Below are 115,343 nucleotides of genomic sequence, written 5' to 3' on the forward strand. Positions count from 1 at the left end.
CAGCAGGCTTTTTATCTTTAACTGAAATTGCATTGGCTGGTGCCAGAAAAGTAAAGTTAAAAATTTTAGCCGAAGCTGGCGAAGAACGTGCCCAACAAGTACTTGATCTACAAGAACAATCTGCCGATTTTTTTGCAGCTTCTCAAATTGGCCTAAATGCAGTTGCAATTTTAGGCGGTATTTTGGGTGAAGCTGCTTTTCGTCCCTTTTTTGTCACTTTAGTTGACCGCTTTTATGAAGGTCCTTGGACACAAACTATCGGTTTTGCCCTCTCCTTCACTTTAGTAACTTCTCTATTTATTTTATTTGCCGATCTCATGCCAAAACGCTTGGCAATGATTGCACCTGAAAAAATTGCAATTAGCGTTATTAACCCGATTCAAGTTTTTATTAAGGTGTGTAAACCCTTAGCTTGGGGAATTAATGCTATTGCGAATCTGTTATTTCGCTTGTTTAAAGTCAATACAACACGCGAAGATAACATTACTTTTGATGATATCTCAGCAGTCATGGATGCAGGTGCTCAAGCTGGCGTACTTCAAAAACAAGAACACCACTTTATTGAGAATGTTTTTGAACTAGAAGAACGTACTGTACCTTCAAGCATGACGACACGCGAAAACGTCGTTTACTTCACCTTAAATGAACATGAAGATAGTATTCGTCAAAAATTAGCAGAATATCCTTACTCGAAATTTTTAGTGTGTAATGAAAATATTGATCAGGTTATTGGTTATGTTGATGCTAAAGATTTCTTAGTACGCATTTTAAATAATCAATCACCAACTCAATTGAATGAGTCTACTATTCGTACTGTACTCATGATTCCCGACACTCTCACACTCTCTGAACTACTTGACCGTTTTCGTTCTACAAAAGAGAAATTTGCTGTCGTTATCAATGAATATGCACTTGTTGTCGGAGTGATTACATTAAGCGATATCATGATCACAGTTATGGGTGATTGGGTTACTCCTATTGAAGAAGAACAGCAAATCATTAAACGTGATAATAACTCATGGTTAATTGATGGCAGTACACCAATTGATGATCTAAGACATGCTCTTGAAATTGATGAAATGCCTGATGAAGAAAACTATGAGACGCTTGCAGGTTTCATGATGTACCGTTTACGCAAAATTCCCCGTCCAGCAGATTTTGTGGAATTTGGTGGATATAAATTTGAAGTTGTCGATGTCGACCATTTTAAAATTGACCAACTTCTTGTAACTCGGATTTTAGAACAAACCGAAACACACTCATCAATTGATGAAAACTAATCGTTATTAATTTAAATGCCCCACAATTTAGCTGGGGTATTTTTTTAAAACTAAATAACTTTTTTAAATATATGTAATAATTATTTTAGATTCATTTATTCAATTTGCTCTTTTAATCTAAAAGTATTATTATTTTATTTAACAACTCTATTAAAGCTTAAATACTGAAAATTAATAAAATAATCTATATCTCTTAACTGCTTATAAAGTGATTAAGCCCCATTTACATTGCAAACAAACTTATGTAGCTTAGCTCAAAGTAAGCCCCTAAATGCTTCTTCTTCTCATTTCACTCATCAAAATATATATAATTAAAAAAAATGCCATATAATTTTTATTTTTATAATACCTTTATATTATTTTATAATAGCATTCATTTATTATAAAACCATTATAATCTTAATATATATGTTCAGTATTTCATCTAAATATACCCATCCAAACGAATATATATTAACCAAATAAACTAAATATATTATTTGTCTTTTTAATAAAAATTAATAAGAATAACCAAGGTCAGAGTTTTGAATAAACTTGTTCAGTAAAACTATAGGCAAAGGATTGATTGTATGCTGACATTACTTGGTGTTGGCATGATTTTGTGCTTCATGTACTTAATCATGTCCAAACGTTTAAGCCCTATTATTGCTTTAATTCTCATCCCGTTTATTTTTTCTCTCATTGCTTGGGGCCTAGGTCATTACTTTGAAAGTTTAAGTCACATTGAACTTAAAGGTCTCAGTGAGATGATGCTGGATGGCATCAAAAAATTAGCGCCAACTGGCGTAATGCTTTTATTCGCAATTTTGTATTTTGCCTTAATGATCGATGCAGGTCTTTTCGACCCCCCGGTTAAATGGATTTTGAAAAAAGTTAAAGGCGATCCTTTAAAAATTACTCTAGGAACTGTCTTTTTAACCACTCTCGTTTCTTTAGATGGTGATGGCTCAACCACCTATATGATCTGTGTGGCTGCAATGTTGCCACTTTATCAACGTCTAGGAATGAACACACTCATCATGACTGCGCTTATGCTGTTATGTAGTGGTGTAATGAACCTAACGCCATGGGGTGGCCCTACTGCTCGTGCTGCAAGTGCGTTACAAGTTGATCCAAGCCATATTTTCGTACCAATGATCCTTCCAATGATCATTAGTATTGGTTGGTTATTCTTCTTGGCATATTTATATGGCCGTTATGAGCAAAAACGTTTAGGCGTGATTGAGCTTGAAAGTCATCATGGTGACAATATTACAGTGTCGAAAGACCCTGAAGCGACGCGTCCACATTTACGTAAAGTAAATATGGTACTTACTATTATTCTCATGATTGCATTAATCAAAGGCATTTTGCCAATGTCAGTGCTATTCATGCTAGCGTTCTGTATTGCAATGCTGATTAACTATCCTGATGTTGATATGCAGAAAAAGCGTATCGCAATGCATGCAGATAGTATTTTAGCTGTTGTAGGTTTAATTTTCGCAGCAGGTATTTTCACAGGTATTCTATCTGGTACAGGTATGGTTGAGGCGATGTCTAAAGAATTCGTCGCAATGATTCCTCCAAGCATGGGTCCATATCTTGCACCGATTACCGCTTTAGTCAGTATGCCTTTGACATTCTTTATGTCAAATGATGCATTCTTCTATGGTGTTTTACCAATTCTTGCTGAAGCGGCTTCACATTACGGTATTAGCCCAGAAGCTATTGCTCGTGCATCAATTGTAGGTCAACCAGTACACTTACTATCGCCTCTTGTTCCATCAACTTACTTGTTATGCGGTCTTGCTAAAGTTGACTTTGCAGATCATCAAAAGTTCACATTTAAATGGGCATTTATAACATGTATGGTTTTGATGGGCACTGCATTAGTGATTGGCGTTTTCCCGCTCTTTAGTACACTTTAATTATTCCCCTATAAATAAAAGCCCCAAACGGGGCTTTTATTTTTATTTATTTATATATTCAATCATGGCGTCTAAGAACGCATGAAAGTGCAAGCTAATATCTTCTTCTAAAATTTTATAGGCATTATCAAATTGCACCATTGGCCAACCTTCTTTCCAAAATGGGAAGATGTCATGTAAGTCATGAGTAACTATTGCATCTTCTCGAACAATCGCTTGTGAAATTTGTGCCAAAACTTGCGCTGTTTCTGCACCATCAATAGCTAAATAATCAATACCACGCGCTTTTAAAATACGAATTCGATCTTTTTTATAGCGAATTTTTTTAGCTTGAGCTGCATTTAAACCTAGTGCAAGAGTAACTGCCTCTACAAACTTTTCTTCAAAATTTGTATTCAGTGCCACTAAAGCCTGTTTATGTGCTTCCTGACGTCCTGCTTTTCCCCCGTTACGGATGATCTCATTTGCTTCCGTATCTAGCTTATCTTTTTTCATCGACTGTAAAATGTCTAAAATTTCGATATCGCTTAAAGATTCAGGAGATTGCTCAAACATAGGAGTCTCTATACATACAACTAAAGGCGTATTCTCTCATAAAAGCGATACTAAAACAGAGTAAAATTTTAAATAGCTCATTATCTTGACTATTTTTATAGTCCTAACTTCATAGACTACACTCATAAAATCAAATAATTCTTTGGTTATAATTTTAATTATTTGCCAAATTAATTTTACCCTGATAATATTATTTTACCCAGATAAAAATATATGGCTAAAATGAATACTAAATTCACCTATACTGCCTTCACTGGAAGCACGCTTATTGCGAGTGACTCCCTTATTGAACTTGCAAAAAAACTCAAAGATCTTCCGAAAACAACGGAAAATATTCTGATTTTTAATGATCAAACAGGTCAACAAATTGATCTTGATCTTTCTGGTTCGGAACAAGAATTTCATCAACGTTATGGTGAACCGGAAGAAATTAAAAAAGTTGGACGACCTAAACTCGGAGTAATTTCTCGTGAAATCACTTTACAGAAAAAACATTGGAATTGGTTAGATCAACAAAGTGCGAGTGCATCAGCAGTAATTCGTAAGTTAATTGATAAAGAGTTAAATAACCCAAATTCTGAAGGTAATATTATGCTCGCTAAACAAGCCATCGACCGTTTTATGTCTGCCATGTTGGGCAATATGCCAAATTACGAAGAAGCAACACGTGCCTTATATCAAGGTGATCGAGATATATTTTTAAAGATGATTCAGAGCTATCCTAAAGATTTAAGAGAATATTTAACTTTAAAAGCTCAAAGTATTTTCTAAACCCAATAAAAAAAACCCGCTTAGGCGGGTTTTTTCAAAATTAATTCAGCCTATTAAAGACGGACTAATTCAACAACTTTTTCAACTGCTTCTTCAACGGTTTCAGCAGTAACTTCTGTATCTGTGCCATCCACAGCCGTAGTAATAACTACAACACCTGTCTCACGCAATAAAGTAATTTGCTCAGCAGTTAAGTTGGCTTTTGCAATCGCAACTACACCTTGTTGGATCAATAAGCTTTCTAAAACTTGAGATTTCTCGATTAACTGTGCAGAAATCCCAATCACCGCTGGCTTTTGGCCCAAACGTGCAGCACGATCTTCAGCTGTTACAGGATTACTATGTGCAGTCCATTCAACAGCAGCCTCAACCATACCAGCACCAACCGTTACGTTGCTTAAGCGGTCAATGAAGATGAATGAACCTGTATAACGAGAATCTTGATATTGATCAAACACAACTGGCGCATCGAACTCAACTACAACATCTGCAATTGCATTTAACTCAAGCTCTTCCACATGAGTATGTTCAAGTGTATTCACATTCACTCGATAGTGAATATTAGTGACTTTAGCAGGAACAGTCTGGGTACCAATCTTAACGTTGTATAACTTACCTTTCACGAGCGGATGCTCATTCATCCACACCACTGAAGCACGAACACTACGTGAAATTAATGGTTGCTCGCCAGCACGTACCAAAACGTTACCACGGCTAATATCAATTTCATCATTGAGGGTCAATGTAACCGCTTGACCCGCTACAGCCTGCTCAAGGTTTCCATCAAAAGTAACGATTTCTTTAACTGTTGAACGCTTACCTGATGGCAGTGCAACAATCTCATCACCAACATTGATTTCACCTAAAGCAACGGTACCCGCAAAACCACGGAAATCAAGATTTGGACGGTTTACATACTGAACAGGGAAACGGAATTCGTGTTTATTCGATTCACGACTGATTTCCACCGACTCAAGAATGCTCATCAAGGTTTGACCCTTGTACCACGGCGTATGAGCTGACGGATTCACAACATTATCGCCATTTAAGGCAGAGATTGGTACAAACTGAATATTGGCTGGACGACGATCACCTAATTGGCTTACGAAAGCATCATATTCAATCTGAATTTCAGTGAAACGTTCAGGTGAATATTCAACCAAGTCCATCTTATTGATTGCAACAACGATATTTTTAATACCAAGCAAACTCGCAATAAACGTATGGCGACGAGTTTGAGTTTGTACACCATAACGCGCATCAATCAAGATGATTGCCAAGTCCGCAGTTGACGCACCTGTTGCCATGTTACGTGTATATTGCTCATGCCCTGGGGTATCCGCAATAATAAACTTACGCTTTTCTGTTGAGAAATAACGGTAAGCTACGTCAATGGTAATACCTTGTTCACGTTCTGCTTGAAGGCCATCTACTAGTAACGCCAAGTCTGGTGCATCACCCGTAGTTCCTACTTTTTTACTGTCACGCGTTACTGCTTGCAATTGATCTTCATAAATCAATTTTGAATCGTAGAGTAAACGTCCAATAAGCGTACTTTTACCATCGTCTACGTTACCGCAAGTCAAAAAGCGTAGAAGGTCTTTTTGTTCATGTTGCTTTAAATAGGCCAAGATATCTTGACTGATTAATTCTGATTGATGAGACATTGCTCAAACTCCACAAATTTAGAAATTGTCTTAGAAATAGCCTTCTTGCTTTTTCTTTTCCATTGAGCCCGCTTCATCATGGTCAATCATACGACCTTGACGCTCAGAACTCGTGGCTAAAAGCATCTCTTGGATAATTTCAGGTAACGTATCTGCTTCAGACTCAACTGCACCAGTTAACGGGTAACAGCCAAGCGTACGGAAACGTACAGACTTCATCTGTGGAACTTCACCCTCTTTTAGACGCATACGCTCATCATCAACCATGATTAACGTACCGCTACGCTCTACTACTGGACGAACAGCAGAGAAATAAAGAGGAACGATTTGAATATTTTCTAAATAGATATATTGCCAGATATCCAACTCAGTCCAGTTAGATAAAGGGAATACACGAATACTTTCGCCTTTGTTCACTTTACCATTGTAAAGGTTCCAAAGTTCAGGACGTTGGTTTTTAGGATCCCAACGATGTTTACTATCACGGAATGAATATACGCGCTCTTTCGCACGTGATTTTTCTTCGTCACGGCGCGCACCACCAAAAGCAGCATCGAACTGATATTTATCCAAAGCCTGTTTTAAAGCCTGGGTTTTCATAATATCCGTATATTTCGAACTGCCATGATCAAATGGGTTGATTCCTGCTTCACGGCCTTCTTTATTCTGATGAACAATTAAATCAAAACCATGTGTTTTTGCCATGTTATCGCGAAACGCGATCATGTCTTTAAACTTCCAGCCCGTATCTACATGTAATAAAGGGAAAGGAAGTTTTGCAGGATAAAATGCCTTCAATGCAAGATGAAGCATCACAGCCGAGTCTTTACCAATTGAGTAAAGCATGACTGGATTTTCAAATTCTGCGGCTACTTCACGGATAATATGAATACTCTCAGCTTCAAGTTGCTTGAGATGTGTAAGTCTTGATTCAGTCATGAACACGCCCTTCTCTATCCATTTTGCCCATAAAATCTAGAAGTAGTATTAAACCACCACCTAGAAGACCATGTGGAGGAACGAGTGCCATAACAACTCCAATTTTTCGTGATAGATAATCAAACCACAAGCCTTTATATGGCTTATAGCATTAGTTATGCATTATAGTGATTTAAAACCGATTCCTTTTGCTTGTTTTTTCATATTGATATTCGATTTAATCATATACATGTAATATGCTGATTCACATGCATAACTTTGTAATCCTAGCTTGTATAGTCAACTTAAGCAAATCATGTTCTAGTCTTTAGATTTCTTTAAAAACCATAAAAAAAGAGAAGCATTAATCGCTTCTCTTTTTTTAAAACATAATCTAATCTTAGAAACCAAACATTTTACGTTCTAATGGAATTTCAATACCAATAGATGCGCCTACATCATTACCCTCAAGATCCGAATCACTTACCCATCCATTAATTTTTAATGGAAGATCAGGTTTGATGAAATGCGTCCATGTTAAATCAAGCGCTTTAATTTCATCATCTTTAGGGAATGCTTTATTGATTGCCAAGTTAGATTGGTTAACTTTAACCACCATTGCACGACCACTTAAACGGTTCATGACATCAAAGCGGATATCACCACCCACTGAATACATTTGCCCGTCACCACCCATCGCATGACCTAACGAGAAACCATGTTGATAATAGCCATCTGTATATTGGTGGTGATTATATGAAATCCCTCTTGCATCACCATTTGTACGTGTATCTGCCCATTCAGCATAGAGTTGATAAGGCATATTATTAACTATTGAAGAATAATCTGCTCCAGCCAAATACATTTTTTTAGATGGTAAACCCCCCGCCTCATCTTCCCCTACATATTGCCCGTAAACACTGACTGGGATATTAAACAACGGTTGTAATTGTAAACGAGCATCAAAACCTGCTAACTGATTAGATGCATTATCTTCGCCCACACAACTACTTTCAGTACAACCATTATCTTTACCGATAATCGCATTCCAATAGGCTTTAAAACTATTTGGCTGACCATCTCCACCAATTTGAATCGCTCTAGAAGCACCAAGTTCTAAAGCAGGAAATGGTTGTGCAGTTAAACGCATCCCAATTAATTTTGCATTATGTATTTTATAATCATCTAATTGACCAGCAAAAGCTTGGTATTGCCAAGGTCCAATCCAAGACAACCATTTTGTCTCAAAAGCATTTTGCACAGCACGTTGTGCAGTTACCCCATAAACTGGTCGACTAGCATCACCACGAATTAAGCTACCATCGTGTCCAGGTCCCCACCATGTTGGAATTTGACCTGCAACTACCCATTGATTCCAAAGTTTACCAGCGACATATGAACCTTCAACATTAACGTCTTGTCCATTATCAATTTGAGGATCTTTTTCTGCATTTACTCGGATTTTAGCATCCCAGTTTTCACCGCCAGCATTAAACTCTAATGAACCTTGGTACTGTGATTTTTGGTTATCGCCAAATGCTTGTGGAATATTTTTAATATCAGATTCAGCAAAAGCACCCACTTTAACTGTATTGTTATCTGCTTTTAACGCATTAAGTACTGAATTAATAACTTTTTGTTGAGCTGGATGCGTCACTTTTGCTTGAGAAAGTGCTCTTTGAATTTCATCACCACTTAACGGCCAAGTTGAAGTGCTAATACTGATAACACCTTGTTGATTTAACCAGTTTAAGTCGGTACGTAAGTCTTCATTATTTAGCACTAAACCTTGTGCAAAAATAGCGGATGAAGCAGTTGCCAATATTGCAATTGAAAGTGTTTTTCTTAGAAACATGCCAGCCAATTCTCAAAGTTATTTATGAGCAACACCTTAAATTTTTTATCACAACTTTGCAATTGTTAAACTGTGCAATTACATTTTTTAACGCTATCTTAAGATTAGTATAATTAGGTAAGTTTCTAGATATAAAAAGTAATAAAAAAGGCAGTATAAATACTGCCTTTTTGCATCTTAGAAGATTAACCTTCTTTACGGCGCATATGCGGGAATAAAATTACATCACGAATACTTGGTGCGTCAGCAAATAACATAACCAAACGGTCAATACCAATACCTTCACCTGCTGTTGGAGGTAAACCATATTCAAGTGCTTCAACAAACTCTGCATCGTAATGCATTGCTTCATCATCACCAGCGTCTTTTTCAGCAACTTGCGCTTGGAAACGCTCAGCTTGATCGATTGGGTCATTTAACTCGCTGAAGCTATTTGCTAACTCGCGACCACCGATGAAGAATTCAAAACGATCTGTAACGTGTGGATTGTCATCATTACGACGCGCCAATGGAGAAGTTTCCGCTGGGTAATCAGTAATAAATGTTGGCTGACGAAGTTTAGTTTCAACAGTTTCTTCAAATACGATTGTTTGAAGCTTACCTAAACCAAAACCTGGCTTAACCTCTTCTTTCAACTCTTCACGAATAAATTTTGCAAGAAACTCGCGATCACCTACATTTTCAGGTGTGAACTGCGGATTATTCTCTAAGATCGCATCGAACATAGAGATTTTCTTGAATGGTCCTTTGAAGCTAAATACTTCACCTTGGTAAGGAACATCAGTTGTACCTAGAATATCCAAAGCCAACTTTTCAAGCATATTTTCAGTCAATGCCATTAGGTCTTTATAATCAGCATATGCCTGATAAAACTCGATCATCGTGAATTCAGGGTTGTGACGTGTTGACACCCCTTCATTACGGAAGTTACGGTTGATTTCAAACACACGCTCAAAACCACCCACAACTAAACGCTTCAAATAAAGTTCAGGCGCAATACGTAAGAATAAAGGCATATCCAAAGCATTGTGATGTGTTTCGAATGGACGTGCAGAAGCACCACCTGGAATCACATGCATCATTGGCGTTTCAACTTCCATGAAACGCTCATTGTTTAAGAATGCTCGAATACCTGCAACAACTTTGGCACGGATTTCAAAAGTCTTACGTGTTTCTTCATTCACAATTAAGTCAAGGTAGCGTTTACGGTACTTAACTTCTGTGTCATTTAAGCCATGAAATTTATCTGGTAACGGACGAAGAGATTTTGTAAGAAGTTCAAAACCTTCAAGATGAACATATAAGTCACCTTTGCCTGAACGTCCGATATAACCTTCGGCAGCAATAATGTCACCAAGATCTAAACCTTTAATAGTTTCAAGAATATCTTTTGGTAAGCCTTTACGGTCAACATATAACTGAATACGACCTGTCATGTCTTGAATCACCATGAAAGAACCACGGTTTAACATGACACGGCCAGCCACTTTTACATAGACATGCTCAGCGCTTTCAATTTGTTCTTTCGACTGATCTTTAAATTGTTCTTGTAGATCAGCTGCGTAATGTTCACGCTTAAAAGTATTTGGCCAAGGACTCTTTCCAGTTTCCTTCGCAACATCTTGGATTTGCTTTAATTTGGCATGACGCTGTGCAATTAAATCGTTTTCGGAAATAGTTGGTTCAGAAGTCGATTGAGCGTTTTGTTGCGTCATCTCTGCCTCGATTAAGTAAAAATGAAGTGGCATAGCTTAACAGATTGCAGGAGTTTTTCGAATGATTTCAATCAAACAAAAATGAAAAAAGACAATTTATAGAAAAGAGCAGTACTTTTTAAAGGAAAAATGACTTAGACCAATCGCTAAGATCATTTTTTAAAGCTTTTAGTAAAATATAAAAAAATCCAAATAACCTCGATATTCAAAGGCCCTATTTGCCTTGTATTTTATCAATGAGATTGTGTCGTAAATAATGAAAATTTTATTTTTACATGGCTTGGATTCTTCTCGTGAATCGACAAAGTTCCACGCCATTTCACATCCTGAAAAATTTTGTATTGACGTTGATTATCGTAACTTAAGTTATGCATCTGTTGAGTACTTTTATCATCAGGCTATTCAGACGATCAAACCTGATTTACTGGTTGGTCACAGCCTTGGAGGATATTGGGCCTTAAAAACTGCCGCTCAACATAAATTAGCTGTGATTGTGGCAAATCCAAGTCTTACCCCTAATTTTCGGGCAGACTACCCTCAGCTTTCCGAAGAAGAACTTACTCACTCTAATCCTAAAATGGCTTATTTAGAATTAGGAGATGAGCAACTTGATATGTATCAGGTTCAAGAAAAACTTGCGCCCTACATGAATATTGAAACCTTTGAAGGCGGACATCATCGTTTGGCCTATCCTTCTCGCCTCAATGATTTGATTATGAAAATTTATAAAAAATATTTGGCTTAAATTAATGCAGATTGCCTATTTTTCTTCTGCCAATTTCTTGATTACGTCAAATCCTTGAACGAAGCCACTTTTCAACATACCCATGTATTCAGGTAAGGTGGCTAATTCGACTTTTAAAGTAGTTACACTATCGTGCTGGCTCAAAAAATATTTTTCTTGGGAACCACTCCAGCCTTTAACTTCTTCACTTTCTAAATCTTCCTTACCGTCCTTAATCATTCCTAAATGTTTAAAAATCAAGATTTCCGGCTTTTTCAATTCTTCAATGGTGGAAACCATGCCATTGCCTTCGCCATCTAAGAAATAAGTTTTACCACCAATTTGCCAATCGGTACACATTGAGGAATCTGGGGCAAAAAATTTTGTCCAAGCATTATATGTCTCGCTATTCCAAAGTAATTCCCATACTTTCTCTATAGGCGCCTCAATCTCTACTTCATATTCTAAATTTTCCATATTTTACTTCCCTGATTTATGCCGTTTTTATGATGTCGACTTTTAATTTTCGCGTTTAATGATGACATCTGTTGAATCTTTATTTGTTGTTATTTAGCTTTCTTATTATATAAATCTTTTAAATGAGAAGGCACTTTTTATTTCTCAATAATTTCACAAACAACATTAAGTTTAAAATTAACGTTAAGAATGTATTAGTTATTATTAGTTTATGCCCAAGTTTTGCCTAAAAAACCACTTATTTGTCCTAACCTGCCATTCATCTTTGCTTACGAATGATTAAACTCCGTTATTTGCTTTACATTAAATGTAGAACTGCGTAAAAATTTGATATCCGATCAAAGGCACATTGGTTATTATTGACCGGATCGTGGTTACATTATTAATAGATGGAATAGTTTTACTGAAAGGCAGCTTTGAGCAAACTTATCAGTGCGGAGAGTCTCATGAAAAAATATCAATGTATCGTTTGTGGATGGATTTACGATGAAGCAGAAGGTTGGCCACAAGACGGCATTGCAGCTGGAACAAAATGGGAAGATATCCCTGATGACTGGACTTGCCCTGATTGCGGCGTTTCAAAAGCTGACTTCGAAATGATCGAAATCTAATGATTTAAAGCAAAAGGCCATGATTGACATGGTCTTTTTTACGAATATTACCCATTACCGTATTAATTAAACAATTCTAACTCTGGAGAGAAAAATGCATCCTATCGTCATTATCGGATCAGGCATGGCGGGTTATACCTTAGCACGTGAGTTTCGTAAGCTTAGCCCAGAGCAAGAACTTGTGATGATTTGTGCGGATGATGCAGTGAATTATGCAAAACCAACATTATCAAATGCATTTGCAGGTAAAAAAGCACCTGAACAGATTGCTTTAGGTGATGCTGCTAAAATGGGTGCCCAACTCAATATGCGTATTGAGCCTTTCACTTTTGTAAAAGAAATTTTAGCTGAACGTCATGAGCTTGTTCTTGAGAAAGATGGGGTAACTTCGAATCAACCCTATTCAAAACTGATTTTAGCTGTTGGTGCTAACCCAATTCGTCTTGCAATTGCAGGCGATGGTAGTGATGACATTCATGTAGTGAACTCGCTAATTGATTACCGTGCTTTCCGTGAAAATCTAGCTCAACGTAAAGACAAACGTGTTGTTATTTTAGGTGCTGGTTTAATTGGTTGTGAATTCGCCAATGACTTACTTCATAGTGAATATGACATTACTGTCATTGATTTGGCACCTCAACCATTAGGTCGCTTATTGCCAGGTCATATTGCTTCTGCATTCCAGCAAAATCTCGAAGAGGCTGGTGTTAAATTTGCATTAGGCACAACCGTTGAAAAAGTCAGTAAAATTAATAATGGCGAAGATTATGCGATTACACTCGCAAACGGCCAAACTTTGGTAGCCGACATCGTTCTTTCAGCGATTGGTTTACAGCCAAATATTTCACTTGCTAAAAGTGCAGATATTCAAACAAGCCGTGGCATTATTACCAATAGTTTACTTGAAACAAATAAAGCCGATATTTATGCGATTGGCGATTGCGCTGAAGTAAATGGCACGCTACTTCCGTATGTAATGCCGATTATGCAGCAAGCTCGTGCTCTTGCAAAAACCCTCAGCGGACAACAAACTGCCGTGCACTACCCTGCTATGCCAGTTGCAGTAAAAACTCCTGCAGCTCCACTTACAGTGTTACCAGCTCCAATGAATGTAGAAGTGAACTGGGAAACAGAAGAGTTCGACGATGGTATGCTTGCTAAAGCAATTGACAATGAAGGAACATTGCGTGGTTTCGTATTGTTAGGTGCAACAGCAGGTAAACAACGCTTAACTTTAACAAAGCTTGTTCCAGATCTTATTCCAGCCCAAGCATAAGGTTTGAATCAGGAATACTCTTTTGTGAGTATTCCTTTAAGGAATGAATAACATGAATAGTGCCTTACAGTTTAACATTTCGCCGTACACATCTTTCATGCAAGAAACCAAGGTCAACTTAGGCAATGGTATTGAGCTACATGTAGAAGTAGGTGGAAAACCGGAACATCCAACCATTTTGCTGATTATGGGTCTTGGCGCTCAAATGCTTTTCTGGCCGGATTTCTTCTGTAAATCACTCATTGATCAAGGTTTTCGTGTTATTCGTTTTGATAACCGCGATATTGGCCTTTCTTCAAAAGTACGTCATGAAGGTAAACGGTTAAATACGGTTAAATTGATGGGTCGCTTTGCGCTCGGACTAAGTAATCAAGGTGCCCCTTATACTCTGCATGATATGGCAGATGATGTATCAATGCTTATTGACCGCTTAGGCGTGACTAAAACACATGTCATTGGTGCATCAATGGGCGGGATGATCGCTCAAATTCTTGCAGCAAAATATCCTGAAAAGGTTGAGAAATTGGGACTCATGTTTACAAGTAATAATCAGCCTTTTTTACCCCCTCCTTTTCCGAAACAGCTTTTGAGTTTAATTGGCAAACCTGAGTCACGTGACGAAGATGGTATTGTTAATCACAGTTTAAAATTATTTCAATTGATTGGTTCACCTGGTTACGTCAACCAGATTGAAGCAATGCAAACTGCACGCAAACTTTATCAACGTAGCTATTATCCTGCTGGTGTACTTCAACAGTTTTTAGCAATATTATGTACAGGCTCCTTACTTCAACTGGACCGTGAAATTAAGCAACCCGCGTTAGTCTTACATGGCTCTCGTGATCGCTTACTTCCACCTAGTCATGGTAAGGCTGTAGCAAAAGCAATTTCCGGTGCTAAGTTTGAATTAATTGATGGAATGGGGCATGATATCCCTGCACATTTTATTCCTCAGCTTAGCGGTTTATTTGCGCATCATTTTAAATCATCATACTAGGACACTATGGCTGCATTACCCTCACTAAGACAGCTATCATATTTAGTTACGTTGTCGGAAACTTTGCATTTTACTGAAGCAGCACGCCGCTCTTTTGTCACGCAATCGACGTTATCAGGCGGCATCATGGAGCTTGAACGATTGTTAGGTGGCGTTCTGGTAGAGCGTGACCGTCAGAATGTGCGTTTAACACCATTGGGTGAACAAGTTGTTGCTCGTGCCCGTGTACTACTAGCAGATGCTCAAGATTTAATGCGTTTGAGCCGTGAAATGAGTGAACCGTTAACAGGCGATTTGCATTTGGGAGTTATCCCAACCATTGCACCTTTTATCCTGACACGGTTACTTGATGAAGTGCATCAGCAGTTACCTAAAATTCAGTTGCATCTGCATGAAGCTCAAAGTGAAAAAATTGTAGAGCGTCTAGAACACGGTAATCTAGACATGATTGTTCTTGCTCTACCGTTTGATACCAGAGGCCTAAAAGTCGCTGAAATCTCGAAAGAAAATTTGTACCTTGTATGTAGTAAGCAAGATACAAATGCTTTGCAAGCAAACTCACTAGATGATCTTGATTTATCGAGATTAATTTTGCTTGAAGAAGGCCACTGTTTACGTGACCACGTTTTAAGTGCATGCCCTATCGGTGAACGTAAAAATGACAACCGTTTAAAAGCAAGCTCTTTACCAACTTTAGTTGAAATGGTTTCTTCTGATTTAGGTTTTACGCTTTTACCAGAAATTGCAATTGAAAATAGTATGATCAAGTTTAATGATCAAATTACTGCAAAACCAATTGAAGATGCTCCAAGCCGCATTTTAGCATTAGTCACTCGTAAAAGTACGCCGCTACAAAGTGAATTTGACGTATTACTGCAAATTATGCAGAAAATCACCACGAATTTACATGAATAAAAAAAGGAGTCTTCGGACTCCTTTTTGTTTTACTGAGCTGTAAGCGATGCCCACTTAAACACCCAAGCAGACGGCATATTCAAACTATTATCGGCAATAATTTTTTCTCTAATAATTTGTGCGATAGCATAGTCATTGGCTGGGTCTATCATGACGCGTATTCCTTTAGTGGTTGAACTAGTGACAACCTTATAGCCTTTTGCTTCAAGCTGAGATTGAACCCGATTTGCTTTATTTTGATTAGCTGCTAATGCAACCTGAACCATCCACTTTTTTTCACCATTTTCTAAAATTTCTTTAGCGATCGCAGCATCAAGTTGTTTTTTATTTTCAGAATTTTTCTTTTCTTCTACTTTTTTTGTGTGAACTTCCTCATTTTTCTTTTGCGTTAAAAACTCATCTTGCTTTTGTTTTCTTTTTTGGATGATTATTGTTTTATTCCTTACCTCACTCTTTTTAGTTTTATCACTGGAAACGGGTGCAAAATAAGGATATATCGCTTGATCATCAAACCTTTGAAATACGATGATATCCCCATAACACTTCTGATCTGCATAGGCGGTCACTGGCATTATCCCCAAAAGTATTCTAATAAGTAAATTTCTAATAAAGCATTGCATCTTATTCATTTACCGAAGTTAAGTATATTTAATGCGGCGTATTAAAGTAGATTTCACATGATTTGTATATTTATAAAATTCAATGTTTTATGGAAAAAATCACATATTTTAAAAACATCTTGCTGTGCTTCAACTTATTATCGTATACCCAACAACCATTTAGAAAAACTAATTAAATTATTTTGAATTTCAGTGAATTAAAAAAGCCGACATTTTGTCGGCTTTTTTAATTAAATTTAAAACTTATTATTTAATCATTTCTAATAGTACTCTTTGAGCATTATGCAATTTTTCACCCTCTGCTGGCTCAGCACGTACCCAAGTACCATCTGACTGTAACAACCAAGCTTGCTGGTTATCTTGCAAATAGTTCACTAGGCCTTGTTGATAAATACGTTTTTTCAATGCAGGATCTTCCACAGGAAAACATGCTTCAACACGGTTAAATAAATTACGATCCATCCAGTCTGCGCTTGAGCAGTAAATACGCGCATCACCATTATTGCTGAAGTAATAAACACGGGTATGTTCAAGGAAGCGCCCTACAATTGAACGTACACGAATATTTTCTGATAAGTTAGGCAAACCTGGACGTAAACAGCAAATAGAACGAATAATCAAATCAATCTGAACACCTGCTTGAGATGCTTCATATAATTTATTGATCAATTGAACTTCCGTTAAGGCATTCACTTTCACAATAATTTGAGCTTTACGTCCTGCCTTAGCATTGGCAATTTCTTCATCAATAAAGTTGATGAGCTGAGCATGTAAGGTAAATGGTGCATGTAATAGCTTTTTCAATTTCGCCATTTTGCCCATACCAGTCAACTCTTGGAAGATACGATGCACGTCTTCACAGAGATCTTTATCGGTCGTCATGAGACCATAATCGGTATAAATTCGAGCATTCATTGCATGGTAGTTACCAGTGCCTAAATGAACGTAACGCACAAGTTTGTTATTTTCACGGCGCACCACCATAATCATTTTGGCGTGAGTTTTATAACCAACAATACCGTAAACAACGACAGCCCCCGCTTCTTGTAAAACGTTAGCTACTTCAATATTTGATTCTTCATCAAAGCGGGCACGCAATTCAATAACTGCGGTCACTTCTTTTCCATTACGCGCTGCTTCCGCCAAAATCTGTACAATTTCAGAGTCAGCACCACTACGGTAAAGCGTCTGCTTAATTGCCAATACTTGTGGATCGCGAGCAGCTTCACGAAGTAGCTGAATCACGGGTGCGAAAGATTCAAAAGGATGATGAAGTAAAATGTCTTGCTTCTGCATTGCAGAGAAAATGTTCTCGGTCTTTTTAAACACTTTAGGCACAATCGGCGTATGCGAGTCATAACGCAAATGAGGGCGTTTAAAATTTGAAACCAGACGAGCTAAGTTTACAGGTCCATCAACTTTGTATAACTGCTCATCGGTTAAATCAAATTCTTCTAATAAGTACTCATAAATATGCTGCGGACAGTTATGAGTTACTTCTAAGCGAACAGCACGGCCAAAACGTCGAGAACTTAATTCACCTTTTAAAGCTTTTGCTAAATCTTCAACATCTTCATTTAATGCCAAGTCTGCATTACGTGTAACACGGAATTGATAACATCCTGTTGCTGTCATGCCAGGGAACAAATCGGACACATGCTCATGGATAATTGCAGATAGCATGACGTGATGTTCTTTACCACCTGTTAACTCATCTGGCAGTCGTACAACGCGAGGTAATGAACGTGGGGCTGGAACCACGGCTAAATCAATTTGACGGCCAAAAGCATCTTTACCTTCTAAGGTAATAATAAAGTTTAAGCTCTTGTTTACGAGACGTGGGAACGGATGCGCTGGATCTAAGCTAATTGGGGTTAATACAGGTGCAACTTGTTCTTGAAAATACTTCTTAATCCAAGCTGACTGTGCTGGCGTTAGTTCACCACGACGGAGGAAGCAAATATCTTCTTCACGTAATTTAGGTAAGATTTCTTCATTTAAAATACGATATTGACGTTCAATCGCAGCGTGAGCAGTTTCAGAGATTTTTTGTAAGACTTGTCTTGGCGTCAAACCATCAGGGCTACGACTCTCATTGCCCAGAGAAAATTGCTCCATCACCCCTGCAACACGAATTTCGAAAAACTCGTCTAGATTACGTGAAAAAATGAGCAAGAAATTCATTCGCTCAAGTAATGGATGTAAAGGGTCTACCGCTTGCTCCAATACACGCAAATGGAAGTCAAGAATAGACAATTCACGATTTATGTAACGGTCATTATAACTATATTCTGTTGGGGTCGTTGGTGTAATCGCTGTATTCATGTCTAACTCAATTCTCTATCCAGCCAAAATCTCTATAAAACAGTATGCTGCAAAAATATGACAATTTGGTAAAAACTAAAAAATTTACACATCTTTAAAACATCATTATTCGGGAATCTGGGTGCTATTCATATAACGTAGAATAACGCGTTTTCTATACTGTAGTTTACGATCATTGCGGTGATCTTGATAATATTTCGGATCAGGCAATAATGCGGCCAAAAAAGCAGCTTGTTCACGCGTTAAGCTTCTCGCACTTTTACCATAATAATATTGCGCGGCTGCTTCTACACCATATCGGTTTTTGCCAAATTCAACAGAGTTCATATATACCTCAAGAATTCGGCGTTTTGACCACATCCGCTCCATCATCCAAGTTGCGATAGTTTCTTGGCCTTTACGAATAAACGAACGCTTATTGTATAAAAACAAATTCTTTGCCAGTTGTTGAGATACTGTAGAACCACCAGCAACCACTTCGCCTTCTTCATTATTCCGCTCTAGTGCAAAACGAATGCCATCCCAGTCAAAACCATGGTGATGGATGAATTTTGCATCTTCCCCAGCTAAAATCGCATGTTTAAAATTGTCACTAATATCATCATAGTCAAGCCATTCATGAATGATCGGCTCTGAGGTATCTGACCAATAATCAATTCGCATAAACATGGTGGTATCGACTTCATGTGTACGCCACCAAACTAAACTTGAGAAAATCCAAAGCTGAATAAGGAGAATTGCCCCAATAAAAATTAACAACACGCGAACAATAAAAGCTTTCATGTTCGTCCTGATCTCCTGTATTCAACTTTTTTCATGTTAAGCTGTTAAGCATGTTCATATATAACAAAAGCATAGCATGACTCAATATCAGCCTCCGCACATTAATCGTAAACTCAATGTACAAACTTGGTGGCTGACCGCCTTACTGATCTTGATTAATGTAAGTTTGTTTGTCTGGCAAATTGCGACTGGTGTCGATATTAGCGACCCAGTCATGAAAGATGCTATTCATTGGGGCGCTGATTTTACACCACTTACTTTTACTGGGCAGCCCGAACGCTTATTTACCAGCATGTTTTTTCATTTTGGTCTTGTTCACCTCATGCTTAACATGTGGGCCCTCTATATTTTCGGTAATGTAGCTGAGTCACTATTTGGTCGCTTCTATTTTATAGGTATGTATTTACTTGCTGGCTTATTTGGTAGCCTTCTCAGTAGCTATATGACTATTCAAAATGGGCATGAATTACTGCAACATTTCGATCAAAGTTTACTTCCTCATGTCAGTGCAGGTGCTTCGGGTGCCGTAATGGGATTAGGTGCTGCGTTAACAGTACTTTCTCTATTTCCCCCGCTTCCGCATCAAGCCTACATACTCGATAAAAAAGCTTTATTAATGGTTATGGCCATCAACCTTATTTTTGGTTTTGTCGCAACAGGTATTAATAATGCCGCGCATATTGGCGGCATGATTATTGGAGCATTTCTTGCACTGATGTGGTACTTAAGCTATGTCAGCAAGTTAAAAAATGTGCTCAAAATCTTAGGCTTATTAGGAGCAGTTGTAATTACAGGTGGTTTTTATATGTACTGTGTACAGCTCAACTCACCGTTGCTTCCCCTATGGCATGAAATCATCATCCAGAACCCTGACATTATTCCTTAAACTACACTTGGTTTAATTCTCTTAAACTTTGTAAAGGTGGCAAATTACAGAGATAGCCTAGTCGATAACGACCAATCAGCGCACAAACCAGCATCATGCCAATTGGTAAAATCAGCCATATTTCAATATGCCACTGTATTGCCATATTCATTTTATAGCTTGCGATCGCACTAATCACTTCTGCAAAACAGCAGGCAACTATGCCTGCTAGCAGACCTAAGAAACCAATCTCAAAACTGAGCATTTGCTTCATTTTATTTTTAGATAAACCAAATGAGCGCAGTAAAGCAACCTCACGGCGTCGCTCGTCCATTAACAGGTTTAAACATGCAATCAGTACCAATATTCCAGAAAAACCGACTAACGCTGCCAGTACAGTTACTATTTTGACCAAAACATTCATTAAGCGTTTTACTTCATCTAAAATCCGGTCAACATCAATAAATACTGTATTTGAGAACTGCTGAATAATAGTGATCATTTTAGGTTGATCTTGCTTAGGCACATAGAAACTACCTAAATAACTTCCAGCATTTTCGTCTAAGGTTTTAGGTGAAAAAATAAAGAAAAAGTTAGGGCTAAAACTTTCCCACTCGACACTCCGGAAATTCACAACTTTGGCCTGTAAGTTGCCTTCGGGCAAACCAAAAGTAAGCTTATCTCCAATTTGGATTCCCAAACTTTCGGCAGTTTTACTTTCGACTGAAACTTGCCCTACGCCATTAAACTGAGCTTGTCCTTTTGTAATTACGTTGTCATTCGGCAATTGATTTGATTGTGTTAAATTCAATTCACGGCGCAAAGAATTATTTTGCTTTATAGCCTCTTCTGAAAAAGGTACATCATTTTTAGCCAGTAATCGGCCACGAATATTTGGGTATAACGGGGTGCTTTGCCAACCATGTTGCTTTAACTGTTGCTCAAAGGCTTTTAAATCAAATGGAGGCAATCCATAAACAAATTGATTCGGTGTTCCTTCCGGAAGTTGTTGTTGCCAACGCTCTAATAAATCTGTTCTTAATACACTGAGTACTGTAATGAGGCTTAAGCCTAAAGCCAATGCAGTAATTTGTAAGGCGCTTTGCGATGGCGAACGAATATAAAAAGACAAACGATTTTTCAGCTTTTTTAAACTGCGAAGCAATAGCCAAACAACAGTGTAAAGCAAAATACAAAGAACAATAATGGCTGCTAAAACCAGAATGCTGAGCATTAAGTTTTCACTCAATACCAAACTAAAAACGACTAGGCTAGTGATTCCTGCAAAAAACATAAAAAATAAAGATTTGCGAGATTTGGCTTGCTCCCGAATAACACGAATTGGAGGGGTATTTAAAAGCTCCCAAATGCTTGGCAAAATAAAACCAAGCAGCACAATCACGCTGGTAAAAATCGCAATTGGTAAAGGCCCGACCAAAAGAGGTACAACCGAAAAACTTAACTCTAATTGAGGAATCAATTGCAGCATAAGTTGCAGCAGGCCAAACCCCATGATTAAACCTAATAGGCTTCCCAGCACAATTGAAATCGCACTGACAATACAAAGCAATCCAATATATGCCCACAAGATTTGGAACTTACTGGCGCCTAAGCATCTAATAAGTGCAATATGATCTTGGTTTTGCTGAACATATCTTTGACTCGTTAAAGCAATGGCAATCCCACACAACAAAATCGTTAAAATATTGGCTAATTGCAAAAAGGTATCTAGGTTTTCAAGCGGGCGTAATAACCGACTATTTGATTCACTCGCATCACGTAAACGCAACCCTGCCGTTTCATCTGGTTCTTTAGATGGTTGATGCTGTTGCTTAAATTGCTTTGAAAATGACTGAACCTGTTCAGGGCTACCTGCCATTAATAAACGATAGTCAATTCTGCTCCCTATCTGAATCGCATGAGTCTTAGCAATATCGGCTTGATGAATAATAACGGTTGGAGAAAAGCCTGAAAAACCGAGTTCTTGATTTGAATCACGCACAATCACGCCACTAAAACGGAAGGTACCATCAGCAATAGAAACAGTATCTCCTAGCTTTACTTTAAGTAAATCGGCTGCTCTTTGACTTAGCCAAACCTCACCAGATTGAATTGCTTTAGCGCTTGGCTCAATTTCCAACTGTCCTCTGGGTGGAAATAAAGGCTCAATTGCCTTTACATTCACCATGACAAACTGATCTTGGGTATGTGCCATCGAGCTAAATATAGTGACATTGGTTTGTTTTAGATCTAGCTGCTCTGCCCTTTTTTTCCACGACTGCTCGATAGGCTCGTTATTCGACAGAACTAAATCAGCACCCAGCATTTGTGAAGCTTGCAGACTTACTGCATTTTTAACTTGATCGTTACTAAATTTCAGGGCTGTCGTTGCGCTAATCGCAAGCGATAAAGCAATAATGAGTAGATATAATCCACCCGTACGAAAACTCTGTAGCAAAAGTGGTTTGAGAAGATTACGCATAGCTTAACCACCCTGTACTGTCTTTAGTCGGCCATCATCTAACTCAACATGACGCTGACAAAGGGTTGCTAAATTACGATCATGGGTCACCAAAATCAGAGTCGTACCTAACTCTCGGTTTAAATCAAAGAGCAAGCTTTCGATTTCTTGTGCCGTCTGACCATCTAGGTTTCCAGTCGGTTCATCCGCAAAAATAATTTGTGGTTCTGCAATGAGAGCGCGTGCAATGGCTACACGCTGCTGCTCGCCACCAGATAAGACTTTAGGCGTTTGTTCAACTTGACGACTCAGCCCTACTCGATGCAACCAATCTAAAGCTTTTTTCTCCGCTGTTTTATAATCAAAGTCTTTACGTAATCGTAAAGGTAACATCACATTTTCAAGCGCACTCAACTGAGGCAGAAGTTGAAAAGACTGAAATACAAAACCAATATGCTGCATTCTGATTTGGGCACGTTGTTCCTCTGTTAACTGATGAACAGCTTGACCACACAACCAGACTTCTCCTTCAGACGGTTGATCTAAAGTCGCCAAAATTCCTAGTAAGGTTGATTTACCTGAGCCGGAACGTCCCGTAATTGCTACCTGTTCCCCTTCAAAAATCTCTAAATCAATATCTTTTAAAATCGTAAACTGATTTTGGTTAATCTGAATAGTTTGTGTAACTTGATGGGCAGCAATGATGGGTTGTGGCATGATGTGAAAAGTCCTATGTATTCAGAATCAGGGTCGAAGTACAAATGTCTAAATCTTTTTTGATTGGTTCTAAAAGCATCATGCTCATCTCATTAAGTATGCTGCCCATGCTTGTATCGGCGAAAACTATTTTAATTTTAGGAGATAGTATTAGTGCCGGTTACGGAATTGATCCCAAACAAGGTTGGGTACAATTACTGCAAAAACGTTTAGACCAACAGTATCCCAAACAACACAAAGTGGTCAATGCAAGTGTTAGTGGAGAAACAACAAGCGGTGCTTTAGCTCGATTACCTAAGTTATTACAGACTTATAAGCCCAATGTTGTCGTGATTGAATTAGGCGGGAATGATGGCTTGCGTGGTCAACCACCTCAAATGATTCAAAAGAATCTGGATCAGCTCATTCAATTAAGCCAGAAACAAAAAGCCAAAGTTATTCTTTTTGGCATGAAGATTCCGCCAAATTATGGGGCTGCGTATAGCAAAGCTTTTGAAAATAATTATAAAGTTGTAAGTCAAAAATATCAGGTGAAACTACTACCGTTTTTTCTAGATGGTGTTGCTGGTCAAAAACAGCTTATGCAAAATGATTTGATTCATCCCAATGCTCAAGCGCAGTCAAAACTACTTAATTTAGCTTACCCATATATAAAAGGTGCCCTATAGGCACCTTTTATCTTTAAGCATTCTTTTTAATATGATCAGAAATCAAAAAAAGTAACTTCACCTGTTTCGAGTGAATATTCTGCACCAACAACAATTAATTCACCTTTTGCAATCAGGCTCTCTAACACCGCTGAACCATGGCGTAATTGATTTACAGAAGCAAAAACGTTTGAACGTACCGCATGACATGATAATTTTTTCAAATCATTTTTTAAGTCAGTCTGCATTAAAATTTCAACTGATGGACGAACGCGGTTCACAATCGACATTAGGTTAGATGATGGCGGGGGATCAGGATTCATTAACGTATCAATTGTTGCTTGAATCGCACCACAATGGCTGTGTCCTAATACAACTACAACTGGGCAGTCATAACGCTCTGCTGCGAACTCAACACTACCGACTTGTGAAGGTGCAACCACATTACCAGCTACACGGATTACGAATAAGTCACCAAGACCTTGGTCAAATACCATCTCTGCTGGAACACGAGAATCTGAGCAGCCAAGTACAATTGCAAACGGATTTTGATCCTTTGCCATTTCAGCGCGTTCTTGATGAGATAAGGTTTTTGCAAGGGAAGTATTTCCATTTACAAATCGTTGATTACCGGCTTTCAGACGATCTAAAACTTCTTGCGCAGTAGGCATTTTATATTTCCATTGTTTTTTCAAGGTTGGAAATCATTTTAATGTGTCAAAATTTGAATGTCACTGACAAAAAATAAATCCTTTTCTATGAAAAAATTTAAAAATACTTAACCTGTTTTAATGTAGAGCTCACTGCATATTCACTACTGTTTAGTGAAAAAATAGACATACTTTGGTTCTCGGATTGACTATAATTTTCTTCATTCCAAACATTTGGCAAATGACTCATTGGCAAAGTTTTTCAATAATTTTTCAAACTCGCTTAAGCTTCAAGGATGAAATCTATGACAAGGCTGTCCACATCAATTATGGCCTCTATGAAAAAAACTGCTACCGCCCTGACTTTGGCTTGTAGCGTATTGTCAGTGATGATTATTTCTCAAACACAGGCAGCCGATAATATTGATGTGACATTCCAGAATGTATTACAGCAAGAACGTAGCTGGGCAGGCCTACAAAGCAAAAGCTTAAAAGTCGGTGATGTGACTTGGTCATATAGCGAAGGCGGCTCTACAACAAAACCGACTTTACTCCTTATTCATGGTTTAGCGGGTAGCCGTGATAACTGGAACCGAGTGGCTCGTTATCTCACCACAAATTACCATGTCATTATTCCTGATTTACCGGGTAGTGGTGAAACTATCGTTCCTCAAGACTTCGATTATTCTGTACCAAATCTTGCTGAAAAGTTACGTCGCTTTGTTGAGGCTGCAAATTTAAAAGGTCCAATTCATATTGCTGGGCACTCACTCGGCGGCTCTATTGCCCTACTCTATGCTGGACAATATCCATTTGAAACGAAAAGTTTATTTTTAGTAGATAGCGGCGGTATTTTTCGCTCAGCCAATACAATTTATTTAAAAGATCCTGCTTACCTCAAACAACTTTTAGTGTCTAAAAAAGGTGACTTTAATTATTTATTAAAACAAACCATGTTTAATCCTCCGTTTATTCCTAAAGAGTTTCTTCAAGCTCAAGAAAAGTTGATGATTGATCAGGCACCTCAAACACAAAAACTGGTTGATCAATTGATTGCACTTAATAAAGTCTATACACCAGACTCCTTTGCGGTACTTACCAAAACGATCGATGCACCGACGCTCATTCTATGGGGCAAACAAGATAAGATTATTAATGTCGAAGTAGCAAGTGAACTAAAACGACTTTTAAAGAATGCTCAGCCTCCAGTTATTTTAGAAAATGTAGGTCATATGCCAATATTGGAAGCTGAACAGTTGGTTATGCAACAATATCTACCGTTTTTACTTAAAGTAGAAACAAATCAGTCGTCAAAAACGACCACACCTTAATAAAACTTCGGACTTGTGAGACCTTATGTCTACCCAACCACTTATTGAAAAACTTATTGAAGCTCATCTAGATTTTTTAGATGAGCAATTTGCTCAGACTCAGGTGATCCAGCAAGAGTTTGAGCAATTTTATCATTGGTTGGGGAGTCGGCAATTACAACATCTGTGGACTTTTGAACAAATTCAACAGCTCATTCAAAAGCAGATTTTAGATACGCCTGCTTCTGATTTCCTGATTGAACAAATTGCTGAGCATATTCGCTTTGCATTGATTCATCCTGCAAATGAAAGCGCAACTGTTGAAGATGTTATTCCTGTTCTAACGATTGACCGAATTGCACAATACGTTGCAAGTAAAGAAGAGCACCGTAAAAAACTGATTAAAACGATTGTGAATAATCCTGCTTTTTCGGCCCTGCTCACGCAACTGATTCAGCAAACAATGCATGATTATTTAGATGAATCAATGTCAAAGCGTGTACCAGGTGTAGGTCGTTTTATGAAAATGGGGAAATCTGTTTTAGAAACAGTAACCGATTCCAATCTGGACGATACGATTAATCATTATTTGCAAAAGAATATTTTAAAACTCAGCCAAATGAGTGAGCGTGTTTTAAACCAACATTTTGACAATGATAAGCTCTACCATTTTCAGGCAAATGTTTGGCATAAAGTTAAAACTATGCCACTTTCTGTTTTAAAAAATTATATAGAAACTCAAGATTTATCAAAAACGGTTGGTTTAGGGCATGAAATCTGGGACCACATTCGCCAAACTGATTATTTAAAACAACAAGTACATGATGGTATTTATACTTGGTATGCACGTAATCAAGAGCGTAGTTTTGACTTGTTACTTCGTGACCTCAATATCGATGAAAGCTTAGTGCAACATGAGCTGACCACGTTACTTGTGCCTGTATTACAGCATTTAATTACAACAGGACATTTAAGACGCCGTGCCCGTGTTTACTTAGAAAAGTTTTATTATTCTGAAAAAACATTAGATATTTTAAAAAATAAAGGCGCTTAAAGCGCCTTTGTTTTTTGTATTGATTAGAAAGAATATTTTAAAGAAGCGTAATAAGCTCGACCTGGTTCATTATAAGTTTGGCTGATTGAATTACTGTCTCGTAAAATTTGTTTATCAAACAAGTTGCTCACACCAACACGCGTACTTATATTGTCTGAAAATTTATAACCGACATTGATTCCAGCGGTACTATAGCTTTTTACAGTACTTGGCTTAAGCGCAGAATTTACTCCACCTGAACCAATCCCTGATTCGATTCTACTTTCTGCAAACTGACGTGATTTTTGACGACCATATTGAGTAAATACAAAATTTACATCTAACTGATCTGTGATGTCATAATCAAAAATTGAGTTAATTGTATAGATTGGAACTAAAGATAATGGATTACCTGTTTGTTTATCTTTTGAATCCATCATATACGTAAAGTTATTAGTCCAGCGGATATCACCGAAGTCTAATCCTAAGCTTCCTTCAAAACCTTGAATTAATGCTTTAGGCGTATTTTCCCAACGTAAGATATTCCACTTGGTATTGGTCACAGCTCCTGTATTTGCATTGGTACTTGAACCATCAACTGTTCCAACCACATTTGTACCAGCCACAATTTTATCTTTATAGTCATTGCGGAACCAAGTTAAGCTTGCATTCACGATATCTTTTTGGAACTGGATACCAAGCTCTTTGTTTACCGAAGTTTCTGGTTTTAAATCACCATTACCTTGTAACAAGCAACGTGACTCAATATTGGCCGGACAACCATTGCCATTTGTACTTAATAAATACCCTTCAGCATTTTGATACATATTCGGTGCTTTATAAGCTTTTGCTACCCCACCTTTTAAAGTGAAATAATCGTTAAGTCTTTGGGTAATATTTAAGCTTGGGCTCCAGTTAGAACCAGATTTACTATGGTCATCAAAACGCAGGCCTAATACGACATCTGTACTGTCTGTGAGTTTCAAGTTATCTTCGACATATGCAGAAGCAATACGTGACTCCATTTTACTGCGATCGCCTTTAGCCAATTGATCGCCATAACCTGAACCACTACTGTCTTTCCCTTGGTTTGTCGATACATTATCTTTAAATCTGTCTTCAACCCATTCAGTACCAAGTGTTAATACATGCGGTACATAATATTCAAAAGGAATATTGGCTTCACCATTAAATCGAAGAGTTTCCAAACGTGAAGTGGCTTTATCATCAAGATTATTAATTTTTCCTTCCGTGCTACCGCCAAGGCCTTCTGGAAGACGTTTATTATGCGTTTTGTCATATTGAGCAACGAGCTTACTCTTACCCCAAGACCAATCCCCCTCATGTGTTAATGCATAGCTATCACGGTACATAGTATTGGTTTCTTTACCAATAAGTTCTGAAAGAATCGCATCCGCCTCAGCATTTGCATTTAACTGAGAGTCACCAGAATAAATATTACCTTGTTTGCTAGAAGAGACATCAAGCAAAACAGTTTGCTGATCTGTTGCCTGCCAAGCTAAACGACCTGAAATATCTTTATTTTTAACGCCTTCACGCCCAGCTGCGGTACTACCAATTGATTTATTAATATCAACATCGTCAGCTTCTGTTTTATTGTAATTACCATATAAACGATAAGACAAAACGTCTTTGATCAGTGGCCCACTTACGTTAAAACCAACACGATTTGATGCACCTTCTTTAGAGTCTTCAGGCTGTGACGTATAAAACTCTACTGAGCCATGGGTTTCATTAGTCACTTTTTTAGTAATGATGTTAACCACACCACCTGCCGCACCAGAGCCATAACGAGCTGCTGCTGGACCACGTAAAACCTCAATCGATTCGATTGCTTCTGCTGGCACCCAGTTTGAGTCCCCTCGTGTATCACGCTCTCCTTTCCAGCCATAACGGACTGAATTACGAGAATTAATTGGTTTTCCATCCACTAAAATAAGCGTGTTTTCGGGCCCCATTCCACGGATATCAATTTGTCTATTATTGCCACGCTGACCTGTTGCGCTGTTACCTGTTAAATTGACACCAGGCATACGGCGCACATAATCAGAAATATCATTACGAACTGGTAGTTTTTCTAAATCTTCTTGGGTGATTACTGATACGCCGAGCGACTGCTTCACCTGCTCTTCAGCTGTTACAAAAATTGTTTCCAATTTCACTGGTTCAGCAGGCTTTTCTAATGCTTTTTCAGCTTGTTCTTGCTCATTTTGTGCAGCATAAGCCATAGACATCATACTTGCCAGTACTGAAACAGAAAGCACTGACTGGATAATACGCTTCGACATAAGTATTCCCAATATATTGATTTATTAAACATCTCTCATTTTCAGTTCCGCATTGTAACAAAGATAAATAAAATTACAAATGATATTGATAATAATTATCATTATTTATATTGAATAATAAAAAAACCTCATTGCGAGGCTTTTTTATTTTACTTTTCAAATAATTTAATTATTTGAAGTAAGCACCTTCAGCTTGTGTATGGTCTGTTTGGTCAACCACACGTTGAAGCTCAGGAATGTTCTCTCTTAAAGTAGTTTCTACACCTTGTTTCAAGGTAACATCAATTGCAGAACAACCTTGGCAACCACCACCAAATTTCAATACAGCAGTTAAACCGTGTTCTGGGTCATCTTGTACTTCTACCAAGCTACAATTTCCGCCATGCCCTGCAAGACCTGGGTTAATTTCTGCCTGAAGAATGTAAGTAATACGTTCTTCAATCGAAGCATCTGGACCAACACGTGGAACTTTAGAATTTGGAGCACGGAAAGTGAGCTGACCACCAAAACGGTCTTTGTTGTAATCAATTACGGCATCTAAAAGATAAGGAATAGATGGCGCATCAATATACGCAGGAAAATCAGGATAGTCCTGCTTATAATCCGTTGGGATCACTTCTTCTGGCGCACTATATGCCATACAGCATTCCGCACGTGGCGTACCCGGATGCTCAACAAAAATTCGAACGCCAATTCCCGGAGTATTTTGCTTCGTTAGTAAATCGTGCAAATACTCTTGTGCAGATGGTGTAATCAAAAGGTTTGGAATTTCTTCTGCAACAGCAGTGTTGGTGTTCTCAGTCGACATAACAATATTCCTCAAGCTGATGCCTTTATATTAACCGAAGATGAGGTAGATTTAAAAAAAATCAACTAAATTTGTCGGATTTATACACAACAGGGTTTCAAGTTAAGTTTTTAATGGCATTATTGACCTCAGTATTGATCATTTTTTAAATATTTCTTATGTTGCATTTGCCGTTTAACCATACAGTTACTCTTATTATTATTACGGTCATTATCTCTTTACTTGCTTTTAGCAATCAAAATGTAATGAACCGATTGATTTTTTGGCCGCCTGCAATGCAACGTGGACAAATTGATCGATTCATTACTCATGGCTTTATTCATGCTGATGGAACACATCTACTCTTCAACATGATTACCCTATTTTTCTTTGGCAGTATTATTGAAAGCTTTTATCGCCAATATTTTTACGACATGGGTTTTGTGTTGTTTTACTTAGGTGGCTTAATCTTTGCGATTTTGCCAAGCTATTTACAACATAAAAATGATGCGAACTGGGCCAGTCTAGGCGCTTCAGGTGCTGTTTCAGCGGTTTTATTTGCTTATATTCTGTTTCAGCCATGGAAGCTGATTTTTGTATTCTTCATTTCTATACCCGCTATTATTTTCGCTATTTTATATGTGGCGTACAGTATTTGGGCTGGTAAGCGAGGTAATAGTCATATCAACCATAGCGCTCATTTGTGGGGTGCAGCTTACGGGATCATCGTAACCATTTTACTTGAACCTAAAGTTATTCCACATTTCTTAGACCAGCTTACCCGTCTTCCTTTCTAAACGATATAAATCAAAGAAAAGCCCGTTATGGGCTTTTCTTTTTTTCTGATTTATTTATCTGCATAAATTCTCAGTCTTTTTTCTGATTTTCTTTGATCAATTCGTTGTTTTGTTTGCAAAAACCATCTGATTAAACTCATGCGAATTCTTTTAATAATTCAGATGATACAATGAAGTACAGAGCAATTTTATCTAGCCTTTCTATTGCCTTATTTAGCTTATCTCTGGCTGGATGTAATGACAACGATAATCAAGAAAATGTCGTAAGCACGCCTAAGCAACCCAATATCTTATTTATTATGGCTGATGACTTAGGCTATTCAGATTTAGGGGCTTTTGGTGGCGAAATTCACACCCCTAATATTGATAGTCTGGCTCAAGAAGGTCGCCTTTTAACGGATTATCATACTGCCCCAACCTGTTCGCCAACACGTTCTCAACTTATTTCCGGTACTGATCATCATTTAGCTGGTATTGGGGCAATGGCTGAACTCACACCAGAGCATTTGAAAGGACAACCAGGTTATGAGGGCTATTTAAACGAACGTTCTTTATCGATTGCCAAAGTACTTAAAGACAATGGTTATCGCACGTATATTAGTGGTAAATGGCATTTAGGCTTAACCCGTGAAAGCAATGCACATGCTAAAGGTTTTGATCATTCATTTACCTTATTACAAGGTTTAGACCATCATTTTAAACAAGCTCCAAGTGCCTTTAAACGAAATTCAACTTATACAGAAGATGGGCAAACTATTCCTATTTCAGCATTGCCTGATGACTTTTTCTCTACCAACTATTTTACCGATAAATTACTAAGCTACTTAGATTCAGGCAAAAATAGTGGTAAACCATTCTTTGCTTATGCTGCTTACACGGCACCTCACTGGCCAATTCAAGCCCCAGCCGAATATCGTGAAAAATATCGTGGAGTTTATGATGTAGGCTACGATTCAATTCGTAATGCCCGCATTGCGAGACAAAAACAGCTTGGAATTATTCCTACAAACTTTGATGCAGCAGAACCAATTGCGACTCAAAATGCTCCACAAAAATATGGGAAATGGGATGAGTTAACAGCCGAACAAAAGGCACTAGAAGCTCGTAAGATGGAAATCTATGCGGGTATGGTAGAAAATCTTGATGCCAATGTCGGCCGCATTATTCAATATCTCAAACAAAATAATCTTTATGACAATACTTTAATTTTCTTTGTTTCAGACAATGGTGCAGAAGGTTTTGTACGTGGCGGATATGGCAGTGAATCTGGTTTTGATAACTCAGTAGCCAATGTTGGCACACCTACTTCATATCACTATATTGGGCCACGTTGGGCCGAAGTCAGTGCGGCACCTTTCCACTTATGGAAAGATACGGCGGGCGAAGGCGCAACGACTGCACCTGCTATTGTGAAATTACCAAATCAGAAAAAAGCGGAAGAGACAAATCATAGCTTTGCATCTGTACTCGATGTTTTCCCTACCTTACTAGAATATGCTCATATTCCAGTACCACAAGGTCAATACAATGGCCGGGCCATTAATACGCCATCTGGAATTTCATGGAAACCTTTGCTTGAAAACAAAACCGATACTATTCGCCCTGCAAATTTTAGCTTTGCCGATGAGCTGCATGGCAGCAAATATGCAAAACAAGGTGAATGGAAAATCGCACTTCAAGGACGACCTGAATTAGGCACAGGGACTTGGGAGCTATACAACATTAAATTAGATCGCGGTGAAAGACAAAACGTTGCTCAGCTTTATCCTGCAAAAGTTCAAGAACTCTTATCAGTCTATCAGAAATATACTGAAAAAAATGGTGTGCGGGAATATAACGCCAAATGAAATTGAAACCTTTTTTAGTCACCACAATCGGCCTGTCTATCATGACGGGCTGTAGCCAATCTTCAAAAGTTTCTGAACCTACATCTTCGACGCAACAGCAAACATCTTTAGCTGATTTAGGATCTATTGAAAAGTGTAAAAACTATACTGGTCTGCCTCAGGGTTGGCTCAAACAGCCTACAGCAGGAATGGTTTTAATTGTCGATGGAGATTTTAACTTTGGTTCTGAAAAGGCTTATCCCGATGAACTTAATTTTGGAAAAAAGCAGCGCGAAGTCAAAGGATTTTGGATTGACCAAACTGAAGTTACGGTCGCTCAGTTTGCAAGTTTTGTAAAAGCAACTGGCTATATTACCGATGCCGAAAAACAAAAACAGGCTGCTGTTTTCTCACCAGACCCTCATCACCCACAGCAATGGTGGCAGCTAAAATCAGGGTATACATGGAAAACGCCAAACGGCGGTACTGGAGCTATAGCAAATCCTAATGAGCCTGTAAGGTATGTAAGTAAAAATGATGCTGAACATTATGCAGTGTGGCTAGGACGTGATTTACCAACAGAACTAGAATGGGAATATGCAGCTAAAGCCAATTCAAAAACTGATCCCCCTTTACATCAGGCCCCTACTGATGAACATCAACATCCGCAAGCCAATTACTGGCAAGGCGAATTCCCTTTTCAAAACCTAAATCAAGATCACTTTAAAGATGTGGCACCCGTTGGATGTTTTACGCCAAATAATTTCAAACTATTTGATATGATTGGAAATGTATGGGAATGGACATCATCTCCGTATCAAGGTGCTCATGACCAGCATATGGGAAATTATTCTGATTTACGACAACAACAAATTGCGAGCACACAATATGTAATTAAGGGCGGATCTTTTCTTTGCGCACAAAATTATTGTTCACGTTATCGTAGCAGTAGCCGCTACCCGCAAGATTTTGATTTAGCTGCAACACATGTTGGATTTCGAACTATTTTACGGTCTCCTTAATTTCTTCTTAATTAGACTTATTAAAGATATTTTTTAACCAAAATTAGATCGAAAAATAATCAAAATATTTTTATAGTACAAGTGAGAATGATAAAAAAGTGAGAACAAGATGAAAACTTTACTTCTTTGTGCCGCAGCAATTTTCACAATGTCACTATCAGCCTGTGCGGTCCATACACCTGAAGGTAGTATTGTGATTGACCCAGATTCACCATATTACGGACATCCAGGAGGCTTTTGCCCACCAGGACAAGCTAAAAAAGGACGTTGTTAGAAATTCCCTCTTTTAGAGTAATTTTTAAGTTACTCTAAAGAAATAGGCTTCAATCAAGTGATGAATTGAATACTAAATGGAGGGTTCCAGCCCAAAAATAGATGGGATGAAACTAGAAAATTATGGTGTAAAAAAATCACCATATCCCCAAGATTTTTAAAAGACAATCTTACGTTGTCTTCTATCTAGTTTCACCCCAATTCTTTCTTATTCCGTTTGACTTTTCTTACCGCTTAAGAAAAAAGTCTAGTTTTTAATCATTTCTGTATCTCTATTATTGATACATTTTGAACATTTTACCTTCAGGTTAATACTGATGTATTTGCTTAATACAAAATAAACATTTATGTAACGTAAGTCTATAAAAATGTTCTAAAAATGTGAAAAAAATTAAGACCAAAATGAGATGAATTTATCATAATAACTTTCTCTTTCACGTTTCATCACATAAATAATCAATATTATTTTGTCAGTTATTGCCACTCGTTTCCTTTCATTGGCATAGATAATGTATACACATGTATATTAACCCAGTCGTATAAACGAGATATTTTATGTCCAGCACAAGTCAAGTCGAAGGTCTACAATTTCCGGTACACGCCTCAACAAAAAAACAAAGTACATCTCTTACAGGCCAAGAGATTTTGTCAGAGGCCTTATCTATTGTAGATAATAAAACCGCACAACAAGTGTTGAATGAAAAAAACTGGCGAAAAAACTATCCTGTATATTTTAAAGCTCTTGTTAAACAAGGGATTTCTAATATCAACAACCCAATTACTATTGCGAAGCAAGGATTGCATAAAGCTCACCATATTTTTGATTATTATCGTGATGGTAAACACTACCTTTTAAAAGATGCCGTTCATATTGCTTCATCTACTCCTCTTTATACAGTAAAACTTAAAGGTGAAAGTGACGCAGCACCTGAATGGTATGTTCCCTATAAAGGACAAAAACTAAGTGGACAAAGCTTATTAGACCAGATTCAACGCTGGGAAGAGACTGGTATTATTGAGCCAAGTCATGCAAAAGCACTTCGTGAAGCTATTGCTCATCCAGAATGGTTCGATTTGTCTGACCGTACGATGGTGCTGTTTGGTGCAGCCTCAGAAGCAGGACCACTGCCTTGGTTAGCCAAATGGAAAGCAAATATTGTTGCTGTAGATTTACCAAACTCACGAGTCTGGGGCAAAATCCTAAATACAATTCAACAAGGGAATGCAACACTTATTGCACCATGTGTTGAAGCCGTTGATTCGTCAGCAAAAGCTTCGGAGTTAAAAGATAAGCTGGGTGCAAATTTACTGACTCAATTACCAGAAATAGCGCAGTGGCTGGTGCAGTTTCCACAAAAGTTAGATTTGGCAGCAATCGCCTATTTAGATGGTGAAAAGCATGTCCGCGTTTCCATGGCAATGGATAGCATCATGCAATTTGTGAGCGAGCATAAATCTGATACAAGCCTTATGTTTATGTGTACTCCAACCGATGTTTATGCAGTACCAAAAGAAGTTGCAGAGGCTGCTCAAGAGAAATTTAAATCCCGCAGAAAAATGCAAAAATTGGCAGTAAAAGGCGTTTCTGCTCTTTCGCTAAATCGTTTTTTTCAAGCGCCATACCAAGACTTGATTACATGTGAAAATGGAAAAACTTATGGTATTGCCGACTGCTTAGTGGTTGAACAAGGTCCAAACTATGCTTTGGCAAAACGTATTCAACAATGGCGTGCTATTTTGGCCCGCCATCAAGGACAACGTGTCAGCATTAATATTGCACCATCGACAACGACTCACTCAGTGACTAAAAATCCATTATTGAAAGCAGCTTTTAATGGCGCAGAACTTTTCGATGTAGAAGCATTTAGCCCTGAAACCACCAATGCCATTATGGCGGCGCTCTGGATTCATGACTTAAGAAATGAGTCTTCTGTGGCGAATCCTGAAACTGTCTTAGACCATCCGCTTGAACTTATGATGGAAGGTGCCAATCATGGTGGTCTATGGCGTGTGGCTTATTTAGCACGAACTGCCCTGCCTTTTGCGGCAATTTATGGTTTTGCTACCGAGAAACTGCCTTTTAGAAAATCATCTAAAAGATAATTTGATTAAAGCCCAATCTTAGAATTGGGCTTTTTTCTAAAGTTTCTTTATTTATCTTGAAAGTGTGATAGATATTTTTGCATTTCATCAGGCGGCACCATGCCGCCCCCGGTAGCCCATACCACATGATTTGCCTGTTGCAACTGCTCAGCTGTAAATTGGTGCAAAGCTAAGTAATCAGGACTCGTCTGTACATAATACGGTCCCATCATGCCTGCTACCGCAGAAGGCTCAAGCTGAATATTCTCAGTTTGATTTAAAAGCGCAATAAGCTCATATAAACGTTCATCATGAATGGTGTAGTAGCCATCGATTAATTGTTGCATAGCACGCCCGACAAAACCTGAAGCACGCCCTACCGCAAGTCCGTCTGCCGCAGTAACGTTATCAATGCCAATGTCATTGACTGAAATCTGATCATGCAAACCTGTGTGGACACCAAGTAACATACACGGCGAATGTGTTGGTTCTGCAAAGATACAGTGTACATGCTCACCAAAAGCCAGATTTAGTCCAAAACTCACCCCACCAGGCCCACCACCGACGCCACACGGCAAATAAACAAATAATGGGTGTTCAGCATCGACTTTAATTTGTTTTTGCTCAAATTGCTGTTTTAAGCGTATTCCTGCAACGGCATAACCTAAAAATAATGTTGTTGAGTTTTCATCATCAATGAAAAAGCAGTGTGGATCCTGCTCTGCGGCTTTACGTCCCTCTTCAACAGCTACTCCATAATCACTGGCATATTCTACAACGTTGACGCCGAGTGAACGTAGTTTGTCTTTTTTCCACTGTCTAGCATCAGCCGACATATGAACAGTGACTCTAAAGCCGAGTTTGGCGCTCATGATGCCAATAGAAAGCCCAAGGTTGCCCGTAGAACCTACTGCAATTTGATACTTAGAAAAAAATGTTCGAAATGCGTCCTGGTCGAGTTTACTATAATCATCTTCTGGTTTGAGTAACCCTGCCTGCATGGCAAGTTTTTCAGCATGTGTGAGCACTTCATAAATGCCACCACGTGCTTTGATAGAGCCTGAAATTGGTAGATGACTATCCTTTTTCAACCAGAATGTTCCGTTAAGCTGTACTTGTTTTGCTGAAGAAAGTGCTTGCTGCATATGAGCAATTTCAACAATATCTGATTCAATTTTTCCCTGTTGTGCTTGAGTTTCAGGAAATACTTTTGCCAAATAAGGTGCGAAACGCGCTAGTCTTGCTTCTGCTTCACTTACATCCTTAGCGGTTAGTCCAACTTTTTCTAAAGCTTCTTTTAAAGGATAGCGATGAGGTGTAAACCAAAATGTTTCTTGATAGGCTTGAAGTGTTTCAATAAGTGGAAATTGTTGTTTTAGCTGATCTATTTGAACCGCATTCATAATATATCCTGATATAAAATTTTAAGCCCAATCTATAAAGCTGTTTGATGGCCTATAACAACCTATTAATTTATAGATGAATGTATATGAAAAATAGTCTCAACTTTAAAAACTAAACAAATAAAAAAGCCACTGTGAACAGTGGCTTTAATTTTTTAAATGCTTTTATACAAACTGTAAGAATAACCAGTACAAACCACCTGACAAGCAGATTGTTGCAGGAAGAGTAAATACCCATGCAGAGAGAATTGTCTTCACAGTATTAAAGTTTAAACCTGATTTATTCGCGACCATCGTACCCGCAACAGCACTGTTTAAAACGTGTGTTGTTGAAACTGGCATACCTAAACCATCAGCAGCTGCAATTGTACTCATTGCAACAAGCTCAGCAGACATCCCTTGACCATAAGTCATGTGATGCTTACCAATACGCTCACCTACAGTCACAACGATACGTTTCCAACCCACCATTGTGCCTAGACCAAGTGCTAAAGCAACAGCCACTTTTACCCAAGTCGGAATGTATTGTAAGAATGAATCTAAGCTACTACGGTATTCTTTCACAAGCTTTTTCTGTGAGTCATCCATTTTTGGTAAAGCATCTGCTTTATCCAAACGCTTAAACGTCGTGGTGCTTAAATACATGTCATTACGAATTTCGCTAATTGCAGCTTCAGGAATATCTTTTAAGTTGCTATAGCTAGAAACTCGCTCACCCAAGTGATCAGTCATACTTGCCAATGCAGGCACAACTTCCGGAGTTTGCTGTTTAGTTTGAATATATTTAGTCAGAATAACACGTGCTTTTTCATCGGTTAATTCTGGCTGATTTTGATTCAAAAATACGGCAGTTTGAGAAGAAAGCTGATGGAATGATTGAACTTGCTGAGTATCAAGATTTTTATTTAATGAATAAGCCAACGGCACCAGACCAACCAAAATCAGCATGATGAGCCCCATACCCTTTTGACCGTCATTAGAACCATGTGCAAAACTCACACCTGTACAGGTAAAGATCAAAATTGCACGAATGATTGCTGGTGGTGGTTTATTCCCTTCAGGTGGCTGGAATAATTCTAATTGGCGTTTAAAAATAGTTTTAACCAACAAGAATACAATCGCTGCAAAAGCGAAACCAATTAAAGGTGAAAATAATAATGCCTTACCGACTTTAATCACCTGATCCATATCAACACCACTGGTCGTTACGCCAGTCGATGCACTCAATAGATGGTTCATAATGCCCACACCCAAGATTGAACCAATCAAGGTATGTGAGCTAGATGCAGGAATACCTAAGAACCAAGTACCCAAGTTCCAGAGAATCGCAGCAATAAGAAGCGCAAAAACCATTGCGAAACCTGCACCGCTACCCATATTCATGATCAATTCAACAGGTAACAATGCAATAATGCCGTAAGCGACTGCGCCGCTTGCAACCATTACCCCAAGGAAATTACAAAAACCAGCCCACATGACTGCAACCGGTGCTGGTAAAGCATTGGTGTAAATCACTGTTGCCACTGCATTTGCAGTATCGTGGAAGCCATTTACAAACTCAAAGCCTAAAGCAATCAAGAGTGCAGTTGATAAAAGAATAACTGAATAAAGACTCAAAGGTGGTACATGTGCTAAATCAGCACTCACCTGAAATCCAATATAAATAAGTGTTGCAACAATAATCGTCAGAAACACCGGCATAAAAAATTTAGGTGTCGGGACATGTACATTCGTCGATTTGACTTGCAGGTTTGCCGCAAGTTTTGAATCCGAAACAGGGGGTAGATTAGAATTCATGCAGACGGTAAGAGGATAAAAAAATCCTCTGTATTCTTAAATTAAATTATGACAATTATATGACAAAGCGGCGCCTGATGAAGTCAATTTTTCACATTTTGACCTCATTTGATGCACCTTTCCTCTATGATTTTTATTTTTTTATTTAAATACAATAATTTACATAAATCCCCACCCATCTATTTTATGACTATTTTTGAAGCAAAAATATCTAAAAAATTACCTAAACGTCTACTTTTTAAACACCACAACTGTCATAAAATCGAATATTGGAGATGAAATATTTCAATATCATGATCATTTTATGAATATTTGATGAAAAAACACCCTCTTTTTGTTCGAAAACACTTTTTTTACGACTAATTTACGGTGAATGGTGGGTCGTCATAGATCATCTATTGCGCAACTATTCTGTTACAATAGCGCCGCATTTTTAAATTCGTACAATATCGGGGTTTTATATGTCCACGCTTGCCACCCTAAAAGCGCTTCTTGCCAAACGTATTCTGATTATTGATGGTGCAATGGGTACCATGATTCAGCGCCATAAATTGGAAGAAGCAGACTACCGTGGTGAGCGTTTTGCCGATTGGGCACATGACTTAAAAGGTAACAATGACCTTTTGGTTCTGACCCAGCCTCAAATCATTCAAGGTATTCATGAAGCTTATCTTGATGCTGGTGCAGACATTATTGAAACCAATAGCTTTAACGGCACGCGTGTTTCTATGTCTGATTACCACATGGAAGATCTTGTTCCAGAGATTAACCGTGAAGCAGCACGTTTGGCCAAAGCAGCGTGTGAGAAGTATTCGACTCCAGAGAAACCGCGTTTTGTAGCAGGTGTGCTTGGGCCAACATCGCGTACTTGTTCAATTTCACCGAATGTAAATGACCCTGCCTTTCGTAACATCACCTTTGATGAGCTAAAAGAAAACTATATTGAAGCGACTCATGCGCTGATCGAAGGCGGTGCAGATATCATTTTGATTGAAACCGTATTTGACACATTAAACTGTAAAGCTGCGATTTTTGCGGTTAAAGAAGTCTTTAAAGAAATTGGTCGTGAATTACCAATCATGATTTCAGGGACCATTACCGATGCATCGGGTCGTACCTTAACAGGTCAAACTGCGGAAGCGTTCTGGAACTCTGTACGTCATGGTGACTTACTATCGATTGGTTTTAACTGTGCGCTTGGTGCAGATGCCATGCGTCCTCACGTAAAAACCATTTCCGATGTAGCAGATACCTTTGTTTCAGCGCACCCAAATGCGGGCTTACCAAATGCTTTTGGTGAATATGATGAAACGCCAGAACAAACTGCAGCATTCTTAAAAGAATTTGCAGAAAGCGGCTTAATTAATATTACTGGTGGTTGCTGTGGTACAACACCAGACCATATCCGCGCGATTGCCAATGCGGTAAAAGATATTGCGCCTCGTCAAGTTCCTGAAACTGTACCTGCATGTCGTTTGAGTGGTTTAGAACCATTTAACATTTATGATGACTCACTTTTCGTGAACGTGGGTGAACGTACTAACGTTACAGGTTCAAAAAAATTCTTACGCTTAATTCGTGAAGAAAACTTTGCTGAAGCTTTAGAAGTTGCACAGCAACAAGTTGAAGCTGGCGCACAGATTATTGACATTAACATGGATGAAGGGATGCTCGATTCGCAAAATGCGATGGTGCATTTCTTAAACCTTGTGGCTTCTGAACCAGATATTTCACGTGTGCCAATCATGATCGACTCATCAAAATGGGAAATCATTGAAGCTGGCTTAAAATGTGTACAAGGTAAACCCGTTGTTAACTCAATTTCTTTAAAAGAAGGTTATGACGAGTTTGTAGAAAAAGCTCGCCTGTGCCGTCAATATGGTGCTGCGATTATTGTTATGGCATTTGACGAAACAGGTCAGGCCGACACTGCTGCACGTAAGCGTGAAATCTGTAAACGCTCATATGACATTTTGGTTAATGATGTTGGCTTCCCTGCTGAAGATATTATTTTTGACCCGAACGTGTTTGCAGTTGCAACAGGGATTGAAGAACACAATAACTATGGGGTCGATTTCATTGAGGCTACAGGTTGGATTAAACAAAACTTCCCTCACGCTATGATTTCTGGTGGTGTGTCGAATGTTTCGTTCTCGTTCCGTGGTAACGAGCCTGTTCGTGAAGCCATTCACTCTGTGTTCTTGTACCATGCCATCAAGCAAGGCATGACCATGGGTATTGTGAATGCTGGCCAAATGGCAATTTATGATGATATTCCAGCCGAGCTAAAACAAGCAGTTGAAGATGTCATTTTAAACCAAAACCAAGGTGAGTCTGGTCAGGCTGCGACTGAAAAATTGCTTGAAGTGGCTGAAAAATACCGTGGACAAGGCGGTGCTACAAAAGAAGCCGAGAACCTTGAATGGCGTAATGAGTCAGTCGAAAAACGTCTTGAATATGCTTTAGTTAAAGGTATTACAACTTACATTGATGAAGATACCGAAGAAGCTCGCCTCAAAGCCAAACGTCCTTTAGATGTAATCGAAGGTGCTTTGATGGATGGTATGAACGTGGTTGGCGACTTGTTCGGTTCGGGCAAAATGTTCTTACCACAGGTTGTAAAATCTGCACGTGTAATGAAACAAGCTGTGGCTTGGCTCAACCCGTACATTGAAGCTGAAAAAACAGGTAGCCAATCTAAAGGTAAAGTCCTCATGGCAACTGTTAAAGGTGACGTACACGATATTGGTAAAAATATTGTAGGCGTGGTACTTGGCTGTAATGGTTATGACATTGTTGACCTTGGGGTGATGGTGCCTTGCGAGAAAATCTTGCAAACTGCTATTGATGAAAAATGTGACATCATCGGCTTGTCAGGGTTGATTACCCCATCTTTAGATGAGATGGTCTTTGTTGCGAAAGAAATGCAGCGCAAAGGGTTTAACATTCCTTTATTGATTGGTGGTGCGACTACTTCTAAAGCACACACTGCAGTAAAAATTGATCCTCAGTACCAAAACGATGCTGTGATTTATGTTGCCGATGCTTCACGTGCTGTGGGTGTTGCAACCACTCTCCTTTCGAAAGAAATGCGTGGAAACTTTATTGCAGAGCACCGTGCTGAATATGCCAAGATTCGCGAGCGCTTAGCCAACAAACAGCCAAAAGCTGCAAAATTGACCTATGCTGAGTCAGTTGAAAACGGTTTTAAAATTGACGAAAGCTATGTACCACCAAAACCAAATCTTTTAGGAACACAAGTTCTCACTAACTACCCTCTTGCAACCCTTGTAGAGTATTTTGACTGGACACCATTCTTCATTTCTTGGAGCTTGGCAGGTAAATTCCCGAAAATTTTAGAAGATGAAGTGGTTGGTGAAGCTGCAACAGATTTGTACAACCAAGCTCAAGCAATGTTGAAAGATATTATCGACAACAATCGTTTTGATGCTCGTGCCGTATTCGGTATGTTCCCTGCACAGCGCACTGACGCAGACACAGTGAGCGTATTTGATGAAGCGGGTCAAAATGTTACGCATACTTTTGAGCACTTACGTCAACAATCTGACAAAGTGACAGGTAAACCGAACTTGTCTTTGGCAGATTACATTCGTAATGACCGTGAGCAACAAGACTACTTAGGCGGATTCACTGTATCGATTTTTGGTGCAGAAGAACTGGCAAATGAATACAAAGCTAAAGGTGATGACTACTCTGCAATTTTAGTTCAATCACTGGCTGACCGTTTTGCTGAAGCCTTTGCAGAACACTTGCATGAACGTATTCGTAAAGAGTTCTGGGGATATAAAGCTGACGAACAGCTCAGCAATGAAGAGCTGATTAAAGAGAAATATGTCGGTATTCGTCCTGCACCAGGCTACCCTGCTTGCCCAGAGCACTCTGAAAAAGCGGTGTTGTTCGACTGGTTAGGTTCTACCGACAAAATCGGTACTAAACTGACTGAACACTTTGCAATGATGCCACCATCTTCAGTAAGTGGTTTCTACTATTCGCATCCTCAAAGCGAATACTTTAACGTGGGCAAGATCTCTCAAGACCAACTTGAAGATTATGCAAAACGTAAAGGTTGGACACTGGATGAAGCGAAACGTTGGTTAGCGCCGAATTTAGATGATTCGATTGTTTAAGTTCATATAAATAAACCTGATTAAAAAATAGGGCGTGAAGGAAATCCATCACGCCCTTTTCAATTTGAAAATTTAATCTTTTTACTTCAAATGTGCCTTAATCTTCTCTTTAACTGCTTCAGTTGAAATACCATAGCGATCATGCAAAGTGGGCAATGCCCCTGCATCTAAAAATGCATCTGGCAAACCAATCATGTCAAAACGAGGATGTTGCCCATTTCTTAGAAGTAGTGAGCCAACTGCTTCGCCTAACCCACCAATCACTGAATGATTTTTGGCCGTTAAAACAGGTCGGCCACCTGATGAGTTGGCGGATTGAGAAAGTAATTATTAAATGATTTGAATTTCCTCAACTCGTAAGTGATGCATCATCTCTCGAACAAATACAAAGTAGGTAAAAATATAAAGCTGATCTGGGGCTATTTGATTCGTGTAGTAACTTAAACGTTCAATAAAACCATTAAATCCATGCTCAAGCTCAGTACGGCTGATTTGCTTTTTAGCATTAAAAAATAACTGACTCAGTTGTGTCATGGCTGCATCAGACGTAACAGCTACACCACTTATCTTTAGATTTCTGAGTGGCTTTGACTCGATGATTTCTTCAATAAAATAAATCATCTTTTCAATCGCAAGCTCATCAATAACACCATTGCTAATACTTTTTGAATTAATAAAACCTAAGCCCTGCTCAAGGTGAAGGTGTTGGCTATCTAAATCAAACGAGAGACTATTTAGACCAAGCGAAAATTTTAAAACCGAGTCGGGATGAATCATAAAAATAGCTTACCGTTGAGTTTTACTCATAAGATTAATTTCTTTATAACCTTAAATTGTGCAAGTTTGTTCAATATTTAGAGTTAATGGCACTAAGCATCATTAACACTATCTATAATAAAAACCTCTTTAAAAAGATGAAAAATCAATCTTATATTCATCCAATCCTACGATTAAAAAATAGAGTATAAACATGAAAAAATTAGTAATTTTAGGTATTACGATTTATAGCTTTGCACAACTTACCAATGCAGCCACATTAAATGTAAAACCATATGGTACGACTCAAGACGGTCAAAAAGTTGATTTATACACCATGAGCAATAACAAAGGAGTCTCGGTATCTTTTATTAGCTTCGGTGGTGTAATTACACAGATTTTGACTCCCGATGCACAAGGTAAACAAAATAATATTGTTTTGGGCTTTGATGATCTAAAAGGTTATGAAGTCACTGATACCAAGGAAGGCATTCATTTTGGCGGATTAATTGGTCGTTATGCGAACCGTATTGGTAATGCTAAATTTAACTTAGATGGAAAAACGTATAACCTTGAAAAAAATAATGGGCCGAATTCATTACATAGCGGTAATCCCGGTTTTGATAAACGTGTTTGGCAAGTTAAACCCCTCATTTCTAAAGGTGAAACTGTTAAAGCTTCTCTTAAGTTAACCAGTCCAAATGGTGATCAAGGTTTTCCCGGAAAATTAGATGTAGAAGTGATCTACAGTCTTTCAGATCAAAATGAATTCCAGATCGAATATAAAGCCAAAACTGATCAACCGACAGTCGTCAATCTCACCAACCACAGTTATTTCAACTTATCAGGCGCTGGCAATAATCCTTATGGTGTACTAGATCATGTGGTACAACTCAATGCAGACCGTATATTAGTAACCGATCAAAACTCTTTACCCACAGGTGAAATAGCTTCGGTTGCAGGTACACCTTTTGATTTTCGGACACCTAAAGCAATCGTAAAAGATATTCGAGCGAATAATCAGCAATTGGCCTATGGATATGGCTATGACCAAACTTGGGTAATTAATCAAAAGTCTCAAGGGAAACTCAATCTTGCAGCTATTGTGGTTGACCCAAAATCTAAACGAACCATGCAGGTTTTAACCACTGAACCAAGCGTTCAAATGTATACAGCCAATCATTTACTCGGAAATGTTACTGGTGCAAATGGCGTACTCTATCGACAAGCAGATGCGCTAGCATTAGAAACACAGCATTTTCCAGATAGCCCGAATCAATCAGCTTTCCCTTCTACACGTTTAAACCCAAATCAAACTTATAACAGTGTCACCGTATTTAAGTTTGGTGTTCAAAAATAGTCTTTCTAATGAGGCTATGTTCATATTAAAAAGACTCTCAGCTAAATATGGCTGAGAGTCTTTTCATTTATTTTACTTTTGTGTTGGGTAAAAATGCAGTTGCAAAACCAAGTAATGGCAACAATGAACATAAACCAAATACCCATTCAATGCCGTTAATATCGGCTAAATGTCCTAACCCAGCTGCGGCAATACCACTTACCCCAAACATCAGACCAAACATTAAACCTGCAATCATACCCACACGGCCCGGAACAGCTTCTTGTGCGTAAACTACCATTGCAGCAAAAGCCGATGACAACACTAAACCTGCAATAATTGAGAAAACTGTTGTCCAAAATAGGTTTGCAAACGGCATCATTAATGCAAACGGTGCCATACCAACAAATGAAACCCAAATAACCGCTTTACGGCCAATTTTGTCACCAATTGGGCCACCTGCAAATGTACCTAAAGCAACGGCTGCCAAGAAGGCAAACAAATGCAATTGAGCTGTTTGAATACTGATATGGAACTTTTGAATTAAGTAAAAAGTAAAGTAGTTACTAATGCTGGCAATGTAGGTGAATTTGGCAAACATCAATACACTAATTGTGCTCAAAGCAATAATGAGCTTACGACCATGCAATTTAGTATGTGCTTGAGTTGCACGTGCAGCTACCTGATTTTTAGCATGGCTCACAGTCCAACGGCTTACCCCAAATAAAACCCAAATCGCCAAAAGTGCAAATATCACTAAGCCGGCAACTGCATGCTGTCCAAATGGGACAATGAGTAAAGCTGCTAATAATGGACCAATGGCAGTACCTGTGTTTCCGCCTACTTGGAAAGTCGACTGAGCTGTACCAAAGCGCCCACCCGATGCCATTCGTGCCACACGTGAAGCTTCTGGATGAAAGGTTGCAGACCCTACCCCAATCAGTGCAGATGCACATAACAACACAGCAAAACTTGGTGAAAATGCTAACAAGATAATGCCGCAGAATGTGACGACCATTCCGACTGGAAGTAGATATGGTTTTGGATGTTTATCGGTATAAAGTCCAATCCAAGGCTGTAGCAGTGAACCTGTAATTTGATATACAAACGAAATCAGGCCGACTTGAGCAAAACTCAGCGAAAAGTTTGCTTTTAGCATTGGATAGATGGCTGGTAGCACCGCCTGAATTAAATCATTCAGTAAATGTGCGACTGCCACGGCGCCTACAATTTTAATAATCATTCCTTGAGGCTGATCATTTGCAACGGTATTGGCAATACCATCTTTCAATTGTATTGAAGACGTCATACCTGAAAAACTCCAATATTTTTAAATGAGATGCTTATTGTAAATTGTCGCTTATAAAGTTATCTTCCAATAATCATCGTATAAGTGACAATTTTTAGGATAGTTTATGTCCGATTCTCTTATTCAGTCTGATTTATCTGAACTGGTGATTGGACTATCTTCCGAGCATTCTTACCGAGAAATCACTCCTACCCATACACATACACGTGCGCAGTTTTTATATGCGTCCACTGGCAACATTCAGGTGTTTACACCTAATCATGTGTGGATTGTGCCACCCATGTGTGCATTATGGATTCCAGCACATGTAGAGCACAGCGTGATTTCACTGAGTCACGTTAAGTTAAATACGGCATTGGTTGAAGTAAATGCAGCAGCTTTAATGGGACAACATTGCTTTATTATTCGAGTCAGTAACCTGTTACATGAGCTTTTGATTCGTTTAAATGAAATTGAACGAGAGGACACTCCAAATACAGCGACCTCTCAAGAGCTTTCCCGTTCTTTACAAATTTTGATTTTTGAAGAAATCCATCGCGCTAATTTGTTGTCTATTCAGATTCCGTGGCCTAAAGACAAAAGACTCTTAAAAATTTGCCAAGAGTTATTACATATTCCTGACCATTCAAAAGATTTAACAGATTGGGCTGATGATATTGGTACGAGCTCTAGAACTTTAATGCGTATGTTCCAAAAAGAAACTGGGCTGTCTTATCGGGCATGGGTACAGCAAATGCATATTGCACTTGCCTTGAGTAAAATCGCGAATGGTGAATCTATTGCTCAAATTTCAGAATCACTGGGGTATACAAACCCCAGCGCGTTCAGTGCAATGTTTAAGCGACATCTAGGAAAAACACCTCAGCAGTTTAGAAGTGCCGCGATGTCGCTATAAGTCTTTTTTTTTGCAGGTAGGTCATGCTTTTCGAGCAAATCATCGAAATCATGATAGACATGCAGTTCTCGATCTTTACCAGTTCTGGCATGATCTAAGCGCTGTTCAGGGTCGACTAAAACTAGAGTATGGCCGTCATCAATCAGACGATCTACGCCTTCTAAAAACATACGTTTACCCACATCGTGGATAAGTGAAATCTGGGTTAAATCAATCACGATTGTGCTTTGGTCAGTTGTCTCGTCTTGTAAAATACGCAATAACATTTCAGCCTCGGTAAATTTCAATACGCCCCGAAGCACATACACACTTAACGATGCATCTTTTCCTGTGCGGTAATGACTTTGTACAATGGTCTGGGCAGAAGGTGTACCTTCCATGAGATGTAATCCCATATCACGAGATAATCGTTCTAAAATATCGATACCTCGAACACTATGACCATGCTCATCTAGTCGAGGTGAAAAAGCAGCAATACTGACCTGCCCCGGTAGCACACCCAAGATACCGCCTGCTACACCACTTTTAGCAGGAATACCTACAGTTGAAAGCCAGTCACCCGCTGCATCGTACATACCACAGCTCATCATGACACTGAGGACTTGTCTAACTACAGATCGATTCAATAGGCGCTTTCCAGTTCTAGGATCGACCCCACCATTGGCAAGTACACTGCCCATACGTACCAAGTCTTTAACTGTAACCATGATCGCACATTGACGAATGTAACCATTCACAATATCGACAGGGTCAGTTTCCAAAATCCCCACCGTGCGCAACATATAACCGATCGAAAGATTACGGTAGGCTGTTTTGACTTCCGAATCATAAACAGACTCATCAAAACTTAATTCACGACCAGCAAGCTCGCTCATAAAACGGCGTAGAATTTCTGCGCTATGTAAACCATGCTTGACCTGAATCAAGGAATGTACAGTAATTGCGCCAGAGTTAATCATCGGGTTTTTTGGACGACCATCTTTACCCAGTGAAATTTCATTGAACGCTTCCCCTGAAGGCTCTACTCCTACTTTCGCAAGTACCGCATCAATGCCAAGCTGTTGTAAAACATAAGCATATACGAATGGTTTAGAAATCGATTGTATGGTGAATTCAACATCATCATCGCCGACCGAATAAATTTCACCATCTACCGTAGACATTGCTAAAGCTAATCGATTTGGGTTTGCATTTGCCAACTCAGGAATATAATCGGCGAGATGACCGCTGTTATCGATGTCACAGGCTTCTATAACATTTGCCAAATAATCTGGGAGAGGGGTTTGCATGGTCAGTAACCTTAAATGAGGAGATTTACAACATCGCGCAAAATTTCAGCACAACCTGCTGATAATATTAAAATTATATCTTTTGTAATGATTTAAATATCACGCTATAAGTATTGTAATTCCGATGACTTATCCTTTTCAAGCTCATTATAGGTTTTTCAAAACTTTAAACTAAAGATTAGCTTATTCTTTCTACAAACAATATCCCATTTAAATGATCGACCTCATGTTGAACGATACGAGCAGGAAAACCATGAAAAATCGTTTCCACCGTCTCGCCCTGAAGTGTTGAATATTTAACCTTCACCATTTCTGCGCGTTCAACTTGTCCACGTTCGTCTGGCACGCTTAAGCAGCCTTCTTCACCTAAACAAACTTCGTTTGAGAACTCTAATATCTCAGGATTCACCATGACTACCGCTTCCATTTCAGGTGCATCGGGATAGCGTGGATTTGGTCGAGATGCCACAATAATGACGCGTTTAGAGATGTAAACTTGCGGTGCAGCAATCCCTACTCCATTACGCTCAAGCATTGTTGCATGCATAGCGTCAGCAAGCTGATAAAGCCAATTACTGTTTAACTCATTTGCCGAGACGGGAGCAGCAATTAGTTTTAAAATATCTTCGCCACGCTTCGCGACAGGTAAAACTACACTCATCCTTTGACTCTCTCATTAAACTGGCTATAACAAGTTTTATTGTGTCGCTGAACAAGCCAAAAGAAAAGTCATTCCTACATCTGTTTTTGTTTTATCTAAAGCATTTTTTGTTTGAAAGCTTTTTGATCTGAGCAAGTTCAATCGACGTTGCTATATAGAACAAATTTCCTCCATTTACTTTTACTTCACTTTTCCATTAATATCCAAACTTCAATTACAACAATTAAGTAAAAAATGGATCAGGAATTAACTTTGCAGGATGCGAACTATCTTAATAAAGAAGATAAACGAACCCTCGCCCTTTCTTCATTGGGTGGAGCTTTAGAGTTTTATGATTTTGTGATTTATGTGTTTTACGCCAAAATCATTTCCGACCTCTTTTTCCCCAGCACACTTAGTCCGTTTTGGGCCATGCTCAATACTTACGGCATTTTTGCAGCAGGTTATTTTTTTAGGCCTTTGGGTGGGGTTGTTATGGCCCATTTTGGTGATTTGGTTGGGCGTAAAAAACTATTTTCGCTTTCTATTTTGCTGATGGCACTGCCTACCTTGTTTATCGGGATTTTGCCAACTTTTGAAAATATTGGGTATTTGGCACCGCTACTTTTATTACTCATGCGTGTAGTACAAGGGATTGCAATTGGGGGGGAAATTCCAGCCGCATGGACCTTTGTGTCTGAACATGTACCTGAAAGAAAAATCGGACTGGCAAATGGGTTACTCACCGCTGGGCTGTCTTTAGGAATTTTACTAGGCGCGCTCATGTCTTTATGGATTTCACTGAATTTTAGTGAAGGACAAATCCATGACTGGGCATGGCGTATTCCTTTCATTGCAGGTGGTATTTTTGGTCTGGTTGCACTTTATTTACGAACTTATTTAAAAGAAACGCCTGTGTTTAAAGCCATGCAGGCTCGTAAAGAAATTTCTAAAGAAATGCCTGTAAAACAAGTCTTAAAAACGCATAAAACAGCCGTTGCAATTGGCATGTTATTTACATGGTTTTTAACGGGATGTGTGGTGGTGGTGATTTTAGCCATGCCAAATTTATTAACTGGTACGTTTGGCTTTGAGCGCGCACAGACTTTTGAAATGCAAAGTGCTGCGATTGTTATGCAAATGCTTGGCTGTATTTTGGCAGGCTATTTTGCTGACCGTTTTGGCTGTGGCAAAGTCATGATGTTCGGTGCGCTTGCCGTAGCACTCACAGCAGCAGTTTTTTATAACAGTTTGGGGCATGCCGCACATTCAACTATTTTTGGTTTATATATGCTGTTGGGCCTATGCTCTGGTACTGTCGGCATGGTGTCGAGCAGTATGGTTAAAATGTTCCCCGCGCCTGTGCGTTTCTCGGGCATTTCATTTTCTTATAATTTGTCATATGCAATTGTTGGCGGTATGACCCTGCCTTTAGTGCATTGGCTCAGTCAATATAGTGATATTGGTGCGATGTATTATATTTTCGCGCTAACCATTTTGGCCTTTGTGACTGCCTTTGTGTTTTGGAATAAGTTTGAAAAAAACAGGTATTAAACGCTTTAACTTATTAAATAAAAAACCACGCCGATTGCGTGGTTTTTTATTGCTGCTTACTTTAGAAAGTAAAGCCAATATTAAAATTAATACGGTATAGCCATTTATCACTGTTTGGCGACGTAGCAGAGGTATAACCCGTTGAGTTGGTCGAGCCACCAATAATGTTGGAGTTTTTACCCCACGTATAATCTGCCCAAACCATAAATGGTGAAGCAATAAACATCATTCCTGTGGTATTCATTTGCGAATCTGACCAATCATCACGTTTTTTATCGAGATAACTATAGTCATTATAAAACTTAATGGCTTTTAGCTTGCCCATATTGGTCACAGGCAACGTATAGGCAAGGTTTAAACTGGCAATCGTCCCTTCCGAAGCAATGAAATAAGCTGGCGTAAGACCATTTGCCCCCATCAAAGTCATATCACTATTTACACCATCTGGATTTTTAGCATCGTATTGATAGTGGATGAGCGAACTTTGTAAGTTAAAGCGCTTATAGTTATTTTCAGTATGCAAACCGACTGCATAATATTTACCGTCTTTATCGGTAATATCATTATGAAGCTGGGCAATTGCCCCCGACACGCCAAACTCTTGCTTACCGAAATCAGTTTCTAACTTGCGAACAATGCGGGTATTCACCTGATTGCGCTTTTCATTTTGATAGGCTTTTTGAGATGGAAATGCATTTCCTGCCAAGTCATCATAAGTTGCACTTTCTGGTGAGTAGCGCAGGTTCGTCTCTAACATCTGCGGGTAATAACCGAGTTTTACATCCCAATCTTTGTCGTGATAATTCCAGTTAATCCCTGGCGCAATATTGTTGCCATAACCTAAAAAGAATGGGATGTGGTAGGTCCAACCATTTTGCGGATAAGGATAAATCGTAAAAGGTTTATAAACTAGACCTGCTTCAATGCTGTTATTGGCATCTAAGTTATAGCCAACATATGCTTTTTCAATGGACGTTTTCTGTTGGTCTTGAAACATATAACTGGCATTGATGTAGGCATCATCAAATTTACCTTTGAGGTCTACCCTGAAAATATCAAAATGAAGTTTTCCAAAACCACGGTTTGGCCCTTCCCAATCTTCATAACGTTGATTTAACCGAACCACCCCACCTAACTTTAATGAGTCGGTGCCGTCATCACTTTTCCATTCAAGCAATGAATCTTTTGCAAATGCATTGACGCTTACCCCCAGCGTAAGCGGTGCAATGAATGCCATGATCAATGAAGTCTTTTTCATCTCTACATCCTTGATTGAGTTCCAGCGTCCTGCTGGAACTTTATTTGTTTTACCTGTAAAACTTCGTTTTTATTGTTTTTTAGATAAAAAAATTTATCTAAAAAAAGGATGGCTTAGCAGCTCCCATCGCATATGTACTAAACCATCCAAACTGGTTAATACAGTTTCTTTTGCGGTGGACCCGCGAAGTTTAATGGTCCAATCGAATTCATATCGAGCTCGATCACAGTTGGTCCTTCAAAAGCGACAGCCTCTTGAATAACCGTTTTAAACTCATCTGCACTACCCACTTTCCAGCTCTTCACACCCATTGATTCGCCAAGAAGTTTGTAATCAGGTGTATGCAATTCATTGAAATACTGACGACCACCAAAGTAGTTATTTTGAATGCCACGCATTACGCCATAACCACCATCATTCATAATCATTAAGACCATGTTGGTGTTTTCTTGCACCATAGTTGCAATTTCACCAATACCCAACATTAAGCCGCCATCGCCGACTAAACCAATTACTTTTTTATCAGGGTTAGCAACTGAAGCACCGATTGCTGTTGCAAGGCCTAAACCAATTGCACCCGCGAGTGAGTGGATGTTTTGGTTTGGTGCTTGTACAGGGAATAAACGACTGCCCCATGTACTACCCGACATGGTGATGTCACGTACAAAAATGCCGTCTTGAGGTAAAGCTGCGCGCAAGTGATCACAAATTAATGCGTACTGATCGATTTGTTTACGCAGTGCATCAATTGCAGCCTGTTTAGCAGCCACTACAGCAGCATCGTAATCGGCATCAACTTTTGAAGTTCCTTGAAGCTGCTCTAACACACGTGTTAAGACATCTTTGGCATCGCCACAAATGAAGTTGCGGATTTTGTAATTACGTTGCTGAGCCACTGGGTTGGCATCCACCTGAATAATGTTTTCAGGGAATTCAACCGAATAAGTTTTAGTTTCATTACTACGTAAACGAGAACCCACCACAACCATTAAGTCAGCATCTTTTAATAACTGCTCAACACCTGCTGAGTTATGGAAAGCACCCAAACTACGTGGATGATCATCTGCCAACACCCCACGGCCATGTGTAGATGAAACAACCGGAATACCTAAATCTGCAATTGCTTTAACTTCGGCAACGCTATTTAAAGTTCCACCGCCAATCCAGAAAATCGGACGTTTTGCTTTTTTGATTTCGCTTACAAGAAGATCAATTTCTGCTTGCTCTGCCTGTGGTAACTCAAGTGCTTTGACTGGCCCTAAGTTAAGTGGCAAATCAATTTCTGCCGCCTGCACATCAATCGGCAGCTCAACACTAACCGGACCCATTGGAACTGTGGTTGCTACACGGATGGCTTCACGAATCACACCAACAGCATTGTCTGGGCTGGTAATACGGAACGCCGCTTTGCTTGATGCGCGCAAGAATGTAAGTTGGTCTTTAGTTTCATGGATGAAACTTGCATCACGGTCGAGATATTCACGCTCAACTTGACCTGTTAAATGCAATACAGGGCTACCCGCATTCATTGCTTCAATCAGTGAACCCACTGCATTACCTGCACCAGCACCCGTACTTGTTAACGCTACCCCTAGGCCTTTAAAGCGTGAGTGTGCATCTGCCATGGTGACCGCACCCGCTTCACCACGGGCTGCGACAAAGCGCATTTTTTCACGGCGCCCTACCGCATCGGCAATAGGTAAATTGTGGATGGAAATAACACCATAAATACTATCAACTTGGTGCGCTTCTAAAACTCTTGCGATTGCTTCGCCTACATTTACACGTTCAGTCATGTCTATTCCTCAAAATTTGTTTTCAGTCCTTGAATTTATTAATCGCACCAAGGGTTAGGCTGTTCATTCAGCCCCATATAAATACTCTTTTGTTGCATGTACGATAAAATGCCCAAACGGCCTTTTTCGCGTCCGATTCCACTGTCTTTAAAGCCACCAAACGGCGCACTAATCGAGAATTTTTTGTAGGTATTAATCCATACCGTTCCCACTTCTAAGGCACGTGCAATACGCCAAGCTTTGCGATAGCTTTCAGTCCAGATACCTGCAGCAAGGCCAAAACAACTGTCATTGGCTTGGGCAATTAAATCTTGCTCGTTGTCATATTTCATAACGACTAAAACAGGGCCAAAAATTTCTTCCTGACAGGTTTGAGCACTGTTATTTAAGCCCGTGATAATGGTGGGTAAGTAATAGCTTCCTTTGGCATAGTCCCCAGCCGTAAGCGCTTCACCACCAATTAGAACCTGACCACCTTCGCTTTTAGCAAGCTGCACATAACGGTCAACTGACTGCAAATGTTTGTCATTGACCAGTGGACCTAAATGCACACCAGCTTGTTCTGGATGGCCCACACGTAAGCCTTTGGTAATTTCAACCAAACGCGTTAAAAACTGATCGTAAAGACTACTATGAATAAACAAGCGAGAACCTGCGATACACGCTTGGCCTGCCGAGCTAAAAATTCCGTACGCCACACCTTTAGCTGCCAGTTCGACATCTGCATCCGGCAGAACGATGGTTGGTGACTTACCACCTAACTCAAGCGAAGTAGTAATCAGTTTGTCAGCGGCAATGTGTGCCAAATGACGCCCCGTGGTTGTTCCACCTGTAAAAGAAATTTTACGAACCAATGGGTGCTGAGCAATTGCATCACCAATCACAGAACCGCGCCCAACTAGCACGCTGAGTAAGCCTTTTGGTAAACCTGCTTCTTCAAAAATTTTGGCAAGCTCTAAAGCAATCAGTGAAGTCGCTTCAGCTGGTTTTAACACCACGGCATTTCCTGCTGCCAAAGCTGGAGCAAGCTTTTGAACTTCACTTGCAATTGGAGAGTTCCAAGGGGTAATGGCTGCTACAACGCCCACAGGTTCATGCACGCTCATGGTCATAAAGTCTGGAGCACGTTGAGTGGTGAGCTCATCGTTCAATGTTTCACATGCCGCAGCAACATAACGTGCAGTTGCCGCCGCGCTCATCACCAAGCCACGAGTTTCGGTTAAAGGCTTACCATTATCACGTGTTTGTAATTTTGCTAACTCATCTACACGCGCTTCAATAATGTCTGCAACTTTGTAGAGAATACGTGCGCGCTCATGCGGCAAACTGTTTCTCCAGCTCGGTTGACGCCAAGCCTGATCCGCTTTTTCAATTGCTTCATTTACATCTTCAAGCGTTGCTGTTGAAAGCTCAGCGTTTACCGACTGATCTGCCGGAAACAGGCTTTGAATGACTGCACCACGGCCTAATCGCCATTCACCTGCAATATAAATTTCCTTTGCCATGATCAAATCCTTCTTAAATCTGTATTGCTTCTACACTGTTGCGACAAGCACGAATCACGCTAAGCGCAGCCAAAGTTGATGTTTTTGGGTTACTTGGTAACGGCACGCCAACCAGTTCAATGGTCATTTGCCCAAAACCACCTTCTGCCACAATGGTGTGTTTGTTTTTGTTGATGGTTGGATCAACAGTTAACTCAACCATGGTTTCATCCATTCCAAGCCCTGCAAGTGCAATGGTTGCTGCAACGTTGGCATTCGCTGGAAATTTGGTCGCAGCTTCACGGGCAGTTCCTGTAAAAAAGACTGTAGCTTCAACAACATGGTCTAGATCGACCAATTGCTCTGCATAACTGCCCTTCCAGCTTTTTGGACTTTTGCAGCCTTTGTAAGTGACTTTTTGCAAACCACCTTCTTTGGCCGCAGAAATACCATCAATGCCTGCAATTGCCCCTGCAAGTAAATGCAGATGTGCATCATTTTTTTCGGCAGTTTGTTTAAGCTGAATCAGAAACTCACTATCAGCCAAAGTACCCACCGAGATCAGACCTATAGTCCAGCCTTTCGCCAAAACTTTTTGAGCATGCTCTTTCCCTGCTGCTTGCCCTGCCACTTCAATGACATAGTCTGGCGTACCATCACATTGCTCAATATCTGAAATCACCTGAATCTCTGAAGAAACTTGTGATTGCACTTTTTCAATACTGCGAGATGGCACAACAATCCATTTGAGTTGCAGATCTTGGGGCAAATGGGCATACACTTCTGCTGCCATTGCGCCGAAACCAATCATCATCAACTTTTTCATGACAGCACCTGATATTTATAAATGTTTGTTAAAACCACCCGAGACATCTATTGCCGAACCTGTGGTGTAAGATGCCAATGGTGATGCCAAGAAAACTAAAGCACGTGCAGGCTCTTCTGGACGGCCTAAACGCTGCATTGGAATACCGCGGTTTTTTGCGATATTGCCGGTCCATTCTTCCCATGACAGATTTAAATCTGAACGGGTTTCATAACGGCGTTTCCACTGTGCAGATTCGACCATTCCGAGTAAAATCGAGTTCACGCGAACGCCATATTGAGTAAACTCATGTGCCAACGAATGGGTTAAATTCAACAGCGCAGCACGTGCAGATGAAGTTGCAATCATGTGCGGTTCAGGTTGCAATGCCAGTAACGAGTTCACATTGGTAATAGAGGCATTTGCCGATTGTTTTAAGTCGTCGAGAAAAGCCCGTACCGGATGTAAAACACTGAAATATTTCAGCTCAATTTCTTTCATCCAGTCTTCATCTTGTGTGTTTTCAAAATTTGAAACACGACCTTGCCCAGCATTGTTAATGAGCATGTCCACATTGCCCAAATTGAGTTTGACGTCTTTGGCAAATTGCTGAACTTCTTCTTTTTTCAATACATTGCATGCTTTAGTAAAAATATTGGCATGCGGATATTTTTCTAAAATATAGTGCTTTGAAGCATTTAAACGTTCTTCATCGCGACCACACCAAGCAACTTTTGCACCCTCTGCAACCAGTATTTCAACAGCAGCCAGCCCAATCCCAGATGAGCCACCGGTAACAACTGCAACTTTTCCTTCAACTTGGAAGCTCATAATCCTTAATCTCTCTTACGATTGTTCCTGAATCGTCAACATAATTTGGTTAAATGCTTGCGGTTGGTCGACATAACTTAAATGTCCTGCATCTTCTATGACGAAGCGCTGTTCCAACTGCAATTCCTGAGCAAGCTCTTGTATACCTAACGCAGGAGTGATTTGATCTTGCTGCCCTGCAATGACTGTGCATGGGACTTTTAAATGGGTTAAGTAATTACGTATTTCGTCATATGCCAGTAAGTACGATGCATGGGTGAAACCTTTTAGAGTCAACTGCTGCATCACCTCTGAAACTAAAGCTAAGGCTTGTGGCTCTTGTTTATAAATCAAATGAGGTCCACGGCTTTCAGCCATTCCTTTAGCACCGAGTTCTTTCAACATTTTTGGTCTTTTTTCAAAAACCTGAATTTGTGTTTGTTCATCGTGGCGTTGATAGCCTTGTGCCAAGTTAGCAACAACTAAATGTTCCACTCGCTCTGGGTAAAGTGCAGCAAATGCACTGGCCTGTAAGGCACCTAATGAGTGTCCGACCACAATTGCTTTTTCAATTTTTAAAACATCTAACAATGCTGCCAAACGCTTTGCGTAGTCAGTAGCATTGGGCTGATCAGTTAAAAGTTCATCTGATTTGCCATAGCCCGGTGCGTCCCAGGCAATGACATGAAAATGATGAGACAGCACTTCAAGTTGGTTTACCCATGAAGCAGAACCTGAACTAATGCCATGCAACAGCACAAGGTACTCACCCTGACCGGCTTCCCGATAGGCTTGCTGTTGGCCTTGAACAGTAACGGTTTTCACCGGAAATTCTGCTAACTTTTCAATGAGTGTCATCATTTTCAATTCTTTCCTTCATTCACTTCATCAAACAATTAACGTTTGATTTGAGACAATGGATGCTCTGGTGGATAGTTCGGAATGGTTGGTTTACCTGTTCCTAACATCACACACATCAAGGCATCTTCTTGACCTGGGTTAAACAGACCACGGTAAATTCCCGGTGGAATTGAAATCAGATCACGCTCTTTTAAACGGGTTTCAAATTTTTCGCCGTTGTGCTCAATGAACAAATCAATTTCGCCGCGAAGCATAAAGAAAACTTCTTCAACATCGTGGTGAATGTGCAAAGGACCTTCACACTGTGGTGGTAGAACCATGGTTGAAAACGTGAAGTTTTCTGCTGGAACGGTGTTACCGTCATTTGCAACACCTGTTGCACCCGTACCCATGTAACGCATTTGTGCACGGCGATATTTCGGGTCGTAATCTGCTTGGAACTTCAAAGCATCGAAATCGTATTTACGTGTCTCAAAGCGAGCAATACGTGTGTTTAACCAATCTTCTAAAGAAGCACCCTCTGGTTGTGCCCACGATTCGAATTGTTGTGTAGTCATTTTTTAAACTCCTATACAGTGAATTAATAACGTTTTAAAAGAGGAACCAAGAACAACGACCCAATGACAGCGACAGCAGCCAAGAAGGTAATTCCTAAATTAAAACTGTGTGTTTGCATCACGATGTAACCGATAAGAACAGGCGCAATTGCACTTGCAAAATTACCTAAACCGTTAAATATTCCACCCGCAGTCGCCCCTACATTTGAGGTCGTGACTCTTGCAAGCAGAGCAAATACAGCTGCTACTCCAAAACCCCATGCCATAGCACTTAAAGACATGGCAGCAATAATCAATAATGGCTCAGTCATAATGACCATCACATACATGAAGATGCCCGCGAGTAATAAACCGCTAAATACTTGAATTGCGCGGCGGCCTAACTTGTCAGATAAAAACGCACCGATAATTTCGCCAATTAACATGGCAATGAATGGAAAGCTTGAATACATCCCAAACTCTTTGAGATTGAATCCTTTGTCTTGCATTAGGTAAGAAGGAACCCAGCTGTTTAAGCCCCACAAATACGTCATCAACGCAATGTTAAAGAGACAAACCAACCAGAATGCGCTGTTGCTGAGCAGCAATTTAGTATTGGCAATGTGACCTTTGAAATTAGTGCGTTTACTCTCGCCCTCAATTTCGACAGTTTTCTTGAGCTGCAAGTTACGCAGACCAAAAACAATGCTAAAAATCGCAATCAGGGTTAGCGCAGCCATCACAAAAAAAGTGGTATGCCAGTCGTGGTGAGCTAAAACATTTGCAGTGATCGGGAACCCAAGGAATGCACCAATCGGTGTTCCAAGTAAGAACATGGTAGAAGCACGTGCCTGCTGACGGTCCGTATAAGTCTGCTTAACAATGGTGTATGCCAAGGCAAATAACGGGCCTTCTGCTAAACCAAGCAGTACACGTAAAACCAACATGCCTGAATAACTGGTGGTGAACCCCATACAGAACATGAGTACGCCCCACGACGTTACGCTCCAGAACAGCATTTTCTTTGGGTTAAAGATGTCACCCAAAAAGCTTAGAAAGACTGATGAAAAACCATAAGCAAGTAAGAAACTTGTCATGAGCCATCCGAGCTTGGCCTTATCTTCAGCAATTCCCATTGCACTTTGAAAATGAGGATCTGAAAATAAAACCGCAATACTAATCTTGTCGAAAAACGCCAGTACCACACACACCATAAGGACAAAAGCAGGTACCCAATGCTTCAATCCACTTTTTTCTTCATTACTCATGTGTCATTCCTTCGATTTGGTAATGAGAACCAGATTTAATGTTTACGGTTTTAACTTCATGACATTAAATTCAGCATCTGCTAATAGTTTTGGATCTAAAACGGTGTTGGCTTGCATCCAACGTTTTGCCAGTTTGATCAGTTTAGAATCATTAATGGCAATCATATTGAGCAAACGATTTTCATGGTCCAGATATAAATAGCTCACCTGATCTTCCCCACCTTGGCGAATGACTACTTCCTTAGTTTTTTCAGGTTGATACGTACCTAAAATCTGGATATTAAAGTGATATTGATCTGACCAAAGCCATGGAATATCGCTATATTCGGTTTCAATGCCGAGCATTGACTTCGCAGCTGCAATCGCCTGATTTTGTGCATTTGCCCATGACTGAATGCAATAACCCAAGCCCGGATGAATCGCAACATCACCTGCGGCATAAATGTTTTGATCTGAAGTTTGCCCAAAACAATTCACTACAATGCCATCTTTCACATCGAGACCAGCATGTACACCTAACTCTTTGGCAATCTCAGCGCCTGCACCTACTACGACACAGTCAAATAACTGGCTATTTTGTGGGTGATTCACCACTTCAACTTTTTGATTTGGCGCTTCAACTAAATGAAGACTCTTGCTGTCTAAATGAATTTTTGTACCTTGAGTTTCATGCATATTTTTTAAAAATGCAGAAACTTCCGGACTCACGCTTCTTGCACATAAACGATCGCCATATTCAAATATATGAACATCTTTACCTTGCTTACGTGCAGTTGCAGCAATTTCTAAACCAATCCAGCCACCGCCAATCACAGCGACATTTTTTGCATTCTTTAAAATTTCAGCCAAACGTTCACAGTCATGCACATTGCGTAAAGTCACAACATTTGGAATGAACTGCCATGTATTGACGGGTACACGCGCACGGCTTCCAGTTGCAATCAGCAATTTGTCATACGGCAAAACCTGACCACTTTCTAAATGAACCTGTTTTTGCTCACGATCGACTTTTGTCGCAATTTCCGGTTTATGCCATTGAACGTTGAACTCTTGAACCTGTTCAGGAGAGAACAGATTCAAACTTTCATACGTTGCTTCTTTTGAAAGTACTTGCTTAGACAATGGCGGACGTTCATAAAACACTTGATCTTCATTTGAAACCACGTGAATTTCACCCACATACCCATTTTGACGCAAGGTACTTACTGCCCAACCCGCTGCCTGTCCGGCACCTACAATTACGATCTTTTCCATAGCCATCTTCCTTGTAAAGCAATACCTGTTAAACAGGCTTCACCTGACGGCGGGTTGTGTCATCAAGACCACCCTCAATCGCCCATTCAGTGAAAAGCTCTAGACGATGTTCTTCTACACGTGGTTGCCATTCTTCTGTCAAATAATCATCGTTGGTGTAGTATTCAAATGCACCACCTAATGGTGAGTTGACGTACCAGAAATAAGCAGAAGAAATTGGATGACGTCCTGGTCCAATAAAGGTTGACCACTCCGAACGATTCATATTTAAACCGCCCCCAATCACCTCATGGATATCACGTACTACAAACGCAACGTGATTTAAGCCAGCAGGTTTATTTGGAACACTGAGCAAGAATAAATCATGGTGATAACCTTCACCGCGGCAACGTAAGAATGCACCGCGATTTTTGTAAGCATCAGATAAATGGAAACCTACTTTTTCAATATAGAAGTTTTCAGTTGTTGCCAAATCCGGTGTGAAGAACACCACATGTCCAATCGCAACAGGTTGACCTTTTTCATAGACAGGACTTGCTGCATTCACACGTTGAATGTTGCCGTATTGGTTAATACCTTCCGTTTTAAGTTCAGGTACTTCTTTAACAAAACTTTGTTCAAAACGAATGGTCATGCCATTTGGGTCAATACACTCAACTGTATTTTCAGTACGTTTAAAACCTTCTACATCGGCCAAACGAGCTGCCAAGTCATCAAGGTCTTGAGCACTATCAACGCCCCAAGTCACTTCACGTAAAGTTGAACCTTGTTCAATAGCAGTCGGCAAACGCTCATCATCACAATTAAATAGATAAATCTTGCTACCATTTTGGGTTTGGTAAAGATCAGTGCCTTCAATATCCGAAGTACTTTTGCTTAAACCAAAATCTGCCAAAAACTTGTTTGAAGCGGCTCTATCTTCAACTCCAAACTTTAAAATCTCGATCCCTGTAATCATTTGACTACTCCTTAGTTAAAGACAAAACCGCCATTGACCGGAATATTTTGACCTGTCACAAAAGAGGACAAATCCGACAGTAGATACAATGCTGTTCCATTTAAATCTTGTGGAAGTTGCTGACGTTGAATCGCTCTTCCGTTGACATATAAATCGTGACGTTCTTGAGGCACATACTCGGTTGCTTCAACCAGAGTAAGGCCCGGTGACAATGTGTTGACACAGATATTAGATTGTCCCAACTCTCTTGCCATTGAACGCGTCATGGCAACAATTGCACCTTTACTAGCAACATAAGCCATCAGGTTCGGTGCGCCCCAAAGTGCTGTATCGGAAGCAACATTAATGATCTTGCCTGCAGCCGATTGCTTTAAATGGGGAACGCATGTCTTACTGATGAGCCATGTGCCTTTCACATTAATATTCATGACCCGATCCCAAAGTTCAGGATCATAATCAATCATATTTTTTCCACCGACATTGGTTGCCAGTGCCGCACAGTTCACAAGGCCATCTAGTCCTTGTAATACTTCCACACTTTTTGCAACCGCATTTTCAATAGAGTCTGCATTGGCAAGGTCAACGGTGACAGCATGAACGTTTAGCCCTTGTTGCTGTAACGCCTGTGCTTCTTGTTGCACCAAGTCAGACAAAATATCTGCCATCACAACTTCAGCACCTGCCTCGGCAATCGCTTGAGCGAAATCTCTACCTAAACCACGCGCAGCACCAGTCACTAAAACTTTTTTGCCTTGCAACAACGCTACATTAGCCATGAGCTTCTTCCTGCATCTCGATACGGTTTGATGCATTTAGTGCAGCAATTTTCTTTAATTGCTTCTCAGCTTCTTTTTTCATTAAACGGCGTAAACGTGCAAGACCAACATCGTGTTGATAGAGAAACTCTTTTTCACGCGCATTTGGCGCAAGATTTTCTAAAATAATTCGGTCTTGTTCCAATACATCCCAATGCAATTGTTCTAAGTGATTGCGATATAAGAAACGCCATACATTACGTTGCCAACCACTCACCTTACGGCAGTGCCAGAAAAATACGCGAGTATTGTTGGCATCAATTGGCGTTGCATAACCCACAATCCAGAATTCACCACCTGGGCCAAATTGTTTACGGTATGGAATTGAAAGACGTAACCAGCTTGCACCTGTTGAACCATATTCAACCCAGTCAAAGTTCACACCTGTTTGACCTTCTTTTTCAAAAACAAAGCCATTATCGGTCGTGCGGTGCTTCATCTCTGCAGTACGTTCACCATCTGCCATCGAGTGCGATGTCGCATGTAAATAGGTCCCGTGCATTGGGTCCATCACATTATCAATCGCGTATTGATGGTTTACTTTCCAGTCTGCTTGGCAAAGGAACGCACTCCACTCTTCACTTGCAAGTTGCTCTGGGAACTCAAGCGGTGCTGGTTGTTCATTTGCATCAATACCAAACCAGATAAAGATTGCGCCATGTTGCTCAATGACAGGATAGTTCTTTAAACATTTAGTGCCGGTCATTGGACATTCATGAACCGCTGGCACATCAGCAACTACACCATCAGCACGAACTTCAACACCGTGATACCAGCAAGCAACTCGGTCACCCAAGTTCCAACCTAGGGAAAGACGAGCACCGCGGTGTGGACAGCGATCTTCAAGTGCATGAACCTGACCTTCGGCATCACGCCAAACCACGATATTTTCGCCTAAACGGGTAATACCGACTGGATTAGCAGCGACTTCCCAACTTGCCAAAACCGGATGCCATTGGTCACGTAAACCAAGTTCTAAATATTCTTCAGCGCTTTGTGAAGTTGATACGATTGCGTTCATTTTATTCTTCCCTGAATCAATAACCTAAACGTTGCATTTCTTCTGTAAAGCTTGCAGAAGTCCATTCATCACCAGATTCACAGCGGAAACCCTGTTGATTAAGTGCAGAAACAACGTCATCTAACTCTGTTGCGCCCGCAGAAAATGCCTGAATCAAGTTTTTTACAAAATCCTGTTCATAGAGAGTTGGCTCTTTATAACGTGTCTGCCAAACCAACAATTCAGATTGACCTGGAATTTGAATATTGTTGATACCTGCTTCGGTTGCCGGCGTTGCATGAATCCAGCTTGCCAACTTTTCATTAAATGTCTTCATTGTTCTGCTTCCTTGTACATGTGAGGACTAGAGTTGAATTTGAATATCCTGTCCTTCAACACGAACTGGGTACGTACATAGGTTTCTACACCCTGGCCCACTTTTTAGCTCACCTGTTTGAATGTCAAAAATTGCTTCGTGCAATGGACATTCAACAGTCTGATCTTCGATAAATCCTTCGGTTAATAAGGCATACGCATGAGGGCAAACATTTTCGATAGCAAAGTAATTTTCATCGACGAAAAATACGCCTATTTTTTTCCCTTCAATTTCGATGGCTTTCGGCTCATCTTCGCTAACGTCACCCTGCTGACAAACTGAGATCCAACTCATACCTTGCGTCCTCATTTTGTTTTATATACAAAACATAATTTGATTTTCAAAACACAAGCTAAGCATAATCCCCTTGATCATTTTTTGTCAAAGTAAAAATAATTATAAAATTCATTAGTTTACTAATTTTTAAATATTTTGTTACGTTTCAAGAAGGAAACAAAGTTTTAAATATAAAAATTGTTTTATGCATTTTTAACAATTACAATAGTTATAAAATAAAGCAGCATGCCCCAAATTGAATCATGTTTTATTTATAGGAAAATGACACGAATGAGCATAGCAATTGAAGAAGATTCGCACGAATCGGAAACAACAAAAAATGATGACCGATATTTAGTTCCCGGACTTGTACGGGGTTTAGCTATCTTGCAAGCATTTAATCAACAAGCGCAAGAAATGACCATTACAGAAATTGCTGAAATTTTAGAAGTGAACCGTTCTAGTGCATTTCGTTTGATTTATACACTCGAATCTTGCGGTTATTTAAGAAAAGCATCTCAAAAAACTTATGCTCTCGATTCCAAAGTCATGGAACTTGGTTTTAACAGTTTATCTAAACTTTCATTACTTGATTTATCGACACCTTTAATGAAAGAACTACGTGACCAGACCAAACTCGCGGTACATCTTTCTATTTTAGAAGGCACTCATATTGTCTTTGTAAATAATATCCAGTCGATGGGAACCTTCACGAGCAACATTAGTTTAGGAACTCGCTGGCCTGCCCATGCAACCGTGATTGGTCAAATGCTTTTATCTGATTTACCTGAAACTGAAGTACGTCAGCGTTACCGCAATTTTAGCGATTGGGACAGTTTCTCTGAACTGACGCCAACCAATTTAAAAGCGTTATTGCAAAGGCTTTCATACGTAAAAACTCAAAAAACCATGGTGAGCTGGGGTCATTACAATCACGATATGGCAGCCTGCGCGGCGCCTATTTTTAAACAGTCAAATGGTAAAATGGTCGCTGTTATCTCTGTAAGTTGTCCAATTACCACTTACGATGAAAGAACATTTAAAGAAGATATCGCAAACCTAGTTGTTGAAACAGCGAATAAAATTTCCAAATTTATTTATTAAAAAAAAGCGACGTTAAGTCGCTTTTTTTTAGATTTTATTTTATAAATCAAAAATTACTTTTTAAAACATTCCCATTCATATCCTGAAAGATAATTGTCGAATTATTTTCTTTAATATCAAATTTCAAATACTGTTGTTTAAACTGAATAACTGCATAAAACTCTTCAGCACCATCATCTAAACCAGTAGCTGAAATCTGGCTACCTTGTGGAAAACCGTTGAGCCATGCAGCGTTATAAAAATCAGATACAGAATTAAATTCACAATATTCTTTTGGCTTGGCCATTATTTTTGCAGCCATTTGATCAAACTGTTGTTGTTTATAAACCTCTAAGCTCAACAACATGATCGCTCTCCAAATTAAAGCTGGTTTGAGGCTAAAAGCTGTTTCTTTTTAACTTTTTCCCATTGATACCAACCATAAGCGGCCATCATAACAAATGCTGCATATAACGCAGCTGTTAAAAATAAATCTTTATAGATGAACATCCCGACATAAATAATATCGACAAATACCCAAAGTATCCAAGTCGCAATATGTTTTCGGCTAGTCCAATACGTTGCGAGCAAACTAAATGCGGCAAGTTGTGAGTCGAGCATAGGAACTGCTGCATCGGTAAAGTTTTTAAGAATTAAGCCAAAAAGCAAACCACCTACCGCAGCAATAATCATTTGGATGATAGCGGTTTGAACTGCAATCGGTTCAATTCGAATATCGTGATCTTGCTGCTTTCCTTTAAGCCAGTAGTAAAAGCCATAAAAATTTACCACCATAAAAAAGAACTGCAAAATCGTTTCGCCATATAGCTTAAATTCGTAAAACAAATACGCATATAAAACAAAGGCAAAGAAATTAAACAGCCAACACCACATATTACGGATTACCGTTAATCCGACTCCAATCAGGCTAATCAAGACCGCAAAGATTTCTAGAGGTGACATAAAACAGCTGCTTATTGAGATCAATTTGACGAGGTATTATGAGAAAAATATAAAGCTAAGCAAACTGCTAATTTAAATAAATGATGGAAATTAAAGTTATCTTAGGATTGGTCCTTTCGCATGAATTTGATTTACTTCAATACATAGACAAAAGAAATACTGATCGAGTCATCAACAAATTATATTTGCTAGTTTTTAAATGATTGTTTAAAACATGATTAAAGACAAATAAAGAGCATGACAATATGTCAAATCAAGAAGGAAAAGTCAGCCGTGAAACTCGCGGGCATATTTTTTTAATTGGTCTAGATCGGGCAGCAAAACGTAATGCTTTTGATAGTCACATGATCAAAGACTTATCACTAGCACTCACTGAATATGAAAATAATGATGCCCTGCGCTGCGCGGTTATTTTTGCTCATGGCGATCATTTTACAGCTGGTTTAGACCTAGTTGAGTTACAACCTAAACTCGCTACAGGTGTTTTTGATTTTAGTGAAAATGAGATTAACCCTTGGGGCACAATCGGCCAAAAGCTCAGTAAACCTTTGATAGTAGTGGTACAAGGTTATTGTTATACCGCTGGTATAGAACTATTTCTTAACGCAGATATTACGATTGCGAGTGAAAATACACAATTTGCTCAAATGGAAGTTCAACGTGGCATCTTACCTTTTGGCGGAGCTACTGCACGTTTTACTCAAGCCGCAGGCTGGGCCAAAGCCATGCGTTATTTACTCACTGGTGACTCTTTCGATGCAAAAGCAGCATTTGACATGAACCTGATTACCGAAATATGCCCAGAAGGCTCTCAGCTCAACCGTGCAATAGAACTTGCTGAATATGTTTCGCAAGCTGCTCCTCTTGCTGTAAAAGCGACTCTCGCCTCTGCTCGCGAAGCCATTAATGAAGGTTATGAAACTGCTTTTAGCCAATTACAGGGTCATCTTCAGCCTTTACTCACCACAGAAGATGTTCAAGAAGGTGTGTTTGCCATGTTGCAAAAAAGACCGCCTGTTTTCAAAGGTAAATAATACCCGCACAAGCACTGCACTCTACAGTTTAAAACTTATGGATATACTGAAATTAGCGTAAAAAAAGCCCACATGATGCGGGCTTTTTTCATTAATTTTCATTAATCTTCTTTATTCAACTCTAACGATTTTACCTAATTCATCATGGTGAACGACTGTAATTTTCTGACTACGTCCCTGCTCAATTTCATGTTCAGGTAAATCAAAATAGCGCGCATAATCATCTGTCTGTTTTGCTTTAAGCGCATTACCGCCAACACGATGCTCAGGCAGCACATGACTCCACAACAATAAGCAAATTGCACAAGCAATTAACGCAGTAATGCCATGTTCAATGCCCAAACCAAAGGCACTAAACAAACGGTGAACTAAATGTGTTTTTTGGAGTTCAGCCAATACCCAGATCAGTACAAATGGACGCCACAGCAACAACCAAACCGCCCACATCATGGCCGTGCTTGTTGTAGAAGCATAGCGTTTATGCCATGGTAATTGACGGCGTAAATCAATAATCAACGAATTTGTCTTCATTTCTCTCTTTACCTAACGAAGTGCTGCGGTTTTCCCCAGACATCAATACAGCACGATCTTTAAAATCTCATGACTCTTGCATTTCATCCACGAATGCCCCGATCCGGGCTCACCCAACGCGCACGTTTCTCATCTCCACGTTTTAAAACTTTCGGAAATGCCACAATAGTTGCCGAGATGGTGATTAGCCAAAAGACCAATGGATACCAGATCATCCAGAAATAGTTTTTTCCTAGATGTGGTTCATAACGACTATCCATCCATTTGCTTAAAGCAAACTGAATGAGACAAGTCGCCCCCAATAAAATACCGCTACCATACGGTAAAAATGGAGAGCTCACAACGGCTAAAGCAGGGACTGGTAAAATAAAATGTACCAACCATAATAAAGCCATCGCGAGCATTAAATATGACCAAACTAAGGTTAAGCACAGCTCAAACATTAATGGCCATAAAAAATTTAATTTTGGCTTAGTGAACACATCAATATTTTTAATTAATACCTGTGCCCCACCCATAGCCCAACGTAAACGTTGTTTCCACAAACCATTTAAAGTTTCAGGCATTAAAATCCAGACTAAGGCATTCGGTTCAAAACGAATGTCCCAACCTGCACGCTGCAATTTCCAAGTAATATCGATATCTTCAGTCAACATATTTGGTGACCAATAATCGACTTGGTGAACAGCGCTCTTACGAAAAGCGGTAATTACACCCGATACGGTAAATAAGCGTCCAAAGGTACGTTGTGCACGTTTAATCATGCCAACAATCGAAGAAAACTCACCGACCTGAATACGCCCTAGTAAAGTTGAGCGAGTACGGATACGCGGGTTACCCGTAACCGCTGCAACTGTTGGATTTTCCTGAAAATGACGAATCATCCACTTTGCTGCATGAGGATCAAGTAAAGCATCGCCATCAATACCAATTAAAAACTCGGCATCGGTCATTAAGCTTCCGGCTTGCAACCCCATTGCTTTACCTTGGTTTTGCGCCAAATGAACAACACGTAGTTTTTCATGTTGTGCTGCTAAACGGTCGAGTACCTCACCAGTATTGTCCGAGCTACCATCATTAATCGCAATGACTTCAAAATGAGGATAGTCCAGTTTTAATGCATGGCTAATGGTTTCTTCTGCATTATCCCCTTCATTAAAACAAGGAATTAACACAGCGACTTTTGGATAACTCTCTAATGGAGCTGGTTGATCGTAAGGCGGGGCCTGACGTTCTTTCCAATAGAAAATAATCGCGCCAATCATCCATAAATACGACATGAATAATGGATAATAGAAAACGAATTTTAAGGCATGCGACCATATTGCAGCAAAGATTGTCATGTTTTAGCCTCAACTACGGCACAAGACGAGATGATTTTTCAGCAAATGCTTTATGCATAGTGTCCACATCCGGATGATCTTTAATTGGGTCATCTGGGTAATATCCGACATGCATTACACCTTGCTGATAAAGAGAATGAATTGTTGCGGCCATTTCAGTTGAAGGTACCTTTTCGTTTTTACGCCAGTCGGTTGCCTGTAATTCAAAAACAGTTTTCTTAATGCCATTTGGATATTGTTTCACACGATCAATCATGTCTTTATAGAATTGATCAGAGTTATCGACCTGTTCCATATAAGGCATTGCCATAATAGCCGTAAAGTCATAGCGTTTTAACGACTCTTCAAGCGATTGTGAATACCAGTTTTCTGCATATGGTTTTAAAGCAACTTGCGCATATAAGTTACGTGCGGTGAGCAAGAACGGTTCATATTGTCGCACGTCATCAACAAGTTGCATTGCAAAATCATCTAGATATTTTGTCTTATATGCAGTCCACTTTTGCAAATCTTGATCGTTATCGCGAATTTTTGCCAAATCTGTAGGTAAACCTTGTTTCGCATAAGCTTTTAAGGCATCTGGGCTTGCATCTTCATAGTCAGATAAGGTGACGTCGTCATGGAATAAAATTCCGTTAAATGAAGATGACTTAGCCAAATCTTGATAAATCTCACGAATAGTTTGGCGTGCGTCTGCTGAGAACGGACTTAAACGGATATACCCCATGTTGAGGTGTTCACCAGATTTTGCCTGTTCTGTCACCACCAAATCCTTAGAAACAGGATCAGTTTTTGGTAATTCCCATGCCAATAAAGGCATCCACGCATAAATACGACTTACAGGCGTACGCGTTTGAATTTGCCATGCTACACGGTTAAATAAGTCGGCACGCATTGGAAGGTGACGGTTCGGGAAATACACCATATCAGCAGAGCCATTCGCATCTGGATCTGAAAATGCTTGTAAATAGACTGTATTTACGCCCATCGCATTAATTCGGTCTAACAAATGACCTAAATTACGCTCTTGCTGTTTCGGGTCTGGATCATAAATATAGTCCAGATCGACATGCATAATTTTTTGCGGACGATTGTTATCCGTTAAATTCAATTCACGATTTTTAATTTCTTGAGCCAAATCATCAGTCGTCATATCGCCTTCTACCAAAATACGGCTCATATTTTGAAGAGATTGTTTCGCGTGGTCTGCCCCATCATCAAGTGTAATGGTAATTGGCATACCAAGCTTTTTAGCAATTTGAACTGTTTGCATATTATAGCGACCATAAGGCCATACCATAATACGTGGTGAACGTAAGCCGTGTGCTTTAAGTAGTTCGTTATTTTTCTTTAAGTCGTTATAGATACGTGACTGATATTGTGCATCGTTCTCGTAAGTTTGAGTTTTTACATCATAAAAACGAGTGGTTGCAGCAGGTTCAGAGTTCCCTTGCGGGTTGCCTGTAATACCGCGATGCAAATGATAGCTATGGCTTGCGATCTCAACAAAGCCACTATCTTGCATTTCTTTCAGCTCAGGCCAGCTTAAGATTTTATCGCGTGGAATTTCTTCCCCTGAAAAATCGACTTTCTGCCCTGCTTTTGGCTCTAACCATGAACCTACTACTGCGAGTACTACAGGGATTTTTTTAGCTTTAATGACAGGATAAGCATTTTGATAAAAAGATTGATAACCATCGTCTACAGTTAATAGAACAGGTTTTGTAGGTAATTGAAATTTACCTTGATGAGCACGGATCAACTGATCAACCGTAATAAAATGGAATCCATTTTTTTGCAGCCATTCAACATGCTGTGTAAATTGTTGAGTCGTCACTGCATATTGAGGAATTAATGCATTTTTAGTATCGGTAATTTCATGATAACCAATCACCGTAAGTGTTGACGCGTCCAGTTTAGGTGGTTTGGCTAATGCCATGCCTGACAAACCTGCCAGAGCTAAGCCAAGTGATATGTTCAACAAAGGAGATGCAAAGCGGATAATCATGAAATAGCGTCTCAATAACAATATAGATTATTTATGCGAAGTTTGATTTTAAGACGCAAACTTTTTGAAATTTGGTCTTAATGTCAGGCTGCCCATAAATGAACAGTTTCTCAGTCAGCATTTATAATCAAATAATCTGAAAATAATCTTAAATATTTAAAAAGCTAAAATATAAATTAATAATGTATTTATATTTAAAGCTCATATAAACAAGAAAGCCCCCTAAAGGGCTTTAAATTTTCACTAGTCACGAGTTTTGACATCGAATAATTCAATTTCAAAAATTAAATTAGAATTAGCAGGAATAATCTTACCCATTTTACGCTCGCCATAAGCTAAATGAGCAGGTACGATTAATTTACGCTTGCCGCCAACTTTCATTCCCATAATGCCTTGGTCCCAGCCTTTAATTACACGGCCTGTTCCAATCACACATTCAAAATAATTACCGCGATCAATTGAAGAATCGAATTTGGTGCCATCTTCTAACCAACCTGTGTAGTGAGTTGTAATCAAAGCACCTTTAACCGCTTCTTTGCCTTCACCTACTTTTAAATCGATAATTTCTAATTCATTTGACATGGTTTACCCCTTAATCTGAATCTTTAAAATCGCAATTGGTACTTAGTGTACCAACTGAATCTGTAGAATTTGTTGCGCTTTTCTATGTTACTGTAACTGTGTCCACACAACACTTGCCTGACCCTTTTCACCTAAAAGCGTCCACTCGTTGTCCATGACATTTAATTGAAGCTGCATCGTACGTTCACAAAGTTGTTCAAGCTCTGCTGTACTTTGAGGAGCAATTTGCCACACTTGAACATTACTTAACGTTTTAATTTTACTGTTTCGTTTCCACCAGTCTTCGACTTGTGTGCCATACACAACAAGCGCAACTGTTTTACAGCGAGCACTGGCTTTTTTGACTTTATCTTCAGACGGTAAGCCAACTTCAATCCATGTTTCTAACTGACCTGTTAAATCTTTTTGCCATAATGCTGGCTCGTCAGTTTCAAAAAGGTCTTTAGTAAACTCAAGCTCATCACTTGCGAAACGGGCAAAAGCCATCAAACGAACCATTAAGCGTTCTAAAGTTTCCGAAGGATGCAAGGCAAGCGTCAGTTGATAATCACCATAAATATGGTCATCCATATTGGCAATATTCAAGTCTGCCTTATAAATTGTTGCTTTAAGCGCCATGATTAATATGTCCAAAAATTTGGCGCTAAGGATACTCGATTTTAGGTAAAAAATTATAAAAAAACTGAACAATACAAAGCATAGTCATGTGAAATTTGCATATTCTTCCAAAACGCTCAGCTTATTTTATAGTTGGCCGACTTTTTGCTTTAGAGAGAGATATTTTTCTCTTGCTAAAATTGATGACTTATGTGGCTAAAGCTCAAGCGTAGTTTATTTTTACAGGTTCTGTGTGCTCTCTTTCTTGGAGTTGCAGTTGGAATCGGCTTTCATGATTTCTCCCTTTCTCTAAAGCCATTAGGTGATGGTTTTATTTCTTTAATTAAGATGCTGATTGCACCAATTGTGTTTTGTGTTGTTGTACTGGGAATCTATGGTGCAAACGACATTAAAAAAATGGGCAAAGTCGGTGCAAAAACCATTCTTTATTTTGAAGTGGTCACCAGTATTGCCTTAATTTTAGGCATTATTGTGGCCTATGTATTTAAACCGGGCGTCGGTATGAATATCGATATTAGCCATTTAGATGCAAAAGATTTAAGTACGTATACCGAACGTGCCCACGAGATGCATACGGGTTCGGAATTTCTACTCAATATTATTCCGAAGACCTTCACTGCTGCTTTTGCAAACGGCGATATTTTACAGGTTTTATTGATCGCTATTTTATTTGGTGTTTCCCTACTTTTAATTCCTAAACATTTAGCAGAGCTGGTACGTCAAGCGCTTGAAGCTTTTTCGGAAGTCTTCTTTAAAATTATGGGACTTATTATTCGTTTAGCTCCAATTGGTGTATTCGGTTCAGTCGCCTATACCACTGCTAAATTTGGTTTAGATTCACTCTTACAATTGGGTTATTTAGTTTTACTGTTTTATGCAACCTGCATTTTATTTGTCGTTATTGTTTTAGGTTCGATTTTAAAACTTGCCGGTCTCAACATTTTCAAATTTGTGGGCTATTTTAAAGATGAACTCGCTATTGTTTTAGGTACCGCTTCTTCTGACTCTGTTCTTCCTCAAATTATGAAAAAACTCAAAAATTTGGGAATCAAAGATTCAACTGTCGGTTTGGTTATTCCAACTGGTTATTCATTTAATCTAGACGGGTTTTCAATTTACTTAACGTTAGGCGTGATCTTTATTGCACAGGCCTGCAATATTGATTTGTCTATGCATGACTTACTGGCTATTTTGCTGGTTTCGCTCATTACATCTAAAGGCGCTCACGGTATTCCAGGCTCGGCTTTAGTTATTCTTGCAGCCACACTTTCAGTGATACCAAGTCTCCCTGCAATTGGCTTAGTGCTTCTACTTTCAGTCGACTGGTTTATTGGAATTATTCGTGCCTGTACCAACTTAATTGGTAACTGTGTCGCGACCGTAGTGATTGCACACTGGGAAAAAGATATTGATCACGCTCAAGCTAAAGCTGTGTTAGATACAAAACCTTAAATCCATTATGAGAACATTAAATCATCTTTGGTTTAATGTTCTCTATTCTTCAAGCTGACAGGCAAGTAAAGCTGTTTCAAAAGCTAACCAATCATGGTTATGTTCGCTAATGATTTCAATGCGGTTATCAATGCCCTCTTCACCAGACTTATAATTAAACTGATCAGGATTAAAGTTAAAAACTTTCCACCCTTGATCTGTGTTAAAAATTCCCTTAATTCGAAGCCAGTCTTGCTGCGCACATAATAAATCTAGCAAATTATAAAAATCGAATTTCCAGCGTTTAGGTAATTTCCACCCTGCCACAATATAGCCTTGTGCCGACTCGACATAATGATAAGGTAATTGCTGAATTTCCTTCTTAACCTCGGTTTCAGTCATTTGTTTTTGAAGTTTCAGTAAAGGTTGTATAGATCGCTCAGTTAAACGAGCAGCTACATCAATTTTATTTAAAGCTAACTGACCATGTTCAATTTTAATCCACTCTTGGTGATAAGGCTGGTATTCGTCTTTTAATAGCTCAAGCGCCTGATCATCTTCAAAAGTCATCACATCGGTATGTGATACCACCACAATTTGAGCAGCTTTTAACTGATCTTCATAAAGGTTTTGTTTAACCCAATTGGTATCGTGCAAACGACTGCCATCTACCACCGTAATCAGTGCTCGCATAGCTAAACTACTTTGCCAATGAGGTTCAGTCAGTTGGTCAAATAATTGAGAAGGATGTCCAAGTCCAGTCGGCTCAATAAAGAGTCGATCTGGCTTTTGTTCACTCAATAGACGGGCTAAAGCAATATGCATCGGCAATTGACTGCTACAACATAGACAGCCCCCTAATAGTTCTTTGACCGCATATCCTTCTTCTTGGGATAAGAGTTGTTGGTCTACTCCAATTTGCCCAAATTCATTCATTAATACAGCCCAAACCTCATCTTTAGGCTTTTGGCTTAATAAATGCTGTAACAACGTGGTTTTTCCTGCCCCTAAAAAACCGGAAATAATATGGGTGGGAACAGTTTTTGGGGCTATCAGTTTCACAAGCGGCTCAAATCAACAAAGTATAAAAAACTAAGAAAGGTATATCACTGTTTAAATCCCATGAAAATGATTTTTCACTTTGAAGATATACTTTTCAATTATCAGGCTAAAGCTCTCAATTTGTGACAGGCATCTCATCAATTATCTAAATTAACTTTTAACCTCTACTATTCAAACGAAATATCCTATTCAAACATATTCACAATTCATGCCAGAGTGTTAGGTTTACGTAACAGAGTTGGCTTTTTTTTACTCGATAAGAAATATTTTTTCACATTTTAAGGTGTATTTAAGTCCCTTTATTTTACAGATTGCTCACATAAATGACCCGTATATTTCATATTGTTAAGATAGCCGTAATAGATTGTTAAGTTAATTGATGTAATACCAACCTCGGCTTAGCATGTGTCCTAGCTTAGTCATTCAGCCATACAGGTTTCAGGTATGTATGAACGATTAGGTTTAATTTATTTTTAAATGAAATTTAAGGATGCCATAAAATGAAATTAGCTAAAACTTTACTCGCTACTACACTTGCTTTAACTGCTGCTTCAACTTTTGCTGCTTCTAAGCACGACCAAGCACATAACGCTGCTGGTGAAGAAAAAGTTGTTGTTTCAACTCAAGAACAAGCAAACACTGCAAATGCTGCATCTGATGCTGTAGGTTCTGCTTCTGAAGCTGCTCCTGCAACTCGTTAATTCTCTCAGCATTCTCCTCCAAGCTCAGAGATAATTTTACTGAAATGAAAAATGGACGCTGAATTTTAGTAAAGAAGAGAAAGGATCGAACCATGCTGCGGTTCGGTCCTTTTTTAATTCAATCTTTTTTAAGAAGTTTTCTTATACATGCTACAAGATGGGTTGTGATTTTCTTGAAGACGTAAAACCTTACGATGCTCAGCAGCTTCAAAGCGGCAACGCTTCCATTCTGTATTTAGATTTAATTGAGGTACTTCACATGGCTTGCCCTGTTCATCAACAGCAACCATCGTGAAATAACAGCTATTGGTATGGCGCACTGTCCGCTTCTGGATATTTTGCGCTTCAACACGGATACCGACTTCCATTGAAGTACGACCTACATGGTTCACACTTGCCAAGAAGGTTACCAACTCACCTACATAAATAGGTTCTTTAAAATTTACTTTATCTACAGATAAAGTCACCACGTAGCCACCCGAATAACGACTTGCGCAAGCATAAGCGACTTGGTCTAGTAGTTTTAGAATCGTACCACCATGAACATTACCTGAAAAATTTGCCATATCAGGCGTCATCAAAACTGACATCGTCAATTCAGACTGATCATCAGTTGCTGTGGTCATTTCATCTAATGTAGGCATAGCTCAACTCTGTCTTAAAACAAGCTCAGTCAATATTATGGTTGATAATTCACAAAAAAAACATGCTTAAATCCATAACATAGCATCGTATTTTTTAATATCTTTGATTGTTTTTTAAAATTTAATTTTTTAAGGCACTATTTTTAAAGTTATTTTTTAAAGCTGTTCTATTTATCTTAGAATTTTTTAGAAGATGCTATGCCATTTTATTCCATGTTCAATGGCATAGCAGGTTCTTATGAATGACTTGCTAAACTTTATTAATGACGCCTGTCACACCATTAATAATCATATCAATGGCGATCGTACCAATTAATAAAGCAGATAAACGCCCGACAATATCAAAATAGCGGTCAATATGTTTGGCATGTTTATAGCGTAAATGATCATGTGAAAATTTCATCAAAATCAAAATACTGCAAGTTAAAAACAAGGTGAAGGCAATTACTAGCGCTGCCTCACCAATTGACATTTCAATCCCTGTGACTACCGCAGCGCTAATAGTCCCTGGGCCGATCATAAACGGCATGGCAATGGTGCCAGCCAGATGTTCTGGAGCACCACGCATTTCTCCAATGGTGTCGGCACCTTGAAACACATAGCGGTAGCCAATCACCAAAAAGATTAGACCTCCAAAAATCTGAAAGGCTTCAAAACGTACATTCAGATATTTACTAAAAATTGTTTCGCCGCCCCATGCAAATAGCATGAAGACAACAAAAGCAATCAAACTTCCCTGAATCAGTGCTTTATTAAACACCTTAGCTTCTGAATGGCGAATCAGGCCAATCATATAAATGCTCATTAAAAATGGATTGAGCAAAGAGAAAAATAAAGCAAAAGAATGTAGATAAGGAGAAGCCATGCATTTTCCTCTTAAGCTTGTGGATCTGGGAACAATGGACGATTCCCGGGACTAATACGATTAATATGTAAGAACGTCATATGTCTTTCATATTTATCTAAAATATCGTTAATGACCTGTTCTTTACTGTAACCGACCAGATCGTTATCTTGAGAGCCATCATAAAGATAGGTTTCAAGTCGGAAATAGAACTGTTTGCCTCGTTTTACACGCTGGCTAAAGTTCGGCGCGCTATAGCGTACAGGCCAGATCTGATAAACAAAGTTTTGCTCTTCTTCCAAATGGATAGTGAGATCTAGATGGTAAAGCGTATCTTCATCTTCAAGCGGGGTTTGCTGCACGTCCACATTCATACCCTGCTTAATCAACTCATCAGCAACAGCCTGAACAGCTGGCAAACACACCGTATCTAGCATGCGGTGTGTTTCAGTGGTTCCCGGATGATGCATCACTCGAGTTAAACGCTGTTTCCAGTTCAGAATATCAACGTTCCCTACGACTGGCGCTGCATTCATACTGCGACTAGCATGCCTGTAATCTTCAAGTCTGAGTGACTTATAAAGCCCTGCCATCACAAGGAACATCACAAAACTAAACGGCAAACCCATAATAATAGTTGCGTTTTGCAAGGCTGTAATGCCGTTGGTCATGAGCATGGCTAATGTGAGTAAACCAATCGCCACTGCCCAAAACACGCTTAACCAACGTGGAGCATCATTATCGATATTCGTGAGTTTAGTGGTGAAGTTACCTAAAACCAGAGCTCCTGAATCGGCAGAAGTCACGTAGAACAAAAGTCCTGTTACGGTGGCAATTGAAGCGATAAAGGTAAAGCCCGGATATTGCGCTAACAGGTCATAAAAACCATGAGCCGGATTTGCTAACACAGTCGCTGCTAAGGTTTGATTGCCTTCAAAAATAACGCTATGCAGAGCACTATTACCAAAAATAGATAACCACGTAAGTGTAAATAGAAGTGGAATAATTAAGGTACCGCATACAAACTCACGAATGGTACGTCCTCTTGAGATACGTGCCAAAAAGAGTCCTACAAATGGAGACCACGCAATCCACCACGCCCAGAAGAAGAAAGTCCAACTACTCATCCACTCTTTAGGCTGTTCAAAAGCAAAACTTTGTAATGCTAAAGCAGGGAAACGAGTTAAATAGTCACCAATATTTTGGACAAGGGCATTGAGTAAAAACTCAGTATTTCCCAAGAATAAAATAAACAGCAATAACCCGACCGAAACATAAATATTGATTTCAGATAAAATCCGCAGGCCTTTATTAACCCCAGATGTCACCGAAATAATACTAATACCCACTGCAACAGCAATCAGGATAAATTGCATCCAGATATTTTCTGGTAACCCCAATAACACATGTAGGCCGTAATTCAGCTGTACTACTCCAATCCCGCAGGTTGTTGCAATACCAAAAATTGTCCCGATCACGGCAGCTGTATCAACACTATGCCCAATCGCACCATTAATTCTGTTCCCGAAAATTGGGTAAAGTGCAGAACGAATGGTAAGCGGCAAATTATAACGATAGCTAAAGTATCCCAATGACATACCAATCAAGGCATACATACACCAGCCTGTTAAACCATAGTGAAACAATGTCCAAACCATACTTTGGCGTGCTGCTTCATAGGTTTGACCTGCTCCGACCGGAGGTTGCATATAATGAGATAGTGGTTCAGCGACCGAGAAGAACATGAGGTCGATACCAATACCAGCAGAGAACAGCATGGCAGACCAACTCAGTAAACTAAACTCAGGCTTTGAATGCTTAGGTCCTAATTTGATACTGCCATATCTTGAGCAGGCAATAAAAATCACGAAGGCCATATATAATGTTGCGGCGAGCAGATAATACCAACCAAAGGTTGAAGTCACCCACTGAAGCACGGCATTCATGACTCGATTTGCAAAATCGTTGAACAAAAACGTGACGAGAGAAAAAATTAAAATAAGTACAGCTGAAAAATAAAAAACCACACGGTTGAGCGGGTCTTTTTTAGATTTAGATAATGTTAAATCATCAACTGCTCTTGGATTATCTGTTGCCATACAATCCTCAAGGAATAAAATAAAAACAAAATATTTAATTTCGTCTTTTCACTCTTATTTAAAACAATGAAAAGACGACTTTAAACGCAAAAAAATAATATATAGATGTGATCGATTGAGGTTATAAAACCTCGGTCACTTTATTCTGTCCACAGTTCGATGGGACTGAAATGTCTTTTGAAACAGCTAACTGTTTTTTCACTAATTGAGGGTCAAAATCATCTTGCTTTAACGCTTTGGCTAAACCAAACATATAGAGCAAAATAATGACTGAAAATGGTAAACCACATAACACCACAGCACTTTGCATGGAGTTAAAACTACCGGCTAATAGCAAGCCAATACTTACAATGGTAATTACCACAGACCAAAAGACGCGTAACCAGATCGGTGAATCACTATCATTGGTGCCCCCTTTTGAGGACAAATTAGCGATCATTAGTGTACCAGAGCCAACTGGTGTCAAAAATAAAACGAAACAAATTACAACAACAATACCCGCAACGTACGGATTAAACGGCAGATATTCGAGTAATTTAAATAAAGATAATGCTGGATCAGTTAAGACCATATCACCTAATACTTTCTGTTTTTGCTGCAAGATAAAATAAATTGCAGTGTTTCCAAAAACTGAAATCCAAGCCAATGTAAAGCCTAGTGGAATCAGGCATACACCCAATACAACTTCACGAATGGTACGTCCTTTTGAAATACGGGCAATAAACATACCGACAAAAGGCGCCCAAGCAATCCACCAAGCCCAATAAAATACGGTCCACGAACCCAACCAGCCACTGGCTTTTTGATTGTACAAATACATATCAAAACTTTTACCAATAAAATTATTGAGATAATCGCCCGTATTTTGTACCAGACCATTTAATAAATGGTTAGTCGGACCCGTTAAAAATACAAATAAAAGTAAGGCATACAGCAGACGTAAATTAATACGCGACAACCATGCTAAACCTTTTTCAATACCAACCACTGTCGTAATCGTCGCAACGAACATCATGATGAGCACGGCAGTAATTAAGGTCGCTGAGTTATCCGGAATTTGCGGCAGTAAGTAACAAATGCCCGATACCAGCACTAATGCTCCGATTCCCAAGTTGGTGACTAAGGAAATAACCGTCGCTAAAATTCCAAAACCATCGACAAAATCACCCACCAAGCCATGTACTCGCTCTCCAAAAATTGGGTAAAGCGCCGAGCGAAGTGCTAATGGCAAGTTTTGTCTAAAAGCAAAGTAGCCTAAAGTAACTCCGAGCAATGCATAGAGCACCCAGCCATGAATCCCCCAATGCAAAAAGCTATAAGTCATCGCATTACGGGCTGCCTGAATCGTTCCTGCCTCGCCTTCTGGCGGTCTTAAAAAATGGTCAACCGGTTCGGCCACACCATAATAAAGTAGCGCAATACCAATCCCTGCCGAAAACAGCATTGAAGTCCAAGCCAAATAACTAAACTCTGGTTTGTCGTCATCTTTTCCCAAAGGAATCTGCCCTACTTTTGAAAAAGCGAGCCAACCAACAAAACCCAGACACAGCACAATAACCAGCATGTAATACCACCCAAAAAAGTGATTTACTTGCTCTTGTACATAGGTCAGCCAAAACTGACTTTTTTCTGGAAACAGCACAAAAAGCAGGCCAAAAATACCGATACTGATTGCTGAACTCCAAAATACGAAACGATTTAACCGAATATGGTCTGAAGAATATCCATCACTTTTCAACACCATCTTATTGCTCCTTGCAATCGGTGTATTTTTCTCAAAATAACGTGATAAGTAATGTACTTATGCGCATCATCCTATCCTTAAGAACCTTTGATTTCACCTCTTTATTTTTAGAAGCTTGTTCAAAAATTCATTGATTTTTACATATCATACTTGTTATTGATTGAACGTTCAATCAATAACAAGTATGATAAAAAAGTGCTATATGCTCTGCAAGTTAACATGTTGAATTTTAAGCACCACTAAAAGTGCTGATGTGGACAACCATGACAAAACGCAGAGTAAAACCAGAACATGTGCGACGTGAAGAAATCATGAACGCTGCACTCGACGTAATTTATGAAGTGGGGTTATCTAATACCACCATTGCACAAATTGCAAAAAAAGCCGAGCTGTCGACCGGCATTGTCAGCCATTATTTTGGCGACAAACAAGGGTTGATAAATACCTGCATGCAAGAAATGTTAAATGTTCTGCGTCGTAAAACCGAACAGTACAGAGCAGAAGCAGATTCGCATCCAGAGAGCCAGATTAAGGCCATTATCGACTCTAACTTTGACATTAGTCAGGTCAATGAAAAAGCAATGCGGGTCTGGTTGGACTTTTGGTCAGCAAGTATGCATGTACCAGACTTAAGCCGCTTACAAAAGATTAATGATCAACGCCTGTACTCCAACTTGAAATTTTATTTTCTTAAGTTAATGGATGAACAACAGGCCAGTGTTGCCGCTAGAGGTTTGGCAGCATTGATTGATGGATTATGGTTACGAGGCAGTTTAAGCCGTCATAACGAATTTGACAGCAATCTTGCTCGTTCCATTGCTTACGATTATGTACAAACGCAATTGCAATTTGCGAACAAGCCTTTGCAGGAGAGACAAAATGAGTGATGTACAAGTTCATCAATTGTATATCCATGGACGCTACGTTAAAGCAACCAGTGGTAAAACATTTAATAGTATTAACCCTGCCAACGGCGAGACAATCGCGACTCTTCAGCAAGCTTCTGAACAAGATATTGAAGCTGCTGTACAAAGTGCCCAACAAGGACAAAAAATCTGGGCTGCCATGACTGCCATGGAACGTTCACGTATTTTACGTCGTGCTGTCGACATTCTTCGTGAACGTAATGATGAGCTTGCCCGTCTTGAAACACTCGACACAGGTAAAGCTTTTAGCGAAACATCTACAGTCGATATTGTGACTGGCGCAGATGTACTCGAATACTACGCAGGACTTGCAACAGCCATTCAAGGCGAACAAGTTCCACTTCGCGAATCAAGTTTCTTTTATACACGCCGTGAACCGTTAGGTGTAGTTGCTGGTATTGGTGCTTGGAACTATCCAATTCAAATTGCTTTATGGAAATCTGCCCCTGCCCTTGCTGCCGGCAATGCCATGATTTTCAAACCAAGTGAAACCACTCCACTCACTGCATTTAAACTTGCAGAAATCTATACAGAAGCTGGCTTACCAGACGGCGTATTTAACGTGGTGCAAGGTGCTGGCCGTGAAATTGGTCAATGGCTCACTGAACATCCCGTGATTGAAAAAATCTCATTCACTGGCGGTGTGGAAACTGGCAAAAAAGTTATGGCAAGCGCTGCTGGCTCTACGCTAAAAGAAGTGACTATGGAACTTGGTGGTAAATCTCCACTCATTATTTGTGAAGATGCCGACCTTAACCGTGCCGCAGATATTGCAGTCATGGCGAACTTCTTTAGCTCAGGTCAGGTATGTACCAACGGTACGCGTGTATTTGTTCCAAAATCACTTCTAGCCGACTTTGAAAAAGCGGTTGTAGAACGTGTAAAACGTATTCGCATTGGCGACCCAATGGCTGAAGACACCAACTTCGGTCCACTCACTAGCTTCCCTCACATGGAAAAAGTGTTGTCTTTCATTGAGTCAGGCAAACAACAAGGCGCTAAAGTGTTAATTGGCGGTGGCCGCGCAACAGAAGGTGAACTTGCAAAAGGCGCTTATGTACTACCGACGGTATTTAGCGACTGCACTGACCAGATGGCTATTGTTCAAGAAGAGATTTTTGGACCTGTCATGAGCATCTTAAGCTATGAAACTGAAGAAGAAGTGATTCAACGTGCTAACGACACGACCTTTGGTTTAGCTGCCGGCGTAGTTACTCAAGACATCAGCCGTGCTCATCGTATTATTCACCAAATTGAAGCAGGTATTTGCTGGATTAACACGTGGGGCGAATCGCCTGCCGAGATGCCAGTCGGTGGCTATAAACAATCTGGTGTAGGCCGTGAAAATGGCTTAACTACGCTTGGGCACTATACTCGTATCAAATCTATTCAAGTTGAACTTGGCGATTATCAAAGCATTTTTTAATGCCTCCATCGCTTTAAACACTTCAACCTAAATCACATATGCCGAGCAGTCTTTATAGATTGCTCAGGCAAACTGTTAGTAAAAAAAGGATAGTTATGAATATTAAAGAATATGATTACATTATTATTGGCGCAGGATCTGCCGGAAATGTACTCGCTGCGCGTCTTACTGAAGACAAAGATACCACCGTTTTATTATTAGAAGCGGGTGGACCAGATTATCGCTTGGATTTCCGTACACAAATGCCGGCAGCTTTGGCCTACCCTCTTCAAGGCCGTCGCTATAACTGGGCTTATTTAACCGACCCAGAACCACACATGAACAACCGTCGTATGGAATGTGGTCGTGGTAAAGGTTTAGGTGGCTCATCTTTAATTAATGGTATGTGCTATATCCGCGGTAACGCAATGGATTTAGAGCAATGGTCAACTCATAAAGGCCTTGAAAACTGGTCTTATGCTGACTGTTTACCTTACTACAAAAAAGCCGAAACTCGTGATATTGGTGGCAACGACTACCATGGTGATAGCGGTCCTGTGTCCGTTGCTACTCCTAAAAATGGCAACAATGTGTTGTTCCATGCCATGGTTGAAGCTGGTGTACAAGCCGGTTACCCGCGTACTGATGACTTAAATGGTTACCAACAAGAAGGCTTTGGTCCAATGGACCGTACGGTAACCCCTAAAGGTCGCCGTTCAAGTACCGCACGTGGTTATTTGGATATGGCAAAAGGTCGTCCAAACCTGACCATTCTGACTCACGCCACAACCAATAAAATTTTATTTAATCAAAAGCAAGCAATTGGTGTTGAATACATTATTGGTGCTGACCAAAACAACTTACAACGTGCATTGGTTAAACGCGAAGTGTTACTTTGTGCAGGTGCAATTGCGTCACCACAAATTTTACAGCGCTCGGGTGTAGGTCAAAGTACCTTCTTAAAATCAATGGACATTGATGTGGTTCATGATTTGCCGGGTGTGGGTGAAAACCTGCAAGACCATCTAGAAATGTACTTACAATATAAATGTAAGCAACCTGTTTCTTTATACCCTGCCTTGAAATGGTATAACCAACCTGCAATTGGTGCCGAGTGGTTATTTAACGGTACAGGCATTGGTGCAAGTAACCAGTTTGAAGCAGGCGGATTTATCCGTAGTTCGGATGAGTTTACGTGGCCAAACATTCAGTATCATTTCTTGCCGGTTGCCATTAACTACAATGGTAGTAATGCAGTGAAAGAACATGGCTTCCAAGCACACGTTGGCTCAATGCGTTCGCCTTCACGCGGTCGTATCAAACTTAAATCGAAAGATCCGTTTGAGCATCCAAGTATCTTGTTTAACTACATGTCGACCGAACAAGACTGGCGTGAGTTCCGTGATGCAATCCGAATCACTCGTGAAATCATGCAGCAACCCGCGCTTGATCCATATCGTGGTGAAGAAATTAGTCCGGGCAAACATTTGCAAACCGATGCAGAGCTTGATGACTTTGTTCGTAACCATGCAGAAACAGCTTACCATCCATCTTGTAGCTGCAAGATGGGTGAAGATGAAATGGCTGTTGTAGATGGTCAAGGCCGTGTACACGGTATGCGTGGTTTACGTGTTGTCGATGCCTCTATCATGCCGCTCATTATTACCGGTAACTTAAACGCAACTACTATTATGATTGCCGAGAAAATTGCAGACCAAATTCGTGGACGTGAGGCGTTACCACGTTCAACTGCACCGTTCTATGTAGCATCATAAAATCTGAAAGGGCATATTTCTTATGCAGAAATATGCCCTTAATTTAATCTTTATAGAACCAATATTAATAAGAACCATGTATGACAGAAAATAAGCGTCTACGAAGAGCTTATTTACATAAATAGGGTAAGAAATAAAAATTAATCAATTTTTATAGGCAAATATTCTTCAAATGATTCAACTTTAATCAAATTAAAATTATTAATTTAATTTCAAATATTTAAATAAAAACAATTAGCTTAAATTATCTTTTTAAAGCTTAATTTGATTAAATATAAATCATATTTATGATTTTGATGAACCCCATTTATTATAAAAATTGTCTTGTCAATGCAAAATTAGTCTAAAATATAGAGTGTTTGCGATAATCCCAAGTAATTTTTATTTTTTTCGAAGTTCTCTAATTTTGAGAATTTACTTTCGCATTTATATCCGTTTTGTCTGGATACGCTGTCTAGGTTTCCTCACACCTTAAGTGACTCAAATAACTTATTTTAAGGTCCCCCTTACATGAAAAAGTTTTTGAAATACCTTCTGGTATTAATCATTCTTATTCTAATTGCAGGTATTGCATTCTTGTTTAGACCAACAACGTCAAAACAAGTTGAAACTGCAAAAGATGAGCCAGTTGTTGATGCTGTTCTTGTTGGCGGCGGCATCATGAGTGCCACTCTCGGTACTTATTTCACTGAGCTTGAACCAAACTGGCAAATTCGTATGTACGAACGTCTTGATCAAGTTGCTCAAGAAAGTTCAAACGGCTTTAACAATGCCGGAACAGGCCACTCTGGCTTTATGGAAATGAACTATACCGAAGAGAAAAACGGTAAGATGGAAATTGCCAAAGCTGAAAAAGTTGCTTCTCAATTTGAAGTTGCTAAACAGTTCTGGTCATATCAGGTAAAACAAGGCGTTTTAGCTGAACCAAAATCATTCATTAATCCAGTTCCACACATTGCTTTCGTTTGGGGCGATAACGTTCAATTCTTAGAAAAACGTTATGCTGCCATGATCCAAAGCCCGTTGTTCAAAGGCATGAAATTTACTGAAGACCCAGCTGTGATTAAACAATGGGCACCTTTAGTGATGAATGACCGAGACCCTAGTCAAAAAGTTGCAGCGACCCGTATGGATGTTGGCTCTGACGTGAACTATGGTTCAATCACTAAACAATTAGTGGGTCATTTAAATCAAAATCCTAATTTCAAATTACAGACATCGACTGAAGTGACTGGCATCAGCCAAAATGATGACAAAACTTGGACTGTGTCTTTCAAAAATTTGAAAACTGGTAAAGTAGATCACGTTAAAACACGTTTTGTATTTATCGGTGCAGGTGGTGCAGCAGTTAAATTATTGCAACTTACTGGTTTACCAGAGGCGAAACAATATGCTGGCTTCCCTGTTGGTGGTGAGTTCTTAATTACTGACAATCCAAAAATTACTGCTGAACACACAGCGAAAGTATATGGCCGTGCTGAACTTGGTGCGCCTCCAATGTCTGTACCACATATTGATACACGTTATATCGACGGTAAAAAATATGTATTGTTTGGCCCATTTGCAACGTATTCAAACAAGTTCCTGAAAAATGGTTCTCAGCTTGATTTACTGGCATCAACCAACAAAAACAACGTTTTACCAATGACCACTGTTGGCTTGGAAAACCTTGATCTTGTTAAATACTTGGTTAGCCAAGTCATGATGTCAGATGAAGACCGTCTAAATGAACTTCGTAAGTACTACCCAGATGCTAAAGCTGAAGACTGGCGTTTAAGCCAAGGTGGTCAACGTGTTCAGATCATCAAGAAAGAACCGGGTAAACCTGCAACACTTCAATTCGGTACAGAAATCTTTGCGTCTAAAGATGGTGCTGTAACTGCCTTGTTAGGTGCGTCTCCGGGTGCTTCGACTTCTCCATACATCATGCTTAACTTGCTTGAAAAAGCTTTCCCTCAGCAAACTGAAGGTAAGTGGAACCAGAAGCTTCATGAAATTGTAGTGTCTTATAAGCAAGACTTGAGCAAAGATCCTGTGTTACTCGACAAAGTTCGTCAGTACACAAGTTCTACACTTGGCTTGAACTATACATCTCCGTTCAAAGCTGCAAACGATGAAACCGCTGCTGCCCCAGTTGCAAAAGCAAACTAAGTTTGACGATGTATAAATAAAATTCCAAAAGGATGAATTTCGATTCGTCCTTTTGTTTTTTAAGCCCTCCCTTGAGATATAGATTTGCTATGACGCCTTTAACCTCATCATCTCACCTCTTGTCATTTTTTTTTAAGCTCATGCTTGTTTTGCTGCTGGCTTATCTTTTGGTAAGCGGGTTTTATATGTGGATGATTGGCGGTACAGCAATTTACGTCAGCTCAGCCCTGTTACTTGCCATAACGGCTTATGCATTTAAGCTCGGTAAATATCAAAAGCTATGTTCTGTTTTAAATGTGCTGATGAGTGCAGTGGCTTTATATTTTAGTACTGCTCATTTATTTTTCTCCCCTGTTCAATTCTTTATATTTTTACCTGCCTTATTTTTTGTACTGTTAGCTTTTGCTCGCCTAGAAAAAGTTCGTCGCTTATCTAAAGTTTTAATATTCATCAGTTTATTAATTTGGTCAGGCATACACTTTATGCAGCTTGAACAGCTTAAAGCGTATTATAAAACGCAGCACACTGGCGAAAGTTGGCAACAATATGGCGCGTTATAAGATTATTTTTTAGTCTACATTTTCAAATAAATACCTTATCTTTTTCACATGAAGTTCATCAATAAAACTGAACATCGTCTACAGAAATCCTTTTAAGAAAAAATATTCATAACAATCTAATTTATTTAGAAATATATCGAGCATATTCGCGATTGAACACAATCCATCTACACGCTAGATTAGCTGAATTATTTTTCTCCCTTTACGTTGTAATTTATGAAAATTTTAGATGGCGGTTTAGGCCGTGAATTGGCCCGTCGTGGCGCTCCATTTCGTCAACCTGAGTGGTCTGCACTTGCACTCATTGAAGCACCTGAAACAGTAAAAGAAGTACATCTCGATTTTATTAATGCTGGCTCAGAAGTCATTACGACTAACAACTACGCTGTTGTGCCTTTTCATATTGGACAAGAACGCTTTGAAACTGACGGCGTGCGTTTAATTAAAGTTGCTATTGAACAAGCAAAAAATGCAGTTAAAGAAAGCGGCAAAAATGTCAAAATTGCAGGCTGCTTACCACCGTTATTTGGTTCTTACCGTGCTGACCTGTTCCAACCAGAACAAGCTAAAAGCCTTGCTGAGCCGATCATTAACACATTGGCACCGGAAGTTGATTTTTGGTTAGCAGAAACCCAATCTTGCTTAAAAGAAGTTGAAACAGTCCATGCGTTATTACCACAAGATGGTAAAGACTATTGGGTGTCATTTACGCTGCAAGATGAAATTAAACAAGAACAAGCCCTACTTCGTTCAGGCGAAAATATGCAACAAGTGGCTGATTTCATCAAACAATCTAATGCCAAAGCAGTGTTGTTTAATTGCTGCCAACCTGAAGTGATCTTGCAAGCAATTAATGAAATTAAAGGACTTATTCCTGAGTCGGTACAAATTGGTGCTTATGCCAATGCTTTCCCACCGCAAGATGAAAGCGCTACTGCCAACGATGGTCTCGATGAAATTCGTAAAGACCTAGATGCTCCAGCTTATCTAGGTTTTGCCAAGCAATGGCAGCAAGCAGGTGCAAGTTTAGTGGGCGGTTGTTGTGGTATCGGGCCAGAACACATTGCTGAACTTTCTCAATTTTTTAAAGAATAAATACCATGTCTGCTGCCAAAATCGGATTATTGTCTCTTACAGCGCTGGTCTTTAGTTCTATGGTGGGGTCAGGCGTATTTAGCCTTCCCCAAAATATGGCTCAAGTCGCCAACGGCTCTGCCCTTCTAGTTGCATGGCTCATTACTGGGGTCGGTATTATTTTCTTGGCCCTCTCATTGTTACATTTAACGCGTCAACGACCAGACCTTGACGGCGGTATTTATAACTATGCACGCGAAGGTTTTGGAGACCTGATCGGTTTTTGCTCAGCGTGGGGCTATTGGTTGTGTACTACCATTGGTATTGTCGGTTATGTGGTGATTGCCTTTTCAGGCATCGGCATGTTTACCGACAGCAAAGATCATATTATTTTTGGTGAAGGTAATACGCTCTACTCACTGATTGGCTCAAGCATTTTTGTGTGGCTGGTGCACTGGTTAGTAAGTCGAGGTATTAAAGAAGCTGCGATTGTGAATTTACTGGCAACCATTGCCAAAATTATTCCAATGGTGGTTTTCATCTTCTTTACCTTCATTGCCTTTAAGTTTGATCTATTCAAACTCAACTTACATGACTTTTCTTTGCAAGTTCCACTTTGGCAGCAAGTGAAAGACCTGATGTTGATTACCCTTTGGGTATTTACCGGTATTGAAGGTGCTGTAGTTTTATCATCGCGTGCAAAAAAACGTCATGATATTGGTAAAGCAACTATTTTAGGTGTTTTGCTGGCATTAAGTTTTTACGTGATGGTGACAGTATTGGCTTATGGTGTGGCGAGTCGTGAAGCGCTTGCAGGCATGCATAACCCATCTATGGCGACCATTTTGCAGCAACTGATCGGCTTGCCGGGTACCATTATTATTACTATCGGGCTGATTATTTCGGTTGCATCCTCTTATTTAAGTTGGACTTTATTTGCCACTGAAATTCCATTTTTAGCTGCAAAAAATGGTGCTTTCCCGAAATTATTTTTAAAAAATAATCAAAATAATGTGCCCATTTCATCACTTTGGCTGACGACACTGGTCGTACAAGGTTCTTTAATTGCCGTGTATTTTTTCAATAAAAATTACACTCAACTTTTATTGATTTCATCGGTCATGATTTTGCTGCCTTATTTTCTGGTGTCAGCTTTTTACCTTAAAGAATCCATTCGCCATAAACGCATGCCGCATATTGCGATTGCAAGTGTCGCTTCAATCTATGCGCTTTGGTTACTCTATGCAGCAGGTTTAGACTTACTGCTGTTGTCTGGTGTGTTGTATTTGGTCGGCTTGGTTATTTTTTCAATCAGCTACTTTGAGCATAAAAAATCGCTCAAACAAAATCAGCTAAATTAATTATTTCAACCACTGTTGACCTAGTTCAGCAGTGGTTTTCTAAAAACAAAAATTTCTATTTTGAAGGCTGCGACTGCTTTAAATGCAATCGTAAAATACGGCGTAACTCTAAAATTGCCTCAGGGCTAGTTTGAATCGAATGCCCACCTTTAATGATCAACTCCGACTGCTCCCCACCTAAATGCGAACTTTGATAAGGCACAATTCCATCACTGCTTTTTAACTTGTCAGTTGTCCCGTTAATATTACCCATAATTGAGTGATAGACCACTTGTGGCGATGGTTGAATGGCTTGAGTCAACTGCATAAAGTTAGAAGAGCGACTTAAATTACTTGCTCCGTTTTCAATTAAACCTTTTCTGAGTTTTGTATTTTTCTCGTCTCTCATTTCAACTGCAATAAAAAAATCAGCGGGCAAACGAATAATACGGCGGGCAATTTGGGTAAACCATCGGTCAGCGTAGTCAGTACCATGGTGCGGTGCCGAAACAAAAACAACTCGATTAAAATATGGCAAAGCCTTGAACTGAAAACGCTCTTGAATTACCGGATTTTCTTTTAAACGATTTAACTGCGCTTCATTCATTTTTTGTATGGCTTGCTCTGAAACATCAGCATCACTGACCAATAAACGGCTAATCACGCCGCCCATACTATGCCCGACCAACACTGCATCGTGTGCCGCATAACTGTCTTTCGCAATGTTTTGAAAAGCCTGATTCAACAATGAATAAATCTGAAAGCGACTTTCAAAAATCGGCATATTGGTTGAATAAAACACCTGCCAAACCTGATAATTTTTCCTTAATTCGGCATCGCCCATAATGTCATTGGTTAGGCTCACCCACGCCTCTGGGCTACTTGCTAAGCCATGAACAAACACAATAATTTTCTTATTCGGGTTAAAAGGTTCCAGCATATATAAATGCGGCATGATTAAATTGGCTTCTTTATTAATTAAAGACCAATAACCTGCTGCACCTAAATTATATTTCGATAGCCACAGCCCATAAGGAGCCGAATAGTTTGCAGTCAGTGGATAGTCCACACCTTCAATTTTTACACGGTCTTGTCGATATGGATCGAACATCGCAATTTCTAACTCTGCCCCAACAATGACCTGATCGGCTGTGGCTTTTTGTTTTGGGTATGCAATAGCAGTGGCTGGAAAGAAGCGTGGTAAATGAATATTAGGGTTGGCTTGGTGAGCATAAAAATTATCGGGGTCTAAAATGAAGCCGTGATTCACATCATTTTCTTTACGCCCAACAATAAACTCTGCCCCCAAACCATCCTTACGGTTAACGGTATTAAAACCAGAAAAGTTCATGTTATAGCTTGAGCGAAAAGTATCGACTTCAATTTTTTGTACATCTAACGCGTGGTCAAAATTGACATGGTACTCATGCCCATCTGCTTTCAGCAATGGCGGAAAACGATGTGTATTTAAATGATTAAAATACGTGGTCATAAGCTTTGATAAGGCGACGTTATAAAAAATACGTACCTGATTTTGGCGATGGTCAAATACCCGATCGAACGGCGACTCTTCAGAGTCAAATAAATAGACATAACTATAGCGTAAGCTTTTATCGAACAGCGCTAACTCCTGCTCAACGCAACTGTTACTTTTATTAATAACATGACACTGGCTACTACGCCCAACATCTAAAGCTTTTGCCAAGTAAATTTCACTCAGCGCAGCATAGCGTTCTTCTCGGCTACTATTTTCGGACAGGCTCTGAACCTTATTTAAACAATCATCAAAATTTTGTAGGCAAGTTTTTTCATCTTCTTTGACCAAATACAGTAAGTTTTGGGTTTGATGGCTTAAGGTGCCATCGGTCAGAATACTTTCATTCTTACTTTTTAAAGCATTGCTTAAATTACTTTCTTTTAAATGAATGACCTGACAACCACTGAGCAAAGCCATTATTGTTATCATTGAATAATGGTAAGACTTTGTCATTCTGCCTTCCTTAATCGAATGTATTCCCCATCTGGTCATTATGCCTGTAAAGCAGTGAACGAACAATTTCGAGTCCGCTTCCGTTTTGCTTTATTACGAAAAAAAGCCTGAACTCATTTTAATTCAGGCTAATTTGTTATTTCTTCGAATTAAGCTTGGTTGAACTTTTGCTGTGAAGCTAAATAAGAGAAATACAAAATTGGTAAGATAAACGGCGCTACACTCCAGAAATCAAAATAGACATAAAGTATCGCTCCTAAGAAAGCGCCAATTACAAACCCAATTACAATACTGGCACTTTTTAGAAAACTTGCCCGATTAGCTGCATTATTGTTTTTAAGTAAGTTGGCAATATCAATCCCAAGCTGGGTAGTGTTGCCTGTCATCATGGTGCTTGGGCTAATATTTTTAATAAGGGTTTTGCTTGAAGTATTACGAATAGCCAAAGCAATTAAACCTAGCCCACCCGTTACTGCAACTGTTAATGCATCCGGATCTTTAAATGGCTCGAAGTAAAGCCCTGCCACCATAAAGCCACATAGAAAAATAGCTTCAAATAAAAATAAATAAGACAGCGTTTTGTGCTTGACCTGACTGCGGTCAATCAACAGTTTTGTAATGACAACGGTCAAAATAAATAATGGAATTGCTGCGAGCTTAATCCATAAACCCGAGCCACCTTTAACCCATGCTGCCCCTGCCAACACTAAGTTTCCCGTCACATGCGCGGTGAAAAAGCCAAACAATGCGATAAAGCCAATAGTATCAATTGCCCCACCCACCATAGTGAGTAAAACAGGATCTCGACATATTGCCCAGGTACTTTCTGTGTCTTTTTTAATTGGGGTATCTGTCATAAAAAATATCCTGTTAAATTAAAACTTTAAAGTAAGCAAGTTGTATATAAATGATTTAAAAATGAATAATACTAAAGCGTTTATGAAAGCAAAAAATTATGTAAAAAAATAGGGTGCGTAATGTCGTAACACTGTCTTTAAAATGGCAACAATCAAAATTGACTATTTTTAAAACACTAAACTGTTATCATCCTCAAATCAATTTGACCTCTAAAACTGTTCTAACTATGATGAAGCCGCTAGTTGACATCAACTGGTTTTGGACCTGAAAAAGTTATGCCAAAATATGGATAATGAAAAACAACAACCAAGAGTAGATATATGTCACTTTATAATTTTTCAGTTTTTCTAGGTGGATTATTATTTGCATCTATTGCCTTCGCCGGTCAAAAAAATAATGCTCAACGTGATTTCTATTTAAAATGTATGGCAGCAGGTCATAGCCGTGCAAGTTGTACATGTATTTATCATCGTTTAGAGCGTCAATACTCTCCTAAACTCATGCATAAACTTGGCAGTTTAAGTTTACAAAGCCCTGAAGTACCGCGTGATTTTGTAAAAACCATGAAGCGTACTATGCAACAGTGCCAATCATAATTCTTTCATTTTTTAAGCCACATCCACACCAATACCCCTGCCATACATAAAATTGCCAGATAGACAAACCACGGATACGGAATGGTCCAAATCATCAGTCCCGCAGCCAAACTCATACTAACTGTCGAGATGTATTTTGCTTTTTTAGGAATCCGCCGATGTTCTTGCCACTCGCGAATGAGTGGACCGATATAACGATGATTTCGAAACCATTGATGAAGTTTTTCAGACCCTCGAGCCGCAAAGAACACAGCCAAAATTATAAAATCAACGGTGGGTAAACCCGGAATAAAAATACCCAATATGCCAAGCGCAATACACAACCAAGCCAAACCAATAAACACCCAACGCGCCCAAACAGAACGGGCAAGCTTACTGACTGGTTGAGCGGGTGCTAACGACTGCTCATGTTTTACGATCACATTTACTTGATTGAGTTTGTCCATATCGGGTATTCCCTTTATCCACTTTTTATTATTTCAATTCATCAAGCTGATCAAGCGCTTGACCAAAATATCCAAAGGCATCTAACGCCCCTTGAACAACTCGGTCTTGCTGGGTTTGGTCAAAGCCTGTTTCATCAAGTGCTTGTACAAAACGTTTCCAGACTTTAGCGCGCCCTTCGGGATAGGCCGCTAAATTACGCGCAGCAAACGTTTCAGAAAAACCCAAATGCTTTTGAGCTTCTTTAAATAAAAATGCAGCCCCTAAAGTTGAACCCTCAGATACATAAATCCAGCCTAAAGCTTCGGGTAGCTGTACGTTTTCACTCTGTAACTGCTGTTCGTTAGGTTGAATACCCAAATCATTTAAATCAGCAAGTGCTTGTTTTGAGCGGCCACGAATGTCGAGGTCTGGAATCAGTCCTGCCACACCCTCTTTTTCAAAAAGATGTTCAATTTCACGCTGAAAGTAATATTGAGATAACGTAAATTGCGCGTATTTTTCTTTACTTGAAAATACCTTTGCCTGTGACATTAATTGATGCATACGTTCGTGTTCAGCAGCAGTTTCTTGTTTCAAACGTAAAGACAAGCTGTTGCTAATGATTTGGTCTGTAGATGAGTTCATCATCTTTCTCCTGCAAAATAGATATTAATCATCGGTTAACGGCCCCGATTGAGTTTGAGTTGGACTGGAAAATCCACAACAATGGTCACGGCTCGACCGTTAATTTTTTGGGGGTTAAATCTGGATTTACGTGCAGCTTGCATGACCCGTTCATCAAGGTTTTGAATGCCCGAACTTTGACGTAATTGGATGTCAATCGGCTGCCCTTTTTCATTAATGCGAATACGAAGCTCAACCAAACGATTTTGTTGTTTTAACTCGCGGTCATCATAGTCAAGCCCGCCAAAACTCAGCACATCCACACTACTCACCTGAACAACGTCATCGTGTTCAACTTGAGTGCTCGGTGCTTTGGAATACTCTTGCTGCGTTGTTGGTGTTTTGACGCCGCCACTTTTGGTTTCGCTATTGGTGTTTTGTGGCAAATGCTCAGTTTGCGTTTGTTCAAGGTCTGTCGAACCCAGTTGTTTATCTATATGAGCCACTCGCCTTTCTGTAGGCTGCGCTGTTTGAGACGAAGCTAAATTGTTTAAAGTCGTTTTTGGTTGTGCTTGCTGTTTGTCATTTAAATTATTTTGCACGACCTCTTTAGAGGCAGTTTTTGATGCTAATGTTTGAACATTTGTAGGCGAGTTTTTTGATTCTTCAGGTACTGAAGATACCGAACTGCTTAAGGTAGATTGAGGCGTTACACTTTTTTTAGGTTTGCTTTCGATCTTTTCAGCCGATCTTTTTTTAGCAGGTGCCAATGACACAAAACTTACTTTTAATGCATCTACTTTTGGTGATGCTTGAAAAGTATAAGGCTCAATTAAATGACTCAGCATCCAGACAACAAACACATGCAGACCAATCACCACCACTACGGTTAAGCACTTATAAAAATGCTTAGGCCCTTGTGGTAAAGGCAACTTAACCATTGGCTTATGTGTAGGGAGTAATGATTTTGATTTCATGGCTTATTCCCTAAAAACGATGCTCAAGCTTGAGACTAATGTTGTGTTTATCGTAGGAATACAGCCAATCGACATTGCTTTTATTATGGTTATAGCGATAGGTTAAATTAGGCGTCATGCCATAAAACTCAAAGCGCGGCATTTGCACAACAAGGGTATAGTTTTGTTCAAAATCATGACGACGAGCTAAGAAAGTTTCTGCGTATTTATCAAACAGGCGCCAACGATAAGAACTCAGCAAAGTGGTATTAAATCCTGTACTCCAAGATTTGCTTAAGCCCAATCGCACACCTTGCTGTTGGTAGGCAGCCATGTATTTTTCTTGGGTCGAATGGTCGAGCACATCTAGACCACCAAAAAAAGTCCACTGGTCTGGAAAAATCTTCCAGAAAGTAGCAAAAGCTGAGCTTTCTACCCCATCTAGGGTTTTATATTTCTGATAATTTAAATCTTTACTCTCAGCCTCAAGCTTGAAAGCTTTATCTGCAGAGATAAAATGCATCCACTCGGCACGCGCACCCCAGGCATTGTAAAGACCATCATTGCCATAACGTTTATGTTCAAATAGCGGACTCACCCCAATTTGATTTTTTAAGTCAAAGTAGCTGTAGCCTGCATTAATGTTAATGGTAGATTCATTAAATGCCGCGTGGTCGTTATAGGACTGTCCAAACGCCAGTGCACGTAAAGCCACGCCATGATGCCCCTTAATCGCATAGCGTTTAATCAGACTGGCTTCGTAATCTAACCCCGTTGCCGATTCAGCTTTAGGGGTCCCACGGGTAACTTGCTCAATTGGGATAATATTACCGTCACTATCTTTGCCATAAAGCGTCCATGTTTTGCTTTGTTCAGACGAACTATTTAAATTACTAACATAGGTATAACCCGCTGAAATCGAGCCTTGCCAAGAGTCTCGTTTTTTTAATGCTTGGACAAAGGTATTCACTGTTGTTAAAACCCCAGAAGGAATAACAGCGGGATCACTTTGTTTCAGTTGGTCTTGAATGGAAATAAAAAGGCGTGCTGCTTCCTTATTTTTCTGTTGTTCAAACAGCACGCGCGCTAACTCAAGTTCACAAATTAAATTATGAGGTTGTTGTTTTAAGCTGCTTTGAAATTTTTGTTCAGCCAATTTCAGTTGACCCTGAGAACGTGCAACTGCCCCTTCGGCAAAGTCGGTTAAAGCCCGATCGTAGCCAACATATTTTTTATAATGTTCTAAATAAACCGTGGCTTTGAGCCACTGTTTTTGCATGACTGCCAAATATAACGCCTTGGCAAGATCATTCGGATTTTGCTCAACACTATATTCTTGTCCATTAATTTGAAGTTTTGGTAATTGCTCGGTACTACGAATGGTTCCCTGCTCGTGAAACTGGCGCTGTTCTTGTAAAAGTGTTTGGTCCAAGCTTTGATTGAGACGAAGCTGTGTGTCTTCGTCGGCATATAAAAATGGACAACTCAACAATGTCAGACAGCACAAAAGCGTTCGTTTCATAAAACAATAAACCTGAAGCAACCAAGCAAAAGCCAAAAAACAAAAGGAACCTACGTATGTAGATTCCTTTTGCATTCATTAATTTTTAGCACCGCCAAATGCTGTGTTGTAAGACACGTTATCAAACTGGGCAATACCCGCTAAAGCCGAAGCATTTGCACCAAAGAATTGACCTTGAACCACACCAGAGTTGTCGACACCAGCTGTACCGTTAGCCGTTGCCAAACCTGCAAATGCAGCAGTACCCGGGTTAAATGCCACACCATCTAGGCTTAATGATGAAACAGCCGTACCAGTTCCTGTAAGCGTTCCTTCAAGTGTACCAGCGCCATAATTTGCCGTGAACGTACCACTTAACAGATTGCTTCCAGAACCGTTAATCCCTGCAACGGTATAGGTTGCAGTACCCGCGGTTGGAACAGTGGTATTGGTGTTATCACCCGCGTAGTAAACGGTATGGCTCCCGCTTGCCGGCGTGTCGCCCCCTTTCCACCATTCACCAAAATAGACTTCCTGTGTGCCCACCTGACCAAAGTTAAAATTACCTAATGCACTGTGTGAAGGTGGCATTGCAGACACTGGAATATGTGAAATATTAAAGGTTTTGCTGCCAACCGTTACATTGGTGTTACTCGTTCCCTGAGCAGCAAAAGCCTGAGCCAAACCTTTTAACGAACTAAAACCTGTAAAAGCGTTATATGGTGCACCCGCAGCTTGAACCGACACCGCTGCTACACCACCCGGATGGCTTGCATTGGCAGCAGCACCGATTTTGATGTTACTTTCATTACTCGAAATACCATCAATTCCTGCATAAGCAAATGCAGTTGAACAAGCAACGAGACCCAAGAACAATTGAGAGATTTTCATTTGTTGTTACTCCATCTTTTTTAAAACTAAGTTATTGTTTAATTTAAAATAACGATTTCGCTATTTTTTAGTTTATTGAGTAGGCCCAGCTGCAAACCTACTCTCTTCTTGTAAATAATAATCATTCAAACTTATTATTTACCGTTACCTGACTCCCTTTTATGTATGTGTAGAGGGAATCAAATTCTGTTTAAAATTTGGTGGTCCAACTAATTTTCATCGTTCGGCCGGGTGCGGCCATGGCACTACGAGTTAAAGGATCGATATAAAACTGGTTAGAAAGATTACTGCCGACAAACTCAACCGTGTTGTAGTTATCGAACTGATAACGCGCATAGGCATCAAAAATCCACGTGTCATCCCAAGCCAAAGGCACATTGAGGTAATAGCCTTTATTGACGCTAGCATCATTGTTTTTGCGTAGCGGGCTTTCATAAGCTTTATAGAATGTTGCGCGTGCACCGAGCTCTAACTTTTCATCAAAAAAGCGTGCGCCAAGCAAACCGTGGAAACTCAGTTCAGGAGTGGCCATTGTTACCAAGTAGCCATTTGGGAAACCGTCATCGACACAACGCTGATACGGTTCGCGGAACTCAAGGCCCTGCTCGGTTTGAACCGTGCCGCCTAAAATCATTTTGTTAATGGCACTATTGGTGTCACATACTTCATTTTTTAAGTTATAGGCCACGCTCAAGTCTGTGAAAAAACCGCCATTATCAAAACGACTTTGTAACTCTAGACCTGATAGCTTTTGCTCATCCATATTGGTAAAAATAAGGTTTTGGTCACGCTCAATCACATTTTTGGTTTTGTTGTAGTAATAGGCGAGCTTAATGTCGGCATTGCGCGCTGTGCTAAACCAATCACGCATGTCATAGACATACCCTACTTCGTAGTTAAAAGCGTGTTCAGGTTTGATTGCTTGATATGGCAACATGGCAGAAAAACCGACAGTGCTTTCAAACAAACTTGGTAAGCGATATTCCTCTGCATAGCGTGCATAGATTCTGCTGTTTGGCGTAAGGTGAATTGAGGCACCTAACTGCGGTGCCCAGCCGCTATCTTTAACTTTGTCGGCAGACTCAACTGGAACTTGGTCTACCACCGACATAAAATTCCCGCCAGTTACGACGTACTTTTGGCCAGAGGCATTGAGCTGGTTTAAAGGATTATCGGCAAGCGACAATTGCCCATTCGCATCGGCTTTCCAGGTCAGCGTATTTTTCTGTGACCAGATCATGTTATATAAAGTGCTCTCAGATGCAGGTACAGTGTCGAGCTGCCCATCCCAATCAGGATTTTTTGTGGCATAACGCTGTTTTAAAACATTGATTAAACGCTGCTGAGTCGAGGTGTAACTCTCAGGCATGGTCTGATATTCAAAGGTATATTCTTTAAGCCTACTTTTTTTGGTAAACAGCGGATTTAAACTCGGGTCAATCTCGCTCTGCAAAGACTTATTTAAAAAGTCATCAACAGCCCAATATGAACGATAACGCATGCCCGCATCAAAACTTAACCAAGATAGCGGTCTATAATTAAAGTTAAAGTCGAATGTTTTTTCCTCACGGCGCCCTGCTCGTGGCAATGCTTGATAGAGCGAATAACTTGGGCCAAATTCGCCATATATATCGTCAGATGTCAGCTTTTCTTTTAAGAAACTTCCACCGAGTGTCAAATCAAGCTGGTCTAACAAACGGGTTTTATTGCTGACCGTAATGCCTTTACGCGTATTGTCAGAATGGCTTATCGCCGTGTTAATAATGGTGTTATCTCGAAAATCGATTGTGGTTGGCCATCCACCACGTGTGTAGGTCTGGCTTTCGGTGTCGGTTTGCCAAATGTTGGCGTAGAAATCAATCCAGCGATTATTCTCAGGCTTAAACTTATATTCGAAGCTATAAGCTTTAGAGTGAATATTGCTTAAAGGCCACTGCGGAACACCCAAGTCAGGCGTAATGCCCCAAACAATTCGAGATGGCATAATTTCACCAAAAATATTTTTGGTATCTCGGTAGGTCAGTTTAAGAGTCTGGTTATCGGTTGGGCGATAGGTCCCTTTTAACAACCACGACTCCATATGGCTTGAAGTGTTGGGAACTTCATCTCCCGGTTGATAGGCATAGGCAAAGTAAGGAATAAAATCGAGGCTACTGTCTGGCGTCGCTCGTTTATAGTAGCCCGCGCCATGTGTACCCGAAAAATAGTTGCCGCGCTCACGTACTGCATAAACTGCCAGTAAATCGAATTTGTCTTGCTTGGTGGCAATTGCCAGTCGGCCCGCTAAGTCATCGCCCGAAAAATGAGAGTTATCACTTCTGGTCCGGTTCTTTTTATAAATATCGGGGTCATATTTTGACCCGTTCATGTCGATCCAAGGCGTTGTGGCATCGTAGTTTTGGCCCACTTTACTCATATCTGGCAAAGATGGATCGATTGAGTTAGTTGAGCCTTCTACTTTTAACTCTGCACCAAAAGACTTACCCGGACGAACAATGTCATCGGCCTCTAGCGTTTTAACTACCACACCACCACCTACAGAAGTTGTCGTATTGCGCTCTAAAGATGGGCCTTTAATGACTTCAATGCCCGCAATGAGATTGGGGTCGATATAGTTTCTGTTATTTACCCCGTTGTAGCCACGCCACACGGCAATCGACTGTTCAGTGCCATCAATAGTTAAAGGCACACGACCAACACCCTGCACACCACGTACACTTGGGTCGAGTGCGCCACTGTTACGGGCATCACCGCTATAGACTCCCACCATACCTTGTAAAACATCGGCTGGGGTGGTTCCTTTAAAGCGTTCGACATAGTCTTTGCCCGCATAGACCGAAGAACGGTTTGCGTCATAAACTTTGTTATAGCCTTCTGTGTCACGGTCTTCTTTGCCGTACACCACAATTGGCGTAAGTCGTACCGACGCATCTTCTTCAATTACAGCACTACTTGGCGGCAGACTAGCGGTCTGGACCTTAGCGGGAGTGACTCGCGGCATAGATTTTTTGGTGAGTGTGTAGCCCTGCCCAACTTTTACAGCATTAAATTCGGTTGCTTTTAAAAGCTGCTCAAAACCTTGTTCGACTGCAAAGTTACCTTTTAAGCCTAGGCTATGTAGCCCTTGGAGTTGTTGGGCATCCATTGCAATTGAAGTACCCGATTGTTCGGCAAACTGATTCAGTACGTTAGCAAGACGGCCCGCAGGAATGTTATAGCTTTTAACCCCAGCTGTTTCTGCATAAGCCTGCTGCATAGGAAGTACAACAAGCCCACCCATCGACACAGCATGTATGGCAAATGCCAATGTTGAGAATCGAAAAATCGATCGATTCCGCTTTTGCCCCGTTCCCGCTTTTTTCATTTGCCCCGCCCCAGTAAATCGTAATAAGAATCATTCAACAAAACAAATTAAAATGATCCATATTTATTGCTTCTACTTACTATGACGAACGACTTTCAAAAAAGTGGAACCTAAAATTGAAAATAAATTTAATTTTTTATTATTTTAAAGAAACCATGACCACAAACGGCGTGATTTGCTTAATTTTCAGATCTGGAAAAACCGTAGCCAAAAGCTTAAGCGACTCTGTGGTTTGATCTAAAGGCAACACAGCATTGACCCGCACATGTTGCAGTGCCGCATCATTAAAAATAATTTTGCCTTTGTAGTTGCGGTCTAGCTCTTGTAGCACTTGATTCAGCGGCAGGTTTTCTACCATAAGCTGATGCTTTTGCCATTTTTGTTGTTCGTTATAAACATTCAGTGCAGGCAGTTTTTGTACGCCATTTTGGTCCATTTTAATGGCTTTCCCTGCTTCAACAATGGCTTTTTGAGGCGCCTGCAAATTGGGTCGTTTTAACCTGTGTGGCCTCTACTTTTACCTTTGAGTGCAACATTTTGAGTTCAGTTGCCGAAGGATCATAACCGACACTAAAAGCTGTGCCGAGTGCCTGAATTTTCCCATGACTGGTTTTGACCAAAAACGGTCTAGTCTTATCTTTGGCAACATCAACATAAATTTGACCTTGCACCAACTCAACCACTCGCTGGTTAGTTTTAAAATCAAGATTGACCGCGCTTTTACCACGTAAAATTAAACGTGAACCATCTGGTAAGGTTTGCGTGGTCCACTGCCCTGATTGTCCTTGAATGTCGGCAGTCACATAGGCCACTGTCGTGTCAGTTAAATAAAATAGCGCCCCACTCATGGCAACAAACACAACGGCAAAAGCTGTTCCTGCACGTAAATGTTTATAAGCTTTGCCTGAGCTTAAGCCAGCTTTAAGGGCAACTTTAGTGACTTTTTTATGTCCGCTGGTTTGGGAAAGTTTTTGAATTGACCCAATGCACTGTTCAATATCGGCAGCCACTTGGCGGTGTTGCTCACTGGTTTTTTTCCACTCTTCAAATTTTTGCTTGGCGGTTTTTCGTGAGCGTTCATCATCCGAACTCAGTTGAACAATCCAATGCGCGGCTTCTTCAACCAGTTGGTGATGCTTGCTTTTGTCCACGGCCATTTAAATGCAAGCGTCCATGTCTTGTCGATTTTGGTAGCACTGAATTAAACAGCTCGCCAAATATTTTTGAATCATTTTGGTCGACACATTTAAACGCTCGGCAATTTCTTTATGGGTATAGCCTTCGAGGTAATGCAAAATAAAAGCTTGCTGTGCTTTATCAGAAACCCCTTCGAGTGCTTTGCAAAGCTGGTTAATTGCTTGAATAATTTGCATCTGGTCTTCAGGTGAAGCCACTGCATCAAGCATATATTCCATTTGACTCAAGCCATCTAAATAAGCTTGTTCAATGCGTTTACGGCGCACTTGGTCAATGAGCAGATTTTTAGCAATCGAGGTTAAATAAGCACGCGGTTCCTTAATGCCGAATAGCTCGTCACGCGTTTGTAGCAGTTTAATAAATGTGTCCTGAACCAGATCTGCGGCCTGATCAGTATTACCTAATTTTTGTCTCAACCATTGGTGAAGCCAGCTTTGGTGACTTCTATATAACTGATCTACAAGCAAAGAAGTTTTGTTCACAGCAATTGGACTCAAAACAAGGAACCCGCAAATGATAATAATTATCATTTAAACAAGTCAAGCAATAATTCAAGTAAAACTTAAATCACTGTTTAATAAATTGAATTAATTGCCCGCTCGCTTTGCTGCACTTTTCTTAAAGCAAATCGGCAAGATTTCTAATTTCTTCCATCACAGCCTTACACGCAGGCGTTAAATAGCCATGTTTAGAAATAGACAAAGAAATGTAGCGCTTTAGCGCAGGGTTAATAATTTTTGCGGCTTGAATTGAGGTGTATTGGCTGGCCTTCTTTAACGCTTGTGGTCCCAGCATGGTGTACATGCGAGAATCTGAAACCAAATGGGTTTGTAAACTAATCGAATCGGCTTCAAACACAATATTCAGCTCTACCCCATTTTCATAAGCCATATGGTCTAAAAAATTACGCCAGTTACTTGGTCTGCAAAAGGTGACCAGCGGTAACTGACTTACGTCTTTAAAATCGACTTCACTAGCCTGAGTGAGCACATCGCCTTCACAACCGACCAAATAGGTATCAGCTTCGGTAAGGTAAACATCCCCCTGTTTAGGCGTTGGATTAAACCGATAGAGTATGGCTAAATCAACACTGCCATCTTCAAGCCATTTTTCCAAATGCACGCCTTGCCCTTCACGGACTGACAGCTTAATTAAGGGATATTTCTCTTGAAGCACTTTATACAGAGTCGATAACAATGGATGAGCAGTAGACGGCAAACTGGCAATGCGAACTGTGCCGATCGGGGTATCGGTCGAGTGCAAAATTTCATTATTCAGTTGGTCGGTCACGTTTAACCATGAACGAATTTTAGGAAGTAAATGCTGGCCTAAATCGGTCAGTTCAACGCCTCGTCCAGTTCGATTAAATAAACGTCCGCCACATTGTGCTTCAAGCTCGTTCATTTGCCGACTAATTTGTGGTTGGTTGGTGTTATGCAGCATCGCGACTTTGCTTAAGCTACCCAGCTCCACCGCGTCTAAAAATATTTTCCATAATTCATAATTCATCGATTCTTCCTAAATCGTAAATAGGTAGCATTTTGAGCCATACATTTTCAGTATAACTGAAATTCAAGAATTGGTAATTCCTACATAGCTCACCTATTTCTATACTCCAATCATGTTCTCTACAACACGATTTAAGTCAGATTAAGAACCAGAGAATATTTAATTACACTGTATAGGAAGTACGATTATGAGTTTAGATTTACGTGGATTAACCCCAGCACCTGTGACTCCTTTTACCCGTGACGGACAAGTAGACCATAATGCAATTCAACGTTTAGGTTCATGGTTAGGCAGTATTGATGGTGTGAAAGGCTTGGTTGTTCTTGGGCATGCAGGTGAAGGAACATTCTTGTCACAAAAAGAACAAATGCAGGTCATCGAAAGCTTTGTTAAATCAGTAGATGACAAAATTCCGGTAATCGCAGGGATTACACTCGAAGGTACTTCGGTTGCAGCAGAAGAAGCAAAACGTGCAGTCAGTGCAGGTGCTTCGGCAGGTTTGATTTACCCTTCACACGGCTGGTTGCGTTTTGGCTATCAAAAAGGCGCGCCACAAGACCGCTATAAAGCGATTTATGAAGAAAGCGGTTTGCCATCTATTTTATTCCAATATCCAGATGCAACGAAGGCCACTTACGACCTAGAGACTCTACTCGATATTTCTGCACAGCCAGGCGTATTTGCCATGAAAAATGGTGTACGTAACATGCGCCGCTGGGATGTCGAAATTCCGATTATTCGCCGTGAACGCCCAGACTTACAGGTGTTGACATGCCATGATGAATATTTGCTTCACACCATGTTTGATGTAGACGGTGCTTTGGTTGGCTATGGCAACATTGCCCCTGAACTGTTAATTGAAATGATTAAAGCAGGTAAAGCTAAAGATTACGCCAAAGCTCGTGCGATTCACGACCAATTATTACCAGTGACTCGCAATGTTTATCACCGCGGTTCACACATGGAAGGTACGGTCGCGCTTAAACATGCATTGGTTGCTCGCGGCATTTTGGACCATGCCACTGTGCGTTCGCCACTGCTTCCACTGGCAGATGGTGCTGAGCAAGAAATTCATGATGCAATGCGTCAAGCTGGAATTGGCAAGGTCGATTTAATCCAAGCCGTTGCTTAAATTCTATTCAGGCTAGCATGTACGCTAGCCTTTTTTTCCTGTACGCTGCCTGAGGCCAAACATCGGGCATGTCTCTTAAAAACAATAATAAAAAGCATGCAAACTGTGGTGAACAGGTAGTGCGAAATAGAACAACAAAACTACGAGGAATGTAGTAATAAGGAGATAGAAGATGACAAATCTAGCGGATGTAGAACAAATTAGTCATCATCAAAAAAATGCGGAAATTATTGCAAGACTTGAACGGCTACCCGTCACTGGTCGATTGCAATTTATGCGAATTACCATTGGGATCGCGACCTTTTTTGACGCTTATACTGTTCTTGCAATTGCCTTTGCTTTACCCCAACTCATTACCGAATGGCATCTGACGCCTGCCTATGTCGGCGCAATCATTGCCGCGGGCTATGTCGGGCAATTGGTCGGTGCGATCTTTTTTGGTTCTCTTGCCGAAAAAGTCGGTCGTTTAAAAGTGCTGTCTTTTACCATTTTACTGTTTGTAGCAATGGACATTTCCTGTCTATTTGCTTGGAGCGGAATGTCACTGTTAATTTTCCGTTTCTTACAAGGGGTTGGCACAGGCGGCGAAGTGCCTGTTGCGAGTGCCTATATTAATGAGTTTATTGGTGCGGAAAAGCGCGGTAAGTTTTTCTTGCTCTATGAAGTTTTATTCCCACTTGGTCTTATGTTTGCAGGTATGGCGGCATTTTTCCTGATGCCCATTTACGGCTGGGAAGTCATGTTTATTGTGGGCCTAATTCCATCTTTACTGGTCATTCCTTTACGGTTTTTCTTGCCTGAGTCACCGCGTTGGCTTGCTTCAAAAGGTCGTTTTAAAGAAGCCGATCAAGTCGTCAAAAGCTTTGAAGACGGTGCCATCAAAAGTGGTAAAACTTTGGCTGAACCTGTGGTTAAAGAAATTAACCCACAAGGCATGGCAAAAACCGATTGGCGCGAGTTGTTCCGTGGCATCTACCGCAAACGTACCTTTACCCTGTGGGGCATGTGGTTTTGCGTGTATATGGTGAACAATGCCATGGTGACTTGGCTGCCATCTCTTTACAAACAACACTTTGGCCTGTCGCTGCAAACCAGTTTAGGTTATGGCTGGATTACGTCGGGCGTGGGGGTGATTGCCTCTATTATCTGTGCGTTAATGATTGATAAAGTCGGCCGTCGCCCTTGGTACAGTGCAGCGTTTTTCTTAGCGATCATTCCTCTCATGAGCCTCTCGGTTTTAGGCGCAAAATCGGCAATGGAAGTTGTAATTTTCGCAACGATTAGCTATGCCATTTTGCAGACCATTTCATTCTCTTTATACCTCTACGCTGCCGAACTTTACCCTACTCGCCTACGTGCGATGGGCATTGGTTTTAGTACCGCTTGGTTACGTGCTGGCTCTGCAATTGGGCCTGTTATGGTCGGCCTCGTGGTTGGTGGCTATGGCATTCAATATGTGTTTAGTGTGCTTGCCGTTGTGGCGCTCATTGGTGGCTTAGTGACCTTCTTGTTTGCCATTGAAACCAAAGGCCAAGTGCTCGAAAAACTCTCTCCTTAATTCATCCATTTCATAAAAAGCTTGCCTAACCTAAGCGTTAGGCAAAGGACTTATTCATGCTTAAAAAAGGAATTTAAAATGAATAAATATTTGCTATGGGGCTGTATTGGTTTAGGCAGCGTGAGCAATGCTTATGCAGAGCTTCCTCAAGAATTTGGCAAGTTAGAATTAAAACTTAACACCCGTTACTGGAACGATGAAGGCACTGCCCACCCCACGCTTGCTAACCCTTCGCCTTCGTCGAGTGAATATGAACAAAGCGCTTTAGGGCTTGAGTTAAATTATCAGTCACCTTACATGTGGGACTGGCTTGGAGTAGATAGCTCACTCTATGCAGTTACCAAGTTATTTGACTCTGGCAAGCCTAGTGCTCAGCTTTTAGAAGTTGAAAATAACGGCAAGCTCGACCAAAACTTTGCGACTTTAGGGCAGCTCTACATCAAAGCTAAACTGGGCGATAAAGGCGAAATTAAATTAGGCCGCCAGCTGCAAGACTCGCTTTTACTCAAAAGTACCAACAACCGCGCGGTGCCCGATACTTTTTCGGGTGCGAGTGGTCAGTTTCAATTGAATGATCAGCTACAAACTTACATTGCTTACTATGACCGCTGGAAACCGCGCAGCATGGACTCATTTGAAAAACTGGTGACTGAAAATGACGAGCGCATTGATTATGTCGGTTTGCTCGGTGCCAAGTATCAGTACAAAAACTGGAGCCTGAATGCCGAGTATTTAAATAGCAAAGATTATTTAAAAAAGTACGGGGCAATTGCTCAATATAAACTGCCCTTGCATGGCTTGGCGTGGACATTTAATACAGGTGCTTTTTTCTCGCGTGATGATGGCAAGCTGTTTAAATGCGGTGCCGAAACCGAGCTGGACTGTGTCAAAGGCCAAGACATTAACAACCGTGGCAATGGTTATTTTGTCGATGTAAATGTGGCCAAGAATAACCTCGAAGGTGGCATTGCCGTTTCAAAGTTTGATGGTTTTTGGATTGAAGATAACTTTGCCGTTCATTCCGCCCGCAACTCGTTTTTAACGCAAGACCACGGCACCAACCCATTTCCAACCTCTGCGACCATTGGCCCTGACTTTACCAATAACGATGAAACCGCCGTTGCTCTTCGCCTGAAATATAACTGGAAAGACTACGTGAAAGGTTTAAAAACCGAAGCGAAGTATATTCATGGCTTTGGCGCTCACCAAAGTAACATCAGCAGTGATATTGAAGGTAAAGAGCGTTACTTTGACTTTACGGTGAATTATGCCTTGCCGTGGGTGAAAAACTTAGATGTGCGTTATTCATTTTTGCATTATGAGTCAAAGTTTGAAAATGCAAACCTAGGTGAAAAAATAAATGGTATGACCCGTAAAGATTGGGACCAGCACCGTGTATTTATTAATTACCGTTATACATTTTAAGAGCAGGTTAAACGTTTAGTTTAACTTTATTATATTTATTAATTCACCGATTTAATTCGATAAACTTTTGAGTTTAATTAAAATATAAATTTATATTTTAATTTTTTATAATATTTTATTTAAATTGAATTGACCTGTTAAAAACTTATGATTATTATGGTCTCGCTGGCCTACATTGCCAGTCGGTTTTGACAGACCGAGTATACAGCGTATCAGGTAAATACTCCCTGAGTATGAGACTTGTGCGCAACTTGCACCTCCCCCTTACCGTTGCGGTAGGACGGGAGGGGGACGCGCTTGCGCGTGCTGGTTTGTATACCCAGTCTGTCAACCCTCTTCCGTTCTACCACCATAATCAATTGACGGTGATCTTTGGTGGTAGAGCTCCATAAATTCTAGGAGTTGACCATGACATTTTTTATATTAATCCCCTATCCTCTTTCGTAATTTTATTTATTTAAAATTTAGGCTTTCTCTCACCTAAAATATTTTAAATTTATAAATAATTTTATTTTAAAATTTTAATCATTTTATTTTCCTGTATTTCAGGCGGGTTAACTATTCCCTTTTAAATGATTTTAATACTTTAAATATAAGCGGCTTATTTTTTATTAATAACTTAGTGAAAATTATCACGAGAATAATATGAAACTTTATAAACCTATTTTGGCTTTAAGCCTTTTAATAGGCGATTACGGTGTTCTGGTTGCGACATTCACACTCAGCAGGATTTTGAAGAAATTTGCCTGTCTGGTGGGCACACCCAAGCCAGTTGCGACTGTATTTACCAACGGCTTGAACAAGTGTATTCGCATAAGCTCATGCAACGTCTAGAACATGTCAGTTTGCAAAGTCCTGCTCTCCCACAGGACTTTGCCCCTACTTTTTTTAGTGTGATGCGGCGGTGCGATAAAGAAGACATGGGCTAAGCGTTTGGCTTAGCTCCCTTATCTCTGTGTCGCAATGGTGGATGACTTTAAATCAGCGCAAAAAATTAAAGTTCTGTTGTGGCACGGGGGCCTGCTTATAAGAGAGTTTGGTTCAATTGTATCTTTCTCCCATTTCGACTACTCGAAATGAACTAGATTCGATCAATTGTGTGTCAGACTATAGAATAAAAAACTCTTCACTTGTGGAAATGAAGAGCTATAACTGAATACATATATAGTATCCAAAATCATCTATGATCTCTTTAAGTGTTTTAATTTAAAAAATTAATTACCCAATAAAAGAGATTTTTTAATTTAGTCCAAAGGCCATTACTAGAGTAATCATATTGATTAATGCCACAATATATACCTTTATCAAGGTCTGCTTCAGCTTCTAATAATGTTATGTGACCTTCTGAAGTCTTATTTACGCAAATTCTTTGTGTATATGATTGGTCTGTTTCAAGAACAACATCATATGGAAAAGGCTCTTTAAATTCAGAAGATTTAATTTTAATACAGTTTTCTTCAATAATAGGCATTTTAAGATTCAAATAAGTTTTTGAATATGAAGAGTGAAAAGCATTAATTCCATCTACTTTACCCATATAAATTAAAGTCTGGTTTCCATATGCTTTATCATAACCCCCTTTTGTAAATACACACACATTATTGTTTTTAATTTTTACATATAATGTTGAACTGGGAGAAGCACTAACAGAACCACTCATAAAAATCAGTAAATACAATAATTTAATGCAAAGTACTTTTAATGTAATCCCCCCACTACTAGGTCTGAGGTTAAGCATCTGCGTAGTTTTATTTACAGCATTATAAATCATGGCATTTTTGAATAAATGTATTAGTGTTCTCACTTTTCTGTTCGGTAAGAACCTTATCTTTATACAAACAAAAACCTATAGTAGTGAATCCAACACTAGTGTTATTTAATCCTTGTTCTCCTAGCAACATATAGTAAGCATGTTTTTCTACAATTTCATTTGATTTATAGTTCTCCAAAATAATCTCTTTCATTTCTTTGTCAATTTCTTGAGAAACAAATAGTCGTTTGTAAGTCATACCATCTGATTCAAAGTTTTCATAGTCATTAATTTCATAATGATATACCAAAACTTTTTTATCTATCGGGAATGAGAAATAGAGATTTCCTTCATTTTTATAAATAACAATATCGGTTCTTGTTCTGTTATAGCTTGTACAACCCATAACTAGAAAAGGAATAAATAAAATAAGAAACTTATTAAGTGATTTCATATAAAATACTTTGAATTTTAAAGCTCTAAAATAAGCTAACTAACCAATAATAAAGATTTTTTAATTTAGTCCAAAGGCTATTGCTAGAGTAATCATATTGGTTTGTGCCACAATATGTACCTTTTTCTAGATCTGCTTTAGCATCTAATAATACAGTTTTTCCTTCGGAATTTTGATTTACACATATTCGTTGATTATACTCTTGATCAGTTTCAAGCCAAATCGAATAGGGCAAATTCTCTTTAAACTCTGATTTATTAATTTTAATACAGTTCTCTTCAATAATAGGCATTTTAAGATTCAAATAAGTCTTTGAATAAGAATCATGAAAAGTATTAATTCCATCCACTTTTCCCATGTAAATCAAAGTTTTGTCATCCGGTGTTTTATCGTAATCTCCTTTTGTAAATACACAGACATCATTGTCTTTAATTTTTACATATAGGGTGGCATATGGAGAGGCGTTAACAGTACTACTAATAAAAAGTAATAAATATAATAGTTTCATTAAAATTTTATCTTGTTAATAATAAATGATTACTATCAGGGTTAAAATTTTATTTATCTTTAGCATGACATTTTTCTATAAAATCTGAATCCTTCTCTCGGCTACTTTGTAATAGCACACTATTTCCTTTTATACAGAAACCTAGAGATTTTAGTCTAGCATTTAAATCATGATCATTTTCTTGAGTCATAACATAAAAATAAGCATGATCTGGTATAATGTTGTATTTTGAAATATTTTCTATTTTTATATGATCAACTTCTTTGTAGTATGAGTTTTCTAATACTTTTCTATACTCTGTTGGTCCATTTGGAGTTGAAAAATTATCTTTTTCAAAATCTTTAATTGCATAATTTTTAACAAAGATTTTATTTGGGAAATTGATAACTAAGCTATCATGTATCAAGCTTATTTTAAATTCTTCATTCTTATTTTTATTGAGCATAAAAATAATTGAAATTAAAAATAATGTTACTAAGACATATCCAACAATTTTTTTCTCTTTCATATCGATCTACTTAATTACTTCTCTTATTTTTGCTTCATAGACTGCTATTGTAGCCTGTAAGTTATTTCTATCTATATTGATTAAGTTTTTTCTACTAATAGCCTGTAAATTATTTGTTTTTAATGCCCAGTAATCTGCAAAAATTTCTGCTTGTGACTCTAGGTTGTAATTTACAAATTTCTTATTACTCTTATATCTGACATAGTCAGCCACAGTGTCGGCATTATGTATATTATATTTATATGGGTCCTTAAAAACTGTACATGCCTGTGCTATTCCCGCACTTATAAGTACTCTATTCTTTCTTTGATGTTGCCAAACATGCCCCATTTCGTGAATAAATAAATGTTTATAGCTTATATCTTCCTTACTATAATCCAATAAAAAATGTTTGGTTGGAATGAAAATATGTCCATTTGGAGTCACAAAAGTATCTTCATTCTGTAAATCAAATGGAAAAAAACTACCTTCTATAATTGTAACTTTAGAATAATCTATTGTATTTTTATAGACTAATTGGCATAACTCAATTTCCCCTGCTGTTAAAGTTCTCGTCCTTAATTTCAATTTGGCTAAGCTATCTTTCTTATTATTAGTAATTATTTTATCTAAATTATTTTCAAGAATACTAAAGCCCATTTTACTCTTCTCCATCTAAATCTGAGAAATATTTAATTTTGTCTTTAAAAAAGATTTCAAATTCAGAAACCTGTGCAGCATTCTGAGTTTCAAATCTTTCTGTTTTGCCATTAGAATCTAAAGTTCCCTCAATGACCTTTTCTCCAACTTTAAGTCTATAGCCTAATCCTGCAAAAAGCTCTGAAAAACTGTTATTGATTTCTACTTGAACTTGCTCATCAAATTTTTTATTAATAGATGAATCTTTTTGGTTGTCCTTTCCAGAATAAGGACTACCACTCTCTCCTACAACATGAGACTGTTGTGGTTGAATCGTTGCACCACATGATAATTTATCACCCACATATGCTACTGGTTTACCATCAAAAATCACATGGTCATGACTTTTAATAACTACTGACCAACACCTGCATTTAGGGCACATATGACCATCACCAGCTCTAACAAACAAGTTTCCCATCTGAGAACTTCTCGATTGTGTAGATGGAACAACTCCACCATGATCAGTAATAGCGTTGTGAATCGCAAAACCTTTAGCCATAGCCTACCCCTTAAAAATTAGTCATGACTCAAAAAGTTTTGAGGTAAGGCCTGATCTTTGTAAATTCTAATCGCAATAGTATTATTCGGACTCTCAATAATTTCATCCCCATTTTCTAATCGACTGCCCACTAGAGCTACCGGTGATCCATCAACAATACATGCTGTACCAGCACCAGAGATGATTTTGGAGGTTGTGCCATCTGCATAAATAACTTCATCTCCAACACGGGCAATAGATAATCCTTTAATTTTTGTATTAGTAGAAGATACATTAACTAAACCATCGTTCTGAGTTTTAGCACCATGTACAGCCACGTAGTAAATAATATGAGGTTTATTATCCCAATAGAGTTTTTCAGCATTAGAAATCTTTTGAATATCATTTTTTGAAAGCTTTTCTAATTGTTCAATAGGAAGGTCTTGTAAAAAAATAGGACTTGTCATTATAGTTCCTGCTCTAATTTTCAATACAATAATATCAAAACTTACTTAAACTAAAAAATAAGTTATATGTAACCATATAGGGTTAATATCTTAGAAAGTTATTTAAAATTTCAGAGTAAGTCATCTTTATGTCAATAGAAGATTTCTTTATGAAAGACTCCTCTTTTAAGAGATATCTTTTAATTAGCTTAACCTATTCATTTTAATAATCGACCATACCTATTAATGAGAATATATAAAAAAGTATTTAGTTATCCGTATGATAGTGCTACCGTATCGCAGTTTATACGACAATATCAATATACACCGCCACTTAGTAGTTTCTAGTCACGAGTAATAATATGAAGAAAACGATATTAATATTTTTAGCACCGCTTCTTTTGGTTGGCTTCAATGGATGTAAAGCATCTGAAAAAGAGGATATAGATACATTTATTCAAAAGGACTTTAAGAATTACGTTACTGATAATAGAAAGTTGATTTTGGAAGCCAATAAAGACGTAAAACAAGAGCCAGCTCTAAAAGAGATTATTTTCAAAAATACTTTTGTAAAAGTAAGAACTGCACAAAGTCTACTTAACGAAGAGTATGGTAATTGGTTAACTGGCTTAGATAAAAATAAGTTTGATTATACCGACCTCAACGATGTCTGTTGGCTGACCGTCTACATGCAAAACTATATAAATAATATGGATGAGCGATATAAAGCCAATATCACCGAAGACACCAAGAAAAGTGTTAAGCAACTATACGAAGCAAGAAATGAAATTATCAAGCTAAGAGATAGCAAAGACAAATCTCTAGCAACTTTTCAGAAAGTTTGTAAGTAGCTGAAAATATTAATTAAATATTACTATATAAAGCTCCCATTAAAAGAAGCTTTATATAGCTAATTTTATAAATTAGTTATAGCTAAATCTAGTTATTCCCTGCCTGAATAAGAAATGGTTAATTAATTGTGAAATCTAAACTTTGTATTATTTTATTGTCTCTTTTAACGGTAGCATGTAGCCAAGTCCGCCCTCAAAAACATGGAATTACTGAAGCTGATATAACCCAAGCAAATGAAGCATCACTCTATGCCCAGTTTAATCAGCTTTATTACACAAAATCCTTATATAAAGCAGCATACAATGAAGTTAACAAGGTAACTCAAACTAATGATCAGTTGCTAAGTTATGCCACTTTTTTAATGTATGCAGTCAATACAACTTACGATTCTTTAGACATAAAGCTTAATGATGATCTAGATTTAATGGCTTCTGGCAAAAAAAGTAAGATGTCAATTGATGCTTTAGATTCATTATGTGTAAGTAATAAATACATTGAAAAATATATAAAACTCAAAGAAAAAAGCGGAAGTGAGATATCAGCTAAAGCGAAAGAACTTTCAAAAGAGGCTTTGATACTTCAACCGAAAATTGAAAAAATCATTATGAAAACTGATTCACCGTTAAATGATATTGAATGTAAAAAATTAATCTAAGCGAGAAAAGGCCCTGATTATTCAGGGTTTTTTCTAGAAAGAATTAAACTTCTGTTGTGGCACGGGGGTCTGGGGGATACCAAAATAACTAATTATTAACGAGTGATATATAACTTTACTTATCGGCCTTCTGAGCTCGCTCTACAGTAATATAGTCATTGGGAATAACTAACTGCTTTTCAATATCTTTCACTTTGTAAGAAACTAAAGTGCTTTTACCAATGCCTTGAAATAAAACTTTAACATCTTTAAAAATAAAGGTTT

General features: G+C 39.4%; 104 protein-coding genes and 3 pseudogenes (2 of these 107 cut by a window edge). 40 read left to right on the forward strand and 67 right to left on the reverse strand.

The annotated features are described in order from the left end of the window. Positions 1–1,280 carry the 3' portion of a hemolysin family protein gene (locus tag J655_RS13225; RefSeq protein WP_002117726.1) on the forward strand. Its footprint begins 46 nt before the window's first position, so 1,280 of the gene's 1,326 nt are visible here — the last part of the coding sequence; the start codon falls outside the window, past its left edge; it ends in the stop codon at positions 1,278–1,280. Between the two features lie 569 nt (positions 1,281–1,849). After that, complete coding sequence (locus tag J655_RS13230; RefSeq protein WP_002117607.1) at positions 1,850–3,187, forward strand: CitMHS family transporter; 1,338 nt, start codon at positions 1,850–1,852, stop codon at positions 3,185–3,187. Between the two features lie 42 nt (positions 3,188–3,229). On the opposite strand, the gene J655_RS13235 is transcribed toward J655_RS13230, so the two are convergent. Beyond that, positions 3,230–3,742, reverse strand: coding sequence for a hypothetical protein (locus J655_RS13235; protein ID WP_002117749.1), 513 nt, complete (start codon positions 3,740–3,742; stop codon positions 3,230–3,232). 213 nt (positions 3,743–3,955) lie between these two features. On the opposite strand from J655_RS13235, the gene J655_RS13240 reads away from it, so the two are divergent. Further along, complete coding sequence (locus tag J655_RS13240; RefSeq protein ID WP_081403793.1) at positions 3,956–4,513, forward strand: DUF2239 family protein; 558 nt, start codon at positions 3,956–3,958, stop codon at positions 4,511–4,513. Positions 4,514–4,566: 53 nt separating this feature from the next. Here J655_RS13240 and cysN read toward each other — a convergent pair whose 3' ends face one another. The 5 genes from cysN to lysS form a co-directional block, all read right to left on the reverse strand. Then, positions 4,567–6,180, reverse strand: a complete 1,614-nt coding sequence (gene cysN, locus J655_RS13245) for a sulfate adenylyltransferase subunit CysN (RefSeq protein WP_005802949.1) — start codon at positions 6,178–6,180, stop codon at positions 4,567–4,569. Positions 6,181–6,210: 30 nt separating this feature from the next. Beyond that, on the reverse strand, positions 6,211–7,119 hold the full coding sequence (cysD, locus tag J655_RS13250) for a sulfate adenylyltransferase subunit CysD (protein ID WP_000140408.1): 909 nt from the start codon (positions 7,117–7,119) through the stop codon (positions 6,211–6,213). Further along, on the reverse strand, positions 7,112–7,210 hold the full coding sequence (locus tag J655_RS25160) for a hypothetical protein (protein ID WP_004793966.1): 99 nt from the start codon (positions 7,208–7,210) through the stop codon (positions 7,112–7,114). Before J655_RS25160 ends, cysD begins: the two co-directional genes overlap by 8 nt. 288 nt (positions 7,211–7,498) lie before the next feature. Further along, on the reverse strand, positions 7,499–8,953 hold the full coding sequence (locus tag J655_RS13255) for a capsule assembly Wzi family protein (RefSeq protein WP_032005880.1): 1,455 nt from the start codon (positions 8,951–8,953) through the stop codon (positions 7,499–7,501). Between the two features lie 185 nt (positions 8,954–9,138). Next, entirely contained in the window at positions 9,139–10,668 is a 1,530-nt protein-coding gene (gene lysS / locus J655_RS13260) for a lysine--tRNA ligase (RefSeq protein WP_032052478.1), read from the reverse strand. 256 nt (positions 10,669–10,924) lie between these two features. Here lysS and J655_RS13265 point away from each other — a divergent pair, with 256 nt between their 5' ends. Further along, entirely contained in the window at positions 10,925–11,413 is a 489-nt protein-coding gene (locus tag J655_RS13265; RefSeq protein ID WP_005075483.1) for a YqiA/YcfP family alpha/beta fold hydrolase, read from the forward strand. 15 nt (positions 11,414–11,428) lie between these two features. Here the strand turns inward: J655_RS13265 and J655_RS13270 are convergent, their stop codons facing one another. Beyond that, a complete protein-coding gene (locus tag J655_RS13270) occupies positions 11,429–11,869 on the reverse strand; it encodes an SRPBCC family protein (protein ID WP_005075481.1) in 441 nt (146 codons plus the stop codon). Positions 11,870–12,315: 446 nt separating this feature from the next. On the opposite strand from J655_RS13270, the gene rubA reads away from it, so the two are divergent. The 4 genes from rubA to oxyR all read left to right on the forward strand — a co-directional run bounded on the left by rubA (position 12,316) and on the right by oxyR (position 15,668). Then, positions 12,316–12,480, forward strand: a complete 165-nt coding sequence (gene rubA, locus J655_RS13275; protein ID WP_000760495.1) for a rubredoxin RubA — start codon at positions 12,316–12,318, stop codon at positions 12,478–12,480. 94 nt (positions 12,481–12,574) lie between these two features. Further along, positions 12,575–13,756 (forward strand): rubredoxin reductase RubB, encoded by a 1,182-nt coding sequence (gene rubB / locus J655_RS13280; protein WP_032052479.1) that lies wholly within the window; start codon positions 12,575–12,577, stop codon positions 13,754–13,756. 52 nt (positions 13,757–13,808) lie between these two features. Then, positions 13,809–14,753: an esterase EstB gene (gene estB, locus J655_RS13285; RefSeq protein ID WP_002117541.1), complete on the forward strand. Its 945-nt coding sequence runs from the start codon at positions 13,809–13,811 to the stop codon at positions 14,751–14,753. Between the two features lie 6 nt (positions 14,754–14,759). Then, positions 14,760–15,668 (forward strand): LysR family transcriptional regulator OxyR, encoded by a 909-nt coding sequence (gene oxyR, locus J655_RS13290; RefSeq protein ID WP_005802965.1) that lies wholly within the window; start codon positions 14,760–14,762, stop codon positions 15,666–15,668. A 29-nt stretch (positions 15,669–15,697) separates the two neighbouring features. Here oxyR and J655_RS13295 read toward each other — a convergent pair whose 3' ends face one another. Beyond that, positions 15,698–16,288: an SPOR domain-containing protein gene (locus J655_RS13295; RefSeq protein ID WP_005802968.1), complete on the reverse strand. Its 591-nt coding sequence runs from the start codon at positions 16,286–16,288 to the stop codon at positions 15,698–15,700. A gap of 57 nt (positions 16,289–16,345) precedes the next feature. Here J655_RS13295 and J655_RS24570 point away from each other — a divergent pair, with 57 nt between their 5' ends. Further along, entirely contained in the window at positions 16,346–16,474 is a 129-nt protein-coding gene (locus J655_RS24570; RefSeq protein WP_078210343.1) for a hypothetical protein, read from the forward strand. Positions 16,475–16,534: 60 nt separating this feature from the next. Here the strand turns inward: J655_RS24570 and ppk1 are convergent, their stop codons facing one another. Beyond that, the gene (ppk1, locus tag J655_RS13300; RefSeq protein WP_032052480.1) at positions 16,535–18,613 is read right to left on the reverse strand and encodes a polyphosphate kinase 1; all 2,079 of its coding nucleotides are present in this window, start codon (positions 18,611–18,613) and stop codon (positions 16,535–16,537) included. Positions 18,614–18,718: 105 nt separating this feature from the next. Continuing rightward, entirely contained in the window at positions 18,719–19,396 is a 678-nt protein-coding gene (gene mtgA, locus J655_RS13305; RefSeq protein WP_002117784.1) for a monofunctional biosynthetic peptidoglycan transglycosylase, read from the reverse strand. 76 nt (positions 19,397–19,472) lie between these two features. On the opposite strand from mtgA, the gene J655_RS13310 reads away from it, so the two are divergent. Then, positions 19,473–20,282, forward strand: a complete 810-nt coding sequence (locus J655_RS13310; protein WP_005802972.1) for a rhomboid family intramembrane serine protease — start codon at positions 19,473–19,475, stop codon at positions 20,280–20,282. Between the two features lies 1 nt (position 20,283). On the opposite strand, the gene J655_RS13315 is transcribed toward J655_RS13310, so the two are convergent. Both J655_RS13315 and J655_RS13320 read right to left on the reverse strand, forming a co-directional pair. Beyond that, on the reverse strand, positions 20,284–22,743 hold the full coding sequence (locus J655_RS13315; RefSeq protein ID WP_032005875.1) for an ABC transporter permease: 2,460 nt from the start codon (positions 22,741–22,743) through the stop codon (positions 20,284–20,286). A gap of 3 nt (positions 22,744–22,746) precedes the next feature. After that, entirely contained in the window at positions 22,747–23,439 is a 693-nt protein-coding gene (locus J655_RS13320; RefSeq protein ID WP_005802976.1) for an ABC transporter ATP-binding protein, read from the reverse strand. A gap of 44 nt (positions 23,440–23,483) precedes the next feature. On the opposite strand from J655_RS13320, the gene J655_RS13325 reads away from it, so the two are divergent. Further along, on the forward strand, positions 23,484–24,107 hold the full coding sequence (locus J655_RS13325; RefSeq protein ID WP_005129345.1) for an arylesterase: 624 nt from the start codon (positions 23,484–23,486) through the stop codon (positions 24,105–24,107). A 35-nt stretch (positions 24,108–24,142) separates the two neighbouring features. On the opposite strand, the gene J655_RS13330 is transcribed toward J655_RS13325, so the two are convergent. Continuing rightward, a complete protein-coding gene (locus J655_RS13330) occupies positions 24,143–24,757 on the reverse strand; it encodes a carbonic anhydrase (protein WP_032032996.1) in 615 nt (204 codons plus the stop codon). Positions 24,758–25,041: 284 nt separating this feature from the next. Here J655_RS13330 and J655_RS13335 point away from each other — a divergent pair, with 284 nt between their 5' ends. Further along, complete coding sequence (locus tag J655_RS13335; protein ID WP_005802979.1) at positions 25,042–26,067, forward strand: alpha/beta fold hydrolase; 1,026 nt, start codon at positions 25,042–25,044, stop codon at positions 26,065–26,067. A gap of 25 nt (positions 26,068–26,092) precedes the next feature. Beyond that, positions 26,093–27,100 (forward strand): hypothetical protein, encoded by a 1,008-nt coding sequence (locus J655_RS13340; RefSeq protein ID WP_032041999.1) that lies wholly within the window; start codon positions 26,093–26,095, stop codon positions 27,098–27,100. 23 nt (positions 27,101–27,123) lie between these two features. Here the strand turns inward: J655_RS13340 and J655_RS13345 are convergent, their stop codons facing one another. Together J655_RS13345 and nfuA are read right to left on the reverse strand one after the other, a co-directional pair. After that, complete coding sequence (locus J655_RS13345) at positions 27,124–29,388, reverse strand: TonB-dependent siderophore receptor (RefSeq protein ID WP_032052481.1); 2,265 nt, start codon at positions 29,386–29,388, stop codon at positions 27,124–27,126. 169 nt (positions 29,389–29,557) lie between these two features. Then, the gene (gene nfuA / locus J655_RS13350) at positions 29,558–30,196 is read right to left on the reverse strand and encodes a Fe-S biogenesis protein NfuA (RefSeq protein ID WP_002117617.1); all 639 of its coding nucleotides are present in this window, start codon (positions 30,194–30,196) and stop codon (positions 29,558–29,560) included. A 158-nt stretch (positions 30,197–30,354) separates the two neighbouring features. Here nfuA and J655_RS13355 point away from each other — a divergent pair, with 158 nt between their 5' ends. The 5 genes from J655_RS13355 (at position 30,355) to J655_RS13375 (ending at position 36,196) form a co-directional block, all read left to right on the forward strand. After that, positions 30,355–30,972: a rhomboid family intramembrane serine protease gene (locus tag J655_RS13355; protein ID WP_032052482.1), complete on the forward strand. Its 618-nt coding sequence runs from the start codon at positions 30,355–30,357 to the stop codon at positions 30,970–30,972. A 170-nt stretch (positions 30,973–31,142) separates the two neighbouring features. Then, on the forward strand, positions 31,143–32,819 hold the full coding sequence (locus J655_RS13360) for an arylsulfatase (protein ID WP_032052483.1): 1,677 nt from the start codon (positions 31,143–31,145) through the stop codon (positions 32,817–32,819). After that, entirely contained in the window at positions 32,816–33,820 is a 1,005-nt protein-coding gene (locus J655_RS13365) for a formylglycine-generating enzyme family protein (RefSeq protein ID WP_031969081.1), read from the forward strand. The genes J655_RS13360 and J655_RS13365 overlap by 4 nt, the downstream gene beginning before the upstream one ends. Before the next feature lie 109 nt (positions 33,821–33,929). Beyond that, positions 33,930–34,094 carry a hypothetical protein gene (locus tag J655_RS24575; RefSeq protein ID WP_000854552.1) on the forward strand — a complete coding sequence of 55 codons (165 nt, stop codon included), beginning with the start codon at positions 33,930–33,932 and terminating at the stop codon, positions 34,092–34,094. A gap of 554 nt (positions 34,095–34,648) precedes the next feature. Then, entirely contained in the window at positions 34,649–36,196 is a 1,548-nt protein-coding gene (locus J655_RS13375) for a hypothetical protein (protein ID WP_005802988.1), read from the forward strand. A 47-nt stretch (positions 36,197–36,243) separates the two neighbouring features. On the opposite strand, the gene J655_RS13380 is transcribed toward J655_RS13375, so the two are convergent. Continuing rightward, positions 36,244–37,578, reverse strand: a complete 1,335-nt coding sequence (locus J655_RS13380; protein ID WP_005802989.1) for a D-serine ammonia-lyase — start codon at positions 37,576–37,578, stop codon at positions 36,244–36,246. Between the two features lie 165 nt (positions 37,579–37,743). Further along, a complete protein-coding gene (locus J655_RS13385) occupies positions 37,744–39,375 on the reverse strand; it encodes an inorganic phosphate transporter (RefSeq protein ID WP_005070664.1) in 1,632 nt (543 codons plus the stop codon). Between the two features lie 461 nt (positions 39,376–39,836). Here J655_RS13385 and metH point away from each other — a divergent pair, with 461 nt between their 5' ends. Then, entirely contained in the window at positions 39,837–43,523 is a 3,687-nt protein-coding gene (metH, locus tag J655_RS13390) for a methionine synthase (RefSeq protein WP_032052484.1), read from the forward strand. Between the two features lie 81 nt (positions 43,524–43,604). Here the strand turns inward: metH and J655_RS13395 are convergent. After that, positions 43,605–43,829, reverse strand: a pseudogene (locus J655_RS13395) (transketolase family protein); the annotation flags it as partial. Positions 43,830–43,853: 24 nt separating this feature from the next. After that, positions 43,854–44,300, reverse strand: a complete 447-nt coding sequence (locus J655_RS13400) for a hypothetical protein (protein ID WP_005802993.1) — start codon at positions 44,298–44,300, stop codon at positions 43,854–43,856. Positions 44,301–44,493: 193 nt separating this feature from the next. Between J655_RS13400 and J655_RS13405 the strand changes: the two genes are divergently transcribed. After that, complete coding sequence (locus J655_RS13405) at positions 44,494–45,639, forward strand: aldose epimerase family protein (protein ID WP_032005870.1); 1,146 nt, start codon at positions 44,494–44,496, stop codon at positions 45,637–45,639. A gap of 67 nt (positions 45,640–45,706) precedes the next feature. On the opposite strand, the gene J655_RS13410 is transcribed toward J655_RS13405, so the two are convergent. Next, positions 45,707–46,927 (reverse strand): MFS transporter, encoded by a 1,221-nt coding sequence (locus J655_RS13410; RefSeq protein WP_005802996.1) that lies wholly within the window; start codon positions 46,925–46,927, stop codon positions 45,707–45,709. Between the two features lie 106 nt (positions 46,928–47,033). Between J655_RS13410 and J655_RS13415 the strand changes: the two genes are divergently transcribed. Further along, positions 47,034–47,822 carry an AraC family transcriptional regulator gene (locus tag J655_RS13415; protein ID WP_032005868.1) on the forward strand — a complete coding sequence of 263 codons (789 nt, stop codon included), beginning with the start codon at positions 47,034–47,036 and terminating at the stop codon, positions 47,820–47,822. Here J655_RS13415 and J655_RS13420 read toward each other — a convergent pair. Next, positions 47,789–49,111 carry a glutaminase gene (locus J655_RS13420; RefSeq protein ID WP_002060167.1) on the reverse strand — a complete coding sequence of 441 codons (1,323 nt, stop codon included), beginning with the start codon at positions 49,109–49,111 and terminating at the stop codon, positions 47,789–47,791. The genes J655_RS13415 and J655_RS13420 overlap by 34 nt on opposite strands. Before the next feature lie 178 nt (positions 49,112–49,289). After that, entirely contained in the window at positions 49,290–49,772 is a 483-nt protein-coding gene (def, locus tag J655_RS13425; protein ID WP_032005865.1) for a peptide deformylase, read from the reverse strand. Between the two features lie 234 nt (positions 49,773–50,006). On the opposite strand from def, the gene J655_RS13430 reads away from it, so the two are divergent. After that, positions 50,007–51,305 carry an MFS transporter gene (locus J655_RS13430; RefSeq protein WP_032005863.1) on the forward strand — a complete coding sequence of 433 codons (1,299 nt, stop codon included), beginning with the start codon at positions 50,007–50,009 and terminating at the stop codon, positions 51,303–51,305. A 61-nt stretch (positions 51,306–51,366) separates the two neighbouring features. Here J655_RS13430 and J655_RS13435 read toward each other — a convergent pair whose 3' ends face one another. From J655_RS13435 to J655_RS13500, 14 genes are all read right to left on the reverse strand, one after another. Further along, positions 51,367–52,563: a hypothetical protein gene (locus J655_RS13435; RefSeq protein WP_032005862.1), complete on the reverse strand. Its 1,197-nt coding sequence runs from the start codon at positions 52,561–52,563 to the stop codon at positions 51,367–51,369. 155 nt (positions 52,564–52,718) lie between these two features. Further along, a complete protein-coding gene (locus tag J655_RS13440) occupies positions 52,719–54,359 on the reverse strand; it encodes a thiamine pyrophosphate-binding protein (protein WP_016141928.1) in 1,641 nt (546 codons plus the stop codon). A 38-nt stretch (positions 54,360–54,397) separates the two neighbouring features. Continuing rightward, positions 54,398–55,864 (reverse strand): aldehyde dehydrogenase, encoded by a 1,467-nt coding sequence (locus tag J655_RS13445; RefSeq protein ID WP_005803007.1) that lies wholly within the window; start codon positions 55,862–55,864, stop codon positions 54,398–54,400. Positions 55,865–55,877: 13 nt separating this feature from the next. Beyond that, positions 55,878–56,669 (reverse strand): aspartate dehydrogenase, encoded by a 792-nt coding sequence (locus J655_RS13450; protein ID WP_032052485.1) that lies wholly within the window; start codon positions 56,667–56,669, stop codon positions 55,878–55,880. A 15-nt stretch (positions 56,670–56,684) separates the two neighbouring features. Further along, the gene (locus J655_RS13455; RefSeq protein ID WP_005803011.1) at positions 56,685–57,479 is read right to left on the reverse strand and encodes an SDR family oxidoreductase; all 795 of its coding nucleotides are present in this window, start codon (positions 57,477–57,479) and stop codon (positions 56,685–56,687) included. Positions 57,480–57,494: 15 nt separating this feature from the next. Further along, complete coding sequence (locus tag J655_RS13460) at positions 57,495–58,319, reverse strand: alpha/beta fold hydrolase (RefSeq protein WP_005803013.1); 825 nt, start codon at positions 58,317–58,319, stop codon at positions 57,495–57,497. A 35-nt stretch (positions 58,320–58,354) separates the two neighbouring features. After that, positions 58,355–58,876, reverse strand: coding sequence for a cupin domain-containing protein (locus J655_RS13465; RefSeq protein ID WP_002117566.1), 522 nt, complete (start codon positions 58,874–58,876; stop codon positions 58,355–58,357). Positions 58,877–58,899: 23 nt separating this feature from the next. Next, positions 58,900–60,123, reverse strand: a complete 1,224-nt coding sequence (locus J655_RS13470) for an MFS transporter (protein ID WP_005803015.1) — start codon at positions 60,121–60,123, stop codon at positions 58,900–58,902. Between the two features lie 42 nt (positions 60,124–60,165). Beyond that, a complete protein-coding gene (locus J655_RS13475; RefSeq protein ID WP_005803017.1) occupies positions 60,166–61,377 on the reverse strand; it encodes an NAD(P)/FAD-dependent oxidoreductase in 1,212 nt (403 codons plus the stop codon). A 28-nt stretch (positions 61,378–61,405) separates the two neighbouring features. Then, positions 61,406–62,335, reverse strand: coding sequence for a VOC family protein (locus tag J655_RS13480; RefSeq protein ID WP_005803019.1), 930 nt, complete (start codon positions 62,333–62,335; stop codon positions 61,406–61,408). Between the two features lie 11 nt (positions 62,336–62,346). After that, a complete protein-coding gene (locus tag J655_RS13485) occupies positions 62,347–63,111 on the reverse strand; it encodes an SDR family oxidoreductase (protein ID WP_005803020.1) in 765 nt (254 codons plus the stop codon). Next, the gene (locus tag J655_RS13490) at positions 63,104–64,171 is read right to left on the reverse strand and encodes an aromatic ring-hydroxylating oxygenase subunit alpha (RefSeq protein ID WP_032052486.1); all 1,068 of its coding nucleotides are present in this window, start codon (positions 64,169–64,171) and stop codon (positions 63,104–63,106) included. Before J655_RS13490 ends, J655_RS13485 begins: the two co-directional genes overlap by 8 nt. 16 nt (positions 64,172–64,187) lie before the next feature. Continuing rightward, the gene (locus tag J655_RS13495; RefSeq protein ID WP_005070730.1) at positions 64,188–64,487 is read right to left on the reverse strand and encodes a recombinase-like helix-turn-helix domain-containing protein; all 300 of its coding nucleotides are present in this window, start codon (positions 64,485–64,487) and stop codon (positions 64,188–64,190) included. 27 nt (positions 64,488–64,514) lie between these two features. Beyond that, positions 64,515–64,820: a non-heme iron oxygenase ferredoxin subunit gene (locus J655_RS13500; protein WP_002117586.1), complete on the reverse strand. Its 306-nt coding sequence runs from the start codon at positions 64,818–64,820 to the stop codon at positions 64,515–64,517. A gap of 273 nt (positions 64,821–65,093) precedes the next feature. On the opposite strand from J655_RS13500, the gene J655_RS13505 reads away from it, so the two are divergent. Continuing rightward, complete coding sequence (locus J655_RS13505) at positions 65,094–65,906, forward strand: IclR family transcriptional regulator (protein ID WP_005803024.1); 813 nt, start codon at positions 65,094–65,096, stop codon at positions 65,904–65,906. Positions 65,907–65,952: 46 nt separating this feature from the next. On the opposite strand, the gene J655_RS13510 is transcribed toward J655_RS13505, so the two are convergent. Both J655_RS13510 and pnuC read right to left on the reverse strand, forming a co-directional pair. After that, positions 65,953–66,252 carry a hypothetical protein gene (locus J655_RS13510; RefSeq protein ID WP_005803025.1) on the reverse strand — a complete coding sequence of 100 codons (300 nt, stop codon included), beginning with the start codon at positions 66,250–66,252 and terminating at the stop codon, positions 65,953–65,955. Between the two features lie 14 nt (positions 66,253–66,266). Next, a complete protein-coding gene (gene pnuC / locus J655_RS13515) occupies positions 66,267–66,848 on the reverse strand; it encodes a nicotinamide riboside transporter PnuC (protein ID WP_005803027.1) in 582 nt (193 codons plus the stop codon). A gap of 245 nt (positions 66,849–67,093) precedes the next feature. Here pnuC and J655_RS13520 point away from each other — a divergent pair, with 245 nt between their 5' ends. After that, positions 67,094–67,882 (forward strand): crotonase/enoyl-CoA hydratase family protein, encoded by a 789-nt coding sequence (locus tag J655_RS13520; RefSeq protein ID WP_032052487.1) that lies wholly within the window; start codon positions 67,094–67,096, stop codon positions 67,880–67,882. A gap of 111 nt (positions 67,883–67,993) precedes the next feature. Here the strand turns inward: J655_RS13520 and pgaD are convergent, their stop codons facing one another. From pgaD to J655_RS13545, 5 genes are all read right to left on the reverse strand, one after another. Continuing rightward, entirely contained in the window at positions 67,994–68,413 is a 420-nt protein-coding gene (gene pgaD, locus J655_RS13525; protein ID WP_002117522.1) for a poly-beta-1,6-N-acetyl-D-glucosamine biosynthesis protein PgaD, read from the reverse strand. 83 nt (positions 68,414–68,496) lie between these two features. Then, positions 68,497–69,756, reverse strand: coding sequence for a poly-beta-1,6-N-acetyl-D-glucosamine synthase (pgaC, locus tag J655_RS13530; RefSeq protein WP_002117710.1), 1,260 nt, complete (start codon positions 69,754–69,756; stop codon positions 68,497–68,499). Between the two features lie 13 nt (positions 69,757–69,769). Then, on the reverse strand, positions 69,770–71,764 hold the full coding sequence (gene pgaB, locus J655_RS13535; protein WP_032052488.1) for a poly-beta-1,6-N-acetyl-D-glucosamine N-deacetylase PgaB: 1,995 nt from the start codon (positions 71,762–71,764) through the stop codon (positions 69,770–69,772). A 243-nt stretch (positions 71,765–72,007) separates the two neighbouring features. Further along, a complete protein-coding gene (locus J655_RS13540) occupies positions 72,008–72,346 on the reverse strand; it encodes an FKBP-type peptidyl-prolyl cis-trans isomerase (RefSeq protein ID WP_002117532.1) in 339 nt (112 codons plus the stop codon). A gap of 87 nt (positions 72,347–72,433) precedes the next feature. Further along, on the reverse strand, positions 72,434–72,964 hold the full coding sequence (locus J655_RS13545; protein WP_005075397.1) for a YaeQ family protein: 531 nt from the start codon (positions 72,962–72,964) through the stop codon (positions 72,434–72,436). A gap of 189 nt (positions 72,965–73,153) precedes the next feature. On the opposite strand from J655_RS13545, the gene dctA reads away from it, so the two are divergent. Beyond that, entirely contained in the window at positions 73,154–74,416 is a 1,263-nt protein-coding gene (dctA, locus tag J655_RS13550; protein WP_032005833.1) for a C4-dicarboxylate transporter DctA, read from the forward strand. Between the two features lie 42 nt (positions 74,417–74,458). Here dctA and J655_RS13555 read toward each other — a convergent pair whose 3' ends face one another. After that, positions 74,459–75,457: a CobW family GTP-binding protein gene (locus J655_RS13555; RefSeq protein WP_032005831.1), complete on the reverse strand. Its 999-nt coding sequence runs from the start codon at positions 75,455–75,457 to the stop codon at positions 74,459–74,461. Between the two features lie 500 nt (positions 75,458–75,957). Here J655_RS13555 and J655_RS13560 point away from each other — a divergent pair, with 500 nt between their 5' ends. Continuing rightward, positions 75,958–76,158 carry a hypothetical protein gene (locus J655_RS13560; protein WP_032005829.1) on the forward strand — a complete coding sequence of 67 codons (201 nt, stop codon included), beginning with the start codon at positions 75,958–75,960 and terminating at the stop codon, positions 76,156–76,158. Positions 76,159–76,286: 128 nt separating this feature from the next. On the opposite strand, the gene J655_RS13565 is transcribed toward J655_RS13560, so the two are convergent. The 4 genes from J655_RS13565 to J655_RS13580 form a co-directional block, all read right to left on the reverse strand. Continuing rightward, positions 76,287–76,802, reverse strand: coding sequence for an acyl-CoA thioesterase (locus J655_RS13565; protein ID WP_005070756.1), 516 nt, complete (start codon positions 76,800–76,802; stop codon positions 76,287–76,289). Positions 76,803–77,052: 250 nt separating this feature from the next. Further along, positions 77,053–77,667 (reverse strand): MarC family protein, encoded by a 615-nt coding sequence (locus J655_RS13570; protein ID WP_002117499.1) that lies wholly within the window; start codon positions 77,665–77,667, stop codon positions 77,053–77,055. Between the two features lie 11 nt (positions 77,668–77,678). Then, positions 77,679–79,745: a choline transporter gene (locus tag J655_RS13575; protein WP_032005827.1), complete on the reverse strand. Its 2,067-nt coding sequence runs from the start codon at positions 79,743–79,745 to the stop codon at positions 77,679–77,681. Between the two features lie 121 nt (positions 79,746–79,866). Then, a complete protein-coding gene (locus tag J655_RS13580; RefSeq protein ID WP_032005825.1) occupies positions 79,867–81,489 on the reverse strand; it encodes a BCCT family transporter in 1,623 nt (540 codons plus the stop codon). A 263-nt stretch (positions 81,490–81,752) separates the two neighbouring features. Here J655_RS13580 and betI point away from each other — a divergent pair, with 263 nt between their 5' ends. The 7 genes from betI to J655_RS13610 all read left to right on the forward strand — a co-directional run bounded on the left by betI (position 81,753) and on the right by J655_RS13610 (position 90,741). Then, on the forward strand, positions 81,753–82,376 hold the full coding sequence (betI, locus tag J655_RS13585; RefSeq protein WP_005070763.1) for a transcriptional regulator BetI: 624 nt from the start codon (positions 81,753–81,755) through the stop codon (positions 82,374–82,376). Continuing rightward, the gene (gene betB, locus J655_RS13590) at positions 82,369–83,841 is read left to right on the forward strand and encodes a betaine-aldehyde dehydrogenase (protein ID WP_032052489.1); all 1,473 of its coding nucleotides are present in this window, start codon (positions 82,369–82,371) and stop codon (positions 83,839–83,841) included. The genes betI and betB overlap by 8 nt, the downstream gene beginning before the upstream one ends. 95 nt (positions 83,842–83,936) lie before the next feature. Next, a complete protein-coding gene (gene betA, locus J655_RS13595) occupies positions 83,937–85,595 on the forward strand; it encodes a choline dehydrogenase (protein ID WP_032052490.1) in 1,659 nt (552 codons plus the stop codon). 510 nt (positions 85,596–86,105) lie between these two features. Beyond that, positions 86,106–87,746: a malate dehydrogenase (quinone) gene (gene mqo, locus J655_RS13600; RefSeq protein WP_032052492.1), complete on the forward strand. Its 1,641-nt coding sequence runs from the start codon at positions 86,106–86,108 to the stop codon at positions 87,744–87,746. Between the two features lie 89 nt (positions 87,747–87,835). Next, positions 87,836–88,306: a hypothetical protein gene (locus tag J655_RS0104430; RefSeq protein ID WP_032052493.1), complete on the forward strand. Its 471-nt coding sequence runs from the start codon at positions 87,836–87,838 to the stop codon at positions 88,304–88,306. A gap of 216 nt (positions 88,307–88,522) precedes the next feature. Then, the gene (locus J655_RS13605) at positions 88,523–89,401 is read left to right on the forward strand and encodes a homocysteine S-methyltransferase family protein (protein WP_014206015.1); all 879 of its coding nucleotides are present in this window, start codon (positions 88,523–88,525) and stop codon (positions 89,399–89,401) included. 5 nt (positions 89,402–89,406) lie between these two features. Further along, positions 89,407–90,741: a basic amino acid/polyamine antiporter gene (locus J655_RS13610; protein ID WP_032052494.1), complete on the forward strand. Its 1,335-nt coding sequence runs from the start codon at positions 89,407–89,409 to the stop codon at positions 90,739–90,741. Between the two features lie 55 nt (positions 90,742–90,796). Here J655_RS13610 and J655_RS13615 read toward each other — a convergent pair whose 3' ends face one another. Both J655_RS13615 and J655_RS13620 read right to left on the reverse strand, forming a co-directional pair. Continuing rightward, positions 90,797–92,710, reverse strand: a complete 1,914-nt coding sequence (locus J655_RS13615) for an esterase/lipase family protein (RefSeq protein WP_032052495.1) — start codon at positions 92,708–92,710, stop codon at positions 90,797–90,799. 149 nt (positions 92,711–92,859) lie between these two features. Then, positions 92,860–93,567, reverse strand: a complete 708-nt coding sequence (locus J655_RS13620) for a YoaK family protein (protein WP_032052498.1) — start codon at positions 93,565–93,567, stop codon at positions 92,860–92,862. Between the two features lie 321 nt (positions 93,568–93,888). Here J655_RS13620 and J655_RS13625 point away from each other — a divergent pair, with 321 nt between their 5' ends. Beyond that, positions 93,889–94,164 carry a hypothetical protein gene (locus J655_RS13625; RefSeq protein WP_013198670.1) on the forward strand — a complete coding sequence of 92 codons (276 nt, stop codon included), beginning with the start codon at positions 93,889–93,891 and terminating at the stop codon, positions 94,162–94,164. A gap of 5 nt (positions 94,165–94,169) precedes the next feature. On the opposite strand, the gene J655_RS13630 is transcribed toward J655_RS13625, so the two are convergent. The 9 genes and pseudogenes from J655_RS13630 to J655_RS13665 form a co-directional block, all read right to left on the reverse strand. After that, entirely contained in the window at positions 94,170–94,610 is a 441-nt protein-coding gene (locus J655_RS13630; protein ID WP_032052499.1) for a YbaN family protein, read from the reverse strand. A 28-nt stretch (positions 94,611–94,638) separates the two neighbouring features. Continuing rightward, positions 94,639–95,238 carry a biliverdin-producing heme oxygenase gene (locus J655_RS13635; RefSeq protein WP_081311963.1) on the reverse strand — a complete coding sequence of 200 codons (600 nt, stop codon included), beginning with the start codon at positions 95,236–95,238 and terminating at the stop codon, positions 94,639–94,641. A 32-nt stretch (positions 95,239–95,270) separates the two neighbouring features. Further along, positions 95,271–96,191, reverse strand: coding sequence for an energy transducer TonB (locus tag J655_RS13640; RefSeq protein WP_032052501.1), 921 nt, complete (start codon positions 96,189–96,191; stop codon positions 95,271–95,273). Positions 96,192–96,201: 10 nt separating this feature from the next. Further along, the gene (locus tag J655_RS13645) at positions 96,202–97,668 is read right to left on the reverse strand and encodes a porin family protein (RefSeq protein ID WP_081311964.1); all 1,467 of its coding nucleotides are present in this window, start codon (positions 97,666–97,668) and stop codon (positions 96,202–96,204) included. A 102-nt stretch (positions 97,669–97,770) separates the two neighbouring features. After that, entirely contained in the window at positions 97,771–98,562 is a 792-nt protein-coding gene (locus J655_RS13650) for a Slam-dependent surface lipoprotein (protein ID WP_032052502.1), read from the reverse strand. 190 nt (positions 98,563–98,752) lie between these two features. Beyond that, positions 98,753–101,926: a TonB-dependent receptor domain-containing protein gene (locus tag J655_RS13655; RefSeq protein WP_032052503.1), complete on the reverse strand. Its 3,174-nt coding sequence runs from the start codon at positions 101,924–101,926 to the stop codon at positions 98,753–98,755. 139 nt (positions 101,927–102,065) lie between these two features. Further along, positions 102,066–103,083: pseudogene (locus J655_RS0104435) on the reverse strand (FecR family protein). Then, on the reverse strand, positions 103,084–103,605 hold the full coding sequence (locus J655_RS13660) for a sigma-70 family RNA polymerase sigma factor (RefSeq protein WP_078221390.1): 522 nt from the start codon (positions 103,603–103,605) through the stop codon (positions 103,084–103,086). A gap of 136 nt (positions 103,606–103,741) precedes the next feature. Further along, a complete protein-coding gene (locus J655_RS13665; protein WP_032052505.1) occupies positions 103,742–104,632 on the reverse strand; it encodes a LysR family transcriptional regulator in 891 nt (296 codons plus the stop codon). Positions 104,633–104,819: 187 nt separating this feature from the next. Here J655_RS13665 and J655_RS13670 point away from each other — a divergent pair, with 187 nt between their 5' ends. The 4 genes and pseudogenes from J655_RS13670 (at position 104,820) to J655_RS24595 (ending at position 109,676) form a co-directional block, all read left to right on the forward strand. Continuing rightward, complete coding sequence (locus J655_RS13670; protein WP_032052506.1) at positions 104,820–105,764, forward strand: dihydrodipicolinate synthase family protein; 945 nt, start codon at positions 104,820–104,822, stop codon at positions 105,762–105,764. A gap of 172 nt (positions 105,765–105,936) precedes the next feature. After that, the gene (locus J655_RS13675) at positions 105,937–107,322 is read left to right on the forward strand and encodes an MFS transporter (protein ID WP_032052507.1); all 1,386 of its coding nucleotides are present in this window, start codon (positions 105,937–105,939) and stop codon (positions 107,320–107,322) included. Between the two features lie 78 nt (positions 107,323–107,400). Continuing rightward, on the forward strand, positions 107,401–108,747 hold the full coding sequence (locus tag J655_RS13680) for an OprD family outer membrane porin (protein ID WP_032052508.1): 1,347 nt from the start codon (positions 107,401–107,403) through the stop codon (positions 108,745–108,747). A 645-nt stretch (positions 108,748–109,392) separates the two neighbouring features. Further along, positions 109,393–109,676 (forward strand): annotated as a pseudogene (locus tag J655_RS24595) (hypothetical protein). A gap of 272 nt (positions 109,677–109,948) precedes the next feature. On the opposite strand, the gene J655_RS13685 reads toward J655_RS24595, so the two are convergent. The 7 genes from J655_RS13685 to J655_RS13705 form a co-directional block, all read right to left on the reverse strand. Beyond that, positions 109,949–110,434, reverse strand: a complete 486-nt coding sequence (locus J655_RS13685; protein WP_032052509.1) for an NF045616 family extracytoplasmic (lipo)protein — start codon at positions 110,432–110,434, stop codon at positions 109,949–109,951. A 73-nt stretch (positions 110,435–110,507) separates the two neighbouring features. Further along, positions 110,508–110,951, reverse strand: coding sequence for a hypothetical protein (locus J655_RS0104445; RefSeq protein WP_005803088.1), 444 nt, complete (start codon positions 110,949–110,951; stop codon positions 110,508–110,510). A 25-nt stretch (positions 110,952–110,976) separates the two neighbouring features. After that, the gene (locus tag J655_RS0104450) at positions 110,977–111,459 is read right to left on the reverse strand and encodes an NF045616 family extracytoplasmic (lipo)protein (RefSeq protein ID WP_005803089.1); all 483 of its coding nucleotides are present in this window, start codon (positions 111,457–111,459) and stop codon (positions 110,977–110,979) included. Between the two features lie 49 nt (positions 111,460–111,508). Further along, complete coding sequence (locus J655_RS13690; protein WP_005803091.1) at positions 111,509–111,967, reverse strand: hypothetical protein; 459 nt, start codon at positions 111,965–111,967, stop codon at positions 111,509–111,511. Positions 111,968–111,973: 6 nt separating this feature from the next. Next, positions 111,974–112,606 (reverse strand): hypothetical protein, encoded by a 633-nt coding sequence (locus J655_RS13695; protein WP_000506972.1) that lies wholly within the window; start codon positions 112,604–112,606, stop codon positions 111,974–111,976. A gap of 1 nt (position 112,607) precedes the next feature. Then, complete coding sequence (locus tag J655_RS13700; RefSeq protein WP_005803094.1) at positions 112,608–113,147, reverse strand: PAAR domain-containing protein; 540 nt, start codon at positions 113,145–113,147, stop codon at positions 112,608–112,610. Positions 113,148–113,164: 17 nt separating this feature from the next. Continuing rightward, positions 113,165–113,593: a PAAR domain-containing protein gene (locus J655_RS13705; RefSeq protein WP_016141971.1), complete on the reverse strand. Its 429-nt coding sequence runs from the start codon at positions 113,591–113,593 to the stop codon at positions 113,165–113,167. Positions 113,594–113,934: 341 nt separating this feature from the next. On the opposite strand from J655_RS13705, the gene J655_RS13710 reads away from it, so the two are divergent. Next, on the forward strand, positions 113,935–114,423 hold the full coding sequence (locus J655_RS13710) for a hypothetical protein (RefSeq protein ID WP_032052510.1): 489 nt from the start codon (positions 113,935–113,937) through the stop codon (positions 114,421–114,423). Positions 114,424–114,551: 128 nt separating this feature from the next. After that, positions 114,552–115,079, forward strand: coding sequence for a hypothetical protein (locus tag J655_RS13715; protein WP_016804826.1), 528 nt, complete (start codon positions 114,552–114,554; stop codon positions 115,077–115,079). 115 nt (positions 115,080–115,194) lie between these two features. On the opposite strand, the gene J655_RS13720 is transcribed toward J655_RS13715, so the two are convergent. Continuing rightward, positions 115,195–115,343 carry the end of a hypothetical protein gene (locus tag J655_RS13720; RefSeq protein WP_032052511.1) on the reverse strand. Its footprint extends 802 nt past the window's final position, so the window shows 149 of its 951 coding nt (coding positions 803–951); its start codon lies off the right edge, out of view; the stop codon is at positions 115,195–115,197.

The sequence above is a fragment of the Acinetobacter sp. 1294243 genome (genome assembly GCF_000588015.1).
Classification (GTDB): Bacteria; Pseudomonadota; Gammaproteobacteria; order Pseudomonadales; family Moraxellaceae; genus Acinetobacter; species Acinetobacter pittii.

Coding starts and splice junctions, on each gene's coding strand:
- J655_RS13230 (WP_002117607.1), top strand. CDS start 1,850: ATGCTGACATTACTTGGTGTTGGCATGATTTTGTGCTTCATGTACTTA.
- J655_RS13235 (WP_002117749.1), bottom strand. CDS start 3,742: ATGTTTGAGCAATCTCCTGAATCTTTAAGCGATATCGAAATTTTAGAC.
- J655_RS13240 (WP_081403793.1), top strand. CDS start 3,956: ATGGCTAAAATGAATACTAAATTCACCTATACTGCCTTCACTGGAAGC.
- cysN (WP_005802949.1), bottom strand. CDS start 6,180: ATGTCTCATCAATCAGAATTAATCAGTCAAGATATCTTGGCCTATTTA.
- cysD (WP_000140408.1), bottom strand. CDS start 7,119: ATGACTGAATCAAGACTTACACATCTCAAGCAACTTGAAGCTGAGAGT.
- J655_RS25160 (WP_004793966.1), bottom strand. CDS start 7,210: ATGGCACTCGTTCCTCCACATGGTCTTCTAGGTGGTGGTTTAATACTA.
- J655_RS13255 (WP_032005880.1), bottom strand. CDS start 8,953: ATGTTTCTAAGAAAAACACTTTCAATTGCAATATTGGCAACTGCTTCA.
- lysS (WP_032052478.1), bottom strand. CDS start 10,668: ATGACGCAACAAAACGCTCAATCGACTTCTGAACCAACTATTTCCGAA.
- J655_RS13265 (WP_005075483.1), top strand. CDS start 10,925: ATGAAAATTTTATTTTTACATGGCTTGGATTCTTCTCGTGAATCGACA.
- J655_RS13270 (WP_005075481.1), bottom strand. CDS start 11,869: ATGGAAAATTTAGAATATGAAGTAGAGATTGAGGCGCCTATAGAGAAA.
- rubA (WP_000760495.1), top strand. CDS start 12,316: ATGAAAAAATATCAATGTATCGTTTGTGGATGGATTTACGATGAAGCA.
- rubB (WP_032052479.1), top strand. CDS start 12,575: ATGCATCCTATCGTCATTATCGGATCAGGCATGGCGGGTTATACCTTA.
- estB (WP_002117541.1), top strand. CDS start 13,809: ATGAATAGTGCCTTACAGTTTAACATTTCGCCGTACACATCTTTCATG.
- oxyR (WP_005802965.1), top strand. CDS start 14,760: ATGGCTGCATTACCCTCACTAAGACAGCTATCATATTTAGTTACGTTG.
- J655_RS13295 (WP_005802968.1), bottom strand. CDS start 16,288: ATGCAATGCTTTATTAGAAATTTACTTATTAGAATACTTTTGGGGATA.
- J655_RS24570 (WP_078210343.1), top strand. CDS start 16,346: ATGATTTGTATATTTATAAAATTCAATGTTTTATGGAAAAAATCACAT.
- ppk1 (WP_032052480.1), bottom strand. CDS start 18,613: ATGAATACAGCGATTACACCAACGACCCCAACAGAATATAGTTATAAT.
- mtgA (WP_002117784.1), bottom strand. CDS start 19,396: ATGAAAGCTTTTATTGTTCGCGTGTTGTTAATTTTTATTGGGGCAATT.
- J655_RS13310 (WP_005802972.1), top strand. CDS start 19,473: ATGACTCAATATCAGCCTCCGCACATTAATCGTAAACTCAATGTACAA.
- J655_RS13315 (WP_032005875.1), bottom strand. CDS start 22,743: ATGCGTAATCTTCTCAAACCACTTTTGCTACAGAGTTTTCGTACGGGT.
- J655_RS13320 (WP_005802976.1), bottom strand. CDS start 23,439: ATGCCACAACCCATCATTGCTGCCCATCAAGTTACACAAACTATTCAG.
- J655_RS13325 (WP_005129345.1), top strand. CDS start 23,484: ATGTCTAAATCTTTTTTGATTGGTTCTAAAAGCATCATGCTCATCTCA.
- J655_RS13330 (WP_032032996.1), bottom strand. CDS start 24,757: ATGCCTACTGCGCAAGAAGTTTTAGATCGTCTGAAAGCCGGTAATCAA.
- J655_RS13335 (WP_005802979.1), top strand. CDS start 25,042: ATGACAAGGCTGTCCACATCAATTATGGCCTCTATGAAAAAAACTGCT.
- J655_RS13340 (WP_032041999.1), top strand. CDS start 26,093: ATGTCTACCCAACCACTTATTGAAAAACTTATTGAAGCTCATCTAGAT.
- J655_RS13345 (WP_032052481.1), bottom strand. CDS start 29,388: ATGTCGAAGCGTATTATCCAGTCAGTGCTTTCTGTTTCAGTACTGGCA.
- nfuA (WP_002117617.1), bottom strand. CDS start 30,196: ATGTCGACTGAGAACACCAACACTGCTGTTGCAGAAGAAATTCCAAAC.
- J655_RS13355 (WP_032052482.1), top strand. CDS start 30,355: ATGTTGCATTTGCCGTTTAACCATACAGTTACTCTTATTATTATTACG.
- J655_RS13360 (WP_032052483.1), top strand. CDS start 31,143: ATGAAGTACAGAGCAATTTTATCTAGCCTTTCTATTGCCTTATTTAGC.
- J655_RS13365 (WP_031969081.1), top strand. CDS start 32,816: ATGAAATTGAAACCTTTTTTAGTCACCACAATCGGCCTGTCTATCATG.
- J655_RS24575 (WP_000854552.1), top strand. CDS start 33,930: ATGAAAACTTTACTTCTTTGTGCCGCAGCAATTTTCACAATGTCACTA.
- J655_RS13375 (WP_005802988.1), top strand. CDS start 34,649: ATGTCCAGCACAAGTCAAGTCGAAGGTCTACAATTTCCGGTACACGCC.
- J655_RS13380 (WP_005802989.1), bottom strand. CDS start 37,578: ATGAATGCGGTTCAAATAGATCAGCTAAAACAACAATTTCCACTTATT.
- J655_RS13385 (WP_005070664.1), bottom strand. CDS start 39,375: ATGAATTCTAATCTACCCCCTGTTTCGGATTCAAAACTTGCGGCAAAC.
- metH (WP_032052484.1), top strand. CDS start 39,837: ATGTCCACGCTTGCCACCCTAAAAGCGCTTCTTGCCAAACGTATTCTG.
- J655_RS13400 (WP_005802993.1), bottom strand. CDS start 44,300: ATGATTCATCCCGACTCGGTTTTAAAATTTTCGCTTGGTCTAAATAGT.
- J655_RS13405 (WP_032005870.1), top strand. CDS start 44,494: ATGAAAAAATTAGTAATTTTAGGTATTACGATTTATAGCTTTGCACAA.
- J655_RS13410 (WP_005802996.1), bottom strand. CDS start 46,927: ATGACGTCTTCAATACAATTGAAAGATGGTATTGCCAATACCGTTGCA.
- J655_RS13415 (WP_032005868.1), top strand. CDS start 47,034: ATGTCCGATTCTCTTATTCAGTCTGATTTATCTGAACTGGTGATTGGA.
- J655_RS13420 (WP_002060167.1), bottom strand. CDS start 49,111: ATGCAAACCCCTCTCCCAGATTATTTGGCAAATGTTATAGAAGCCTGT.
- def (WP_032005865.1), bottom strand. CDS start 49,772: ATGAGTGTAGTTTTACCTGTCGCGAAGCGTGGCGAAGATATTTTAAAA.
- J655_RS13430 (WP_032005863.1), top strand. CDS start 50,007: ATGGATCAGGAATTAACTTTGCAGGATGCGAACTATCTTAATAAAGAA.
- J655_RS13435 (WP_032005862.1), bottom strand. CDS start 52,563: ATGAAAAAGACTTCATTGATCATGGCATTCATTGCACCGCTTACGCTG.
- J655_RS13440 (WP_016141928.1), bottom strand. CDS start 54,359: ATGACTGAACGTGTAAATGTAGGCGAAGCAATCGCAAGAGTTTTAGAA.
- J655_RS13445 (WP_005803007.1), bottom strand. CDS start 55,864: ATGGCAAAGGAAATTTATATTGCAGGTGAATGGCGATTAGGCCGTGGT.
- J655_RS13450 (WP_032052485.1), bottom strand. CDS start 56,669: ATGAAAAAGTTGATGATGATTGGTTTCGGCGCAATGGCAGCAGAAGTG.
- J655_RS13455 (WP_005803011.1), bottom strand. CDS start 57,479: ATGAGCTTCCAAGTTGAAGGAAAAGTTGCAGTTGTTACCGGTGGCTCA.
- J655_RS13460 (WP_005803013.1), bottom strand. CDS start 58,319: ATGATGACACTCATTGAAAAGTTAGCAGAATTTCCGGTGAAAACCGTT.
- J655_RS13465 (WP_002117566.1), bottom strand. CDS start 58,876: ATGACTACACAACAATTCGAATCGTGGGCACAACCAGAGGGTGCTTCT.
- J655_RS13470 (WP_005803015.1), bottom strand. CDS start 60,123: ATGAGTAATGAAGAAAAAAGTGGATTGAAGCATTGGGTACCTGCTTTT.
- J655_RS13475 (WP_005803017.1), bottom strand. CDS start 61,377: ATGGAAAAGATCGTAATTGTAGGTGCCGGACAGGCAGCGGGTTGGGCA.
- J655_RS13480 (WP_005803019.1), bottom strand. CDS start 62,335: ATGATTACAGGGATCGAGATTTTAAAGTTTGGAGTTGAAGATAGAGCC.
- J655_RS13485 (WP_005803020.1), bottom strand. CDS start 63,111: ATGGCTAATGTAGCGTTGTTGCAAGGCAAAAAAGTTTTAGTGACTGGT.
- J655_RS13490 (WP_032052486.1), bottom strand. CDS start 64,171: ATGAACGCAATCGTATCAACTTCACAAAGCGCTGAAGAATATTTAGAA.
- J655_RS13495 (WP_005070730.1), bottom strand. CDS start 64,487: ATGAAGACATTTAATGAAAAGTTGGCAAGCTGGATTCATGCAACGCCG.
- J655_RS13500 (WP_002117586.1), bottom strand. CDS start 64,820: ATGAGTTGGATCTCAGTTTGTCAGCAGGGTGACGTTAGCGAAGATGAG.
- J655_RS13505 (WP_005803024.1), top strand. CDS start 65,094: ATGAGCATAGCAATTGAAGAAGATTCGCACGAATCGGAAACAACAAAA.
- J655_RS13510 (WP_005803025.1), bottom strand. CDS start 66,252: ATGTTGTTGAGCTTAGAGGTTTATAAACAACAACAGTTTGATCAAATG.
- pnuC (WP_005803027.1), bottom strand. CDS start 66,848: ATGTCACCTCTAGAAATCTTTGCGGTCTTGATTAGCCTGATTGGAGTC.
- J655_RS13520 (WP_032052487.1), top strand. CDS start 67,094: ATGTCAAATCAAGAAGGAAAAGTCAGCCGTGAAACTCGCGGGCATATT.
- pgaD (WP_002117522.1), bottom strand. CDS start 68,413: ATGAAGACAAATTCGTTGATTATTGATTTACGCCGTCAATTACCATGG.
- pgaC (WP_002117710.1), bottom strand. CDS start 69,756: ATGACAATCTTTGCTGCAATATGGTCGCATGCCTTAAAATTCGTTTTC.
- pgaB (WP_032052488.1), bottom strand. CDS start 71,764: ATGATTATCCGCTTTGCATCTCCTTTGTTGAACATATCACTTGGCTTA.
- J655_RS13540 (WP_002117532.1), bottom strand. CDS start 72,346: ATGTCAAATGAATTAGAAATTATCGATTTAAAAGTAGGTGAAGGCAAA.
- J655_RS13545 (WP_005075397.1), bottom strand. CDS start 72,964: ATGGCGCTTAAAGCAACAATTTATAAGGCAGACTTGAATATTGCCAAT.
- dctA (WP_032005833.1), top strand. CDS start 73,154: ATGTGGCTAAAGCTCAAGCGTAGTTTATTTTTACAGGTTCTGTGTGCT.
- J655_RS13560 (WP_032005829.1), top strand. CDS start 75,958: ATGAAATTAGCTAAAACTTTACTCGCTACTACACTTGCTTTAACTGCT.
- J655_RS13565 (WP_005070756.1), bottom strand. CDS start 76,802: ATGCCTACATTAGATGAAATGACCACAGCAACTGATGATCAGTCTGAA.
- J655_RS13570 (WP_002117499.1), bottom strand. CDS start 77,667: ATGGCTTCTCCTTATCTACATTCTTTTGCTTTATTTTTCTCTTTGCTC.
- J655_RS13575 (WP_032005827.1), bottom strand. CDS start 79,745: ATGGCAACAGATAATCCAAGAGCAGTTGATGATTTAACATTATCTAAA.
- J655_RS13580 (WP_032005825.1), bottom strand. CDS start 81,489: ATGGTGTTGAAAAGTGATGGATATTCTTCAGACCATATTCGGTTAAAT.
- betI (WP_005070763.1), top strand. CDS start 81,753: ATGACAAAACGCAGAGTAAAACCAGAACATGTGCGACGTGAAGAAATC.
- betB (WP_032052489.1), top strand. CDS start 82,369: ATGAGTGATGTACAAGTTCATCAATTGTATATCCATGGACGCTACGTT.
- betA (WP_032052490.1), top strand. CDS start 83,937: ATGAATATTAAAGAATATGATTACATTATTATTGGCGCAGGATCTGCC.
- mqo (WP_032052492.1), top strand. CDS start 86,106: ATGAAAAAGTTTTTGAAATACCTTCTGGTATTAATCATTCTTATTCTA.
- J655_RS0104430 (WP_032052493.1), top strand. CDS start 87,836: ATGACGCCTTTAACCTCATCATCTCACCTCTTGTCATTTTTTTTTAAG.
- J655_RS13605 (WP_014206015.1), top strand. CDS start 88,523: ATGAAAATTTTAGATGGCGGTTTAGGCCGTGAATTGGCCCGTCGTGGC.
- J655_RS13610 (WP_032052494.1), top strand. CDS start 89,407: ATGTCTGCTGCCAAAATCGGATTATTGTCTCTTACAGCGCTGGTCTTT.
- J655_RS13615 (WP_032052495.1), bottom strand. CDS start 92,710: ATGACAAAGTCTTACCATTATTCAATGATAACAATAATGGCTTTGCTC.
- J655_RS13620 (WP_032052498.1), bottom strand. CDS start 93,567: ATGACAGATACCCCAATTAAAAAAGACACAGAAAGTACCTGGGCAATA.
- J655_RS13625 (WP_013198670.1), top strand. CDS start 93,889: ATGTCACTTTATAATTTTTCAGTTTTTCTAGGTGGATTATTATTTGCA.
- J655_RS13630 (WP_032052499.1), bottom strand. CDS start 94,610: ATGGACAAACTCAATCAAGTAAATGTGATCGTAAAACATGAGCAGTCG.
- J655_RS13635 (WP_081311963.1), bottom strand. CDS start 95,238: ATGATGAACTCATCTACAGACCAAATCATTAGCAACAGCTTGTCTTTA.
- J655_RS13640 (WP_032052501.1), bottom strand. CDS start 96,191: ATGAAATCAAAATCATTACTCCCTACACATAAGCCAATGGTTAAGTTG.
- J655_RS13650 (WP_032052502.1), bottom strand. CDS start 98,562: ATGAAAATCTCTCAATTGTTCTTGGGTCTCGTTGCTTGTTCAACTGCA.
- J655_RS13655 (WP_032052503.1), bottom strand. CDS start 101,926: ATGAAAAAAGCGGGAACGGGGCAAAAGCGGAATCGATCGATTTTTCGA.
- J655_RS13665 (WP_032052505.1), bottom strand. CDS start 104,632: ATGAATTATGAATTATGGAAAATATTTTTAGACGCGGTGGAGCTGGGT.
- J655_RS13670 (WP_032052506.1), top strand. CDS start 104,820: ATGAGTTTAGATTTACGTGGATTAACCCCAGCACCTGTGACTCCTTTT.
- J655_RS13675 (WP_032052507.1), top strand. CDS start 105,937: ATGACAAATCTAGCGGATGTAGAACAAATTAGTCATCATCAAAAAAAT.
- J655_RS13680 (WP_032052508.1), top strand. CDS start 107,401: ATGAATAAATATTTGCTATGGGGCTGTATTGGTTTAGGCAGCGTGAGC.
- J655_RS0104445 (WP_005803088.1), bottom strand. CDS start 110,951: ATGAAATCACTTAATAAGTTTCTTATTTTATTTATTCCTTTTCTAGTT.
- J655_RS0104450 (WP_005803089.1), bottom strand. CDS start 111,459: ATGAAACTATTATATTTATTACTTTTTATTAGTAGTACTGTTAACGCC.
- J655_RS13690 (WP_005803091.1), bottom strand. CDS start 111,967: ATGAAAGAGAAAAAAATTGTTGGATATGTCTTAGTAACATTATTTTTA.
- J655_RS13695 (WP_000506972.1), bottom strand. CDS start 112,606: ATGGGCTTTAGTATTCTTGAAAATAATTTAGATAAAATAATTACTAAT.
- J655_RS13700 (WP_005803094.1), bottom strand. CDS start 113,147: ATGGCTAAAGGTTTTGCGATTCACAACGCTATTACTGATCATGGTGGA.
- J655_RS13705 (WP_016141971.1), bottom strand. CDS start 113,593: ATGACAAGTCCTATTTTTTTACAAGACCTTCCTATTGAACAATTAGAA.
- J655_RS13710 (WP_032052510.1), top strand. CDS start 113,935: ATGAAGAAAACGATATTAATATTTTTAGCACCGCTTCTTTTGGTTGGC.